Source organism: Paenibacillus sp. H1-7, assembly GCF_022354825.1.
Taxonomy (GTDB): domain Bacteria; phylum Bacillota; class Bacilli; order Paenibacillales; family NBRC-103111; genus Paenibacillus_S.
Map to the genome: position 1 here is coordinate 2996537 of NZ_CP031168.1, position 115343 is coordinate 3111879.

The following is a 115343-nucleotide window of genomic DNA, read 5'->3' on the forward strand; positions in this document are numbered from 1 at the left end:
CCGGCGGTCAGAAGCAGCGGCTCGCTATAGCCCGAATGTTTCTGAAAAATCCGCCGATCCTCATCCTGGACGAAGCGACGTCGGCGCTGGACACGGCTACGGAGGTAGCGATCCAGGAATCGCTGGCCGAGCTGTCTGCAGGGCGGACTACGCTGGTCATTGCGCATCGTCTTGCGACCATCAAGAACGCAGACCGCATCGTCGTGGTGACGGAGGACGGCGTCGCCGAGGAAGGACCGCACCGCGAGCTGGTCGCTGCCGGCGGCATCTACAGCCGACTGCACGAAGCGCAGTTCGGCAGGTAAAATCTTCATCAAATCTTCATGAAATATTCATTATTCCTTCATTACGAGATTTACGCTGACTGGTATGATACTACTATACTTTTCAAGTGCAATTTTTGATTAGCAGCTATGTTTTCATAAGGAGTGATAACTATGTATAAATCCGTTATTATAGGCACAGGCCCAGCCGGGCTGACTGCAGCTATTTACTTGGCAAGAGCCAACCTGAAGCCGCTCGTTATCGAAGGTCCGGAGCCTGGCGGCCAGCTTACGACAACGACCGAAGTCGAGAACTTCCCGGGATTTCCGGAAGGTATTCTGGGACCGGAATTGATGGATAATATGCGTAAGCAAGCCGAGCGATTCGGTGCGGAATTCCGTACGGGCTGGGTGAACAAAGCCGACTTGTCCAAGCGTCCGTTCACGTTGTCCGTAGAGGGAATCGGCGAAATTCAGACGGAGACGGTTATCGTCTCCACCGGCGCTTCCGCCAAATACTTGGGCATTCCGGGCGAAAGAGACAACGTCGGCCGTGGTGTCAGCACTTGCGCGACCTGCGACGGCTTCTTCTTCCGCAACAAAAAAATCATCGTTGTCGGCGGCGGAGACTCCGCAATGGAAGAAGCGAACTTCCTGACTCGCTTTGCGTCTGAAGTGGTGCTGGTGAACCGCCGTACCGAGCTTCGCGCTTCGAAGATCATGCAGGACCGCGCTCGCGCCAACGAGAAAATCAGCTGGCAGCTGAACAAAACTCCGTTGGAGGTTTTGGCGGGAGACAGAGGCATTACCGGCCTGAAAGTTAAAAACAACGAGACCGGTGAGGAAGAGGTTATCGAAACCGACGGCTTGTTCGTCGCAATCGGTCACACCCCGAACACCAAATTCCTGGACGGTCAGCTCACTACCGACGACCACGGGTATTTGCTGGTGAACCCGGGCACAACGGAAACGAACATTCCGGGCGTCTTCGCTTGCGGCGACGTACAAGATAGCCGTTACCGTCAGGCGATCAGCGCTGCGGGAACCGGATGCATGGCGGCATTGGATACGGAACGCTTCCTGGAAGCGAACGAGATCGAGCATGCCGAAGCGGCATCGAAATAACGCATAACGGCGGATTGCCTAATCCGTTCAGAAATACAAGCTTGATGGGAAGGGACGATAGGTCCCTTCTCGGTCAAGCTTTTTCTATTTTTATCGCCGAGGATGCTTCTTCGCTTGCCGTGCTGCACGGATTTACCGGAGCAGTAGAGGCCCTTACGATCAATCGGGTCGGGACGACGACCTTTCTGCGTTTCTGCCGGGGATTTTCCATAATGGAGACAAGCAGCTTAACGGCCTCTCGGCCCACGCTGTACTCTTCTTGGCTTACGCAGGTTGGAGGAATGGCAGTAAAGCTGGAGAGCTCATAATCATCCAAGAAAACAACGGACAAGTCTTCGGGAATACGGATAGACATTTCTTTGACCGCTTCCATTAACGTCAGCCCGACAGCGGTATTTACTGCCAGCAGAGCGGTAATATCGGGGTTATTGCGCAAAAATAACTTTATTTGCTCCTTGCTGTCCGTATCTCCCATGCCTTCCGTATAGATCATATTAACTTTTTTTCGGTCCAGATTCATAAGCCGCATATGCCGGTCGATGAGGATGCTGTACTCGAACAAACCTCTCTCATACCCGTTAAGTCGATCCTCTATGCTCGTTGTGCCTTCCGGCTTGGTGGATACGAAGCCGATCCGGCGATGGCCGAGCTGGATCAAGTGGCTGCAAGCATCAAAGGCGCCTTCTGAATGGTCCGAGCTTACATAGTTGGTTTCGACGCCTTTTAAATAGCGGTCGACGACAACGACTGGAAATCCGTTCAAAATAAGCTTTAAAATCTCTTCATTGTAAGTTTGCCCATGGGACGGATAGATGATAACACCTTTGACATGAAGCTGGACCATTCTTGTCATCAATTCCTTTTCCGCCTCCTGGGAATCGCCCGTCTCGCTAAACAGCAGATGGTAGCCTTCTTCAGCCAGCTGATTTTCAATGCCGTTCAATAAACGCGCCGTAAACCGGTTGTCCAGCCGCGGCATCAGATAAGCGACAAGCCGTCCTGACGGAGAGGAGCTATAGACCGGGACTTCACCGGACTTGTCCTTCGCAACGAAAGAGCCTTTTCCCTGGATACGGTAAATAATTCCCTCTTCCATAAGAGCTGACAGTGCGTTCTTAATCGTAATTCTGCTGACGCGAAATCGGGCGGCCAACTCATTCTCGGACGGAATCCGCTCGTCGGGCAGCCAGCTCATCCGGATAATGTTATCCAGCACATATTCCCGAATTTGTTTATAAAGCGGTGTGCGTCCCGGTTGTTTTCTCATGACAGCCTCCAGACATAACAATAATACAACTTACTCCTTACCTAACCCGCAGTGTGTTTACAAAATATTAACAATGGAATTCCTATATAACAATTGACTGCCATCTCTTATAAAACATATACTTGTTCGTAATTGCAAGGAAAGAATAGCACAAATATTACAAATAATCAACTTGATAATCAAAGGGAGATGGCAGCGTGGATTCATTTCGTTTTGTAGTTATGGGAGATTTGCATTATGTGCAGGCTGAGTCGCATCAAGAGGTATTTAACGGCCGCGCGAAAGGCATTACGGAATTCGCGGATGTTACCCGGAATTTGTGGATGACGCACAACGTGACGCCGGAGATTATATCCGCCGTAGCCGCGCGAAAGCCGGATTTTATCATTCAAACCGGGGATATCATTCAAGGCCACTGCGACAACGAAGAGAGCGGTCTGCGCGAGATGAAGGAAGCGATGGAGCTGCTGGAGGGCTTAAAGGCACCGTTATTCTTCGCACTCGGTACCCATGACGGAGTTGTCGGCCGACGCGAGGAGCGGCAGGCCCGGCAGTTCGTATACCCTGCCATTGGAAAGGCATTAGGGACGTCTCCTTTAACGAAAGGCTATTACGCGTTTGAAAAAGCAGGTTCTTTGTTTATTGTGCTCGATTATACAACCTTTGTAAAAAACGATGAGCAGGCTCAATTTATTCAGGATACTTTTGCCAAGTCTACACAGTATGAGCATGTGTTCCTGTTCGCCCACCCGCCGCTCATATGCGTGGGAAGGCCTTTTTTCACCCATTACGATTTTGTCCAAAACGTTCTCGGGCAAATCGCCAGGTTCGAGGTTGACGCCTATTTTTGCGGGCATACGCACAATCAGGTTTCGACGCTGCATCGGATAGGCGATCATTGGCTGCCTCAGCTGAAAAGCTCGGTGCTGGGTTATCCTGACCGCCCGCCTGTTCCTTTGAGTGACGTTCGTCCGATTTTACCGGATCCGGCGGATATGGAATACGGTTGGGGCTATCTCGAAGACTCCGCTCCCGGATGGTGGGAAATCACGGTGAACGGACCGTCCATTCAAGCGGACTGGCATGTACTGCGGCAGGGAGTACAAGGGCAGCTTTGCTGGCGAAGAGGGGAAAAGGCGACGTTTACCCGGAAGCCTTCGTTCTCCACGACATCAGGACAGCCGCTGCCTGCGCTGAACGATATCCGGAGGGTGCAGCTTAGAGCGGCAGGCACCAACTGCAAAGCTCCGAACGGCTACAGAGTCTCTCTTAACGGAATGGAAATCGGAGCGCTGCCGCGTCTTGAGTATTTCGACAGCCGTCAATCGATGGAGATCCGGCCGGAGTTTTGGCCGTTGCTCGCCTCTGTAAACGATCTTTCTGTTACAATAGAGGATGAACCGATGTGCATCGGAGGTTTTGTCCTGGAGGTGGAGACGGACAGCGGCTGCATCCGCAGTACCGTATCCGATTATTACGCCAATACGGACAAGTGGGATCATTGGGGGAAGCATCCGGTGGAGAAAATAGCTGCTCCATCAACCGGCAGGTTCGAGCTGAAGTTCGGTTAACGTTTCGTAGGGCTCGGGCATAGGGATTCTTATGCTGCCCGAATATTTTTGGACATGGGGAGAGAGTGGAGTGGCATACAAATTGATCGCGCTGGATATGGACGGAACACTGTTGAACAAGGAAAAGCAAATTTCGGAGCAAAATCAAAAATGGATACAGTCAGCTATGGAAGCGGGAATCCATGTTACACTGGCGACAGGCAGACCGTTTAGGGATGCGGTCGTGTATGCCCGGCAGCTGAACCTGCAATCGCCGCTTATCATCAATAACGGCAGCGAGGTATGGTCATTGCCCGAGACGCTTCATACTAGATGTGAGCTGGATCCGCAGCTTGTGAACCGGATTCTGTCGGAGCTGCTTACCGAGTACGGCGAGAAGGTAGATTTCTGGGCGCATACCGTGGAGCAGCGAATAGACCGAAGCAATGTGCCGGAAAATACGGCTTCGCTTCGCTGGCTTCAATTCGCCGTTCGCAGCTCGGATGCGGTGGTATTGGCGGAAATCCGCAGTACGCTGGAATCGTGGAACGCATTCGAAATAAGCAACTCGCATATTACGAATATCGAATGCAATGCGCTCGGGGTTAGTAAAGCAAGCGGCTTGCTGGAAGCATGCAATAGGCTCGGTATCGATATGTCGGAAGTCATAGCGGTCGGCGACAGCCTGAACGATATTCCAATGATAAGGGCGGCAGGCTTGGGTGTGGCGATGGGGAACGCTCAGGAAGAAGTGAAGCTGGCGGCGGATGTTATCGCACCATCGAACCATGAAGACGGGGTAGCCCATATTATCCAGTCATATATATGACAAATAGACAACTTTGATACAGATTTAATGCAGGTTTAACAAATGAACAAGTTGTATTTTATACTTTCCCGTTACTATTCAATTATTAGGCCAGTCCAATAAGCGAATAGAAAGGGAGTTACAACTTTGAAAACACGTGTAGTTTATGGTTTCGCTGCTCTCATGATTTTGCTGTCGTCTACTGCTTGCGGTCAAACGGAACCCGCACCCGACAATCAAGCGAGTGCTCCAAAGACGCCTGAACCGGTTGTTTTGACGGTGTATCAGCAAGCGGAAATCAGCGATGAAGATTTTCAATTGTTGTTCGTTGAGCCGGTGAAGAAGAAGTATCCGTATATCGATCTGAAGCTCGTTCGACTGGATAAAGGCGTCACCCTGGATAATCTGGTGATTTCCGGCGAGGTTCCCGATATATTGACACCCCCGCATTCCGGCGTACTGGAATTAAGTCAGAAAGATATATTGTTCGATATCGCTCCGTTAGTGAAACAAGCTAATTTGGATTTGAACCGCTTCGATCCCGTAACGATTGACGCCGTAAGGTCGGATAAAGGAGAGCTTTGGGCGCTCCCATACGCCATGCAGTTTAATGCGCTGTATTACAATAAAGATCTGTTTGATAAGTTCGGCGTCGAATATCCTAAGGACGGCATGACATGGGACGAGGCTATTGAGCTTGGCAAGAAAATGATCCGAAATGAAGGCGGGATCCAATATCGCGGATTGGATCCGGTGAGCAGCTATATATTGAGCTTCCCGTTCTCACTGACTTACGTGGATGCCAAAACTAACAAAGCAAGCTTCAATAACGAGCAATGGAAAAAGGTGCTTGAGCTTACCCAGAGCATTCTGACGATCCCGGGGAATGAACTGAAAAGTACAGAACCAGGCGCGGCGACACAAGGCAACCTGTTTATTAAAGAAAAAAATGTAGCGATGCTCGCATCGACGAATTTAATGGCTCAAATCGGGAGCGCGGCTACCGGGATCAACTGGGATATTGCTCAGTATCCGAGCTATAAGGAAAAGCCCAATATTTCAGGCAAGCTGGATACTCATAATCTGGCCATATCCAAAACGAGCAAGCATAAAGAGGAAGCTATTAAAGTACTGGAAGTAGTAACATCGGACGAGGTTCAGCTGCTTAGCGCCAGAAAAACGGCAAGAATGTCTCCGCTGAAAAACCCGGAAATGCAAAAGCAATTTGGAGCCGAGGTGCCGTATTTGCAAGGCAAAAACATACAGGCAATATTCAAAAGCACCGTGTCGCCTGGTCCGATTTACTCGCCTTTTGAGGTCGACGGCAAGAAGATCGCGCAAGCGAAGGTAAGAGAGCTCTTGGCAGGCAATGTCGATATCAACACAGCTCTGAGACAGGCGGATGAAGAAATCAATAAAATGCTGGAAACAAAAAAATAACTTGCCTTGCGATCAATTTGTTTCATAGATAAGTTGACAAGCATGGCTGTAATGACCCCCTCAGAGGTAGATGAGGGGGTCATAGTATTACTGGCTCCACCTTCAATAGTAACCTCCAGGTAACCCCGTTTCGTGCAAGTGCCTACTTCCCAAACGGATACTGAGGAACTAAACTATACTTAATTACTTTATTGCATATAAGAGAATGGAGGCGGATATGGATGGCCAGCGATGTAAAAGAAAGAATTAATTTGAAGGAAATTAATTGCGAGAAAGAGCTGACATTAGCCGTCATAGGAGGCAAGTGGAAGCTGATCATCCTGTGGCATCTCGGTTTGGAGGGCACGAAGCGGTTCAGCGAGCTGAAGAAGCAAATTCCTAACATAACACAAAAAATGTTGACGAATCAGCTGAGGGAGCTTGAAGAGGATCAGCTGGTGCAGCGCAAGGTGTATCCGGAAGTACCGCCGCGGGTGGAATATTCCATGACGGAATACGGACAGAGCTTAATGCCCGTTCTCAAATTGATGTATGAGTGGGGACATAATTATAGAAGAGACGTCATCTGGAAAGAGGAGCCGGAGCTGTGTACGGGGAGCGGATTGTGATCCGCTTTTTATTTTCAATTGACTTGTATACAAGAATGTAAGTATACTTGAAATAACAAACGATCAATGCAATCATGGCTCAGTTCAAAATTGTAAATTTGGAGGTGCTGTCTATCATGACGTTTCTATCGCCGCTGCCTCCGCCTATTCAGCGCAAATCCCTAGGAGATCAGGTCTACGACACGATCAGGGAAAGCATCGTATCGCTGCGTGTGGAGCCGGGGAGCATGATTTATGAGAATGAACTGGCGGAGCTGCTCAATGTAAGCCGTACGCCTGTCAGGGAAGCGATCCGGCTGCTGGTAAGCGAGCAGCTGCTCGATGTGCTGCCCCAGCGGGGAACGAGAATCGCGTATATTTCCGAGCGCAAGGTGAACGAGAGCCGCTTTATCCGCGAGCATCTGGAGCTGGGGGCATTCCGGCTTGCAGCCAAGCTATGGAATCAGGAGGATCATGCCGAGGTGAGCCGAACGGTTCACAGCTTGATCGAGCGGCAGGAGCAGGCTTGCGCCGAACAGAGGGTCGAGCTGTTCCTTCAGCTGGACGAGGCGTATCACCGGGCTATTCTCGAGGTGACGGGCAACCTGACGCTGCTGCAGGTCGTGAATCAGATGCGGGGACATCTGAACCGCGTACGCTTTTTGGCGTTGAAGCAGTTTCACTATATGAACGAGGTAATAGAGGAACACCTCGGCCTGATCGAAGCGCTGGAGCAGGGCGATGAGCAGCGGACGGTGCAAAGGCTGGCGCAGCATATAGGCAAGCTGGATCACGAGCTGCCGGAGCTTCGCAAGGCGTATCCGCATTATTTTGTCAACTAAGACTTGGGGGAGGCTTGTCTTATGAGGATGGTTTTTCGATGGTATGGGGAAGGAAATGATTCGGTAACACTGCCGCAAATTAAGCAAATCCCCGGTGTGGAGGGAATCGTCTGGGCGCTGCATGACATCCCTGCCGGTGAAGTATGGCCGATGGACCGGATCTTGCAGCTGAAGGAGCAGATTGAGGGGCACGGGTTCCATATCGAGGTTGTGGAAAGCGTCAACGTGCATGAAGATATTAAGCTCGGCTTGCCGAGCAGGGACAAGTACATAGACAACTACAAGCAGACGATCGAGAACCTTGGGAAGGTCGGTGTCACAACGATCTGCTATAATTTCATGCCCGTATTCGACTGGGTGCGGACCGATCTGCATAAGGAGCTGGAGGACGGCTCCACGGCACTCTTTTATGAGAAGGTCAAGGTGGACGCCATGAACCCTTCCGAGCTCGTGCACAAAATTAACGAGAATCCGGATTTTACGATGCCAGGCTGGGAGCCGGAGCGGTTGTCGAGGTTGTCCGAGCTGTTTGAAGCCTACAAGGACGTAACCGAAGAGAAGCTGTGGGACCATTTGCACTATTTTTTGGAACGCATCATTCCTGTCGCGGAGGAGAACGGCATTCGAATGGCCATTCACCCGGACGACCCGCCTTGGCCTATATTCGGGCTTCCACGGATTATGACCTGCCGGGACAATTTCCGCAAGCTGTTGAAGCTGGTCGACAGTCCGTATAACGGGATCACCTTATGCAGCGGGTCTCTTGGAGCTAATCCGGCTAACGATATCGCCGGGATGGTAAGGGAATTTGCCGACAGCATTCCTTTCGCCCATATTCGCAATGTCCGCCGATACGACAACGGGGATTTTATTGAAACCTCGCACCGGGCACGGGATGGCTCCGTCGACATCTGCGATATCGTGAAGGCTTATCACGAGAATGATTTTACAGGCTACGTCCGTCCCGACCACGGAAGGCATTTATGGAACGAGCAGTGCAGGCCGGGCTACGGATTGTATGACCGTGCGCTTGGTATCATGTACTTATGGGGAGTATGGGATTCGCTGGAACGAACGAAACGGGGGAGCGTATCATGTTAACGATTCATGAGCATTTAAAAGGGAAAGTAGCGATCATTACCGGAGGAAGCGGAGTGCTGTGCTCGGCGATGGCGAAGGAGTTGGGGCGGCAGGGAGTCAAGGTCGCCGTATTGAATCGAACGACGGAGAAAGGCGAGAAGATCGCCTCGGAAATAAGGGAGGCCGGAGGTGAAGCGATCGCCGTTGCTTGCGACGTGCTGAATGTCGAGAGCGTCAAGAGAGCCGAGCAAACCGTCGCAGAGACGTTCGGTCCTTGCGATATTTTGATCAACGGCGCAGGCGGCAATCATCCGAAGGGGAGTACGACCAACGAAACGTTCAAGCTGGAAGATCTGGACAACAAGGAGATCACGACGTTTTTCGATCTAAGCGAGGAAGGCGTAAGCTACGTATTCAATTTGAATTTTCTCGGCACGCTAATTCCCACCCAAGTGTTTTCCCGCAAAATGATTCATAGACCGGGAGCGGTCATCATCAATATGTCCTCCATGAGCGCCCCGAGCCCCATGACGAAGGTGCCGGCCTACAGCGCGGCCAAAGCGGCCATCGAAAATTTCACGCAATGGCTTGCCGTACATATGGCGGACGCCGGAATCCGCGTCAATGCCATCGCGCCGGGGTTTTTCCTGACGGAACAAAACCGCAGGCTGCTGACGAACGAAGACGGCTCTTTAACGGAGCGGTCTCATAAAATTATTACCCATACGCCGATGAGGCGCTTCGGCAAGCCGGACGATCTTCTTGGGACGATGCTCTGGCTGGCTGACGATACGATGTCCGGCTTCGTTACAGGAATAACCGTCCCCGTGGACGGAGGATTCATGGCCTACTCGGGCGTGTAGCTTCGGAACCGCTCTCCTCACACAGTTTACTATGAGGAGGGCGGTTTTTTCGTTTTAGCGGTTGTGGATGTGACCGTGACCGGGACTGTGAAACCAATTTACCATCCGGAGCTCGCTGTAGCTGACCTTCCAGCCTAGCTTCTCGTTCACGCTCGCCATTGCTTTACCTGTATCTGAATCGACATGGGAACCCTCCTGCTAAAATGTCTACTACAGCTGCAGTTCCATCCGCCGGTTGCGCGTTGTCAATCCGTACGATTCGTACAAGCGGATCGCGTCCGAGTTGAATTCCGCAACGTTAAGCTCTAACGATGATGCCCCAATATCTCGTGCATAGCGGATTGCATATTCCATTAATGACGCTCCGATCCCTTGTCTGCGGTACGTATCTTTGACACAAAGATCATTGACGTACAGATACAGCCGGGGCGTCCGGAAGACCGGTCCGGCAGGCGCAAGCTCCTTGTTCAAAATCATATAAGCCACAAGCTCGCCGCTCCCGTTTTCCGGCTCCGCAACGATCACTTTCGTTTTTTCCGCCGCTAGATACGTTTCGATGGAACGCTCGTTGTAAGAGTCAGCGCTTACAAACAAGTCGGGTCTTGCTTCGGCATGAACATCGTCCAGCTGTCTTCTCAGGGCAATCAGTTCTTTCGCATCATGAAGAGCGGCTTCCCTCAAACGGTAGTTCAATTCGTTCACGATCCTTTCTAAATTGGATGGTTACTGCACGTAGAGGCGGTAATCCCTCGGCGTCATCCCTTCATGGGTTTTGAACATTTTCGTAAAATAGCTTTGGCTGCAAAACCCGACCCTTTGGGCAATTTCGCCGGTAGGCAGCTTGGAGGACGCGAGAAGCTCCTTGGAGCGGGTCAGTCTGTATTTGATCAAATATTCGAGAACGGAATAGCCGGTCGATCTTTTGAAAATACGCGAGAAATAATACTGGCTCAAATGAACGGCGTCGGCGACCTCCTCCAGCTTGATCGGGAGCTGGTAATGGTTCTCGATGTAATCGATCGCCTCCCGGATTTCCTTCGGATAATCGGGCGATACGTTGGGGGACAGCACGGCATCGCGCTCCATCTTGGTTACGAGCAGCTCCGACAGGATGCGGGTGATATACGCAGACGCGGATACCTCCAACCCGACCGGACGCGTCCGAAACATATGGAACAGCTCCCGGAACATGGAATGGACGGCGTTGGTGTTGCGAACCTGCAGCACCGGCTGCTCCTGGCATCCCAGCATCGCATAATAATCCGCAGCTTGCATTCCGCCGAAACGGACCCAGAGAAGCTCCCATGGATCGTCGGGATCGGCATGATAGCAATGCTCTTCGTTAAGATTCAGGAGGAAAAGGTCGTTTGGCTTCAGCTTGTATTTGCGGTCTTTTCCTTGAACATAGCCGGACCCGCTGACAACGAATTTCATCTGATAGGCATAAAAAAAGCGCCGGTCCACGACATACGACGGCTTGCATTTGAACCAGCCTACGTCTTGGACGAAAAACATGCATTTTTTCGCGGTTTCGCTAGGGGAATGGGTTATTGTCTTATAAAAATACGTCAAGTCCGTCACACCGCCTGGAAAGAGCAAGATTGTTATAAAAATAGGGCAAGGTTGCTTCAAAAGCTGCGCGATGAATGCGCTATACTTTTGATTATAGCATGTTACCCTACTACATTTGCCGGGAGAAGTGAAAAATGATGAAACAGCTGACCGCCATACTGCTTGGGGCAGGGGCAAGAGGAGCCCGCAGCTATGCACCCTACGCCCTTGATTATCCTCACGAGCTGAAGTTTGTAGCCGTTGCCGAAAAGGATCCGGCGAGAAGGCAAGAATTTGCTCAAGCCCACGGCATTCCCGCCGAGCAATGCTATGATTCCTGGACGCAGCTGATGGAGCAGCCGCGTATGGCGGACATCGCGGTCATCTGTACGCAGGACCGGATGCATTTTGAACCGACGATGGAAGCATTGGCCAAGCAGTATCACGTTCTGCTGGAAAAGCCGATGTCTCCCGATCCCACGGAATGCGTGCTGATGGAGCAAGCAGCCAAGAAGCACGACCGATTGCTGACGATATGCCATGTGCTTCGTTATACGCCATTTTGGACCGCAATCAAACGGGTCATTAAAGAAGGGCGGCTCGGCCAAATCGCCTCCATTCAGCTGAACGAAAATGTCGGCTACTGGCATATGGCTCACAGCTTCGTGAGAGGCAACTGGCGCAATTCCGATACGTCCAGTCCGATGATTTTGGCCAAGTCGTGCCATGATATGGACGTCTTGTCGTGGCTCATGGACGAACGATGTACGAGGGTGAGCTCATACGGCTCACTGATGCATTTTCATTCCGGCAACGCACCGGAAGGAGCTCCATCCCATTGTATCGACGGCTGTCCGGCCGAGTCGGATTGTCCTTATTATGCTCCGCGGTTTTATCTGGGCGAAGGAAAGAGCTGGGCGAAGCATTTTACGCAGGAGCTGACCCGTGAGAGCATCGTCCAAGGATTGAAGGAAACCGATTACGGACGATGCGTGTACCAAAGCGACAATAATGTAGTGGATCATCAGGTTGTGAATCTGGAATTCGCCAGCGGAGCTACCGCGATGTTCAGCATGTGCGGCTTTACGCGCCATCAGGAGCGGCGGATTCAAATTATGGGCACCCGTGGCGAGCTGCGCGGCGAAGAAGGCCGGATCGTATGGATGGACTTCCTGACGCACGAGGAGCATACGATCGACATTCCCAAGCAAACGAGCGGTCACGGCGGCGGAGATAGCGGCATTGTCAAAAGCTTCCTTCGCGAGGTGCGCGAATACAACGGCGAGGAGAGCTTTACGTCTGCGTCCGCTTCCGTCCGAAGCCACTTGCTTGCTTTTGCAGCGGAGGAGTCCCGCATGAGTAACGGCCAATCGATTGACATCGATGAGTATTATCAAAAGGTTTTGGCTTCCGGAACTTCCGGAGTCTCCGGAACGAAATGAAAATAAAAAGGAACAGCCCGGCCCTTTAAGGGTCAGGCTGTTCCTTTTTTATTTACCCTGAAGTACTCCGCCAGGAGGTTTTATCAAGAGAGAGGATTGACAACGTTGTCCGTCTTCCCGGCGAGGAAGGATCTGACATTGTCGACGGCCGTCTTCATAAGTCTTGCCCGCGCTTCTTTCGTAGCCCAAGCGATGTGCGGCGTAATAATGCAGTTCTTCGCGGTCAGCAGCGGATTATCTGCGCCCGGAGGCTCGACGGACAGCACATCCAGTGCGGCTCCGGCAATCCTATGATCATTCAGCGCATCGGCCAGATCCTGCTCTACGATCAGCGGGCCGCGCGAGGTGTTGATCAGGAACGCGGACGGCTTCATCAGCGCCAGCCGGTCTTTATTAATTAAACCCGACGTTTCCGGCGTTAAAGGACAGTGGAGGCTGACGATATCCGACTCCTTCAGCAGCTGCTCCAGTGTAGCCCATTCCACGCCTTCGACGGGAGCAGGGGTTCTTTTACCGCTTCCTACAGCCAGTACACGCATATCCATCGCATTCGCGATTCGGGCGGTTTGGGTGCCGATTTTGCCGAGACCGATCATGCCGATCGTCTTCCCCGACAGTTCCGTGAGCGGCGATCTCGTGAAGCAAAAGTCGGTGCTGTTTGTCCAATCTCCGGCTTTGACCGCCGCGTCATGACGCCCGACATGATGGCACAATTCGAGCAGCAGCGCAAATACGAACTGCGCAACCGAATGCGTCCCGTAGGTAGGCACGTTGGTGACGGGAATGCCTCTCGAGCGCGCCGCTTCCGTATCCACAATATTGTAGCCTGTAGCCAGAACCCCGATATATTGCAGCTTCGGAAGCTTCGTCAATGTCGATGCGTTAAGCGGAGTTTTGTTCGTCAGCACGATCTCCGCATCGGAGGCTCGCTCTACAATAAGCTCCTGCGGCGTACGGTCATAAATCGTAAGACGGCCAAGTCCGGACAAGCCGTCCCAGGTCAAGTCTCCCGGATTCAGCGTAAATCCGTCCAATACTACGATGTTCATGCACGGTTCCTCCCTTAGATACAAAAAAGTACGAATGAAGCGGTACAAGCTCATTATACTATGATTCGGCTGTACGGCCACTCCTAATGAAGATGCTCCCAAGCAAAAAGGGAGTGACAATTTACTTTGAAAGGAGTATGTTTTATATAGTGAAGCTAACTAATTTGGGAGGGGAACTTCGACTTGTCATTTTTCCGGAAATATGTAAAGAAATATTGGAAAATGTTTATTGTGGCCGTGCTCTTTCTGACTTGCGAAGCATTGGCCGACTTGACTCTGCCGACGGTCATGTCGCATATAATCGATGTCGGCGTGGCCGACAGGAACATGAATTATGTGCTGAGCATGGGCGGGTTCATGCTGCTGATTACGGGGCTCGGCGCCTTGGCGGCAACAGGCAGGAACATTGTGGCGAGCCGCGTGTCGCAGGCGTTCGGCACCGAGCTGAGACAAGATCTGTTCGGTAAAATACAAACGCTTTCATTCGAAAACATCGATCAGTTCGAGCGCGCTTCGTTGATTACGCGATTAACGAACGATGTGACACAGGTGCAAAACTTTACGAACGGGATGATGCGGATTTTCGTCAAAGCGCCGTTGCTGTGTATCGGAAGCTTGATTATGGCAGCGCGTCTCAACTCCCAGCTGGCTATCGTATTGGCAGTAGTAGTTCCCATTGTCGCCATTCTGATTGCCTTGAATATGAAAATCGGGTTTCCGCGGTTTATCCGCGTCCAGAAGGCGCTGGACAAGGTGAACGGCGTTATGCGGGAATATTTGTCCGGCGTGAGGGTTGTGAAGGCTTTTAACCGGTTCGATTACGAGGTGGAGAAGTTTCAGGACGTCAATCAGTCGTATCAGGCTCGTTCGATCGAGGCGATGCGGGCGATGGCGATCTTCAACCCGGCCATTATGCTGACGATGAATCTCGGCATTATTGCCGTGCTATGGTTCGGAGGCTGGGGCGTTGACCGGGGCACGATTCAAGTGGGAAATATTATTGCTTTTATCAACTACATGACGCAAATTTTGTTTGCTCTTATGACCATTTCCATGGTGTTCAATATGTTCGTGCGGGCCAAAGCATCGGCACTGCGCATCGGCGAAGTGTTCGATCAAGACAACAAGATGTCTTGGCGGGAGGAAACCGAGCTCGATCCGGCCACCCAAGGAACGATCGAGTTTGACAATGTCAGCTTCTCGTATGAAGGAGCTTCGGGCGACCCGGTTATTAAGCATATATCGCTGACGTGTCTGGCTGGCGAAACGGTAGGGATTATCGGATCGACCGGCTCGGGAAAAAGCAGCCTGGTCGGCTTAATCCCGCGCTTTTACGATGCGACCTCGGGAACGATCCGGGTGGGCGGCGTCGACGTGACTCAAATCGATCCCGCCAAGCTCAGGGAGAAAATCGCGATCGTCCCTCAGAAAACCGTGCTGTTCACCGGGACGGTGACCGAGAACATCCGCTGGGGCAAAGAGGACGCTACGATGGAGGAGATTGTCAAGGCATCCGAAGCGGCGCAAGCGCATCCGTTCATCACCTCGTTCCCGGAAGGCTACGAGACCCTGCTGGGTCAGCGGGGAGTTAACTTTTCGGGCGGACAGAAGCAGCGGGTATCTATAGCAAGAGCTCTTGTCCGGAAGCCGGAAATTCTCATCCTGGACGACTGTACGAGTGCCGTCGATACGGCGACAGAGGCGAAAATCAAGGAAGCGCTGAAGACCTATACCCAAGGGCTGACGTGCCTTATTATCGCTCAGCGAATTACGTCGGTTATGGATGCCGATAAGATCGTCGTGCTCGATCAAGGAGAGATCGTCGGAATAGGAAAACACGACAGGCTGATGAAAGAATGCCTAGTCTATCAGGAAATTTATCAATCTCAGATGGGGAAGGAGGTACACAAAGATGTCGAAGCCTAATGAATCGTCCAGAGAGACGCAGACACCTCCCGATTTGCCCATGATGGGGCCAGGGAGACCGGGCGGATTCGGAAATCGCGCCAGAGGCGGTCCGGTTGCCAAGCCGAAGCAGTTCAAAGCGACGCTTAAACGAATGTGGCAGTTCGTCGGCCACCAGCGCAAACGTCTTGCGATTGTGTTTCTGTTTATATTGGCGAGCTCGGTGCTTACGCTGACAGGTCCTTTCCTTATCGGCCACGCTATCGATGCTATGACGGCGGCGGATGGTGGAACGGTTCACTTTCAGCTGCTGGAGCTGTTTATATTGGGACTTGCCGCCGCTTATTTGATCGACGGGGTGCTGACGTTTTTGCAAAGCTGGTTTATGGCGGGCTTATCGCAAAGAATCGTCGGGCATCTGAGGGCCGCATTGTTCGAGAAGCTGCAGAAGCTGCCGCTCGGATTTTTTGATTCGAAGCCTCACGGCGAAGTGATGAGCCGGCTGTCGAACGATATCGATAACGTGAGCAATACGATTTCACAGTCAACGACCCAGCTGATGTCCGGAGTCATTGCACTGATCGGATCGCTGACGATGATGCTCATCTTAAGCCCAATTCTCACGCTCGCAACGCTAATTACGGTACCGCTAGTCTATTTGCTCGGCAAAACGATCACCAAGCGAACAAGCGTCTTGTTCAAGGAGCAGCAGGCGCAGCTCGGCAAGCTGAACGGCCATATCGAGGAGACCATTTCGGGCATTCATGTCGTCAAAGCATTCAATCATGAGGACAAAGCGATACAGGAATTCAACGAAGTGAACAACAAGCTGTACCAGGTCGGACTCAAAGCGCAAATTTATTCCGGCTTCCTGATGCCCCTGCTTGCCGTAATCAACAATATCGGTTTCGCTGCAGTAGCTGTCGTCGGAGGCGTGCTGGCCGTCAAAGGGAGCATTACCATCGGGGTTATCGCCAGCTTCCTCAGCTATTCGAGACAGTTCGTCCGGCCGCTGAACGAAATGGCCAATACGTATAACATTCTTCAATCCGGCGTCGCCGGTGCCGAGCGGGTATTCGAGATCCTCGATGAGAAGGAAGAGCCGGAAGATCCGCCGCATGCCAAGGAGCTGCGCAATCCGAAGGGGCATGTCGTATTTGAAAATGTCACCTTCGGCTACAGACCTGATGTGCCGATCCTGAAGCATGTCGATTTCGATTCGCACGAAGGCAGCAGTACGGCGCTTGTGGGGCCGACAGGCGCAGGCAAAACGACCATCGTCAATCTGGTGACGAGATTTTACGACGTAACGGAAGGGACGATCTACATCGACGGTGTAGACATCAAGGAGTACACGCGTGACAGCCTGAGACGATGCTTCGGCATCGTGCTGCAGGATACGTACCTGTTCTCGGGTACAATCAAGGAGAATATCAAGTACGGCAAGTCGGACGCAACGGACGAGGAAGTGATCGAGGCGGCGAGGATGGCCAACGCCGATCCGTTCATCCGGCGGCTGCCGAAGCAGTACGATACCGTGCTGTCCGAGAACGGCGGCAACTTGAGCCAAGGACAGCGCCAGCTGCTTGCGATTGCCAGAGTCATATTGGCTAAGCCGTCGATTTTGATTCTGGATGAAGCGACCAGCAGTATCGACACGCGGACGGAGCTTCATATCCAGGACGCGCTGCTCAACATTATGCAGGGCAGAACGAGCTTCATCATCGCCCACAGGCTGAACACGATCCGGGATGCCGATACGATTATGGTTATCGACCGTGGCGAAATCGTCGAGAAGGGAAGCCACGATCAGCTGATCGACCGGCAAGGAACTTACTATCAAATGTTCTTCAATCAGTTTAAAAATTTGGAAGGCTCCCATTAACAAGGAGAAACGGAAGACCAGGTGCCGTGAATGCGGCGGCCTGGTCTTTTTATGCGGCGAGAGGGAACGAATTGATTTTCAGCAGTTAATAAGGTATAAAAGCGGTCGATAAATTGACCCATTACAAACTTATATAATTGTTATTATGTATATTGACTGCGCTTACACCATTGTATATAGTTGAATTATAGGTTAGATAAGAGTCAATATGCATATAAGGGGAATGCCGATGCGACTCACATTAGGGTACAAAGGAGTTGTGATCATATTGGGAATGCTCGCTATGACGATAGCCTGCACTTCGGCTCCGTCCTCACGTTCCGCCGAGCACGACGGGGCGTCAACACAAACTGCAAGGCAGGGGGCCGGAGGAACGACATCTGCCGTCAACGACGTACCGGCTGCGGCGAAAACGGAAGAGGAGCCGCCTTTTGTCGCGCCGAAGGGGGTTACGCTGTATGAAGAAGTCGAGATCGGAAAAGCCGGGAATCGCCAGATGCATGCTTCGATAGCTGTCCCGGAAACACCGCCGGACGCCCCGATGCCGGTTATGGTCTATATCCACGGAGGCGGCTGGAATCACGGCGACAGGAAGGGGGCGCTTGGTTCCATTTGCGGTTACGTAACCAAGAGAGGGTATATCGGCGTGTCCTTGGATTACCGGCTTACTCCGGAAGCTCCGTTTCCTGCCCAGCTTCAGGATGTGAAGCTTGCCATCCGCTATTTACGAGCTCATGCCAAGCAGTACCACATCGATCCGAGCCGGATCGGCGTGTGGGGTGTATCCGCAGGAGGCCACTTGGCTGCGCTGCTCGGAACTACCGGAGACTTGGCGTCGGCGAATCGGGGATCGATGTCTGGCGGCGGAGATAAAGCGATCGCAATCGACTTGTCCGGTACAGGCGGCTGGCCGGACTATTCCGAGCAAGTGCAGGCCGTAGCCGATTGGTACGGGCCGTCCGATTTCACGACTAAGGAAGCGGATTCGAACAAGTCGATCGCCGCATTAATGGGCAATAAGCGCGCTCTTACGGTGCCGGAGCTGGCGAGATCGGCGATGCCGGGGACTTATGCTTCCCCCAACACGCCCCCTTTCTGGATACGTCATGGGGATGCAGATACGACGGTGCCGTTTACGGAGAGCGTGAAGCTCGCGCAGCAGCTGAAGGATGCGGGCTCCCCCGTCGTCGATTTCAAAATCGTGCCGGGCCAAGGCCACGGCTTCAAGGGCGAGGCGGCGGCGCAGGCTTCTGAGGAAGCTTGGGCGTTTATGGACCAGCATGTCAAGCATCGGATCTTATCGGAACCCATCCTGTATAAGAAGAAGTAAAGGAGACTGCGATGATCAAATCGGTTCGTTCATCAGCGATAATCGCTGCTGTCGCTGCCCTGTTTCTTATAACTTTGACAACGGTTATTATTGCGGTGCAGCGGCAGCACGCGGAGCCGGCAGCTGAAGGCATAACGCCCGCCATGCCGGCAGCACCTGCTCCAGCCCCGACAACGTCGCCGTCGCAAGCTTCTGCCCTTGTGCTTGCCTCTTCGGAAAAGCCCGGATTATACCGGGCGGACGGTACGGAGCATCCGCTTCATGCCGATCATCCGGTTACGGGGAAGACGCTCCTTGCTGCCGATTTCGGCGCGGACCCGGCGGATAACGGAACAGACGACACTGAGGCTATTAACGCTGCCATCAAGGCGGCACAGTCCGGGGATGAAGTGCTGCTGAGCAATGGCGTGTACAATTTAATCCGTACGCTTCCTGCGGATAAAACCGCGAATATCGAGCTGAAAAGCGGAGTCAATTTGCGCGGCGAGAGCCAGGACGGCGTCATTCTTCGCTCGTACCTGGACCAGCCTGATTCCAACACGAGAGTCATCAAAGCGCTCGGCGTCGACAGCATTCTCATTTCCCATCTGACCGTCAGCTCCGATTTCAAAGGCAAGTATCCTACCGACCGGACGGCGAACAATCCGGATCGCGGCGGACCGCTCGTAGGGATTTACATTGAAGACGCCTCATCCAGAGGCTCCCGCCAAATCACCATCGATCATGTGACCGTCGAGAAGTATCAGCGGATGGGAGTCCGCATTAGCCGAAGTCACGATGTTATCGTACGGAACTCGTTGTTCCGCGACGCTACGGATCTAGGCGGAGGCGGCGCAGGATACGGCGTCGTCATGCAGGGGATTCCCAAGGTGAGCCGCAGCGGCTTTGAGAACGATTCGTATTTTAACGTGGTGGAAAACAGCCGGTTTAAAGGGCCTTATATACGTCACGGGGTATTAATCCAATACCTTTCTCACAACAATGCCGTACGGAACAACACGTTCCAGTCCACGGCTCTCGATTCGATCGATCTGCACGGCGAGGGCGAGTATTTGAACGAAATTCATCATAACGCCATCAGCGGCGTCATCACGGGTGCAGGCATCGGCTTGGGAAATACGGGAGGGACGCCGCCCAACAATCATTCGGCTTCCGGGCCAGGTAATTTCATTCATCACAATACGATTGCGGGGTCGCGCAGCGGCATTACGGTTTCAATGGGGAGCCCCGATACCATCATAGAAAACAACATGATTACCGGAAGTGCAGTGAAGAACGGAACCGGTGTTACCGTGATGAACGGCCCGGGGACGATCGTACGCAATAATACGATTCGTGACAACATAGCGGACGGCTTCTGGGGAATAGCTCTGCTGAGCGATCCGGGAGATAAAAGCAACAACGGACTGGGAGCCGGGATTCCCGACGGCGTCCGGATCACAGGCAATATCGTAACGCACAACACCAACGGGGTTAAAATTGCCCAAGGCACGAATATCTTGGTGCAAGGGAATGACATTCGGGACAATGTACGTGACAATTTCGTAGACCAGCCGGCAGCCAAATGATAATGCGCGATGAGGCATCGACCCTCCAAATCAGAAGTCAAGGACCGCGAACGCGGGGCTTGGCTTTTTTGCTGTTGCTGCGGGGAACCCCCCATTAGACGAGCAGAGAAAGTATGTCTTCTAGCTTTATCCAGTGAATAAAACAAATAAATGAAATTTTCAGGCAAAATTCCTAAAGTTTACGTCATTTCTTTATGTTATTGTAAAAGGGTAATGGGAAATAAAGCGTTTTCTTAAAAAGGGGAATCGGGGAGGAATTATCGAATGATCAAGAAAGGTTTGTTAGTATCGACAGCGGCGCTGATCGCTCTTGCAAGCGGTTGCAGCAGCAAGCAAGAGCCTGCGGCTGCGGATACGGGAAAAACGGCGCAGCAGCAAGCAGTCAGCAACGAGCCCGTAGAGCTGGTGCTGTATTCTACAGCTGCCACTTCCGAAGAGGAAGTGCAGAAGAAATTTATCGATCCGGTAAAGCAGAAGTTCCCGAACATCACGATCAAATATATTAAAAAAGGAACCGGAACGACAATAGACGAAATGGTCGCCTCAGGCCAAACGATCGATATTTACTACGAGAGCACGAACTATTTTTATACGGTGAGCAATTACGATCTGGCCTACGATATGACGGATCTGATCAAGAAGCACAATATCGATCTAAGCGCCTTCGAGCCGACGATGATAGATTTTGCCAAGTCGATGTCCAAGAACGGTATTTACGGCTTGCCGGTGTGGTCACAAAACGTCATCCTGTTTTACAATAAGGATATATTCGATAAATTCGGCGTCCCTTATCCGAAGAACGGCATGACTTGGGATGAATTGCAGCAAACTGCGAAAACGCTTACGCGTACGGACGGCGACAAGCAGTATTTGGGCTTTGCTTCTTCACCGGCCCATACCATCAAAGCGAATCAGCTGGGGCTGACGTTCCTCGACCCGAAGACGGATAAGGCGACGATTCAAACGGACGAGAAGTGGAAGCAGCTGTACCAGACGTACTATGTCAATCCTTCCAACGATCCGAATTACAAGAAGGCGATGGTAGCGCTGAAAAACAAGCTTCCGTACAAGGATCCGTTCCTGAAGGATAGGAACCTGGCGATGATGGCTTACTTGTCCGATCTTGATTGGGCGAATTCGGGCTCGGAAGGCATGAACTGGGACATTGCGGCGCTGCCGTCGTTCAAGGATATGCCGACCATTGGTTCTCAAGCGTATCCTTTCTATTGGGGCGTAACCAAACAGAGCAAATACAAGGATCAGGCGATGCAGGTTATCCAATATTTGACGAGCGTCGAATACCAGACAAAGCAAGTGCGCAGCGGTACGATGACGGCGCTTAAAGACGACGCGATCAAGAAGCAGTTTGCCCAGGACAGCAAGTATAAGGACAAAAACACGAGCGCCGTTTTCTATCATCAATATGCTCCGATGCCGGCAAGATCTCCATATGAAGGGGATGCGCAAAAAGCTTACGAAGATGCGATTCATGAAGCGGCGCTGGGCGATACGGATTTGAATACGCTGTTCCGCAAAATTGAGGAAACGGCCAATAAAGCGGTTGACGCCGCCAAGGCCAAAACAAAATAATGGAGTAACGCCGCATTTCGCGCTTCCTGCCGGAATGCGGTTTTTGCTGTGCGGGGACGGCTGTTGCAGGCAAAATTTCGCCAAGACGGGTCGAACTTGCTCGCGTGGCGATGGTATAATATGGACAAAGGAGCTGATAGGATGTCCAAAATCGTGTGTGTTCATGCTTTGACTGACGAACAGGTGGAACGGATTCGCCAAACGGCGCCCGGGTGGGAGCTCGTTCACGGCAAAGAAAAGGAACTGTGGGCCGGCCATCTGAAGGATGCGGAAATCGTTGTGGACTGGAAGGAAGCATGCAAGACGGAATGCTTGCAGCCGGACTCGAAGCTGCGCTGGGTGCAAAACTGGGGCGCCGGAGTGGACCGGATGCCGCTCGGCGAGCTTGCCGGGAGAGGCATATGGCTGACCAACGCCAGCGGCGTCCATGCGTTCCCGATCTCGGAGACGATCTTGGCCATGATGCTTGGCTTTACCCGCAAGCTGCACTTGTCCATTCGGCATCAGCTGAAGAGCGAATGGAAGGGCACGGGTACGCTCGGAGAAATTCATGGCAAAACGATGGGGATTATCGGTGTCGGCGCCATAGGGGAAGAAACAGCCCGGCTTGGCAAAGCGTTCGGGATGCAGGTGCTGGGTGTCCGCAGGTCCGGGAGGCCAAGCGAGTTTGTGGATCGTATGTACGATAATGACGGGCTGGATGCCGTGCTGGAGCAGAGCGATTATGTCGTCGTGACCGTCCCGGCAACCGATGAGTCACGACATATGTTCGGCCGCCGACAATTCGAACGGATGAAGCCGACGGCGATGTACATCAATATCGGCCGCGGCGCAACTACGGATACGGAGGCCCTTATCGATGCGCTGCAGAACGGGACGATAGCCGGAGCGGGACTGGACGTCTACGAGCAAGAGCCGCTGCCCGATTCGAGTCCATTATGGCAGATGGACAATGTGATCATGACGCCGCACAATTCCGGGTCGACGGACCAGTATAACGAACGGGCGTTTGAGATTTTCTTGCATAATCTTCAAGAGTACGTGCAGGGCAAGGCTCCTTCGCGAAATCGGGTCGATTACGAGCGGCAGTATTAGGTTGTTTCATACAAGCAAGTATACATACTACTGAGGAGCACTCGGCCAGCCCCGGAATTCGGAAGGGGCGACGCCGAGTCTTTTTTTGAACGCTTTGGAAAAATGGAAAATATCGTGGAACCCCGTCGCTCTCGCGATTTCTCCGATCGTCATATCCGAGACGGACAGCAGCTGCTTCGCCTTCTCCAATCTTCTTTCGTATATGTAGGCCATCGGCGTGGTGCCCAGATGGTTTTTGAAATAACGGATAAAATAGTTCGGATGATGATGTATCAGCTCGGCGAGCTCCGTGACTGTTATATCGTTTGCCAGTTTGGAGTCAATATATTGAAGTACTTTGCTGAGCTTGTCGCTTGCCAGCGTGCCGGCCGTCTGGGGTCGGGCTTGAACCGCCTGTTCCACGTAGCAGGAAATGACGTCGAGAAGCGCCGCTTGGATTCGGATGGATCTGGCCGGTCCGTTGGCCCTCCTAGCCGCGATCAATCGTTCGAATGATGCAATGGTCTCGTCAGGCATACTGGCTGTAATGCAGTAAGGAAGCTGAAACAGGGAGAACAGGTTCATAAAGCTGAGATTCGAAGTGAAGTGGCACCACAGCATTTTGTAGGTATGATTCGGGTCCATGACGGAAAAAAACTGGGACAAGCCCGCTGGCGCAAACACGAGCTGCCCCGGCTGCGGAAACAGCTCCTGTCCTCCCACCATCATTCGGCCTTCTCCTTCGAGGATGTAATAGATTTTGCTGTAAGTCGGCGTGAAAGGCCCTTGTACCCAATCCGGCTTGCACTTGCTTAACAGCGAGATGATAAGCTCGACCTTCACTTCAGACAGAAAAAGGCTGATGGGCATCTCGTTTTGTCCCATATTGTTACCCACCCCCATAAATCCTACCTGCGCCGGGCAGCAGCATAGGTTAGTTTCGTACAAATTCACGTTAACCGCATCTATATGGATTATAACATATCGGACTTACAATAGAGGAGAAGACAAACTAACGGAGGTTTCCAATGGCACAACGAGATATGTATATGGATAACGCGGAGGCGGAAGCCGAGCTGAGTACAACCGAGCTACAATTTACTGGAGAAGCCCAGGACCGCAGACTGGCTTGGTGGAGAGAAGCACGGTTCGGGATGTTCATCCACTGGGGCTTATATTCGCTTCTCGGCGGCGTATGGAAAGGAAAGGAAGTGCCGGGCACATACGGCGAGCACATTATGCTCCGCGGACAAATTCCTGCGAAAGAGTACGAGACGATAGCGGAGGAATTCAATCCGGTTAACTATAATGCGGACGAATGGGTGAAAAGCGCCAAAGATGCGGGAATGAAATATTTGGTCATTACGGCCAAGCATCACGACGGCTTTGCGATGTACGATTCTCCGGTATCGGATTTCAACATTGTGAAGCGAACGCCTTACGGCCGCGATCCGATGAAGGATTTAGCCGAAGCTTGCCACAAGCATGGCGTGAAGCTGTGCTTCTACTATTCGCATTCGATGGACTGGCACCATCCGGATTCGCAGGGGAATACGCATGATTACCCGGGCAATATTGGAGCTTGGGACGATCTGGAATCATGGATCCATGACGAGGACAAGCGGACGCGATACGAGCGGTATTTGAATGAAAAAGCATTTCCGCAGCTGAAGGAGCTGCTCACCCAGTATGGTGACGTAGCGGTAATTTGGTTTGACTGCGGCCATAAAGTAACGGATGAGCAGGGACAGCGGTTCGTCGATTACGTACGCAGCCTGCAGCCTAACTGCCTGATCAACCGCCGCGTAAGGCGGGACGGCTTCGGCGACTACGGCAACTCCGGGGACAACCAGCTTCATATCCGCATTAACCGGAGAGACTGGGAGTCTATCCATACGATGAACAATTCGTGGGGCTACAAAAAGACGGATCATAACTGGAAATCCGTGAAAGGCATTTTGCACAACATGATCGACGTGTTCAGTCTGAACGGAAACTACCTGCTGAATGTAGGTCCTACGCCGGAGGGCGAATTTGACGAGAAGTCGAAGGAGATTCTGGCAGGCGTAGGCCGGTGGATGAACACGAACGGCGAGAGCGTGTACGGAACGACGGGCAGTCCGATCGGCAAGCCGCAATGGGGGCGCTGCACGGCGAAGGGCTCGAAGCTGTACTTGCACGTTTTCGATTGGCCGGCCAGCGGCAAGCTGATCGTTCCGGGCTTGCGCAGCCGCATTGCTAAGGCGTATTTGCTTGCCGACCCGGCGCAGGCGGAGCTTGAGCATCACCGCTTATCCGGTGAGGATGCCGTCATTTCCGTACCGGCATTGCCGCTCGATCCCGATGCGACAGTCGTCGTAGTGGAGATCGAAGGCAGCGTTGACGCGAATCCGGTGAAGCGTCTGCATAAGCAGGACCATTTGAATGTATTCGGAGCTTTCGACGGAGACATTCAAGGGGAGAAGCTTCGCTATGATACGGGCAAAGCCGGACGTGACGTCGTGACGAACTGGGCGGATGCGAACGACAGCATCAGCTGGACGTACCGGGCGGCGGAAGCGGGAGACTACGAAGTGAAGATCGTGTACGGCGCGGAGGAAGGCGCAGCGGGCGGCTCGTTCACGGTGGAGACAGCCGGGCAGAAGCTGGCGGGCCAAGTCGCTCCGAAGGGCGACGGCTACGAATTTAGGGAAGAGACGCTCGGAGTGATCCGTATTGAGCAGCCGGGCGAATACAAGCTGACAGTCAGCGCGAATGAGCTTACCGGCAGCGTGCTGATGAACTTGAAGGAAGTACAATTAGCGCCTGTACAGGCGTAATCGGGAACTCCACCGGACTTTGCTCTCAAGCGAAGTCCGGTGAGTTTGTTAAGAAACCAATGCAACTAAAATTTTTGCAGGGTATCCCGGTGGGGGACCGCCCTCCAGCCGCTGTTGTTTTCAGAGAACAATAAATTTGTCGCTCTTCGGCGGTATTTTTTTCTGAAAACAAAGGCAGACACTTAAGTGTTTTCCGCAGGAAAACTGGCTTCGTAAGCGGAGATACCTCAACTTCCTATTACATTAAAGGGCAGCTCACTTTATACCCCGATGGGGTATACACCTCAGCCGGGCTTACGAGGATCGGACAGGAGATCCGTTATTTTCTAGAATGATGCTGTTTTTGAGGTGTGATCGGACCGTGAGTCCGTTATTTGCTATTTTTGCCCCCCCAAAATGTGTATTATCGCGAAATAGCGGATCTGTAGTCCGATCGCCCTTCAAAAAGGGCCGTTTTGGGTATAATAACGGATCTACGGTCCGTAGCAAGGTGATCAACTCTTCCCAACGGATAGGCGATTGGATTCGCCCAATGAACTGTACACAGGGACAGCGGGATCCGACGATGGACCTCTTATTGGAACATGGTGTTCACTTGTAACGTTACAGCGTCAATGTCCAGATAACATAAGGAGCCTTATCGCTCCTTCTGGAGAGACCACCTAATCAGCATGTTTGGGTAAATCAGTTTATCAACAGCCTGATCGGACTTTGACTGCAAGCGAAGTCCGGTTTTTATCGGCTGCAATCTTGCAGCTATCCATTTTATTTCTTACTTGATTTATAGGAATTGTTGTGTTAATTTAGGTTCATACCCAATGGTTTGAAATCAAAATAAAACGGTTCGCCTACTGGATTGCCAATGGCCCCGAACACATTCAGCGTGACTGAGTGATGAACGGCGGCCTTTTTGTTTTGTTCGAAAGGAGAAGGAAGATGGACTCGATGCAGCCGACGACGCTGGAGCTGGATCGCCAGTTTCGGACGATGATACGCAAATTCATAGTAGAGCGGGATAAAATCGTGGTTAAGCAAACGCTGACGCTGCCGCAGCTGAACGTGCTGAGCATGCTGGACCGGGAGGGGCCGCTCAAAGCGGGGACGCTGTCGGATGAGCTTCATTTCTCTCCGGGAGCGATGACCGCGCTGTGCGATAAGCTGGTGAAAGACGGATATGTATCGCGGCAGCGTCCGCATAACGACCGCAGGATCATGCTTCTCAGCATTACAGCCAGAGGGAAACAGCTGCTGCAGGAGGTAGTTCCCATGCAAAAAGAGCATATGCGCCTTCTGTTTCAAGGCTTTTCCGATGAGGACGTCCGATGTTTGCTGCAGCTTAGCAGCCGGGTGTTTCAAAATCTGCACGGTTATTCCGAAGCGATGAAAAGACGGATCGAAGAAACTCTGGAGCCGCCCGGTATAACGGATGGAGAAACGGCTGCACAAAGCTCGTAGCGGGATCGATTAGGCAGGCTGACGGGCTCGATCAGCATCGGGTTCTCCTTCGGACTATTCAAAATTGGCGAAAGTGCGGTGACGTCGGTTGTTCCGCTGTATGAAACTCCGTATAGCTTCAGCGGGGAAATAAGGAAGGTTGTGTTCGTCACCTCGTCACCGCAGCTCGATGCGCCGGCTGCAGCGGAGCTGGAGCTGGTCACGGAGTAGCCTCAACCAAGAAAGCAAGACGTGCTAGTGACACCGTATCACACCGAATCATTTGTACGATCAACATCCCGATGCAGCGCACGCGCTGCCGGGATTTTTTTTATGGGCACAGGTCCAGGAAACCGGTACTACGGTCGGACACCGTTTCGCCACGATTCTACAACATCAGCCATTCGGTTGTAATAAAATAGAGCGGAAGGAACCATATCATCTTTGGCCGGGAGGAACGAATTGGATGAAAATGAGCTGGTACTACCGCATACTCCTGTCTTACGCTCCGATATTTTTTCTGGTTATTTCCGTGCTGATTTTCTCGTTTTTTGCGGTATTGAACAATTCGGCCCAAGAGCAAATTTCATGGACGGAAGAGGCTATTGCAACAAAGGTCATGCAGGCGGTCGATAACAATTTGAAGGCGGCCGAGCGCATGGTGATTAAGGATATTTACATGAATGAAGTGCTTGCCCCGTTTTTTCAGGAAAACATAGACCGGACGGTGTATGACTTTTTCCTCATCTCCCGCAAGCTGGACGATTTTTCGGCTATGCTGCCATTTTCCAATTCCATTTATTTGTACAACGAGCAAACGGGCAAAGTGCTGTCCCGAAGCGGACTGTCGAGCCTGGAGCAATTCGGGGACCGCGACTTCCTGCTCGATGCTTACCGGTCGGGACGCAACAGCTCGGGATGGAGCAGCCCGCGAATCTTTAAAGAGTTTTCGCATGAGGCCGGCGGGGAGCGCGTCGTCACCTTGTTCAAATATTTTCCGTTCAGCGGGGACAAGCGGGGGGCTGTCGTCGTGAATGTCCGGGTATCCGCCCTGCTCGGGTTCATCAAGGATTTGACCCGCTACGATACGGGGCTCATTCAGCTTTATGCGGAGAACGGTGCGTCATTCGATACGTACCAGCCTTCGCAGCAGTCCAAAGCCGCCTCCCCGGGGGAGCGGACTCCGGCCGTTTCGGATTATACAGGGTGGCATTACGTATCCGGCGCTGAAAGCGACAAAAAGCTGTCGTACCTCTCGTTGTTCCATGACTTCTGGATCATGGTAGGGCTGGCGGCGGTCATTGCAGGCATCGCTTGGTTTACTTACATCACCCATCGGAATTACAAACCGATTCAGGCTATCGCGGGCAGAATCCACGACTATTCGAAGCGCCGCAACGAGGAGCTCGTACGACACACGACTAAAGACGAGCTCAAGTTCATCGAATCGGCTATAGACGGCTTGCTGGAGAGGTCGAGCCAATACGAGCAGCTGTACAAGGACGATCTGCCGGTGCGCAAGAGGCAGAGGCTGGCCGAATGGCTGGAAGGAAATACCTTGATGAATGAAATGCAATGGAAGCAGGAGATGCGCAAGCTGCAGCTTCCGAGCGATTTTCACAGCATGCTTGTATCGGTGATGGAAATAGACAGGCATTCCGATTTCACGGCTGCTTATAATCCGCGCGATCAATACTTGCTGAAGTTCGCCGTCAGCCAGGTGCTGCAGGAAATAGCGGAATCGATGCGGGTTACGTTGTGGAACGAGTGGCTGGAGCCCCATCAAATGGCAGCGGTGTTCTATATGAGCGACTCTGACGAGAACGAACGTGAGCGGGCGATGGACTGTATGAGACAGCTCCAGACGTGGATCGATGTTAATCTGGAATTTACCGTGTCAATAGGAACCGGGACCGAGACACCGTTTTATTCGGAGGCTAACCGTTCTTACGATGAAGCCAGAGAGCGGCTGCTTCACAAGCCGTTATTTGCTTCCAATTGCTTTCTGGAGCACAAGGACTCCCGTCCGAAGGGAGAAGGACGCATTTTCCCCCATTTGCAGCTGCTCTCTACGCTGGCCCGCTCCTACCGGCTTGACGATGGTCAATGGCCGGTCCATTTGAACAAGCTGGCGCATTGCTTGCAGACCGGACAATTTTGCCAAGCGGATCTTCATCAAATTATGGATTATCTGCTGTATCAGTTTCATAAAGAGATGACGGAGCTGCCGGATGAAGTGCAGCAGCTGTGGGCTGATGAAGCGCTGCCGCAGCTGGAAGCGATATCCAATCACGCCATAAGCCTAACCGATTGGCATGAGAGGCTGAGCCGTGTCCTTGCAGAGCTAGAGCCCCGGATCCGCGAGACGAGAGCGGTGCGCAACCATCATTTGCTTATGAACAGAGTGAAGCAATATATCGAGATGTACTATGCGGACCCCGATTTGTCGCTGAACAAGTTAAGCGATCATTTCGAGCTGAATCCGCGGTATTTAAGCAAGCTGTTTAAGGAAGAGTTCGGGGAGAAATTCATCGATTACATGCTCAAGGTCCGGCTGGAGGAAGCGAGCCGCCTGCTGCTCCAAACCGAGCTGCCGGTGCAGGAAATTGCCGAGCGGGTAGGGTATCAGCACGTCATTTCGTTCCACAGGGCATTCAAAAACATGTTCGGTCTGCCTCCCGGCGATTACCGGAAAAAATCGGATTCCACCCGGAATACCGGCGAATAACCGAATGTTGCGAAATGGTAAAGCGGGGATGACAAAACGTTAAGAGGATAATCCTTAGCCTCGATGTTACTTTTTGCTAAGCAGCGATTCATGTAAATTGACCGTGATGCGAGCATTGCTTTACTGTGGATATACACCGCAACAGTCACAACTGATTCAGATGGGAGGAGTTGTATGTCCGCAATCGGCAGCAAGACAGCCGTTGAGAAAGCGCTATCCCGAACGGCTGTCAAGAAAAAAAGCTTCAGGTTTCTTGCAAATCAGGACTGGCAATTGTATGCGTTGTTATTTTTGCCTATGCTTTACTTCCTTGTCTTCAAGTACATTCCGATGTACGGAGTCACCATTGCTTTTAAAGAGTTCAACATGTTTCAGGGCATTTGGAAAAGTCCGTGGGCCGGGCTTGATGCGTTCCGCGAAATATTCCAAATGAGAGATTTCTACAAAGTGCTGCGCAATACGATGCTGCTTAACGTGCTGGACCTCGTCATATCGTTTCCGGCTCCGATCATCCTGGCGGTGCTGCTGAACGAGATCCGCATCAAGTGGTTCAAGAAGGGCGCGCAGACCATTTTGTACCTGCCACACTTCATTTCCTGGGTCATTATCGGAGGGATGGTATACCAGCTTTTATCTACGAACACCGGACTTGTTAACATCCTGTTAAAATCCGCAGAAATGAAAGCGATTCCTTTTCTGACCGAGCCATTCTATTGGGTTGCGACGTATATTGGGACCGGCGTGTGGCAAAGCGCAGGCTGGGGTACCATTATTTATTTGGCGGCCTTGACGGGTATCAACAAGGAGCTGTATGAAGCGGCGGAGGTGGATGGAGCCGGACGTCTGCGCAAAATATGGAACATTACGCTTCCGGGCATCAGGCCAACGATCGTTATTTTGCTAATCATCAATATTGGGCATATGGCTAGCATCGGATTTGAACGGCCGTTCGTGCTCAGCAATCCTCTTGTAACCGATGTGTCCGACGTTATCAGTACGTTCGTCTACAAGGTGGGTATTCAGTCGGCTCGGTATACGATCGCAACGGCTATCGGATTGTTCCAGGCTGTCGTCGGACTGATCTTCTTGTTGACTTCCAATTATATTTCCAAAAAAGTAACCGATCAGGGGATCTGGTAGAGGAGGGAGGAGGATTGTCATGAAAGTCGGACGGATGGAGAAGTTATTTGACGGACTTATTATCGCTATCGTTGCGGCGGCGTCCTTCCTTGCGCTAGTACCGATTCTTCACCTGGCTTCGGTGTCGTTAAGCTCCAATGCGGCGATCTTATCGAACAAAGTGACGGTGTTCCCGGTGGAATGGAGCACGATGGCTTATCAGACCGTATTTCGCGATGTAAAAATGATCAATTCGCTGCTCTTTACGATTATGCTGGTCGTTCTCTTCACGGTAATTTGTATGGTCATGACCATATGTGCTGCTTACCCGCTGACAAAGAAGCATTTGAAGGGCCGCGATGCGTTTTTGCTGATGATCGTCTTCACGATGTTTTTCAGCGGCGGTCTTATCCCTGAATATTTGCTTGTGAAAACAATGAAGCTGACCAATTCGATTTGGGCGCTGGTGCTGCCCGGGATGGTCAATGCCTTTTACTTGATCATTCTGAAAACGTTCTTCTCTTCCATTCCCGATGAGCTTGAGGAATCCGCACGGATCGACGGAAGCTCGCACTTCGGTACGCTAATCCGGATCGTGCTGCCTCTCTCGCTGCCGGTACTCGCTACGCTAAGCCTGTTTTATGCGGTCGGCCGGTGGAACGGCTTCATGGACGCCTTGTTTTATATAACCAATCAGGATTTATACCCTATTCAGCTTAAGCTGTATCAGCTGGTTATCTCCAATCAAATGAGCGATGCTACGGCAACCGAGGGAATGAATTCGCTGGCACCGGTTCCTGAAAGCTTGAAGGCCGCCAGTATCATGTTCGCAACGATACCTATATTGCTAGTGTATCCGTGGCTGCAGCGCTATTTTATATCCGGTATGATGATCGGCGCCGTGAAAGGGTAGAGACCCATTGAGGGAAAGTTCCAGTCCAAATGAGAAAAGGGAGTTGAATGAACATGCGTAAGCACCCATCATTCAAGAAAACGACAGCAGGCGTACTCGCCGTTCTCTTACCGGCATTGACGCTTGCGGCTTGCTCGGATTCCGGTTCCGGCACCGGTACGCAGGACGGGAAAAAAGGGGAGATGGTGACGCTCAAGATCGAGCTGTTCGACCGCGGCAATACGCCTCCGGGCGCGCCTCCTTTGACGGAAAGCTGGTTTGTCAAATATATGCAGGAGAAATTCGGCAATCCCAATAACATTAAGCTGGAGTTTGTAACCGTCCCTCGTACGGAAGAGGTGCCGAAGCTGAACGTGTTGATGGCGGCGAACGAGGCTCCGGATCTTATTTTTACCTACAGCGATCCTGCGGTACAGAACTGGGTGAAGCAGGGCGGACTGACCGATCTAGGCGATCTGATCAACCAGCACGGGCCCAATTTGAAAAAATATCTCGGCGAGCAGCTGCTGAACTATGGCGTCATTAACGGGAAGCAGTACACGATCCCGGCCAAACGGATCATCCTGGCGTCAAGCACGCCGATTATACGCAAAGATTGGCTCGATAAGCTCGGTATGCAGCCTCCTAAGACGACGGATGAATTTTATAACGTATTGAAAGCGTTTAAAGAGAAGGATCCCGGGGGAACCGGCGGCAAAGTCATTCCTTACGGCATTCGCTACAACAACAACCTGGACCCGCTTGTAAGAACATTCTGGAAAAAAATGACTGAGGAAGAATACTACACGCTGCCGGATTGGATGAAGCCTGGGCATAAGGAGGGGTACAAGTTCCTGAACAAGCTGTACAACGAAGGGCTGATCAGTCCGGATTTCGCGCTGGATAAGGACGGGAAGAAGTTCCAGGCGGATCTCGTGAACGGCCAGATCGGATTCGCGATTACGAATACGAACGAGCCGGTGTACCAGGCGTACTATTCGACCCTGCAAAAAAATGTGCCGAGCGCGGTCCTGCTGCCCGTCGATCCGTTTACGAACTATGAAGGCAAGCATGTCAAGCAGATTTATCATCCGTTATCCGCTCATATTATGGTTCCGAAGGCGAGCAAACGGGCTGTTGAAGTGATCAAGTTCCTGAACTGGATGTCGGACTACAATGTCATCTTCGATCTGCAAAACGGGACGGAAGGGGTTACGTACAAAAAAGGCGAAGACAGCGTTCCGATCTTCCTCGATACGGATGAAGCGAAAAAGGTCATGTACAATTACCTCGACTACAGCATGCTGATCAACGGTAAAGATATGGGCGATCCTGAGAAAACATTGAAGGCGAACGCAGCCGATCCGAAATATAAGGACTTTACGATGGACAGCATCAAGGTTGGCGATAACGACGGACAGCTGCCTGCAAGATACGACCGTCCGATCGAGGCGCAGATCAAATACAACCAGACGTTGAGCGATAAAGGCGTCGAAATTACCGTCAAGACGATTACCGCCAAGCCGGCCGATTTCGATAAGCTGTATGACGATATGGTGGCGGAATATATGAAGATCGGCGGCAAAGAAGTAATGGATGAGATGAAGAAGGTATATGCGGAAATGAAGAAAAAGTAAGCTATGAGGGGCGGCCGGGACGGGCCGCCTTTTGATTTGGGAAGGGAAGCAGGAATGAGATTTCCGCATGATGCCGGAAATGGTCAATAGTCTCACGGAGGCCAAAGTCGAACGGTGCCTGGCATTGCTATTAGTAAGTATTGAAATTTGCAGCATCCGGTGGGATAGTAGATAAGTGGACTACTATCCGATGGAGTTGCTGCTGCTACTTATTGTTGAGCAATCGTATCGGTTTATGGAGGAATAGCAGGATGGACAAAATCAGATTCGGTATTATCGGCGGCGGCTGGAGGGCGAATTTCTACCTGACCATAGCCAAGGTGAGCCCCGAGCGGTTCGAGGTCGCCGGCGTCGTTGTAAGGGATGAGGCGAAAGCCGCTGCTTTCGCCGAGGAATGGCATGTTCCGGTCTACGGAACATTGGACGAGCTGATCACGAACGGCTCTCCGTCGTTCGTGGTCGTTTCGGTCCCGTGGGCTGCCAGCCCCGGGATCCTGAAGCAGCTCGCGGAGCGGGGCGTGCCCGCCTTGTCCGAGACGCCTCCGGCTCCGGACCTGGCAGGGCTTACGCAGCTCCACGCGGAGCTGACGCAGCTCGGCGCCCGAGTGCAGGTCGCCGAGCAGTACCCGCTGCAGCCGCTGCATGCGGCGCGGCAGGCTTGTATCGCTACGGGCCGGCTCGGCCGCGTATCGCAGGTGCAGGTATCCGTGGCCCACGGGTACCACGGATTGGCCTTGATGCGCCGATGGCTCGGCATCGGCTTTGAGACGGCGGAGATTCGGGCGTTCGCCTACGAATCGCCTATCGTCAAGGGCCCTGGCCGGGCCGGGGCACCGGAAGCGGAGGAGATGGCGGTCTCGAAGCAGACGATCGCGACGCTGCGCTTCGAGAACGGGCAGCTCGGCATCTTCGATTTCACGGGAGATCAATATTTCTCCTGGATTCGCTCCAATCGGGTACTAATCCGCGGCGACCGCGGCGAAATCGTGAACGATACGATGACGTATCTGCAAGATTACTTGACGCCTATCGAGCTGCCGCTCATCCGCAAAAACGCGGGAGAGAACGGGAATCTGGAGGGCTACTACCTGAAGGGCATTATGGCGGGGGAGCAATGGGTGTATAAGAATCCGCTTGCTCCGGCAAGGCTTACGGACGACGAGCTTGCCGTAGCGTCCTGCCTGCTCCGCATGGACGAATATTTGCGGACCGGCCAATCGTACTACAGCTTGGCGGACGCTTCGCAGGACCATTATTTGAACCTGCTCATTCAACAAGCGATTGCGAGCGGGGAGACGGTAGTATCGGTTCGCCAGCCTTGGGCGGGGGAATGAGCGACCAATAAGCTGTTCACTAAAATAAAAGAAGCCTGCTCATCAAGAGCAGGCTATAGAGCATTTCCCAACACTCTTATGGGCGTTGGGAGCTCATATGAAACGGGCAGCCTTGAATGGTTAGCCCGTTTTCCTTGTTCTCAGATTGGCCGCTAGGAACGTCCACCGACTTCTCCTCTGCGGAGTACGGCAGCGGCTGGTACGAATAATTCGGACTCAGCTCCCGTTCCGTAAAGTAATAGTCCCAGATCGGCGTTGCCGTTGGGGACATGGGAGGGATGAGCCAAGACCATTTGCCGTTCACCTCGCGTCCGGCATCGGCTTCCTGCCGCTGGAAGCGCATGAACTGCTCGCTCGCGGTATGATGATCGACGATGCTGACGCCCCGGCTTTTGAAGGAATGAAGCACCGCGGCATTCAGCTCTACCAGCGCCCGGTCCTTCCACAGCGAAGCGTTGGTCGACCGGTCCAGCCCCATCAGGTCGGCGATGGCCGGCAGCTGATTGTAGCGGGTTACGTCCGACAGGTTGCGTGCTCCGATTTCCGTTTCCATGTACCAGCCGTTGAATGGGGCCGCGGTATATTGGATTCCTCCGATTTCTAGCCGCATATCGGAAATGATCGGAACCGCGTACCACCTAAGACCGAGCCCGGCGAAGCGCTCGATCGCAGGATGGATTAACGGTACCTCCAGCACAAGCTCTGAGGGGATCCTGAACCACTTCGGCTGCTTGCCGTCGATCTGCACGACTAGCGGCAAAACATCGAACGGTGTCCGGGCGCCCTCCCAACCGAGCTGAAGGCACTGCTTGGTAAATTCGACGGAGGCGGGATCGCCGACAATTCCGTCTTCAGTCTCATATCCGGCGTACCGGATGAGCTGATGGTTCCATATGCGAACGTGCCGGGCATGCGAGGCTGGAGCAAACACGGTGATCGACGGGCGTATGCGTCCGTTGTTCGTGGCAAAGCCGATATGCCGCATTAACGCTTGCGCGATGAGTTCTTCATCATCGAGCGCCCGCTCATCGAACACCTCAAGTGTAGGCCAGAACAGCCGGCCTATGCAGCGCGCATTATTTCTCCAAGCAGCCCTGGCACCGTATTGAAGCTCTTCGTATGTGTGCCGATACGTTCCTGTTTCTTCTACGCTATTGATAATTTCATCTATTCGCCGCTCCGCTTCCTCAGGCGTTTTGCCTAATTCCGCGCAGCAGGAACGGATGAAGGCAACGGCCTCATCCAGTACTTTTTGCTTATCGCTTGCCATGCTGCCATTCCTGCTTTCCGTCAATATATCGCTCGTCTTTACTATACTTCATTTTAGGCCGTTCAGGCTACTTTCAGGGTTTGACAAGCCACAAGACGGGAGCTATGATGATGGAAAACCGACCTGTAATAAGGAGTGAAAGGATTGCCGCGTAATGTCGAAAGAGACCTGGAGGCGCGAAAGGAACGGTGCCAGCAAATTTTGTCCGTTGCCGTAGAGCTTTTTGCCACCAAAGGTCTTGACGCAACCAAAATTTCCGATATTGCAGCCAAGGTAGGAATCAGCCATGGCCTTGTGTATAACTATTTTAAATCCAAGGAAGAAATTTATGCCTCGCTCATCAATATGAACCTGAACAGCTTGAAGGAGCATCTGGATCAAGTGGCTACGCTGCCGGCAGGGCCTCTGGAGAAGCTGTCTCTTCTGGCCGACAACCTGCTAAGGCACAAATGGGATGATGCCCTGTTCCATCAAATTTTCGTCGATCAGATTATGACATCGGACACGATTCCGGAGGAGCTGAAGCAATCGGTGCGGCGCGGCATATCGGATAACGTCGATAAAGTGGCCGACCTGTTCGCCGAAGGCCAGAGGGCCGGAGTCATTCTCGAGGGAGATCCGCGGGATCATTCGTTATTTTTTCTATCCTATATTCAAGTATCCACAGCATGCGAACGTCACGGTCTATACGTCAGGTCGAAGCCGGAGACGGTGATGAGGTATTTTTTGAATAAGCGTAGTTAAGCAGCAACAGCTAAGTCAATCGGACCTTTGGGCCGGTTGGCTTTTTTTGTGAACGTTTCAGAAAAATTTTTTATAACAAAATTCACAACTTGACTCAAAGTCAATTTATAGATTAATGTTGTATAGTAACCCGTCGCATAAGCAGATAAAGAGATAGGAAGCTATAGAAAAAGGAGAGAACCATGCGATGAATTCAGCTCAAAACCGAAAATCCCCGCTCATCCTGCTCATGGCGAACATGTTCATAGCAATGCTCGGGATCGGTCTTATTATTCCGGTGCTGCCCGAGTTTTTAAAGGAATTCGGCGCCGGCGGCAAGACGGCAGGATATTTGGTGGCGGCCTTCGGGCTTACCCAATTTCTGTGCTCGCCGATTGCAGGGGAATGGTCCGATAAATATGGACGCAAAATTATGATTGTAGCAGGCTTGGCCTTATTTACGTTATCGAACTTCTTGTTCGCCGCGGCGTCGGAAGTGTGGGTATTGTACTTGTCCCGGCTGTTCGGCGGAGTTGGAGCGGCAGCGATGATCCCTTCCATTATGGCCTATATCGCCGATGTAACCACTGAGGAAAAGAGAGGGAAGGGGCTGGGATTGCTTGGAGCGGCGATGTCGCTCGGCTTTGTTATCGGCCCGGGTATCGGCGGCTTTTTGGCGGAGCTCGGCTTGCGCACTCCGTTCTATGTATCCGCAGGGGTAGGGGCTCTGGCGATGATTTCTACGCTGATTTTCCTTCCGGAATCGTTGACTGCCGAGACGCGGTTGGCTAACCGGAACAAGGTGATCAAGCGCGAAAACATTTTCGCCCAGTTCTCCCAGTCGTTCAAGGCGCCTTATTTCATATTATTACTGCTGGTATTTGCCTTGACGTTCGGTCTGGCCAATTTCGAAGCGATTTTTCCATTGTTCGTCGATCAGAAATATGCTTTTACAGCCAGAGACATTTCGATTCTGATCACGGTCGGAGCGTTAATTGGAGCCATTATTCAGGCCGTTCTTATCGATAAGCTCATCCGCCGCTTCGGCGAACGAACGCTTATTAACGTAACCTTCCTGCTATCCGCGGCGTCGATGGTCCTGATGCTGCTGTCAGGTAACTTCTGGTATATTTTGCTTGTTACCTTGTTCTTCTTCACCTTTACTTCGATCATGAGACCTGCGATCAATACGCTGCTGTCCAAAATGGCCGGTGAAGAGCAAGGCTTCGTAGCCGGGATGAACAATGCTTACATGAGTCTTGGCAATATTTTCGGACCTGCGCTAGCCGGTATTTTGTTCGATGTCTATATCGACATTCCTTATTTGTTCGGCGCAGTGATTTTGCTAGGAAGCTTCGTCATCTCTTTCTACTGGGGCAAAAGAAGAGGCGTCAGAACCCAGGTTCAAAGCGAGATGTAATGAGAACCACCTAATGTGTTGAGGGCACATGCCCTTGACATTACTTTACAAACAGAGTAAGGTAAAACCAACAATGATTGAGAGGGTGACCTTTAAGCCGATGAAGTATTAATCCTTTTTCCAAGAACAAAATCATCGTTCGATACTAAAACGAAATGATGTTTCTGGATAGGGATACGTGTCGGCTTTTTCAGGTAAAGGAAACCCCAACGGTACTGCAGGTCTGCACGATGTGTGGACTAGGATTGATTGTTCCTTGTTAAGCTCAAGGGAACTGTTCAATGATGTATGCACAGTTGCGGTTGTCTTACGCATGAAAAGCTCGTTTATCGATACCTCCTGTCCAGAAATGGAACAAGGAGGTTTTTTATGTTATTGCTGGAAGCGAGACGAATCAAGCAAACGATCGGAGACCGGCTGCTGTTCGCAGCGGATATGCTTCGCATAGGAGAGCAGGACCGGATAGGCATTGTAGGGCCAAACGGTGCGGGCAAAACGACACTGATGACACTGCTCGCGGGAGGAGCGGAGCCGGATGAAGGAACGGTTGCAACGAAGGCGGCGCGGCAAATGATACCTCAGCTAAAGCAGGAATCGGAGCAAGGCTCGGTACGGAGCGGCGGGGAAATTACCTCGATGTACATTGAGAGGGCTTTTGACGCTATGCCGGACATTTTGTTCGCCGATGAGCCCACGATGCACCTGGATATCGAGGCGATCAAGGATTTGGAGCAAAAGTGCATCCGCTATAAAGGGGCGATCGTCCTTATTTCTCACGACCGGACCTTTCTGGACAAAGTGTGCAGCGTCATCTGGGAAATCGCAGGGCAGAAGATCACGGTCTATAAGGGCAACTATACCGCGTACTATGAGCAAAAGCAGCTGGAAGCAAGGCAGCACCAGGAGCGATTTGAAGAATATGTGCGGAAAAAAGCCGATCTGGAGCGCGCGATCCGTATAAAGCGGCATAAGGCGGATACGATGCTGAAAGCCCCCAAGGGGACGAATACGTCGGAATGGAGGCTGGCCAAGGATAAAAAGGGCTCGACCCAGGCGGGCGTTCATCAGTCGATTAAAGCATTGGAGACTCGGATCGAGAAACTGGAAAAGGTAGAAAAGCCGCGCGAGGCTGCTCAGGTGAAAATCGATCTTCCCGGCAGTCCCGCTTATAAAAATCAGACGGTCATCCGATTGGAGCGGCTCGAAGCCAAGGTAGGTTCTAGGCAGCTGTGGAAGGATGTATCACTTGGCATCCCATTCGGCGAGAAGGTTGCATTGATCGGTCCTAACGGCTCAGGCAAGACGACGCTTTTGAAAAAAATCGTGGCCCGTGAAGACGGCGTTGCGATCGCGCCAGGAGTCAAGCTCGGCTATTTCAGCCAAAACCTGGATATTTTGGACCGGGATGCTACAATCATGGACTGCGTTCTCGCATCGTCCGTTCAGCCGGATGCATTGGTGCGTACCGTATTGGCACGGCTGTTGTTCACAGGGGACGATGTGTTCAAGAAAGTAGGCGTGCTGAGCGGAGGGGAGCGGGTTCGGGTTGCTTTGGCGAAAATATTTTTGAGCGACATCACGGTGCTCATTATGGATGAGCCGACCAATTTCCTTGATATTGAATCGGTTGAAGCGCTGGAGCAGCTGTTTATCGGCTACAGCGGCACGATTCTGTTCGTCACGCATGACCGGATGTTCGTCGAACGGACGGCGACGCGAATCCTCGAGATTACGGCTGGCGCGATAGTCTCTTACGACGGTACGTACCGGGAGTATGCCGACAGCGGGAAGAAGCCGGGCGATCAGCGGAATGTTGACAGTGAAGAGCTGCTGACTGTCGAGATGAAGCTGACTGAGCTCGTGAGCAAGCTTGGCGAGCCGCTGCTTGCCGGTGAGAAGGAAGCGCTGGAGGAGCAGTTTCAGCGGATGGTACGGAGGCGGAAGGAGCTGCGGGCGAAGCTGCAGTAGCAAGTGGGTGTGGCAGGAGTATACCGGGATGATGGCTCTGTTGGCTTTGATAGAACCAGTGTAACCCCTTATTAGGGATCCTGATGGTTTGAATAGACAGAGTCAGTCAAACTAGTGGATCGTGGCAGAAGGGACCGTGACTTGCAGGACGTTCCGCTGCACGCACTGACACTGTTGACGCTATGGGAACGGACCGGAGTGGAAAGTACCTGGCAGGTTGCTCATGCCGTTCCTAAGTGTGTACTTCAGTACTGCAGACATTTTCCGAAAACATCGGGGTGGTGGGCAGACAATACCGTACAGCAGGCCGATCAGCAAATCACACTACTGACACTATCCGAACAAAACGGAATGAAAGACTAGGAATTGCCAGATAATCGATTCGTGGTTGGCCTATTAAGGGGATCGTATCAGAAAGTACCGTGCCGCGCTGCTGGATCAGCAAATCACACTACTGACACTACTCTAACAGACTGGGACGGAAGGACGAGAGTACCGGATAATGGAGCAACCGATCTTGGTTGGCATCAAAAGTAGTGGTTACCCGCATTGAGCTGATCGTACTACGACCAAATGGGGTTGACCTGCTACTATTGGTACAATATCGCATACATGAGCATGTCAGAGTGTGCCTTTGATACTATTTCTTAACGAATCGGACCGTAGATCCGTTATTTGCCCCAAAACGGCCCGATTCCTCAAGTGATCGGACAACAGATCCGTTATTGAGCCATTTTGCTGGCCCTTTCTCGCAAAAAGCTCCGAATAACGGATCCAGTGTCCGATCGGGGAGCATTTTCGAGGCAAAATCAGGAAATAACGGATTTCCTGTCCGATGAGTTTACAAACATTAGCTGCAGCAACAAATAGTCCGGATCACAGCTGTCCCATCATCGAATGTTACAGAACGGCAAGGGTCACGCTCACTCCTGAAGGGTAATCTTATGCCATAGGCCATAAGATTGGGAATCCCAGTACTGCCGAAGCTGCAACGCCGAATCTCCCAGGCCGCTGCCGCTTCCTTGGAGCTTTCCGCTCAAATCGGCCAACAATTACTCTCGCTATTCCGAACCGGCCGAACGGATGATTCGGTATCCAACCGAATGAAGGCAATTTCCAAACATACAATAGATGGTGTGGCATGGCTCAACTCCGTTATATTGAGCAGGCAACGCATTTGAGAAGGTCCCATCATTAGCATCAAACAAAGGGACCGCTGCTTCTCCCATTCGGCAGTCAGCCGGTATCGGATGGAAGGCAGAAAAGCGATGGACGCTCGGGAAAGGTTGTTTATTTTGCTGAGGTCCCTAAGGGTGGTACAATAAACGTAACTCGGATGGATGAGGGAGGGGAGACTGTTATGACGAAGCTGTTGGTGGTAGGCAGCGTCAATATGGATATTGTTACGCAGGTAACGAAGCTGCCGTCTCCGGGGGAGACGGTGAAGGGGCTCGGGACGGACTATTTTCCCGGCGGCAAAGGAGCGAATCAGGCGGTGGCCGCGTCGCTGGCCGGCGGGGACGTTATTTTTGTCGGTGCTGTCGGGGATGACGAGTATGGTATTCGTCTGATCCATTCGCTGCATGAGAAAGGCGTGCGCACCGACTATGTAGTGAAGAAGATGACGAGCTCCGGAATCGCTTATATTAATGTCGATGCGGAAGCGCAAAATCATATTATTTTGTCCGAGGGCGCGAACGGTCAGCTGACCCCGGCCAACCTTGCCAGTCTGTCCCATGCTTTTGCCGATGTGCAAGGACTGCTGCTGCAGAACGAAATCCCGTGGGAAACGACCGTATACGCGATGCAGGAGGCTAGAAGAAACGGCGTATTCACCTGTTACAATCCGGCTCCGGCCGCCCCGGTTCCGCCCGAAGTGTGGCCATTGATCGATCTGCTTGTCGTCAACGAGAGCGAAGCGGAGCAGCTGTCGGGAAGCCGTGTGGAGTCGGCCGGGCAGGGAGAACGGATGGCGGAGGCACTATTGGAATTGGGAGCTAACGCCGTCTTGCTGACGCTTGGAGAGCACGGAAGCCTGTACGCGGATCGGCAAGGTACGGTCGTGCGGCAGGAAGCGTACAAGGTGAAGGCGGTCGATACGACGGCGGCTGGAGACACGTTTATCGGCAGCTTTATGGTTGCCTACTTGTCAAAGTGGCCCGTCCAGGACAGCTTGCGGTTCGCTTCCGCGGCGGCGGCTTTAACCGTATCCCGCCCTGGAGCACAAGCCTCGATCCCCGATAGGAAAGAAATTGGGGATTTTATGTAATCCAAGAGACGCTGCCCGTTCGTTCAACGGGAGCGTCTTTTTATATAGAATTTATAATGGGGCTTCCCATAAAGTATCTGATGGACTTCGAAGTCAAAGCTCCACTTAGCGGGGTTAATTGCTACTCCAAAATATATTAAAGGCTGAATAATTGAAAAAAAGGCCGATTTGTGGTATAATTTGATCGAAATAAGACTAAAAGGGGGTGAAATTGAATGATAACTCGTTTTATCTCGTCCAATCGCATGTTATCTGTTATGTTTATCGTCGTTTTTATGATCTTTGCCACGCCTACTCCGATTGCGGAATCCAATATCAACGAAACGGCACGGACTACCGTTCAGCAAGGGATGGAGTTTTATTCCACGAATACTACGGTCCGTAAGCAGACCTCTACCTCCGAAACGCTTCGCGTATTGGCTTATTTGGCGACGCTGCATGCTGTTCTGCATAGCTTGATTCCTATGGTTCGCCGCGTGCTTACTGAAGCACATATCTCATTTCACCCTCAGATTGCCCGCCGGTTAACCCGGATGCTGTTATCCCCCCTCAAGTTCTCATCGTTGTACGTGTAGTGTGTCAACCCCTCTTTGTAATTCGCCGATAGTACCATACCGTTTATTCCCTTTGAGGCAATCCCATTTGCCGTGGTTAGCTTGTTAGAGCTGTTACTAACGTTTGTTTGAGCTGAGCGTTACTTGCCAGCCAAGCCATTGTCAAAAAGTTAAGGTTTATTCTCATTCTGCTCTTTTGACCTTCTTTTTCAAAAATGAAAAGAAAAAGGTTTGTTTGCTTCTGCTCAAAAAATAGGTCAGCAGACGTTTGTTTGCTTCTGCTCAAAAAAATAGGGTCAGCAGACGCTTATTTGACTGCGCCTAATTGTTTACTGCGTTAAAACGATAAAGTGAATTTTCATACAGGAGGACAGGTTTATGACAATAAGAGAAAGCGATCTCCCGGGAATCGGGAAAAAGTTTCAAATAACCACTCGCGGCGGCGATAAGCTGGTAATCGTCATCCATGACGACGGCCGCAGGGAATGCTACCATTTCGATCACGAAAACCCGGATGACAGTGTTTCCATGATTACGCTGGATGATGACGAAGCGCGTCTGGTCGCAGGTATTATCGGCGGAATGACTTATAAGCCGAAAGCTTTGGAATCGATGGAAATGGCTCTGGACGATCTCATTATCGAGTGGTACCGGGTGGAAGCCGATTACGGCTGCGTCGGCAAATCGATCGGTGAGCTGAATGTGCGCAAACAGTCAGGAGCGACCATTATTGCCGTCATTGAGAAGCGATCTAAACAGATCAACCCGGGGCCGGATGTAATTCTTACTGCGGAGAGCATGGTAGTGGTTGCGGGCGAGAGGGGGCAGCAGAAGCTTTTTAAACAAATTTTAATGAAGGGAAGTGAATGACCTATGAACTACATTGTCTTTGAGATAGGGGTGGCGATAGCGCTGATTGCTTTATCGGGCTTGCTGTCGGCGAAGCTCCGCTTTTCGGTCATCCCGTTTTATATATTGGTAGGTATGGCGGTCGGACCGCATTCCTTCGAAATTTGGCACATCGATCTCCGGTTTATCCAAAGTGCGCCGCTGATTGAATTTTTAGGCCGCATCGGCGTTCTGTTCTTGCTGTTTTATTTGGGGCTTGAGTTTTCCGTAGGCCGATTGATCAAATCGGGACGCTCCATAGCGGTCGGCGGAACGATCTATATTCTGATCAATTTCACGCTTGGCTTGTTGTTCGGCTATGTAGCGGGCCTGCCATTCCTGGAAATGCTCGTTGTCGCAGGTATCACGACGATATCATCCAGCGCGATCGTTGCCAAGGTGCTGGTCGACCTGAAACGAACGGCGAATCCGGAAACCGAGATGATTCTCGGAATCATCATGTTCGAGGACGTGTTCCTGGCGATCTATATCTCCATCGTCTCCGGATTGGTGCTTAGCGGTTCTACATCACTCGCCGGTATCCTGACTTCGGCCCTGATAGCGCTCGGCTTCATGCTGCTTGTGCTAATTGTCGGCCGCAAAGCGGTACCCCTCTTGAACCGGATGTTGAATATTCGATCTAACGAACTGTTTTTGCTGGTTATTTTCTCGATATTATTTATTATCGCAGGCTTCTCCGAAACCATCCATGTAGCCGAAGCGATCGGCGCTTTGCTCGTCGGTCTGGTGCTTGCCGAGACGGAGCATATGAAACGGATCGAGCATTTGATTCTGCCGTTTCGCGATTTCTTCGGAGCGATCTTCTTTTTCAGCTTTGGTCTTACGATCGATCCGTTCTCGCTTGGCGGAGCGGTATGGCTTTCTCTGGTTGCGGTGGTGCTAACGCTGATCGGCAATTTTGCCGCAGGCATGTGGGCCGGACGATACGCCGGATTATCCCCTAAAGCATCGGTGAATATCGGGCTGACCATCGTGGCGCGCGGCGAATTCTCGATCATCATGGCCAACCTGGCCAAAGCTGGCGGTCTCCTCCCTATCGTGCAGCCATTCGCTGCATTATATGTACTGATCCTAGCCGTTATAGGACCGCTGCTGACCAAGGAGACCAAGCACATTTATGCCGGCCTGGAACGGATCCGCAAGCTGACGGGTACGAAGAGGAACAAGACTGTATCGCCCGACCGGTAAAATTGGACTTGATTCACAACGCTAGTAAAGGCTTCTAACCGAACAGTAGGTGAGGAGGGATGGAACGTGCGGCATCTCAATTCCATGTTGGGCAGGTTGGTGAACGACTCCTGCTGGCTGCGTCGAATGACGATCAACAGCAGCCGTGGCGAGCTTATTATTACAGAAATTCGGAACACTACTAGACATGAACCCGTAATTCAGAGCAGCAAAGCCGGTGACCAGATCACCGTTCATACGATACAGCTGATTATTTCCCGGCTGGAGGTAGTGACATTGACGGATTTCATCCGTGCCATCGATCCGGAAGCGGTGATTGATGTTGTGGGATATTCTCCCGAAGAGACACCGGTGAGAAGAGGATGGAAGCGTCATACGCGCCATGATCTGCCGGATGTCACGAAGTACGGCAACGAGTGGCGGGATTCGTAAAACGAAAAAAACCAAGAGAGCAGGCACCGGGCAGTCTTAACCGTCGGGTATTTACTCTCTTGGCTTTTTTGCTTCATGTGCCTTGGGACATACGGACCCGCTGGCGCAATTCAGCCGCGACCTCGCGGGGATGATCGATCTGAAAGATGACATACCGGTACGTGTCGTGTCCGTTCAATTCGACAATGATGAGGGAGTCCGGCTGCTCATAGGATAAGAAGTACCATTCGTTCCTGTATTTAAAGCTGCCTTCATAAATATGAAGCGGTGCCAAGGATGTTCCGGGCATGCGGAGCATCCAGAGCGGAGCGTGGTAGGAATCGACCAGAACGCTGTGAACCGTGCGGTACGGGACGACAACCTTGGATTTAAAAGCAAAAATGCGCGTCCAACCTTGAAGCTGCAACGTAAATTGTGTCTCATCAAAAAGTACGTTTCTACCCATTACGGACATACCTCCTTGATCAAATACGCTGTAGTCTAAGCATAACATACTTGTCCATAGGGGACTATGGATTGTCTAATAAGGAGTCATTTTCCTGACAAGGGGATTAAGCATGGTATATTTCAAATAATGAAAATTGGCTCTATTCGATGTACCAAATGTCCGTTAAAGTAGTTAGCATAACTATCCAACATGAATCTATTCATATTAGGAGGTATCTCGGATGAACATATTTGTTGCAGGATGTACCGGGGCTATAGGCAGACGGATGGTTCCGGAGCTGGTAAGAAGGGGGCATGAGGTGACGGGAATGATCCGAAATCCGGATCAGAGCGAGCTGATCGAGCGGATGGGGGCTCGTGCGGTCATTGCCGACGTGTTCGACAGGGAGGCCGTGTTCAAAGCGGTGGAGCAAGCGCGGCCGGAGGTTGTCATCCATCAGCTGACGTCCTTAAGCACCCGCAATTTTGCGGACAATGCCCGAATCCGCATAGAAGGCACGCGCAATCTGGCGAATGCGGCTCTGTCCTCCGGCGTTAAGCGCATACTCGCGCAAAGCATTTCCTGGGTTTATGAGCCCGGTGAAGGGCCTGCTTCTGAAGCGGTGCCGCTGGATCTGGGGGCTCCGTCCCCGCGGAAGGAGACGGTAGCGGCGGTTCACGCGTTGGAGTCGGCAGCAGCCGAGGTTCCGGAGCACGTGATTTTGCGCTACGGTATGCTGTATGGACCGGGCACTTGGTATGAGCGCGGGGGTTACATGGACGAAGTCATTCGCGGCGGACAGGCGACGGCAACGGATGGGGTCGCTTCCTTCGTCCATGTGGAGGACGCTGCCATGGCGGCTGTAGCGGCCCTGGAATGGCCCTCCGGCCCGGTAAACATTGTTGACGACGAACCGGCCAAGGGGACCGAATGGCTGCCGGTGTTTGCCGAAGCTATCGGCGCGCAGTCGCCCGAAATTACGCAGGGAGGCAGCGGCTGGGAGCGGGGAGCGTCCAACGCCAAGGCCCGTAAGGAGTATGGCTGGCAGCCGTTTTATCCGTCGTGGCGGACAGGCTTTGCACTAAGTATGGCATCCAAGTCTTAGGCAAGGGCAGTCGGATTTCATACAAGAGCATATCCAACAGTGCCGATTTTCCGGTGTTTGGCATCTTCCGGGCATTAACATTGGCTGCACGGGGCTTCCTGTAGTACGATAAGGGATACGCGATGCAGTTATGAAGGGGGATGCCGGTAATGATCAAACGGTTACCGTTTCCGTTGGGTACGATAACGAAAAATTGGAAAATAAAACATAAAGTCATTTCTCTCATTTCGTTTATTATGGCTTTTTGTTTTCTTATCACTTACTTTGCGCTCCAATATGCGTATTCCATCTATGACGAGCAGCTGTATTCCAAATCGTCGCAGCTTCTCAATCTGTCTTCCGGAGGGATTGAGAACGAGCTGCAGCGGCTGGACAAGCTTTCCTTCACGATAGCGACCGATCCGCAAATTCAAAGTCTGCTTCGAGCGATTAACGAGGATACGCCGGAGTTTGAGAAATACCGGCTGCGGCGGTTCGTCTCGGATAGGCTGGTCCAGTTCGCAGGGTACGAGAAGTACATTTACTCCATGGAGGTCACCGACCGGCTGGGTGAGCAAGCGATGGCGGGACAATCGTCCCAGGCGACCGTTGCCAAAAATCAGACCATTCTCGAGGAGTCGGCCAAAGGCTCCGGGGAAACGCGCTGGATATTCCCTGATCCGGACGATACTTATTTGATCGCTGCCCGTGAGATCAGGTCATATGAGGATTTCAACCTGAACCGGATCGGCACGCTGGTCGTTCGCATCCGTTTCGATAAGATCGTCGATGACGTCGTAGAGGGAACGGAATTGAAGAGCGGAGAGATGCAGATCGGCTCCGGACAGCATATTATTTATCCTGCAAACCCTGCTGACCATGCGCAGACGCAAGTCATGGCCATACCCGGCAACGAGGAGTGGAGCCGCGGCGGCTATTTAATCAAGCAGATCAATGACAGGCCGTATTTCCTGACGCAGATCCGATCCGGCTATTTGGGCTGGTCGTATTTGAGCCTTGTCCCATATGATGCGATTTTCAACAAAATTGTTCTGATGAAGCGGATTTTGCTTATCGGATTTGTCGCCAGCCTGCTGGTGGTATTGGCGATTGCGATCAATTTCGCCCGGAGTCTTACGAAGCCGATTGAAACCCTGATTGGCCGGATGAGGCAGGTGCAAAAGGGTGATTTCAGCCTGACGGAGGCCGAATTGTCCGAGCAGCCGATGCTGCAGATGGATGAAGTCGGCCAGCTGCAGCGGACGTTCCGTATGATGATCCAGCAGATCAACGAATTGATCACGGAAAATTACGCGAAGCAGCTGACAATTAAGGAAACCCAATTCAAAGCGCTGCAGGCGCAAATTAACCCGCATTTTTTGTATAACACTCTCGACTCGATCAACTGGCTGGCCAAGACGAACGGGCAGCCGCAAATTTCGCGGATGGTGGAATCGCTCGGCTTTTTGCTTCGCAACTCGATCAGCTTGCGGGAAACGCTCATTACGGTGAGCGAGGAGCTCGATATTGTCATGAGCTACATTACGATCCAGAAATACCGGTTCGAAGAACGGCTCGTGTTCGAGATGGATGTGCCTGACGAAGCAAAGAAGCTTATTCTTCCGAAATTCACTCTCCAGCCTCTTATCGAGAATGCGATCCATTATGCGGTCGAATCCATGCTGGAGCCTTGCCTCATTCGAATACGAACCGATAGAGAGCCTGGCGGGCTTATTCTCATTGTAGAGGATAACGGACCGGGAATGGACGAGCAGCTGTTGGAGCAGGTGCGCCGGGGAGAGGCGAGAACCCGGGGAAGCGGGATCGGCTTGAAAAATATCGAAGAGCGTATCATACTTGCATTTGGAGAAGAGTACGGCATTCGGTTGGACAGCCAACCTGGCAAAGGGACTCGCGTCTCTATCATCATACCGGATGAAACGAGGGAAACGTAATGTATAAAGTATTGCTGGTGGACGACGAACGAATCATTTTGGACGGTATATCGAGAATTGTCGATTGGGAAGGGGCCGGGACGGTGCTCGCCGGGACGGCCCGCAACGGGATCGAGGCATACGAATTTGTATCCGTCAACCGGCCGGATATTATCATAAGCGATATTAAGATGCCGGGGATGGACGGCTTGCAGCTGGCGGCGAAGCTCCATGCGGACTTTCCGGATATCCGGGTTGTCCTGCTGTCAGGCTTCGGCGAATTCGAATATGCGCGTTCGGCTATGGAATATGGAGTGAAGCATTACTTGCTGAAGCCGTGCAACGAGAACAAAATTATGGAGGTGCTTCAGGAGCTTGTCGGGGAGCTGGAGCAGGAGCGTGAAAGCGAGCAATTCGTCCGCACGATGCGGGAGGGCCTCGAGAAAGTGCTGCCTTATGTAAAGGAGCAGTTTCTGAAGGAATTCGTGACGAACAAGACCTACGGCAACCGGGATTGGGAATATTACCGGCATTTGTTCCGGGTCGATCTCGGCAGCCGCCACGTGCGTCTGCTTCTCTTTCATTTGGACGGCCCGTTCGAGTTCGAGCACTTGTTTGCGGTGAAAAATATCGCCGAGGAGCTGCTGGACAAAACCGTATTAAGCTCTACAGTAGGAGATCACGTTCTCATCGTTGTTGAAGATCCTGAGGAGCTGAGCGTACTTCTTGAGAGGATCGGGAACATTCGTGAGACGTTTCTTCGTTATTACCGGATCGATCTGACAATAGCTCTGAGCGAAGCGGATGTCATTACACGCACCCGCAAGCTGTTCAAGCAGACGCTGGAATGCTTGAATTACCGGTTTTATTTGGGCGAGGGCAGCGTGATTACGGAGCGCGATATCTTAGGCTTGACCACGGAGTCCGCCGAGTCCGGCGACCTGAATTTCAACGAGGAGCATCTGATGCTTCAGATTAAAACCGGGCGCTGGGAAGAGGCATCCCGGGAGATCGACTTGTTCTTTCAGCGGATTGCCGAGCTTCGTTCCGATATCGCGACTTCGCAATCGTACGTCATTCAGCTGTTTATGGCGATGATCCGTCTCGGCAACTCGGACGACATGAGCCGCTACATGGATCAGATGGTGAAGCTGATGCAGCTTGATACGCTTCAGGCGATCCAGGCTTTCTTCAAGGAGGCGGCGGAGCACATTACGCTGCTTCATTACGAGCAGACGAAGACGAAGAACAGCGCCATCGTCAGCAAAGTGATCGATATCGTGAACAACCATCTCGGCGATCCCGAGCTGTCGCTGAACTGGGTGGCCCATCAGATGCTGTACATGAACTCGGATTATTTGGGGAAACTGTTTAAAAAAGAAACCGGGGAAAAATTTTCGAACTACGTCATGAAGACGAGAATTTCCAAGGCGATCGATTTGATCGAGCAAAATAGGGACATTAAGATATTCGAGCTAGCCGAGCAGCTCGGATTCGGCGATAATCCGCAATATTTCAGCCAAGTGTTCAAAAAATATGCCGGCTGTACGCCGTCGGAATATATGAAGTCCAATTGAATACCTCTGTTTTTTAAACAAGGAGAACGGTTTTTTGAATTCTATTTCTGATCCTTACACGAGATAATAGCTATGTAACCACGAACCATCAGGGGAGGAAATAGAGATGAAGAAAGCGTTGCCAATATTGCTCTCGCTGTCCGTCGTTTTAACTGCCGCAGGCTGTGGAGGGAATGCAGCTTCCGGAGGAGATACATCCAAGCAAGCGGATTCCGCCGCTTCCGGCAGCAAGGACCCGGTAACACTGCGCATTGCGTGGTGGGGCGGTCAGGCAAGACATGACTATACTTTGAAAGTAATCGAGCTGTACCAAAAGAAAAATCCGAACGTGAAAATTGAAGCCGAATACGCTTCGTTCGATGACTACTGGAAGAAGCTGGCTCCTCAGGCTGCAGCGAACGGCTTGCCGGATATTATTCAAATGGATATGTCCTACATCAGCCAGTTCGGCGGCAGAGGTCAGCTGGAGGATCTTCGCCCTTACACGACCAACGGGAAGCTGGATACTTCGGCTGTGAACGCGAATACTCTGAAGAGCGGGGAATACGACGGCAAGCTGTATCAAATTCCGCTCGGGGTCAATGCTCTCGGCGCTACGGTAGACCCGGATATCGTTACCAAAGCAGGGGCGACTATGCCGGCTAAAACCTGGACATGGGACGACATGGAAGCACTGGCCGGGAAGCTGAAATCGAACGGCAAATTGCTTGCAGACTACCTGCGCTACGATGTGTACTTCCCTTATTATTTGCGCACGATCGACCAAAAAATGTACAGCGCAGACGGTACTAGCCTTGGCTACACCGATGATAAAGCATTTATCGAATACTACAAGCGTTATCAGAAATGGTACGACGCAGGCTATCTGCTGAGCTTGGATAAGCTGGCTCAGAAGAAGTTTACGCCGGAAGACGACGAAATGGTATTGGGCAACGCGGTGGGCAGCTTCGCATGGTCTAACCAATACGTAGCTTGGTCTGCAGCGGCGAAACGTCCGACGGAATTGATTCCGATTCCTGGCCCGAACGCCAACAAAGGCTTGTTCCTGAAGCCAAGCATGGGCTTCTCCGTAGCGAAAAGCTCGAAGCAGAAGGAAGAAGCGGTTAAATTCATTAACTTCTTCGTTAACGATATCGAAGCGAACCAAATTATTAAAGGCGAGCGCGGAGTACCTATCTCTTCCAAGGTACAGGATGCTCTGAAGCCGTCGCTGTCTCCTGCCGAAGTGAAAGTATTCGACTATGTGGCATGGGCAGAGAAGAACAGCAGCCCGATGGATCCTCCGAACCCAGTCGGTTCCATTGAAGTAGAGAAGCTGTTGAAGGATTTGAGCGAGCAAATTTTGTACAAGAAAATTTCCGTAGAAGACGCGGCTGCGAAATTCCGTAAGGACGCGAACGCGATCTTGGCGAAAAACAAAAAGTAATTTATTGTTTAGATCGTACAGAACGGACCTGGACAGCTCCATTGATGGAGCCGTTCGGGTCTGTTTTTTTGTGGACCTATATACGATTTTGGCTTGAATCGAGGTCTGTTTTTTAAACAAAATGAACGGTTTTTTGAATTCTTAATCCGCACCGGAGTCTTTATAATGAAGGATATAGAAGCAACAGGCCATGCTCACTACAGCAAATTTACTAGCATAGGGGTTGAATTCCATGAAGCTGCGGGACAACGACAATGTGGTCGGATACGTGTTTACCGCTCCGTTTATCATCGGTTTTCTCATTTTCACTTTGTATCCAATCCTGTCATCCTTGTATTACTCTTTTACGGAGTATAACTTGATGGAGGCGCCTAGATGGATAGGCTTCGACAATTATCAACGGATATTTACGGAAGACGATAAAATATGGAAATCGTTTCAAGTTACGTTCACCTACGTATTCGCGAGCGTACCTCTTCGGCTCGGCTTCGCCTTAATCGTTGCGATGCTGCTGAATAAGGCTGCCCGCGGGATCGGCGTGTACCGTTCCGCTTATTATCTGCCTTCCCTGATTGGGGGCAGCGTGGCAGTCTCCATCATGTGGACGCAAATTTTCGGCGATAAAGGGCTCCTGAACTCGTTCCTCGGCGTCATCGGAATTCATACGGAGACCTCGTGGATCGGTAGTCCCGGTACCGCGTTGTGGACGCTGATCGCCTTGTCGGTATGGCAGTTCGGATCCTCGATGCTTATTTTCCTGGCGGGGCTGAAAAATATTCCCGCATCGCTCTACGAAGCGGCTAGCGTGGACGGTGCGAACGGATTTTACAAGTTCTTCAAAATCACCTTGCCGCTGCTCAGCCCGATCATCCTGTTCAACCTGATCATGCAAACGATCTCAGCATTCATGACCTTTACCCCGGCCTACATCATTTCCCGCGGGGAAGGCGGACCGCTTGACAACACGCTGTTGTATTCCTTGTATTTGTACCGGAGAGCTTTCGTATTCTTCGAAATGGGTTATGCGTCCGCGATGGCATGGATCATGCTGATCATTATCGGTGTCATTACGCTCGCCATCTTCAAATCGGCGAACTTCTGGGTACATTACGAGTCGAAAGGAGAGAAATAACATGCCGTCCACAGCTCGACGCTTTCAACCTTTTCTATATCATCTCGTTGTCGGCTTGCTGGCGCTCTTGATGATTTATCCGATCCTTTGGCTGGCGGTCAGCTCCTTGAAGCCTAACGATGAAATTTTTTCCCAAGCCTACAGCCTCATCCCGAGCCGGTTGGAGTTCATTAACTACGTGACCGGGTGGAAAGGGTTCGCGGGCAATACGTTCGGCACCTTTTTCAAAAACTCGTTCATTATCGTTATTTTCTCTACCATCGGCGCCGTAGTTTCTTCCGCGCTCGTCGCCTACGGCCTGGCCCGGATTCCGTTCAAAGGAAAAGGCTTCTGGTTCAGCTGTGTCATGATGACGATGATGCTGCCGCACGACGTTACGGTGATCCCGCAGTACGTGATGTTCGCGAAGCTGGAATGGCTGTCTTCGTTCAAGCCGATTATCGTCCCGAGCTTTTTCGGAGTTCCTTTCTTCATCTTTCTCATTATGCAGTTCATCCGCACGATACCGCCGGAAATGGATGAAGCGGCCAAAATGGACGGATGTAACAAATACTCGATCTTTTTCCGGATTATCGTTCCGATGATCGTTCCTTCGCTTGTTACGGCTACGATCTTCCAATTTTACTGGAAATGGGACGACTTCATTAATCCGCTGCTGTACTTGAATAAACCTTCGCTCTATCCGGTATCGCTTGCGCTCAAGCTGTTCCTCGACGGAGATTCGATCAATAACTGGGGCGGGATGTTCGCCATGTCGACGCTGTCGCTCTTGCCGATCGTTATCGTATTCTTTATTTTCCAAAAGTTTATCGTCGAAGGCATCAGCACCAGCGGCTTAAAAGGATAACGGAAACGGCTGTTATAACTATAAAATCAGGGGCCTGCACAACAGGCTCCATCATCTCGGGAGGGGTCATGGACATGCCGGCATTACTATATGATGAACAGGAAATTCGCAGCGCAATCGACCGGGTCGTACACCGGACGTTTCAAATGGATTTTAACTGGGACTGGCCGGGCGGCGTAGCCTTCTACGGCGTAACGGAAGCTTACGAGGCGACGGGCAAGCAAGAATATTTGGACATGCTCAAAGCCTGGGTGGACGAGCAGCTGGAGGACGGCCTGCCGAAGCTGACGGTCAATGCGGTATCCATTGGGCATTCGCTGCTTACCTTGTACAAGGCAACAGGGGAAGAGAAGTATATCGACTTCGCGGTGCAAATGGCCGATTTCCTTATGAACGACGCGGAACGGTTCGCGGACGGTATTTTCCAGCATACGGTCAACTCGGAGGATTACAACTTCCCTGAGCAGGCTTGGGTCGACACGATGTTCATGGCCGGTTACTTCCTCGTCCGGATCGGCACGCTGCTGAACCGCACCGATTATTTGGAGGACGGTATCAAGCAGTACCACGGTCATGAGGAGTTTTTGCAGGATCCGGTAACGAATTTGTACTACCATGGCTGGGACAACCTGGCTCAGAACCATATGTCAGGCATATATTGGGCGCGCGGCAATTCTTGGGCAGCGATTACGATGGCAAGAGCCTTGAAATTGATCCACGTCACCCATCCGTCGTTCATGATTATCGAAGGCTCGCTTCGCGATCAGCTGGCCGCGCTGGTGAGGCTGCAGGCGGATTCCGGGCTGTGGCATACCGTGCTGAACGATCCGGACTCTTACACGGAAACCTCCGGATCGGCGGGCATTGCGGCGGCGTTTATCGGGAGCGGCAAAATGTACAATAAATACGTGAACAAATCGATTCAAGGCATCCTAGGCCGCATAGATGAGGACGGCTCGGTAAGAGGCGTATCGGCGGGCACGGCCGTCATGAGGGATGCGGAAGGCTACAAGGGCGTTCCTTACAAAAGAGTGCAGGGCTGGGGACAAGGACTGGCGTTAACCTTCCTGTCTTCGCTGCTGACACGCAAGGAATGGTAAGAGAGGAAACACCGGCTGGATAGGCAACCGGTGTTTTTTCGATTACCCCTTCGAGGAACTTGAATTCCCCAGTATACTCCCGGTGGGATATCTCCCTCCAGCCGCTGTTGAAACCCGTGAATTGGATTGGAATTATTGGTATTTTCACGGATTTCAAAGGCGGACGCTAACGCTCCTCCGAGAGATATTCCCACCGTATGTAAATGGTGAATTTGTCGACCAATAAGGGCTCTCCGAAAGCACAACCGGCTGCAAAAACAGCCGGTATTTGCGCTGGAAAATAAAGAGGGACATGCCGAAAGGACATAAATCAGCGTTTGTCCCATAGCCATCTTTCCCGAGTAACGTAAACTATACAAAAACCATAGGGAGGTAGATCTATGCCGATCAAAAACGGAGAGCAGTATATCGATCGCCTCAAACGTTCCAACGCAAGCGTCTGGATTCACGGGGAAAAAGTAAACGTACCTATTCCGAGCCACCCCGCATTTGCAGGTCTGATCTCTACCCAGGCGGAACTGTACGATATGCAGAGCCGGGAAGAGCTGCGGTCCGTCATGACCTACGAATCGCCAACGACCGGAGAGCCGGTAGGGCTATCTTTCCTGCAGCCGGCAAACCGCTCGGACCTGGAGAGACGGAGGAGCATGATGAAGGTGTGGGCGGAAGCGCACCATGGTTTTTTGGGCCGCGCCCCGGATTATATGAACACGGGGATGATGGCGTTCGGTTCGGCTGCCGGCTTGTTGAATGAACTGCATCCGACCTATGCCGAGAACATGAAAGCGTACTACGAATACTGCCGTGAGAACGACATTACGCTGTCTCATGCGTTTATTGTTCCTCATACGGCAAGATTGAGCACGCTCATGAAGACGTTGGAAGAGCCCGACGCGCCGCGCGTTATAGAGAAGACCAAGGACGGCCTTGTTGTGAGCGGTGCGTTTTTGCTGGCGACGCAAGGGGTTACGGCAGAGGAAATCCTTATTTTCCCTCCGCCGCTGCCATCGATTTACGAGGAGAATCCTCACGCCTTCGCCATCGCGATTCCTCACGATCTGCCGGGAGTGAAGTTTATATGCAGGGAAAGCTTCGTCTCGGGAGCGTCGGCATTTGATTTTCCTTTGAGCTCCCGGTATGAGGAAATGGATACGCTGGTCGTTCTGGATCATGTCCTCGTTCCGCATGAGCGGGTATTACTGTACGGCGACGAGCATATGGCGGTCCGTTTCATCGAGGAGAGTCATTTTCACATGCATGCCGGTCATCAGGTGCTTTGCCGCAATATCGCCAAGACCGAATTTTTGCTCGGAACGGTCGAATCCATCATTCAATCGCTCGGATTGCGTACGTATACGCAGGTAATAGAAAAAGCGGCGGAGGTCATCGCAACGCTGGAAACGCTCAAGGCTCTGCTCACCGCTTCCGAAGCCAATGCGCAATTGGACCGGTGGGGAACGATGCTGCCGGATGCGAAGCCGCTGTCTGCGGCCAGCTATTTGTTTCCAAAGCTGTATCCCCGCATGCTGGAGATCGTTCAGCTGCTTGGTGCAAGCGGTCTCGTCATGATACCCGGCGAAGACGACTTCCGGTCGGATGTGGCGGACGAGATCGGCCGATATTTACGAGGCATCGACATCAGCGCCAAAGATAGAGTAGGCCTGTTCCGGCTCGCATGGGAAATGAGCTCGAGCTCCTTTGCCGGCCGGCAAAGCTTGTATGAGCGGTTCTTTTTCGGGGATGCCGTCAAAGTCTCGACCCGTCTATATCACGGCTATTCCGAGAAGGATACATTTGCCGAAACGGTGAAGCGGTTTCTAACGTAGCAAGCGCAGACTCGCCGCAAACGCCAAAAGGACTGTCTCCGACATCGCTGTCTGGGGCAGTCCAAGGCAGTAAGCGGGATATAGTTCTTTTATCGCAGCTTGCGGCGGGGATATACGTTCTCATGCTTGAAATAGCTTAATAATAGCAAAATGGCGGTAATGATATGAAGGATCATGCCTACAAAAGGAATCCATCCGATTGCTGACGTGACGATGCCGGCAATGCTTCCGTGGCGGTCCTTGTTCTCCCGCAAAGCAAGGAGCAGCGTAATGATATGAAGGACGAACATAATAAACAGAGGTGCGTAAGACAAGCTCAGAATGATGATACCGCCTAAAAAAGGAATCCCCAGTATGCCTTCCAAAATGCCCGTTACAAGAAGAAGAGCTCTTGCATTGCTCATCCGAATGCCTCCCTCCGAAAGTTCGCTACAGGTAGTATTTCTTCCAGCGTATGATGAAATCCTCCCCGCTTATGACAAAAAGTTACAACGATTGCACCGGCTTTAGATTCGGACTGATTTCGAAGGAAAAGCTTCACTTCGCGAGGTATTTTTTGGTTATTGTTCACGTTAAACATGCTATAATACCAAAAGGAATCATAATGGGGAGGAACTGCAGATGGGGACTATGTTTCAAAAAGACGCAGCGGTGCCGAGCCCGCTGACCGTTGCTTTTCTGGGGGACAGCATAACCGATAACGGGCGCTATATCGCATTTATGTATGCTTATTTCGTACAGCATATGCCGGATCGCGAGTTGAATTTCATCAATCTCGGGGTCAGCAGTGAAACCGCTTCCGGCCTCAGCGAGCCGGAGCATCCGTTTCCAAGGCCGTGCGTGCACGACCGGATCGAGAGAGCGCTAAGCGAAAGCAAGCCGGATTGGGTCGTCATGTGCTACGGAATGAACGATGGGATCTACCATCCATTGTCAGAGGACCGGTTCGCGGCTTACCGCAACGGGATGATGAAGCTGATAGGGCTGGTGAAGCAGGCGGGTGCGAAAGCGATTGTCGTGACGCCTCCGCCGTACGATAAGCTGTGCAAAGCAGCAGCAGGGAACAACGAAGACCAAGCCGCCGAACCGGCAGCAGAAATTACTTACAGCTGGAAGCAGCCCTATACTGAGTATAACGATGTTCTTAAGCACTATGCCAACTGGTGCTTGTCTCTCGGAGATACCGTCGATGCGGTAGTCAATATCCATGATCCTTTATTCGCCGATATCCAGAAGGCTCGGGCGGAGAGTCCCGACTATCGTTCGGGAGACGGCATTCATCCGAACGCGCGAGGCCATTGGGTCATGGCCAAGGCGCTGCTGGGCCGCCTGTTCAATGTGACGCTGGAGCAGGTTCCCGATCATGCGAAGCTTCCTGACAGCGAGCTTCCCGAATGGTTCGCGCTCGTGATGAAACGTCATCGCATGCTGAGCGCCGCCTGGAAGGAGCATGTAGGCCATACGAACGAGAACAAAGCCGAAGCGCTGCCGCTGGACGAAGCTATGAGGCAGGCAGCCGAGCTGGACAAGCATATCCGGCGTTTGGCGCCGGAAACTGCAGGCGTTGCCAAGACGTCGCAATGGAAGGGGCACGAGCGGACCGACTTTTTCGTGAGCGGGAGGGAGTGCATCGTCATTGCTCCGGATAAAGCCGCGGCAGGCCGCCCTTGGGTGTGGCGGACGGAGTTTTTTGACGCGTTCTCCTATGCCGATATGGCTCTGCTGGAGCAGGGCTGGCACATTGCGTACTGCCGGCTCAGCCACATGTACGGCTGCCCGGGAGCCGTGGAGCTGATGGACCGCTTCCAGGCTCAGGTGAAGGAGCGGTTCGGCCTGGCGCCGAAAGCGGCGTTGTTCGGCTTCAGCCGCGGAGGCTTGTACGCCGTGCAGTATGCGGCTGCGCATCCCGGGAGCGTGCTGGCGCTTTACCTGGACGCGCCGGTGCTCGATATCCGCAGCTGGCCGGCAGGCCTTGGAAGCGGCAGCGGGGCGCCGCAGCAGTGGGAGGAATGCCTGGCCGTGTACGGGCTGAACGAGCAGACGGCGGCGTCGTTCCGCGGTAATCCGTTGGATCATGCGGAGGCGCTCGTTCGTGCCGGCATCCCGATTCTGGTCGTGGCCGGGGACCAGGACGCGGCGGTGCCGTTCTCGGAGAACGGGGCACTGCTGGAAGAGCGCGTGAAGCAGCTGGGCGGTACGATCCGTACGATCGTGAAGCCCGGCGTCGGGCACCACCCGCACAGTCTGGAAGAGCCGCAGCCAATAGTGGATTTCATGAAGGAAGCGGCAGCGGCACGGCTGTAGCCACAATAACGAAACGCCCCGACACAGGCTGGGAGCCTGGATAGGGGCGTTGTTCTTTTCACGGGATTTATCCGCAAGCGAAGCTGTTTACTATATTGTGCCTGTAGCCTGCTTCCCTTGCGAATGGCGGTACAGCTGATCGTAGTAGCCTTGCTTCTCCAGCAGCTGCGTATGGTTGCCTTCCTCGACGATTTCGCCATGCTTCATCACGAGGATGCGGTCCGCCTGCATGATGGTCGACAGCCGGTGGGCGATGACAAGGGTCGTTCTGCCTGCGGATACGACCTGCAGCGCGTTCTGTACGAGCTGCTCCGTATGAGAATCGAGATTCGCCGTCGCCTCGTCGAGAATAAGGATCTTCGGCTGGAATACGACGATCCGAGCGAAGGAGATCAGCTGGCGTTCGCCGGCGGACAAGCCGCTTCCCCGCTCCGAGAGCTTCGTATCGTACCCGTCCTTCAGACGCTGAATGAGCGGGTCGGCGCCGACGAACGTACAGGCTTCGATGACCTGCTCGCGGCTGATGGTTTGGTCGAACAGCCGAACGTTATCGATAATGCTGCCGGAGTAGAGGAAAGGCTCCTGCTGAACGAGGCCGATCATCCGGTGCAGCGTCTCCTGCGGGATATCGCGGACATCGATGCCGTCGATGAGAATGCTGCCTTTGTTGACCTCGTAAAAACGGCAGAGCAGACTCATCAGAGAGCTTTTGCCGGCTCCCGTCGTACCGACGATCCCGATCATCTCGCCCGGACGGATGTGCAGGTCGAGATCTTTAATGACCGGGATTCCTTCCTGATAGCCGAACTGCACATGGTTGTAATCGATCTTTCCTTGTACATCCGGCAAACGGACTGCAGCCGGTTTGTCCGCATCGGTAATATCCGGCTTGATCGAAAAGATCCGGTACAGCCGGTCCATCGAAACGGTGGCCGATTGAAGCGTGTTCCATTGCTGCGTAATGGAGTTGATCGGCTGGAAAAACTGGCGGATATACGTGATGAATGCATACAGCACACCGAATTCAACCGTGTGGTTGAAGACGGCCATACCGCCGATATAGGTCAGGAACGCTACGGACAAGTTGCCCAAAATATCGAACGAACGGTTGAACAATACGTTGGTACGCACTTCTCTCAGGTTCGCTTTGTAATACCGCGTGTTTTGCTCGGTGAAGCGCTTATCCTGCTCCTCTTGCTGGTGAAACGCCTGAATCAGATTCATCCCCGCCAGGTTCTCCGCTACGAATGCGACGAGCCGGGACAGCTGGGTGCGTGTAATCTGATACGTTTTGCGCATGTAGGAACGGAAGCCGATGGCGATGATCGCAATGATCGGGAGCAAAATCATGCTGTAGCCCGCTAACGTGGGATCAAGATGAAACATCAGCGCGATAATGAAGATAAGCGTCATCCCGTCGCGCACAAGGCTTAGGAACACTTGCGTGAAAAACTGGTTGAGCGACTCCGTATCGCTGGATACGTGGGTTACGAGACTGCCGCTTTGGAACCGGTCAAAGAACGGCATCGAAAGCTTGGAGATGTGCTCGAACAATTCCTTCCGTATGCGGCCGACAATGCTTTGGCCCGTCAACTGCAGCAAATTGTTCTGAATATACGTAAAGGCAAGGCTTATGAGCGACAGCACCAGATATACGCCGCAGATGAGGACCAGACCGCCGAAATCGTTCTTGCCGATCAGCAAATTATCGTCGATAGCGATTTTTACCAGATACGGCTGCAGCAAATCGGCCGCGATAACGAGCATGGTACAGCAAAAGATCAGTAAGAATTTCCAGCGGTGCGGCTTGGCATAAGCCAGCGTAGAGCGAAAGGCGGCCTTTCTGTCTTCCTTGCTGACATGATAGGAGCTGCTGATTTCTTCGCCCAGCTTCGAATTAGCGGCTTCCTTCGGCATATCGGGTTCCCTCCTCCTGTATGGAATAAAGGGTAGCGTAAATTCCTTCCTCCGCCATCAATTGATGGTGAGTTCCTCGTTGTACGATATGTCCCTCGTCCATGACGATAATTTCATCCGCATGCTTGATGGCGCTGATCCGATGCGCGATGATAATCGTTGTTTTATTTTTGCGGGTCAGCCGCAGGTTCTCGATAATTTGTGTCTCCGTTACCGCGTCGACGGCACTGACGCTGTCATCGAGAATAAGTATCGGAGCGTTCTTGATCAGGCCTCGCGCGAGGCTCGTTCTTTGTCTTTGCCCGCCTGAGAGCGTAACTCCGCGTTCGCCGAGCTTCGTCTCGAACTGGTCGGGGAATTCCATAATGTTGTCGTGAATTTGCGCTTGCTTGGAAGCCGTGGCAATCGGCTCGAACGGCAAGCTTCGGTTATGAAACGCGATATTGTCGCGGATCGTCGTGCTGAACAGGAAGCCGTCCTGAGGCACATAGGCAACATCGCTGCGCAGGCTCTCCAGCGTAATATGGCGAATATCCTCGTTGCCGATCTTAATCGTTCCTTCCGGAGGATCGTAAATCCGCAGCAGCAGCTTGACGAGCGTCGTTTTGCCGCTGCCCGTTTTTCCGATGATACCTACGGTCTTGCCTGGCTGTATTGTCAGATTAATATCATGCAGCGCATCCTTGGACGAATCCGGGTATGCAAACGTTAAACCTTCCATGCGAATCCCTGCGTTATTCACCTTGAGCGGCTTGGATTCGGCGTATTCCTGAATGTCCGGCTCAATGCCGAGCAGGTTGTTGATTCGCTCGAGCGAAGCCCGCGAACGCTGCATCGTGTTGATAACGTTGCCAATTTGCTGAAGCGGGTTCACCATCATGCGCAGGTACAGCGTAAGCGAGACGAAATTACCGAGCGTAATTTCATTTTGAATCGTCAAGTAGCCTCCGTACAGGATGGATACGATCAGAGACAGCGCCCCGAGAAACGGCAGTGTTGCTTGGAACAGGGAAGACATCCGTACCAGACTCACCTGATTTTCAATGATTTGATCGACGGTTTTGCCGAACCGGTTGCGCATAATGTTTTCTACAGCGAACTTTTTGGTCACTCGGATGCCGCCGAACTGCTCTTCCGCACTTTCGGTCATTTTGGCCAGCGATTCCTGAACCTTCATGGACCGTTTGCGAATAACCGGGCCGAAATAGACGACGACAAACGGAATGGCAATCAGAGGGATAATACTCGTTAAGATCAAATACAATGGAATATTGCTGATGTACATCATGAAAATAACGGAAATGATGAGAATGACGGCGTTCGTCGTCTGGTTCAAACCGATCGAGATGGACTCCCTGACACTCGTTACATCGTTCATAACATAGCTGAGCAGCCGGCCGACACCGTGCTTGGAGTAGTAATTTTCACTCAGCGTCGTAAAATGCTGGAACAGTTTTCTGCGGGTGAAAAATTCAAATCGGCGTCCCAACCGCATAACCGTGTACTGTCCGCTTCCGACAAGAATGCCGAACACGAGGCCGATCGCCAGCAGCTGCAGGCTGTAATCCTTGATGATTTCCGGTGTGATGCCGTCCGTTTGCAGCTGGTCCGTGAAATTTCCGAGCACTTTCGGATAGTAGGACTGCGTAATATTCGCTACGGTGATGAATAAAATGGCCAGCACATAAAAAAACCAATGCGCCTTAAGATAATCTGTTAGCAATCGTCGGTCTTTCAATAGGTACCACATCCTGATTTTTTAATGTTGGTTCATCGCCGGTTATTCCCTAACGCTTCATGTGCTAAGGAAATAGTATGTCACGACTACCAATTATACTTCGGCAGCCTAAATAATTCACCCGGGCTTTCCTTTCTGAAAGGGCTATATTCTGAGCAGTACCCCGACTACGGCAAGCTGATACCGGGTATTCTTCCAATATCTCCATTTTACGGCTTCTCTAAGGGGGGGATGGAAAAAAAGACAAGACGAATGAACGGATTCATTGCGTCTTGCCTTGAATTACAGCGTGGCAGCTGCTTTTTTCAAAAAAGTGGAGTCTGCGCTCCGGTGCTTAAGGAGTTTCATTTTCCGGCGGTAGCGGCACCTCGAGGCTTTGAACAAAGGAGCTGGCAGGCGTATCGAAGTAAGATGAGCTGGTGATCACATTGGCATCCCCGACCAGAACGAGCGAGGAGCTGCCGACGCCTTCAATAACGAGTTCCCCCACCTGTATGCACTTATTGTTTACCGTCATCCTCATAGTCTCACCCTCCTGATTCGGTCATTTCGCATGGGAATCTACACTATCGTACGCGGAAGGGGCATAAATTATGTTTTTTGCAGCGGATGGACAACGGGTAGTATGAATACATGCAAATGCCCGTCATAAAGTATAGTAAGCACATTTTCATAAAAAGGGATGTTATGCCATGCCGGCTATTGTTGGTGCTGTAAATGTTATCACCGTCAGCGGTGTGTTCAATATCGGGGATGTAGGCATCATTTCACCTACTACGTACAGTAAAACCTATGCCGGCGGCGGTTCTTTCAATACGGGCAAAAGGTTGAACGTCACTAACGCGCCAAGCGTCATCAACGTATATGGATCGACAGCGTACGATCAAATGACGGTCGGACCGCCATATCGAACTACCGTGAAGGAGGCTGATGAGACTTGAATTTGTTTATTCAGCAGAATATCGTCATTCATTCGATACGGGTTGACGGCATTTCGAACTCATCGGTATTGCAAATCGGCAGCGCCGGAATCATCAAGCCCTTATCCCAGCTGTTTAATACGGGGGGATTCAAGGGGCCCGCGCCTCAGGCGGAGTTTTCTTTTATCCCGTTTATTCCTTTAACAGAGCCTACCGCCTAGATATCCAGCAGACTTTGTAGCGAAAGGTTGATTGATATATGTACATGAGTCCGGAGTTGCTGCGTTTCCTCCAACAAGTGAATGACTATTTACAATATCAAAATCAACAAATCCAGCAGTTGAACAGCAAGCTGGACGGCTTGATCCAGGAGATGAACCAGCTGAAGCAATCGAACGACGACAAACAGCAGCCGCCGCAGCCGCAGCCGCAGCCGCCCGTCATCCGCAACGAATACCACTTCGATCTGTTAAAGGTCGAGAAGCTGGAAGGTACGTTGAACATCGGTATTAATCCGAACGGATCGGATTCCAGCATTGACGAGATGTCGGTAGGACAATCCGTAGATGCTCCTTCCGTGACAACCGGGCCTGCGGAGCAGCCGGACCCGCTCATGTACAATTCCATACAGGAGCAGATTCACGATTACTTGCGCGGCGAAGCCTTTCATGCGCTGAAAGCTTTTGAAGCTGAATATGAATATCCGCTGGATGATCCTTACAGGAGCTTTATCGTCAATGACGTGAAGAAGCAGATCGATAAGCGGATCCGCTACTATATGAGCAAGCTGAAGACGCGCCCGGCCAATGCGGAGCAAGTGGCAAGCATGCAGCAGCCTATCATCGAGGAAGTAAAGCGGGACATTGAGAAGACGTTCGAAGCGTTTATCAAAAATCTCCCCAGAAAGGACGGGAACGGGACCTGATGGATTTCGATGTGATTAACGGTGAAATCAAAGTATGCCGGATCGATATTACTTACCTGAGCACATCGTCGACATTGATGGTAGGAGATATCGATACCGTAGTTTTGGTCAGCGCATTCGAAACGCCTCCGGAGGAGGTCATCGTTGGAGTAACGAGCGAGTAAACCGGGGTATCGGGAGGGCAGCGGTATGGACGCTAGAATATCTAGAGTAGGTACGATCAACATCACGACGCTGGGATCGGCGACAGCTATGGAAATCGGCGATTCCAAGGACATCGCGCCCTTTAACAATACGATAGCCGTACAGCGGGAGCGAGCGGTTTTTTTGCAGAGCGAAATGGATTTCCAGGACTACAGCTTATTCTCGAGAGCACTCGCCGTTCCTATAGTTCATGAACCGATTCGTATAAACCGGATCAACACGTGTCCTCTCATTTCCGTAGACCATATTCATGTATTTATCATATCGGGATCGGCGGTAGTGCATGTCGGCTCCAGCGAAAGACTAAGATCCGAGACACGGATCAAGCACATCCGGCATCTACTAAGAGAAGAGCCCGCACCGACTGAATAGCAGGTGGGCAGCGAGAAGCCGTCCATCGGATGGGAGGGATGCGTTTTGCCGTCAATTGTGCAATCCGTAAATATTAACAGCAACTCCGGGACCGTCAATTTCGGAGATACCTTGAGCATTTCGCCGGTATCAAGCTCCAAGGCGGTATCTGGGCAAGGCGGCGGCAACACCGGGAACGTAGTCAATACGCTGAACGGAGCCAACATTAACAACGTGCTGGATGCGGACTTGATCGATCAGCCGACCGCGAGCGTATAGGCAGTCTTCAGGAAAAGGAGGAGCTGTGATGAATGACAACAGGAACCCGTTTTCCGGTGTAGATTGGGAGCAATTCCAGAAATATTTTGCCGGAACGACCCCCTTTCCGCTGCATGACCATAAAGACAGTACAACCTGGGTCGAAAAATACGTACAGAGCGTTCTGAAGCAGACCGTACCGGAAGGGACGGCTGCGCGTCAATATGATACGGAGCTTGTGGAGACGCATCAAGCGATCATTATGAAAATCCATATTCCCGACGTCAATCAAGCCAAAAACATGAGAATTCACGTAGCGTCGAATCAAGTCAAGCTGGAAGGGGCGGAAGGTCAACACCTGCAGCTGATCCGTTTGTCTCATCCGGTGGTCCCTTCCGACTGCAAGGCGGTCTACAAGGCTGGAATCATGCAGTTACATATGAGGAAGCAGGACCGGGACGAACATTTTTATGAAATCGATGTCAAATTTGTATAAAAAAAGAAGGGCGGACGAACCTAAGTTCAAACCCCCTTCTTTTTATTTGTATGTCCGAAAAAACGGTGGGACTTTCGCTGACTGTTGCGTCAGCGCTGTCAGTTTTTCCGTTCGATGAAGTAAAGGCGGCCCGTTTCCTCCCAAATTTCGCCTGGCGCAAGCGACAGGAGACCGATCTGCTCGGCAGGCAGGGAGACGGAAGGCGCGTTCACCAAGTTGATCTGCGGCTCGGGGCAGAAAAATCCTTCGGTCGCATTGTTATTCCATATCATCCAATGTTTGAAGGCGGTACCGACGTCATATACGAGAGTGACTTGAAGACGGGTATCCGTCAGCTCCATCCGGTTGCGTCCGTTTTGCGGCTCCGATGTATAATGGTTATCCATCGGCTCGAAGAACGGGGAGATCCCGGTCGATTTCATCAGCTCCTCCTCCGGCTTGAGAGGCTGGAACTGACCGGTCGGCAGCATTCTGTCGTTCAACTCCCAGCGTTTTCCGGTAGTCATAGTGAACTTGTAGTCAGCCGCCGTGCTGCCAGGGGCGAACGGAGCGTTGATGGAGGTATGAAACGCCAACAGGCAAGGCATCGTATCCGTGCCGTCGTTACGGACCACAATATGCTGCTGCAGGCCCAGGTCGCTCAAGACATAGCTTAGCTTGATCGTAAATTCATGCGGAAGATAACGGTACACGGGATGTCCTTCGCGAACTTGCTGGACAAGCGTAATCCGGCTTGCATATTCGTCAGCGGCGTATTGCTCTACCGTCCAAGGAATGTTGTGAAGGAAGCCGTGCAGATGGTTTCCGGTGCTTGGTTCGTTAACCGGCAGCTGATAGCAGGCTCCGTTCCATGGAAACTTGCCGTCTTCGTAACGGTTTGGTGGAAAAAGCACGGGGATGCCGTGGATGATCGGCTTTTCCTTAAACGATTCCATCTCTTCTTCTGCCGGCTCGTGAAGAAACCGGTACCCCTTCTCCTTATCGCGGAAAGCGATCAAATTGCCGCCGATCTCGGGAAGTACAGCGGCCTCATACCGGCCGTAGGAGAGCCATACCGCTTTCTCTCCTTGATAGAGGCCTTCATAGGCTTTTGATTCCGTAGTAATCATTAGTCAAGCTCCTCCTATACGCTAATCCATATTCCTATTCAGCATACCATATGGCCGCGCGCATGGATATGCCGCATTGTCAGCCAAGCAGTATGACCCGGGTTCGTCTGGTCGGATCGTCCTATTTTTCATCTTTCTTGTTACCGGCAGAGGCAGCGAACCGTATAGCTATGTAGCGCTGCATGGTTGTAGGCAGTAAAACTAACATGAAATCGGGTGATTCGAATGAGTGATCTGTTGATGTGGGCGTCCGTAGTAGGCACAGGCGTCTTAGAATTATGGGCGGCGATACCGCTCGGCTTCACCTTGAAGCTGAATCCGGTCACGACAGCGGTCTTGAGCGCTTTGGGCTCTATGATCAGTGCGGTAATCGTTATTTTTTTCGGCACCTCGCTGCGCAATTGGCTCATCCGGCGGTTTCAGAGCAAGAAGGGCGGCAGAGGCGGCAGCATGGCCCGGATTTGGGACAAGTACGGCATTCCGGGGTTAGGGTTCTTGTCGCCGTTGCTTACCGGGGCACCATTGGGAGCGGCGATAGGCATTTCGTTCGGAGCGGAGCCGAAAAAGCTGTTTGTATGGATGGCGACCGGGATCATTTTTTGGAGCGCAGTATTGACGTGGGCCGTAGCCATGGGCTTGACCGCATTCATGCCGGGGCTAGCCCCATAGCGATAAGCACGTAAGAGGAGCGGGCTAGGATGAATACGGACACGGGAGAGCGAGGCATACTTTAACGGTAATGCCAATGTAAGCGAGAGGAGGAGTATCCATGTCCCGCAACAATGCGAACAATAACGGGAAAAAGTCGCAGCCTGGCAACAACCAGGATTCCGAGGTAGCCGGCTCCAGCAATAGGAAGAAGGAATAGCGCGCATGAAACATCCGACCGCCAGCAATGGCGGTTTTTTTAATGGCCGCTCCTTTGTGAAAGGACCCCGATATAGGTTTTTCTCATTTGTAGGTTACCTTTTGTAACAAAAGCGAAAGGGGAACTTTCGGCTTGTGTAGAATGTGTAAACTAACGTAAATTCCCAGTATAGGAGGACCATTGTCCGGTGAGCCAGTATAACCAAATCAGCCATCCCGGTGCTACCCCGTACCCGCTGCTTAGCACGAAATTATACATTCCCAAGCAGCCGTCTTATCTCGTGACCCGCGAGCATTTATTGAAGAAAATGTCGTGGGCGATGAAGCGGAAGCTGACGCTGCTTACCTCGCCCCCGGGGTTTGGCAAAACGACGATCGTCAGTCATTGGGTGCATAATGAACAAATAAACGCAGGGTGGGTCTCTCTGGATCAGGGGGACAACGATTTAATGAGGTTCTGGAGCTACGTAATCGCCGCTTTCGATCGGCTCCATCCTGGGGTCGGACACAAATCGCTTCCGCTGCTGCAATCGATATCCTTCTCATTTGAACAGATGATCGGCTGGCTCGTTAATGACTTGTTTGAAATCGACGGCGAAGTCATTCTTGTGCTGGACGATTATCATCTGATCGTTTCGGAGGAGGTGCACCGCTCGCTTGCATTTTTTCTGGATCGGATGCCGCCGCAAATTCATCTTTGCATTATGAGCCGTCAACAGCTTCCCATCCCGGTGGGAACCCTTCGCGTACAAGGTGAGCTGAATGAAATCGGGCTTTCGGATTTGAAATTTTCCGAACGGGAAATATCATCGTTCTGGCATCATCAAACCGGTGATGTGCCTGGAGAATCGTCGCTGAAATTGCTTTCCGAACGTACGGAGGGCTGGGTCGCCGGAGTTCAACTGGCGGTTTTGTCCCATGTATCCGGCCAGCAGGATACACTGAGCCATTTTATGGGGAATCATCGTTATGTGGCCGACTACTTGATGGAAGAAGTATTACTTCACCTGCCCGAACGGCTGCGTCTGTTTTTGCTAAGAACCTCCGTTCTGGAAAGGCTCAATACCGAGCTATGCGCCGTATTGACGGGCGAGCAGGTTGAGGAGGGACTCCTGCGGGAAATCGAGAGGTCGCATTTGTTTCTCATTCCTCTCGACGGCGAGGGACAATGGTTCCGGTATCACCATTTGTTTGCCGATTTTCTGCGCAGCCGTCTTAAACAGGAGCGAGCCGAGGAACTGGTCACCCTGCATCAGAGGGCAAGCGTTTGGTACGAGCGGCACGGCCTGGTGAGGGAAGCGATCGAGCATGCTTTGGTAGGAGGCGTGACGGAGAAAGCATGCAGCCTCATACAAAGCATCGCGACTGAGATGCTGAAGCTGCGAGAGCTGACAACGCTGCATCGTTGGCTGAAGCAGCTGCCGGATCCGTTCCGGCATCGGCCCGGTCTGCTTATTCTGCAAATATGGACCGAGCTGCTGCAGGGCCGCAAGGAGCCACTGGATGAGTATGTGATCTTATTCCAAAAGGCAATGGAGCCGCTTAGCAAGGAAGAAGCCGCTCATTATGCGGGAGTTCGGGAGGATCTGGTCGTAGCGCAAATTTATCAGGCGATGCTTGTCGCGGATAACAAGCGCGCATACTCCCTTATGGAAGCATTGGCCATGCGCGAAGATATACCCGAGATCGCGGGCTTGCCCATGCTGTTCGGACTCGGTATGGAGCTTAATGACCGAATCGTTCCTTTTACCCGCGGTTATTACGGTTTCAACGGACAATTGAAGCTCGCCGAGCGATATCACCGGCTATACCATACATTTATTTCCAACCATCATTTCGATAACTTTCCTTTTACGGCTTATCAACGCGCAGCCCTGAGCGAGATTTGCTATGAAAGAAACCAATTGACGGAATCGCTGCAGCTGGCGGAGGATGCGATCCGTATCGCCAAGCAAAGCAGCGTATGCGGGGCTTACGTTCCTGCGGTTATCGTACGGTCCAAAATATATTGGGCTCAAGGAGCCGAAGGTGAAGCGCTAACCGTCATTTGTGAAGCGATGGATTGGCTGCAGCAGACGCCCTATCGTTACTCTCATTGGATCGACCTGCTGCAAACTCAGCTCGTTCGCTTTTGGCTGCTCCAAGGCAATACGAGTGCGGCTAATGCATGGCTGGACCATGTCCCCTGGAGCAAGCAGCAGGACTGGAACGACCATCACGAGTTTGAAATGCTGACCTCCATACGAGTATTAATAGGAAAAAAAGAGGTTCAGACCGCCTATACGTGGTCGGAGCGGCTGTTGCAAAAGGCGAAGCGTTCCGGACGCATCCTGACGGAGCTTGAAGCGCTGCTGTGTCTCGCTGAAATTCATCATGAACGGGGGAACCTCCATACATGTATGCTGCATTTGCACGAAGCCCTTATCATCGGTGAACGGGAAGGATATGCGAGAATTTTCGCCGATCATCCTGCGGAGCATTTGTTAAGCCAATATGCCGAAGTGCGAAAAAACCGGTACATGCCGGAAGTCCAGACTCCGGGCGTTTCCTTGCCCTACTTGCAGCAAATCATGGCGCTGTCCTCGGCAACAAGCTTATCCGGCGATCCTGCGGCGCGTGACCGATCAATCGTAGTCCCGTTAACGGCAAGGGAGCAAGAGGTGCTTCAGTTAATCGCTGAGGGTTTGTCCAACAAGGCGATTGCGGAAAGGCTCGTCTTGGCTGAAGGTACGGTCAAGCTTCATCTGCATCGGATCTACGGTAAGCTGCAGGTGAACGGACGTATTCAGGCGATCCAAAAAGCGAGCCAGCTTCGGCTTCATTGAGAGCAATGGCTTAGCTGCTGCCGAGTTGAGTTAGCATAAGCTAAGCAATGATTTCCTTACAGTACGGAAAAAGATATAACCGCCGCATATATCGTTCGTCAGATGGTTCCCGGTACCTCTTCTGATATGATGAAAAAGTTGATATCGACTAAGCTTTTTATCATCTGATTTCATTTCGGAAGGTGTGTGAAGGGAACGATGAAGCGAATATGGGCTTGGATGCTGGTTGTGAGCCTGCTGCTGGAGCTCGCCATTCCGGCAGGGATAACCGCTGAGGCAGAAGCGTCCGGAGCATGGCGGCAGGAGCACGGTGGACCCACCGGCGTTCCGCTGCAAACCGTCAGCCGGAAAATCGGCGATCTGACGGCGGCGGTGATTCCCGCTGTGTATGAAATCCCTGCTTCGCCGAAGGGAAAGGAGCAGGGGAGCAGTGTGTCTAAGGCGGTATATCTGCTGCCGGAGGCGCCCCGTTTATTGCCGTTACCTGCCTTGACCAATCTGCAAACGGTCGAGGTTGCCGGAACGGCTGCTTTGCATGCCGTCGTTACAGTATATACCAGTGTGGGCGGACACCATCGGGAGGAGATCGGGCAAGCCGAAGCATCGGTGGAGGATGGACCGGGCGTAGGACGGTTTCGGCTGACCCTTCCCCTTACGTCGGAGGGGGAGTACAGGGTTACTGCTGCAGCGGAAGTGAACGGACAGGTAAGTCCGGAGTCAGAGCCGGTCCAATTTACGGTCGATCGTACTGCGCCAACGCCCACGTGGGAGGTGCGCTGGACGAATGTAGGCTATAACGAAATAGAGCTGCAGTGGGATCATCCGTTGATGGAGGACCCGAGCCATCCGGGCACTTACATAGAAGATCCTACCGTCGACCATTACGTAGTCGAGAAAAACCGCCAAGTCGTTGCCGTCACGAAGGATCGGTACTATTTTGAAGGCGGCCTGGGTGAGATGGAGAAGATAGAATACGGCGTCCGTTCCGTCGATAAGGCAGGCAACCAGTCGGAAGAATACAATCTGTGGACATCCACCTTTCATAAAAATGCGCTGCTTGTAGCCAAAATTCCGGATCAAGCGGAATATCGGGAGGCGTACTGGCAGCCGACATTGAGTAAAGACGGCAAATCGGTCGCTTATATCGCCTATGATGCGAATCCGGCTCCGCCCCGACAGAGCGGTTACGGTATTTACGTATACGACATCCCGACAGGGCAAACGGAATGGATTGCCGATATGTTCGATGTCCAGTACAGGCTAGAAAGCGAGCAGCTGATCGACATCAGTCCGGATGGTCGATACGTAGCCTATTTCGAGAATACGGACAACGGCGGGAACAACGTGGCGGTTTACGATAGAGTCGCGAAAACCAAAGACAGGCTGCCGCACGATTTCGGCAGCATGGCGTTGTCGGTATCGATAAGTGACGATGCGCAATGGCTCGCTTTCTCATCTGTCGCCGATGACGTCGTCAGCGGCGATACGAACGAATATAGCGATGTGTTTCTATATAACCGGTCCAGCAAGGAGCTGAAACGAATTTCCGTTTCCGCTGAGGGCAATCAGGGGAACGATGCCAGCTACAAATCGTTTATGTCCGCTGACGGCCGTTATGTCCTGTTCGTGTCGCTAGCCGGCAATCTGGTCACAGGGACAACGCAGTCCATGTGGAGACTGTACCAGTATGACACAGCAACCGGGAAGCTGGAGTATGTCCCTGCGCTCAGGGAGGGCGGTATTGAGCTTCCCGTCTTCGATCCGAGCCTGTCGTCGGACGGCAGATATATCGTGTTTACTTCGGCATACGGAACCGAGGATAAGAGACTCTATATTATGGATCGTCAGACCGGACGGAGCGAAATCGTAATTTCGTTCCCGCGCAATGAGGATATAGGCATCAGGGATCCGAAAATGAGCAGCGACGGTAGATTTATCAGCATGGAATATTACAATTACGATCCCGGCAGCAGACCGGGGCCATTGGGTATGTTTGACTCCCAATGGGGCGCCTTGCGGTATGACCGGGTAAACCAGGAGTTTCAGCGGCTCGGCAACCGGGCTGGAAGCACCTATGATACGAGCTTGAGCGGTGACGGCTCCAGAGTCGCATTTACCGTTGGCCGAAATTCGGTGTATGTCGTCTGCTTTGCGGAGGAGGAGCAATGCGACTTTACGTCCGGGCAAGAGGATCGGATCATGCGGCCCAGCTGGTCGCTTAATCAATCCGTATCCGGTTTCCCTGTAATGGGCGGCAGCTTTACCGTTCGCGCATACAGCGAAACAGGGGGAAGGCTGGAAGCTGTTGTTGATTACAAGGCACGTGCCGGCAGCGAGGCAGTGGCGAAGAAGCTTGTATTGCCGATGCCCGAGGCGGCAGGAAGCCCGGGATTATTTCTTGCCCAAGTTCAGGTGCCTTCGGATGCCTTCGAGCTGACCGGGATCAAAATCCGCTTGACTGACGAACCGGAACAGTTCAAGCAATTGACCTCGCTGCCTGTAAAAATAGCAGGGAAGCTTAAGGTGACGATCCAGACCGATTATCCCGATGCTTTGAGCGGTACTTCCGTAAACGTCTGGAGCAAATCGAAGCAGCTTGGTAACCGAAGCAGCCTGTCCAGACAATCCAATGCATGGATTGCTGGGATCGACCTGGCTGAAGCGGACGATTATGAAATCAAGGTTGTCGATTCTTCCGGCAAGAGCCTACAGTTCCAAGAAGGGATAGCTGTGCAAGGCGGAAGGGAAGCAAGCGTATCGGTTGCCGTTCGTCCGCAGGCTGAGCTTCATGTCAACGTGCGCAAAGATAACAACCGGGCTTCCGGCGAGCAGGTTGAATTTTACGATAGCCAGGATCGGCTGCTGTTCAGCGGTAGAACGGACAGTAACGGAGACATATCGTTGTGGGGAGCACGGTTTGCCGGAGAGACCATCAGCATTCGCGTTGCTGCACGTTCCCCGTATGCTGAGCCGGACAGGATGTCCGTCCGCCTCGAGCCGGGCAGAAATGACCAATCGTTCTCTCTGGTCAAGATGACGACGGGGACGTTAAAAGGAAAAGTGACCGACGAAACAGGAGATCCGGCCGCGAATGCCAAAGTCGAGCTGTTTGCACAAGAAAAGGGATTGTGGCACGAGACGGTTACGGACGAGTCGGGCGTTTACCAGCTTTCAGCAGACGTAGGGAGCTATCTCGTTACTGCGAGCAGCGTTCGTCCGTTTGCCCAATCGATCCAGAGCCGGGTCGTGCAAATAATTCCTGGCGGAGCCTCGGTTGCAGATTTGACACTATATAAGCAAATGACCGGCACCATAGCTATCGATGCCCGAATGAAGCCGATTGACGGCGATTGGCAGCGGATCGATATAGCCGATTGGAGGACGGCTGTACATTACGGCTTGCAGATCAAATCGCCTCGCAGCTCGTTTTACTACAACACGGATAGCGTCATAGGAAATAAGCTGTCCGTAGGCAATTCGACAGAGGGCGATACATTAGGCGTATGCATTAACGGGCGGGAGGCCGGACTGTCCGACCACTGCGATGAACTGGTTCTCGATGAGCGGCTTAGCGGTACGGCGGAGCTTCGTTTGGAGGAGAAGGGAAGAATACGCGGCGTTCTGGTTGGGGAATCGAAGCTGTCCGATTACCGTATTTCGGTCTTTTCCAAAGGGAGCGGGGGATCTTATGGCTTCAGCCATTACGGCAGCATGGACGGGAACGGCAGCTTTGCCGTATCGGTTCCGAAAAGCGGCGATTATCGAATTACGATCAGTAGTATTTATGGATATTACTGGAACTCCCCTCGAAGCTCCTATTCCATCGATGTAACGGTGGGGGAAGGCGAACTGAGGGATCTTGGCCCGGTATCGATCCCTCCGGCCAATGCACTATTTCAAGGGAAACAGGGCAACGGCTACAATTCTCAGGAAGCAAGAGCTATGCCCGGCGATACGGTGACGATGCGAGGCAGCTACCGGCTTGCTGACGAAGCAGCGGTGAATGATGCTTCCATTGCCGTTTCGGTGCCGGCCGGTACTTCGCTTCTGAACGAAAGCGTCATGCTGAATGGCCTACTCGTCATGCCGATAGTGAAGGATGGCATTGCGACGATTCCTGTTGGCCGGATCGAGAAAGGGATAGACGGCTCTATCAGCTACCGGTTAAAGATCGAAGACCAAGCGTCACCGGATATTCAAGCACAAATGAATATTCAGTATTCGCGGCGCGGCGCGGTTGAGCCCAACGTCGAGCTGCTCGGCACCTCCTTCATCCGGGTCGGCCCTATTACACTGGAAGCTCCCGCCCGGTTTTTGAAGCACACGATGAAAGTGGGGGGGCGTGCGCCTGCTGGACAGACGGTAACTATCTATGCCGACGGGCGGATAGCAGGCCATGCCCAAGCGACACCGGGAGGACTTTGGTACACCGATATTACTCTTCCCGTGAAGGAAGCGGATACGGTATGGGGAGATATCAGCCGTTACCGGCTCCTTGCCAAGACGGAGAATGAGGAAGGGATGTCCCAGTCGCAATCGGTCATTGTGGCGATAGACCCCAATCAAGCCGTAATGACCAAATTTACCATGAAGCAAGCCGGCGGACGCGTCATTGAATTTGATCCGGGTGAAGGCATTGCCCGATTCCCATTCGTTATAGTTCCCGGTATGCCTATGCATTTGGCAGCAGCCTTCAACGACCCGGAGAGAGTATCGAACGTGAGGGTGACTATTGGCGAGGAAGAGCTGACGGCGCAATGGAACGAGTCGTCCAAAGCGTATGAAGCGATCTTTATTCCTTCAAACGGGGTTGGCACCGGTGTTTATATAACATATGACGAAAAGCCGAAGGATTACAAACCGAGACCGATCCCATCGACGAGGGATTGGGAAGCCTCGCTCAGCGGGCTTCCGGATATTTGGAGCCAGGCCGTCTATGAGACGGTGGAGGAAGAGGAGCTGCCGCCTTCGAAGCAAGCAAGCTTGGCCGACGACGGATATTACCGATCCAAACCGTTGAAGGTGACGTTTCCGACGAAAGATAAAGAAACGCTGTACGTCAGGTGGAAGATGAAGCCTGCGCCCAAACCGGCCGGCACCAGTAATAAACGGATTCCGTATGGGGATTATTCCATGGATGTCAATGAAGCTGCTGGTACCGTCACCATTAAAGCGACACTGCCGGCCTCCTTGTTAAGCCCTCAACAGCAGCAGGAGCTGTCGGCAGCATTTGGCGCCAAAGGAATTGAGGATCATGTAATCAACGTCCTGGAGCTAGTATTTAAAGACAGCGAAGCGTTCGGCAAGTTCGCAACCGGCATGGATTTGAAAGACTATGTCATGGATAGTATGGACTTCGCCAAATACGCGGACGATTTGATTGCATTCCAGGATTATGTCATTAACAGCGAATGTCACGGTCCTACAGTCAACCACTACATTAAGATGACGGATATGCTGTACGAACAGGCGGCAAGAACGTTAATCGTCAAAAATACGATGACCGGTCTCGGTTTGGTTGCAGGAACGCTGACCTTGGCGGTGCCTCCTGTTGGCGGCTTCGTTTTGGCCACTTCGTTTACCGTCATCGGGGACATTGCCAAAGACAGCTGGGAGGAGAACTTGAACCAGCTCAAAGCCGAATTCGAGAAGGATAAGCAATGGCGGGACGACATGGCCGCTGCAGGAGCGATAGACCGCTGCAAGAAAAAAGATGATGACGACGAAGATGAAAAGAAAAAACGGCGCAAGGATGACGATAAAGTAGCCGACCCGACATGGATCTGGGATCCGAGCGGGTATGTGTATGAAGCGGTTCCGGATAACCGGGTGGAGGGGGCGACCGCGACGCTGCTTCAGTTGGATCCGTCTTCAGGCCAGTGGCATGTATGGGATTCATCGTGGTTTGGCCAGCAAAATCCATTGATTACCGACAGCAACGGACGCTACGGCTGGGATGTGCCGGAAGGCAAGTGGAAGGTACTGTATGAGAAGGAAGGGTATCTTCCTGCAGAGAGCGCGGAGCTGACGGTATTGCCGCCGCATTTCGATGTCAACGTCCCAATGACATCACTTGAGGCGCCCAAAGTGTCCGTAATTGAAGCTGTGTATGGATCGGGAGTTCAGGTAGGCTTCACGAAGTATATGCTGAATGAGACTGTGACCGGACCATTCTCCATAAAGGTTGAGACGGCTGAAGGCGATGGGATTGCCGGCACGGTAGTGCCTGTCAATCCCCAAATGGATGGGAGCGGCCGGCCGGTCGCCAAGCGCTTCCGGTTCATTCCCGACCCGGCTGACGGCAAGTTCAAACAAGGTGCCGCCTACAAAGTCACCGTGGCTGCACAGGCGTTCAGTTATGCCCACGTGGCAATGGAGGCCGATCAAGTAGCGGATTCGATTATCGTGAAGGCCGCCGATGCGGCTCCTGCTGACGCTGCATCCGGTTTAGTCGCGGCAGGCGGCTCCAAACAAATCGTTGTCGAATGGGAAAAAGCGCAGAACGCCGACTTCAAGGCGTATAAGCTTTATTGGCAAAGCAAGTCGGGGACATCTTCAGGATCCGAGGAAATAAGCGCCGGCCAGTCGTTCGCTGTTTTAAGCGGACTGCAGCACAGTATGACTTACGACTTGAAGCTGGTCACTGTCGGCTACAACGGTATGGAGTCACCCGGACTCAGGACGTCGGCCGCAACGATGAAGGAGGAAGAGCTTGTCATGGATACAACCGGTCCGGGACAACCGGCCGGGATCGCAATCGTTGCCGACAAGAGCGCACTGACGCTGAACTGGGCGGATCCGGCAGATATCGATTTGCGCAAAATGCTCGTTTCCTGGAAGCAGGAGGGTGATGCCCGGTTCGGCAATCCGGAGTATGTCAATAAGGGCATTCAGACATGGACCGTGAACGGCCTTAAGCCTGGCACCGATTACATCGTTCGCCTTGTTGCTGCGGACACGTACTGGAATGAATCCGCAGCGGCAGAAATAAAAGGCCGCACGCTGAATTATGAGGGACCGGATGAGACGCCGCCGGGTAATGTAACTTCAACGGCCGCCAGCGGAGCGTCGGGGACCATTCACGTGAGCTGGAAGGATCCTGCAGATACGGATCTGGACCATATTCTTATCTCGTGGAAAAAAGAAGGAGCATCCGGAACGTTCACTAATCCGGTCATCGTAGCTAAAGGGACTCAAGCATACGATATGACAGGGCTTCCATCGAACACGCTGTATGAAATCAAGCTTGTCGCCGTGGATACGAGCGGCAATGCGGCGCCTGGCGTATCGGTTAGCGCCCGTACTTTTGCATCTAGCCGCTCAAGATCGGGCGGTGGAGGAGGGGGGATTGTACCGCCTGCAGATCCGAACGGATCTGCGGAAGCCGTTACGGTTCCTGTATTCCCGGAAGCCCAAACATGGAGCGGATTCGGCGGCACAGTGAGCCTGAATATTCCGTCGGGAGCCTTTGACGAAGCACGGCAGCTGACGATTCGGCGTCTGAAGGAAGACGAGGTGGCGATTCCGGCCGCGTTCAACCGATACAGCGAAGCGTTTCAGCTTCAGTTGGATAGGGGAAGTATGGCGAAGCCGGTCAATCTAACGTTGAAATACGAAGCGGCTCAACGGCTTGATTTCGATGCGCGCAAGCTGGGATTGTTCCGGCGGGATGAGGCGAACTTGACCCAATGGCACTATGCGGGAGGAGTGTACGACTCCGGTTCAAGCACCGTTACCGCCAAGATAGACAGCGCCGGTATCTATGCCATCATGGATTACAACCGCAGCTTCGCCGATTTGAACGGTCATTGGTCGAAGCGCGATATGGAGGTGCTGATATCGCGCCGTATCGTAGATGGCATGACGGAATCCGAATTCCAGCCGGATCGTCCGATCACAAGAGCCCAGTTTACAAAGCTTCTTGTTGAGATGACAAAATGGCCGAGTCACGCAGAAGTATCACCGGCTGCTGCAACGGCTTCTACAGCAGCTTCCAGCAGTGCTTCTTCTGCCGTCGAGGAACCGTTCCGGGACGTTCCGAACAACGCATGGTACTACCCGTACATGGCCGAAGCGAAGAAGCGGGGGCTTGTACAGGGTGACGCAGCGGGAGCCTTCCGCCCGGATGAGTCACTAACGCGGGAAGAGCTTGCCGTACTGATTGTTCGTGCCCTGGGACTGGAAGGGCAAGCGGCGGACAAAGCAAAGCAGCTTGAAGCTGCTGATGCCGTTCCGGGCTTCACAGACGGCAGCGCAATTGCCGCATGGGCAGCCGGCTATGTTGAGCTGGCCCGGGAGCAGGCGCTTATCGATGGTGTCGGCGAAGGCGTGTTCGCGCCGCAGGCAACCGCCTCCCGAGCGCAAGGCGGCGTCCTGGTGTTAAGGGCGATGAGCAAGCTTGGACAGATCGGACATTAAGCGGTACCGGTCAGCTCCTTTTACCATTACGGCAAAGGACTAACCGGGCTGTATTTAGCAGTGGAAGGGTGATCGCTTCATGACCTTGGAAAAGGTTACGGCCAGTCTTGGCTTGATTGCCGTCATTAGCGGAATTTCCAGAATGCTTATGGCTCCGTTCGCATTCATTTGGGGAAGCAATAGCATGCCTGAGCTGTGGGCGGGTCTCATAACCTGCTATTTAATGGCTGTCGGATCGCCTGGCCTTTACTTATACCAGACCATCCGGACGGGGGTTGTCGGCTTGGTCGGCTGCCTGCTCCTATCGTTCAGCAATATGATCACCGGCTGCCTCGTCTGGAGCACCATGTTGAACGCGCAGCCTGTCGATGGGGTGACGATACTGCCAATAATTAATGAAGTGACCATGCTGGCAGGGATCATTTTATTTTCCGTCGTCTCCATAAAGGCACGGCAGCTGCCGCTATGGGCCAGCATTTTGCTCCTAGTCTGGCCGATTCTGGGCTTCGTTCCGGCTTTAAGCCAATGGTTCACTCTGTTATGGGGATTAGCTTATGTAGGGCTAGGGTACAAAGTATGGAGAAGCGGATTTCCGGGCAAGTATGACTCCGCATTGACTTTATAAAGCTTCAGCGGGAAGCGCCTGATCTCGAGCTAATGGCAGCATTGGCGGGAATCAGGTGCTTTTTTCATTGTTGTAAAAACATGAACTTATTTCCTCTTTTTGAAGGAGTTCCCCTTCGTACTGCAGAATAAGCAAGAATCCACACTATGGTTGAGAAGGGGTGCAAAGCTGTGATACAACAGTATGGTCAATGCCAAATTCCTATTTTACCGGTCAGCAATTTTCAAGAATCGGTCCGGTATTATACCGACGTGCTCGGCTTTGAGGTTGCATGGATTTGGGATGAGGACGGTTACGGAGCGGTAACGTGCGGAGGAATCGAGCTTCATCTCGACCGGCAGGACGTCATTTCGCCTGCAGCATTCTACTGGTTTGTCCATAACGCGGACGAGGTGTACTCATATTATAAAAGCCAAGGTGTCGATATCGTAAAGGACATCGAAACGAAGCCTTGGGGAGTTAGAGAGTTTACATTCAGGGATCTGAACGGCCACATGGTCCGCATTGCACATAACGTGGAAGATCACAAAGGATAGACGATAGAAGCAGAGAGCAGCAGCTTCTTCCCGGTTATTAATAGCCCGGGCAAGAGGCTGCTGCTGCACGTCATACTTATAAATCGCTCTCGATCCACTCCGCGCGGGAGTATTCCGGCTGCGCCTTAGGCGGCTCGGCGAACGTTACCTTGAACACTGTAAAATGAGGCTCGCTCGGCATGTCCGGCAAATCCTGCAGGATGAGCCTTCCGAAGCCTTCCTGACGATAAGCGACGGATTCGCCGCTTCCGACTATCGTTACCGACTCGACCTTCCCCTCGATTCGGACGCTCCAAAACTCGCGGCCGCTCCATCCGATGGCAGCCAAGTAGTGCACCCGCGGATCGTCGGAGCCGATCCATCTGCCTAGGCAGCCGTTCGGTCCGTGAGGACCGAATTCGTTAAGCGGGCTACGTCTCGCATGGTACACCATCTCCGCATTCCGCTTGACCCAATCGCCTGCTTCGAGGATGCTGCCGATCTCGGTTTCATTCATGGAGCCGTCCGGCTTCGGTCCGGTATTCAGCAGCAAATTTCCGCCTCCGGCGGCGATCTCAATCAGATCCCGGATTATAGCGGCTGCAGTTTTCCGGTTAGGACTGTCCGGCACATAGCTCCAGCTGAGCGGGCATATGCTTAAGCAGCTTTCCCAAGGGAGGCCTTCTTTGGAGGCTTCAATTTTTCGTTCCGGCGTTACATAATCTTCGACCGTGCCGGAGCGGTTGTTGATGACAATGTGCGGCTGCAGCCCGCGAACCATGGCGTTCAGCTCACGGGCTCTCCAGAACTCGGCGATATCCTCGTGTTCCTTCCATTCCCAGGTCGTCACCTGCGCCCCGTCATACCAGAGCAAATCGATGCGGCCGTAGTCGGTCATCAGCTCGCGGACCTGTTCGTGGGCTTGCTGTACCATTGCAGCCACTGATTCCGGATACCGGTCATGATCCCAGGCTCCCTTGTATCTCCAGTCGACCAGCGAATAGTATAGGCCGACCTTCAGTCCCGCGCGCCGTGCGGCATCCGTGTATTCGCGGATAAAGTCGCGCTTCGGCGTCCCTTTAACCGATGTGTTGTGGCTGACCTTGCTGTCAAAAAGGCAATACCCGTCATGATGCCGTGCGGTTAACACGATATATTTCATGCCTGCTTTCACAGCCATGGCGCACCACTGATCCGCGTCGAATCCATCGCCTGTGAAGCCTTCGGCAACTTTTTCGTACTCCTTGACCTTGTAGCCGTCCAGCCGGAACGCCCATTCACACCGCCCCAGCAATGAATATGGACCCCAATGGATGAACAGTCCAAGCTTGGCGTCCCGGAACCATTGCATTCTTTCTTGTTCTGTCATTTTCCTTATCCTCCGCATGTACCAATTGGTTAACGATTTAATTGTACTAGCTTTTGTGTTGGTTTAGGATGCATGATCCTAGGATAATGAGCATAATCCTAAGATTTTAGCTAAAAAGTATCCCAACCTTTGGGCGCGATGAATAGCATATAAGGAATATGCTTCACAAAGGAGAAAAGCCAAGTGATTACTTATGTCGTACAGCAAGGAGATTCCTTGTATTCGATTGCCCGGCGGTTCGGAGTTACGGTGGATGCCTTGATGAAGGCGAACCGGCTCACATCCCCGTCGCTTAGTGTCGGTCAGGTCATATCGGTCCCTGTATCCGGTCCTGTCATATACACTGTCAAAGCAAAAGATACGCTTTATACGATAGCAAAACAGTTCAGCACAACGGTGGAAGCAATCATGCTGCTTAATGGACTGTCGTCAACGGAGCTGCAGATCGGGCAAAAGCTGCGAATCCCGATTTATACGGAGGTCATCGTCAAGTCCGATACAGCCAATGTCCACCAGTATGCCAGTGTGCAGGCTCCTGTGCTGGCCCAAATGGATAAAGGAGCCCGGCTGCCGGTGACGGGGATTGTCGGGGATTGGATCCAAGTGCGTATTCACAACGGCAGACTCGGTTGGATGGCGAGAGAAACGGTGACGCTCGTGCCGCATGACGGAGCGCGTCCCGTAGAGGAAGTGCTCGGTTACTATACGGAGGAGGAAGGCCCGACGCTGCCAAGCTCGTACGATGTGTTTACCAAGAATACGGCGCAGCTTTCGAATGTCGGGATGTTTCACTTCCGTATTTTAAGGGCCGATCCGGTACAAATCGAGAAGTTTCCCTCCACCTTTACCGACGAATATATGCGCAGTGTGGTGGATTTCGGCCATCGTCACAATGTCAAAATGCTGGCAACGGTCCACAATCTGTTGTATGAACGGGGAAATCAGAACGTGAATAAAGAGGTTATCCACGGCATGCTCGCCAGCAACGCTACAAGGGCCGAGTTCATTTCGAATGTCATCAAGCTGATTGAAGCTTACCAGTTCGATGGAGTCGATATCGACTTTGAGGATGTCCGCTATGAGGACCGGGAGCTGCTGTCCATGTTTTACCGCGAGCTCGGGAGGGCGCTGAAGGAAAGGGGATATTATTATTCGGTGGCCGTGCCTTCCAGAACCTCGGATCAGCCGACCAATCCGTTTTCCGCGCCGTTCAATTATTCTGTGCTTGGCAGCGTCGTCGATGAGCTGGTGCTGATGCTCTATAATGAGCACGGCTGGCCGGGAAGCGGTCCGGGACCGGTCGTTTCCATCGGCTGGATGAAAGAGGTGGTCGGCTACGCGTTGACGAAGATGCCGGCCAGCAAAATAACCGCCGCCGTCTCCGTGTTCGGCTTCGATTTCAATTTGACGACCAAACGGAATACGTATGCAACCTACCAAATGGCGATGGATTTGGCCAAAAAGTATAACAAGGAGGTCATCTTCGACGAGAAGACGCAAACTCCTATGTTCGCCTACACCGATGAGTCGGGTAACCAGCACGAGGTTTGGTTCGAGAATGAGCAAAGCATCCGCGCCAAAATGGAAACCGCCCATCAGCTAGGCATCCGCGGCATTGCGCTCTGGCGGCTCGGCATGGAAGACCCAGCTATATGGACGATGATGGCGGAAGATTTTGTCATCCGCAAAAGCGTCATGTAATCCACTAATAGACGGCAATTGAGGCAACTGAACATGGTTCCGGATAGGTTGTCCTCGTCGGGATACCACTGCACGTATGTTTTATTTCATAGGTGATTCCAATGTGTTAATGCCCGCCGTCGGGGAATGTTGCTCAAGTTGGTACGGACCGTAGATCCGTTATTTTACCCAAAGCGGTTCTTTTTGAAGGGTGATCGGACTACAGATCCTTTATTTCGTGAAAAAACACAATTTTTCCGGGTAAAAGTAGCTAATAACGGACTCTCGGTCCGATCACGCTCCCAAAGCAGCATCATTTCAGGAAATAACGGATCTCCTGTCCGATCTAAGTAAGCCGGGCTGGAAGGGCATACCTCACGGATTATACAATCAATATTTGATTTCCTTTGAATCCTTTGGATTCATTCAACAAAATAGCCCGGGAACCAATAACGTTCCCGGGCTTTTCCTTGCATGGTTTACATGGCCGCCTGTTCCTCGGAGACGGCTTTTCTTTTTCGAAACAAAATCAGGATAAGGACACAGGGCACGAAGCACATGAGGCCGCATGCGAGATAAGCGCCGTCCGCGCCGAACCGGTCCGCTATAAAGCCGGCGAACAAATTACCGACAGGGGCGGATCCGGCGAACACGAGCGAGTAAACGCTCATGACCCTGGCGCGGTATTCATCCTTGGAATGAATTTGCAGGGTGGAGTTGCAGTTGGTCGAGAACAAAATGTTAAAAATCCCGGTACAAGCAAGAAACAGCCCGGCTAAGTAAGGCGATTTCGTCAACCCGATCAAGAACAGAAACAGCGAAATCATCATCGAGGCCACAACGATCACCTTCATGTTGGGGCCTTTTTTGCTGCGAAGCGACACGGTCAGCGCCCCGATTAATGAGCCGACTCCCAGACAAGACATCAGCAGGCCGTAGGTTCGTTCATCCATTTGCAGCACCCCTTTGGTAAATACGGGGATCAGGACGCTGAAATTAAACGCGAACGTACCGATAATCGTAACCAGCAGCAGGGTCAAGGCCAGAACGTTATCCCTCGCTATGTATACCATCCCGTCCTTGATTTCCTTAAAGATGCTGACGTCCTTTTTCTTGGCTCTCACGTACGGGGTCGTCTTGATACGCGTCAATCCGTACAAAACGGCCAAGAAGCTGATCCCGTTCAGCAGGAAGCACCATCCCGGACCGAGCAGAGCCATCATGGCGGCCCCGATCGAAGGGCCTAATATTCTAGCAAGATTGAACGTCATAGAATTCAACGCAATGGCGTTCATCAAGTCCTCCTTGCCTACAATTTCGATATTGAACGATTGCCTGGTAGGCAAATCAAACGTGTTCGTTAACCCGAGAATGAGAGCGAAGACAAGAATATACTCATATTTAATCGTGTCGGTAAACACCATTAGCGATAACAGCAGCGCCAACAGCATGGATATCGTCTGGGTGACGATCAAAATGTTTTTCTTCGGAAATTTATCGATGAGCGTCCCTGCAAATAATGAAAAGCATGTAATAGGCAAAAACTGAATCGTTCCGACAAGCCCCAATAATAACGGGGATCCGGTTAACGTTAATACGAGCCAAGACTGACCGATATTTTGCATCCAAGTCCCTATCAGGGAGACGCATTGTCCTGTCCAGAAATAACGGTAATTGGGATGGGTCAGAGCGTGAAAATGATTGTCAACCATCCGCTCGCCCCAAGCTTTAATGCCCAAGTGAGTCACCTTCCTGCTTGTTATGTTGTTTCCTTGCTGCCCTTCATGGTTTCTTCGTACAGCTGGGCTGCATTGGTTCCCATTTTTTCCAATACGGTTAATGCCATCTGCTTCTCTTCCTCCGACAAGCCTTCCGTAACCTTGGTCCGCCAGTCGGCGAGAACCGCTCTGACCTCGTCCTTAATCAGGAGCGCTTTTTCTGTCAAAAAAATCCGGTAGGACCGCTTGTCCTCATCGCGGACTTGACGGGTGACATAGCCTTGCTCCTCCAGCTTTTTAAGCGCTTTGGCCGTGGTGCCTTTATCGATTTTGAGGTAGCTGGAAAGCTCCTCCTGGCTTAAACCGTCTTCTCTGTATAATGTATTCAAAAAAATATGCTGCCCGCGGCCGATATCCAGATGCTTCAGCCGGTCGCCGATGTACATTTGCCCGTACCTGTACAGCAAAGATACCCATCGGGGAATCGTATACTTTTGATCGACCATCCCGTTCCTCCCCCAGGAGAATTAGTTGCATATGCCACTAATTAGTATAGTAGCGGAATCGTTGTAAATGCAACTAGTTTTTGCAGCTGGAGTGCTGAGACTAGCGAACTATTTTATTTGTTTACATGTGTATTTACGACTAATAGACTCTAGTGTATATTTAATGCATTGTTGCTAATTTTATCAAAAAAAGGAGACGTTCTGATGAACCGTCAAGTGTCCAAAGCCTTAATCATGATGCTTGTATTTTGCTTTATTTTCTCGACTGCCAGCTTTGCAAGCGCTGTCTCCTTGAATGAAGCAGTACAAGGGTATAAGGATGTGCCCAAAGATCATTATGCAAGCAAAGAAATCGCGGTATTATCGCAACGGGGGATTGTACAAGGCTCGGAGGACGGTACCTTTAAGCCGGACGAAGAAGTAACGAGAGGCGTGACGGCCCTTTGGCTCAGCAGAGCGTTGAAGCTCGGCAAGCCTGCATCATTGAAAGGCTTTGTCGATGTCCCTGAGACCAGTGAATATGCGTCAGCTATTAACGTTCTGGCTGAGAAAAAAATCGTCCAGGGCGACCAGGGGAAGTTCTCGCCTGATGCGTCGTTAACCCGTGAACAGATGGCCAGCTTGCTGGTAAGAGCCTTCGAATTGAAAGATAACGGGATTAACGTATGGTTTAAAGATGAAGCGGCCATGGGCGACAGCCACTTCCAGGATATTATCCGCTTGAAGCAATTTTTTCTTACGAATCAAGTCGAATTCATGCCGAAGAATAAAGTGACTCGCGCTCAACTGGCGCTATTCTTGTACCGGGCCATTATGATAGGTGAATTGGAGACCGGCCAAATCCCGATCGAAGATTTCTTCCGCAAATCCGATGTAGGGAGTGCGCAGGTTTCTCCTAACGGAGTTACTTATGCGCTGCTGAAGTCCGAGAATAATCAGAATGAGATTTTTGTGTATACATTAGGCGAGGACATTTCAAAGGCCGTTCGCATTACCAATAGCAAGGATAGGTCCATTGAAGATTTTGTTTGGTACGATAATAATACGATCGTTTATATGACGAGCTCGGGCGGGGATGAGGATTATCATATCCATTCCATACAAAAAGACGGAACGAAGGATATAGATCTAACGCCGTATCCGAAAGTCAAAGCGGATATTTTGGAGCTGTATACAAAGAAACCCGATTATATTCTGTTTACGATGAACAAACGATCCTCAACGGCATCCGATGTTTATGAGATGAACATTCTTACAGGGGAATCTAAGATGATCGCCGAAAATCCGGGCAATATTACCCAATGGGTGACGGATTTGTACGGTGAAGTCAGAATGGCTATGGCTACCGAGGGTACCGATACGAAAATGCTGTACCGGCGGTTCGAATCCGATCCTTTCGAGACGTTTATGACGATTCCATTCGGCGATACCTTTATTCCGGTCATGTTCTCGTTCGATCAATCGCAGCTGTACGCGTTGTCGAATATAGGACGGGACAAGCTGGCGCTGGTCGCTTACCAGTTCAACACCAAATCGATCGTAGAAACGATCTATGAGAATCCGGAAGCCGACATTACCAATATTGTCGTTTCATTCAAGAAGAAGGCGATATTGGCCGTCGAGTATGAAACCGACAAAATTTACTACCATTATATGGATGATGAGTTTGAAAAGCTGAATCAAGAAATAGCCGCTCTGGTTCCTGGACAGCAGTTCCGAATCGTCGGCAATCCGCTGCCGGATACCAAGGTGTTTTTCCGCACCTACAGCGACAAATCGCCCGGAGCGTACTACTATTACAACCGTAAGACCAAGGTGATGGATAAATACGCCGATCCGCAGCCATGGATCAAAGAAGAGCAAATGGCTGACATGAAGCCGATTTCGTATCCTTCCCGAGACGGGCGCACCATTCATGGATATTTGACGATGCCTAAAAAGGTGGGCACAACCAACCTGCCGGTCGTCGTTCTTCCTCACGGCGGACCGTGGGCACGGGATTCGTGGGGCTATGATCCGGAAGTACAATTATTGGCAAACCGCGGCTACGCCGTTCTGCAAGTCAATTTCCGCGGATCGACAGGGTATGGCAAATCATTCATGAACGCAGGCAATAAACAATGGGGCCGCGCCATGCAGGACGATATTACCGATGGCGTTCAATGGCTTATTAAGCAAGGGATAGCGGATAAAGAACGTATTGCCATTTACGGGGCATCGTACGGGGGCTATGCTGCTTTGGCAGGCGCAACGTACACGCCGGAGCTTTATGCAGCCGCCGTCGATTATATGGGGCCGTCCAGTATGTTCACGTTCCTGGATTCCATGCCGGACTATTGGGAGCCGGACCGTCAAGTAATGTACGAGCGGGTAGGACACCCCGAGAAGGATAAGGCAATGATGGAAGCAAGCTCTCCATTGATGAACGTAGACCGTATCCAAGCGCCGATCTTCTTCGCACAGGGCTTGAATGACCCGAGGGTGAACAAGAAGGAATCGGACCAAATGGTCATGGCGCTTCGCAACAGAGGCATCGATTCGCATTATATGGTCAAAAACGATGAAGGGCATGGCTTCCACAAGTTTTCTAACAAGATCGACTTTTACAATGCGCTTTTGAAATTCCTCGCGATACATCTGAATAATAAGTAAGCTTTTTCCGGTAAAAAACGCTATCCCGTGCTTGGTACACAGGATAGCGTTTTTCTCATTCACCGTTTTTGGGCGGCGGATCTATGGCATGCTTGGGGCGAAAATGGTTCGGCGACTGTCCCGTCCAACGCCGGAACTGCCGGGAGAAATGAGTCGGCGAATGATAACCGAGCAGCTCGGCTATCGCTGCAATCGACTTGTCCGTCGTGACCAGCAGCTTCTTGGCTTCGTTCAGCTTCAATTGGCTCAGAAATTGGCGCGGGGATACGCCGTAAATATGGGAAAATACCTTAGAGCACTGATACCGGCTCATATTCATGGCCTTGGCCATTTCGTTGACGGTAATATCGGAGTACACATTCGCGCTCAGCAGCTCTTCCATCCGGTGAGCGGTCTCCGCGGTGAATTGGGTCGCGTCCTGCCCGGGATCCGCACCAAGTACTTGCCGCTCGTTCAAGAGGCGAACCATCTCCGCAACGATCAGCAATATCGTGGCCTGAACCGTAAGGCGCTGCTGCACGTCCAGGATGACATGCTGCTCAGCGGGGATCCCTTGCAGACGGTCGTCGGCGATACTTCCGCCGAGAATCGCTTCAAGCTGCTTAACGTAGGAGGACAGCTCGCTGCCTCCCGCTTGGTGGTCAGGAATGAACTGATAAGACTCCACACCTAGCGCCCTGCGCATTTCGGAATCGTCCAGATCGAAATGAAGATTGAAAAATACATAAGGCTCATCGCTCTCATTGATCGTCTCGTGCTTCACGCCCGATTTCACCAGGAGCCAGTCTCCTTGTCGCATAATCACGACTTCCTGCCCGATCTGCTGCTTCACTTCACCGCTCAGACAGCAAACCAATTCGATCAAGTGATGATGGTGCTTCGGATACGACCACATCGGGGGCTTGATGCCGAAATGGCATCCGCTTACCTGCAACGTATTGGTGAAATTTTTGAATGTCCACTGCCGATCCATGATCCGCTGCCGCATCCTTTCCTTGATGACATTTTGACTTCACTATACCGCATTCTCGCGGATTGCACAAAAGGTTATACAATCGACACGTTTGGTCATTCAGATTTTCCGCTGCTTTTCTTACAATGAAAACAAAATCAGGAGAGGGTTGAGCATATGACGGTACGGTTTGAAGCTGTCGGAAATCAATTTAGGCTAAACGGAGAGCCGATTCGGATCGTCTCCGGGGCTATCCATTATTTTCGCGTAGTGCCCGAATATTGGAAGGACCGCTTGTTGAAGCTAAAAGCATGCGGGTTCAACACGGTAGAGACTTATGTTGCTTGGAACATTCATGAGCCGGCAGAAGGGCAATTCTGCTTCGAAGGCATTGCCGATATCGAGAGATTCGTTCAACTGGCGGGGGAGCTTGGACTTCATGTCATCGTGCGGCCAAGCCCGTATATTTGCGCGGAGTGGGAGTTCGGGGGACTGCCTGCATGGCTGCTCGGCTATACAGACATGCGTTTGCGCTGCATCGATCCGCTCTATTTAAGCAAGGTGGATGCTTACTATGACGCGCTGCTGCCCAAGCTGAAGCCGCTTTTGTGCACAAACGGCGGGCCGATCATTGCAGTCCAGATCGAGAACGAGTACGGAAGCTACGGCAACGACAGCGCCTACCTCGATTATTTGCGCCAAGGCCTCGTGAATCGAGGAATCGACTGCCTGCTGTTCACATCCGACGGCCCGACGGACCAGATGCTGCAGGGCGGTACGCTGCCTGGCGTGCTGGCTACAGTCAATTTCGGCTCCCGCCCTGCGGAATCGTTCGCCAAGTTCAAGGAGTACCGGCCTGACGAGCCGCTGATGTGCATGGAATATTGGAACGGCTGGTTCGATCACTGGATGGAGGAGCATCATACAAGGGATGCGGCTGACGTAGCGGCTGTACTGGACGACATGCTGGCTGCCGACGCATCCGTCAACTTCTACATGTTCCACGGCGGCACGAACTTCGGCTTCTACAACGGCGCCAACCATATCAAAACGTACGAGCCTACCATTACGAGCTACGATTATGATGCTCCTCTGACCGAGTGGGGCGACATTACGCTCAAGTATGAAGCCGTTAAACAAGTGCTGTCCCGATATGTGAACATCGAGGAAACGCCGCTGCCGGAGCCGATTCCGCGCAAACGGTACGGCGAGGTCCGGTTAACACGCCGCGCCGGATTGTTCGAGCAGCTGGATTCCGTATCCGCTCCGATAAGCAGGGTAAATCCCGAGCCGATGGAGAAGGTAGGGCAAAACTACGGTTTTATCGTGTACAAGACCCGTGTATCGGGACCCCGCCGCGGACAAGAGCTGCATCTGCAGGAGGTGCACGACCGGGCGCAAGTATTCCTGAATGGTAATTACATCGGCGCCGTAGAACGGTGGAATCCTCAGCCGCTGCACGTGGATATTCCTGCGGAAGGTGCGGACTTGACGATTTTGGTGGAAAATATGGGACGCATTAATTACGGTCCGTTGTTGAAGGACTACAAAGGAATTACGGAAGGAGTCCGTCTCGACAATCAATTTTTGTTCGGGTGGGAAATTTATCCTTTGCCTCTCGAGGGCGCTCTCCAGCTGCAGTATGAGGAGACGGAAGCGCGTCCCGACAAGGACGAACCGGCCTTTTATCAAGGAACGTTCGAAGCATCGGAAACGGCGGACACGTTCATGCGTCTGGACGGATGGAAGAAGGGTGTTGTCTTCATAAATGGCTTCAACCTGGGCCGGTATTGGGAGCGGGGGCCGCAAAAGGCGCTTTATGTGCCGGGTCCTTTGCTGAAAAAGGGTACGAATGAAATCGTCGTATTCGAGCTTCATGGAGCCCGTGCGGCCGTCGTGACATTGGACGACAAGCCGGATCTTGGGGCGGAAACCGGTGTGGACGACAGCATCATCAGCTTTACGGAGTCCGATAAGGCGGAGGAAGCGCAAGCTTAAGCAATATTGTATAAAAGGAAGCCGCATGCTTCGGATGGCTATGTCCGGGGCTTGCGGCTTTTTTTTGCCGATAACCGAGAATTCGATTTAACGGTGAACCCTACGGTTAACGATCTTATTGAGAAACCAAAGGAAACTTTTGATCGATACTTCGGTGGGGTATGCTTCTCCTCCAGTCAGTCCTACAAAGATCGGACAGGAGATCCGCTATTTCCAGAAATGATGCTGTTTTTGGAGGGGATCGGACCGAGATTTCGTTATTTGCTATTTTTACCTGAAAAATAGGTGTATTTTCGCGAAATAAAGGATCTGTTGTTCGATCACCACTCAAATAGCACCATTTTTGGGAAAATAGCGGATCCATTGTCCGAACCAACTTGAGCAATGCCCCGAATGGACAGGCACTAACAAATTGGATTCGCCCTATGGGTTAGATCTAGATATAGCGGGATTCTGACGAGTGACATCTTTCCTGTGCATTACTGTCATTTATCCCTTTCCAGCGTCATTCCAGAATCGGAGATACCATCTAACCCCACATTAGCAGTTCGGGTATACAGGAATACCAACAGCATAACTACCCCTACGGGTTAGCATGTAAAGGATGTCGAAGGAAGCAAGCCGTAGAAAAAGAGGGAATGGGTGAGGGTTGGAGAAGCGGCAGCGTCCGCCTTTGAAGTCTGTGTTCCAACCGCTCTAATCTTAAAATCAAGGAACACGGACTTCAACAGCGGTCGGAATCCCACACCCAATTCCCTCCCCTTGTATCAGCGTATGGGTTTATGCCGAATTTAAACGTTTGTCTAGAAAGTCCGACTAGAGGATCCAATACTGAGTATTGCTTATAAAACCAAGCGTACCGTAAAATAAGAATGATTTTTATCCTACAAGCACGGGGAGTAAGCCACAATATGCGGATTGAGAAAGACCCGTTCGACAGACATTTTGACAGCTTCATCAGCCTAGCGGACGCCATATGTGAAGCGCTTCAATGTCCCGTCACTATTGAGAACGCCAACCATCAGCTCATAGCTTACAGCTCCCACAGTCCCCACACCGACCCGGCGCGCATCGCCACGATCATCGGCAGACGGGTTCCGGAGCAGGTCATCGGCGCGCTTTGGCGCAACGGCGTCATTCAGAAGCTGATGTCGAGTGACGAGCCGGTGCGGATCGGGGCGGTTCACGATGTCGGTCTCGGACAACGGATTGCTATAGCCATTCGCAAGCACAATGAGGTGCTTGGTTACATTTGGGTCATGGAAGAAGCGGACCGGGGGCCATTGAACGAGCTTGAGCTGGAGCTGCTGAAGAGGGCCGCGCTGGCTTCCAGACATAAAATGCTGCAGCTGCAAATCCAAAAGCGCAAGGAAGAGGAAGGCCAGCAAAATTTGTTTTGGCAGCTGCTGACAGGACACTTGAAATCCCCTGCTGCTATAAAAGAACAAGCGGAGCAGCTGAACATTTCGCTTCCGCCCCGCTATCAGGTGACCGTATTCCAATTCGGACAAGACATTACGGAAAAAATGTATCAGCGCATTCAATACATGATCACAACGACACAGCGCGTCAAAGTGATTTTGCACGTGCTGGACGGCGCCCGGCTTATTATGCTGACGGCGCATCCGAAGCTTGCAGCGGATCGGGAGGACCACGCCAGGTTCATCCGAGATTTTATGAGACAGATGGAGGACCGGTTCGGGGTATCTCCGAATGACGGAGCGAGCGGCAGCGAGTACGACGACTATACGCTGGTTGCAGCGGCTTGGCGGGAAGCCTTGGCTGTGCTGCAGCTGAAGCAGCGGTTTCCGGAAGCGCTCCGGGATGCATCCGCCTACGAGGAGCTTGGGTTGTACCGTTATTTGCTGCTGCAGCTGAGCGACAAGGAGCCGCCACGCCGTCTGCAAAATCGCATTTTGCACAAGCTGAGACAATACGATCGCGAGCATAACGGCTGCTTGCTGGACACGCTCGAGGTGTTTCTCAATCTGGACAGCAGCCTGAAGGATACGGCGGAAGCGCTTCACGTCCATATCAACACGTTAAATTACCGCTTGAAGCGAATCGCGGAAATCGGAGACGTCGACTTGAAAAATGTCGATCAAAAAGTATCTCTTTACCTCGATTTGAAGCTGGAAAAGCTGATGGAACCCTCTTGTTGATTTCCAACAAATGAGAGCCTGTATTTTCTGTAATTTCAACAAAGCCAACCGTTCTCCAACCTTTTATAATCCTCTCATGAGCTTCATTTCATGAAAATCAAGGAGGATGGGCAATGAGAATCGGCATTCCGAAGGAGATCAAGAACAACGAGAACCGCGTGGCGCTGACCCCTGCAGGTGTCGCAGAGCTGGTACAATACGGCCACGAGGTATGGGTGGAGACCGGTGCCGGGGCAAGCAGCGGACTGAGCAACGAGGAGTATGCGGCTGCCGGAGCACGAATCGCGGATCAGGCGGAGGACGTGTGGGCATTTGCGGATATGATCATGAAGGTGAAGGAGCCGATAGCGGACGAATACCGGTATTTTCGGCGCGGCCTTGTGCTGTTCACGTATCTTCATCTGGCAGCCGATCCGGAGCTTGCCCGTGAGCTGGTGAAGCAGGGCGTTACCGCCATCGCTTATGAAACGGTGGAGCAGAGAGGCATACTGCCGCTGCTTGTCCCGATGAGCGAGATTGCCGGGCGGATGTCGGTTCAGATCGGCGCACAGTTTCTGGAGAAGCGCTATGGCGGCAAGGGTCTCCTCCTTGGAGGCGTTCCCGGAGTGAAGCGGGGGAAGGTGACGATTATCGGCGGCGGCGTAGCAGGGATGAATGCGGCCAAAATCGCTGTCGGCCTAGGCGCCGACGTTACGGTCATTGATCTGAGCGCTGACCGGCTGCGTTATTTGGATGACGTATTCGGACCACGCATCCAGACGTTAATGTCCAATCCGGGCAATATTGCCCAAGCCGTGGAGCAATCCGATCTGGTGATCGGAGCGGTATTGATTCCCGGCGCCAAAGCGCCGAAGCTGGTAACGGAAGCGATGGTCCGTTCGATGGCTCCGGGCTCGGTCATCGTCGATATCGCTGTCGATCAAGGAGGCATCGTCGCAACGGCCGACCGCATATCGACTCATGATGATCCCGTCTATTTGAAGCACGGCGTGCTCCATTACGCCGTGGCAAACATGCCGGGCGCCGTACCGGCTACGTCGACGCTGGCGCTGACCAATATGACGCTTCCGTATGCGCTGCAATTGGCCAATCTCGGCGTCGGGCAAGCGATCGCCAGCAATGCGGCATTGCGGAGCGGGGTCAACGTCGCAGGCGGAAGGATTACTCACCAGGCGGTTGCTCAAGCGCTCATGTTCGACTATGCTCCCGTTGAGCAGGCCGTTTAGTCTGCAACAACAACGGCTTGCTGCAGCACGATCATAAATAAGGGAGTCATGGAGATGTATAGTTACCGGGATACACGAGCCGAGGTGTCGCTGGATGCGATCCACTCGAATGTCGTCCGGCTGAAGCGGCATCTTCAGCCTTCATGCCGTCTAATGGCGGTCGTCAAAGCGGACGGATACGGCCACGGTGCGGTCGAGGTTGCTTTAACGGCCGTGGAAGCCGGAGCGGATTATTTGGCGGTTGCCTTCGTTGACGAGGCGCTGCAGCTTCGTGACGCCGGGATCGAACAGCCGATCCTTGTATTGGGACATACCCCGCCTCGTTCGCTGGAAGCAGCGGTGAGACAGCGAATCGCGCTGACCGTATTTTCCGAGGACATGCTGGATTCACTGGCAGCTTGTGCGGAAAATCTCAAGGAGACGGCCGTGATCCATATCAAATTCGACACGGGGATGTCTCGGTTGGGATTGACGGACGCGGAGGAGACGATCCGGCTGGCACAGAAAGCGGCGGCTTCTCCAGGAATCCGGCTTGAGGGGATTTTCACGCACTTTGCCGACGCCGATGCGGAGGACGCTGTTTGCACTTATGCCCAATTTTCCAAATTCGCGTATTTGCTTATTCGGCTCAAGCAGGAAGGGCTGCACATCCCTATCAAGCATTGCTGCAATAGTGCGGCGGCGCTGCGGTTTCCTTGGATGCATCTGGACATGGTGCGCATCGGCATCGCAATGTACGGGCTGCACCCTTTAGCAGCAGCCAACAACGACGCTGTTGCGCTGACGGCGGCGCTGCAGCTTAAAACGGCGGTTTCCTCGCTGAAACGGATTCCTCCCAATCAGCCTATCGGCTATGGGGGGACGTTTGTCCCGGCCCGGGAGACGGTGATCGCCGTCCTGCCCGTCGGCTATGCGGACGGCTATGCCAGATCGCTCTCGAATCGCGGCTATGTGTTGATTAGAGGCCGCAGAGCGCCTATCGTCGGCCGGATTTGCATGGATCAAACGATGGTTGATGTGACAGGGCTCCCGGAAACGGCAGTGGGAGATGAGGTTGTTTTATACGGTGCCGGTGATAGTGATTGCATCTCTGTCGATGAGGCGGCCGAATGGACGCATACGATTCATTATGAGACGGTTTGCCTTGTCGGAAAAAGAGTGCCCCGAATCTATTTCCGTCACGGGAGGGCTGCAAGCTTTACCAATGTGACATTAGATCGCCGTCCGAAGGCCGGCATTTTGCAAGGAGGAATTACCGACGATGAAGCGATGGGAAGCGAAGCTGGAAACTCATTTTGATACCTACGCTCAGGAACAGCAATACAGCGGTACGATATTGGTCGCTCAACACGGTGAGGTTCTTTTTCATAAAGCTTACGGTATGGCAAGCTGCGAGCATGACGTGCCCAATCGTCCCGATACCCGGTTTCATATTGCATCCATTACGAAGCCCGTCACGGCCCTGGCGGTGCTTATGCTTGCGGATCGGAAGCGGATCGACGTGGACCGGCCCATTGGGGATTATATAGAGCTAGGCCCGCAGCTTAACGGAGATATAACCATCCATCACTTATTAACCCATACTTCAGGCATTCCGGACTTCGAGAAGCTGCCGGACTACGCTTACGGCACAGAACGGACTTTATACAAGGACGCGCATATTTTGGAGCTCATTCAGGACGTTCCGTCAAGCTTTAAGCCGGGAGAAAGCTGGTCGTACTGCAATACCGGCTATAATCTGCTCGGGCTTCTGATTGAACATGCCGCAGAGATGAGCTACGAGCAGTTTGTTGGCCGCAGCATCCTGGAGCCTCTGGGAATGTGCGGAACCGGATTCGGAGCGTCCGACCGGGTTGTGCGCGGTTTGGCGAGCGGCTACTCGCAGGACGGGAATGGAATGCTCGTGAAGGCAAGATATCACGAGCTGGAGAATTTCAAAGCATCCGGAAATATGGTATCTACCGCTGCAGATTTGCTGAAGCTGGATCAGGCGTTGTATTCCGGGCGCAGTCTGCTATCGGAGCCGCTGCTAAGCCGGATGTTCACTCCTCACGCTTTCATTGAGCAGGGCAGACATTACGGCTACGGCTTGTCCATTTATGGCGATGGAAGCAGGGGGCACGGCGGCTGGCTGCCGGGCTATTGGTGCAAATTCAGGCAGTTTCCGGCAAGCGGAAGAGTGATCGTCATGCTGTCGAATCATGATTTTACGAAAGAAGACTCCATTGTGGACCGTACGGAGCAGCTGCTGCTCGCCGAATAATTACCGGTTATTTTTTTTCGTTGACAAATAGCGCTTTCAGTTCTATAATTCATATCAATTCAATGCATTGAACTACGGTAGGTTCGAGTAAATGGAGAAACCCTTATCCGTAATCATGCCTTTCTCGTCAGGAGAGGTGTGTTTACTGTGGATAGGGGTTTTTGTGTTATACGGATATTCCGGAAGCTTGTGTCTGTTAAGCCTGGATTCATCGTAATGCGGGTGGATTCGTGGCTGTAAGGGCGGCGTATTTGAACTAAAAGCGAGGAAGAACGACATGAGAGGATATGTATTTGATCTGGATGGAACCGTCTATTTGGGCGATAAAATGATCGATGGGGCGGCCGAGGCGATAAGGATTTTGCGGGAGCGCGGGGACAAGGTTGTATTTTTGTCCAACAAGCCGATCGCAACCAGACAATCGTACGCCGATAAGCTGACCAAGATGGGAATTCCTACATCGGTGGAGGACGTGCTGAACTCTTCGCTGATCGTTGCGAGGTATTTGCAGAAGAGAGTAAGCAAAGAAGATAAAGTGTTTGTCATCGGCGAGGAGCCGATCTACGACGAGCTGAGGGAGCATGGAATCGAGCTGACCGAGGACAGCAGCAACCCGGATTACGTCGTGCTTTCCTGGGATCGTCAATTCACCTACGATAAGCTGAATGTTGTGTATCAGGCGGCCATTCGCGGCTCCAAAATCATTGCCTCCAACCCGGACGCCACCTGTCCGCTCGATAACGGACAAATTCCGGATACGGGCACGTTCATCGCGGCTTTGGAAGCTGCGACCGGCAAGGCGATCGATCTGGTCGTCGGCAAGCCTTCGCTTATTGCGGCGCAAGCCGCCGTCGAGCATTTGGGGCTGAAATACGAGGATTGCTTCATGATAGGCGATCGACTGGAAACGGACATCAAAATGGGCAATGATGCAGGCATGGCTTCGGTGCTGGTGCTGACCGGAGTGGCTACGGCAGAGATGGCGGCGCTCGCACCTTCTCCTCCGAAACATATCGTGCCAAGCATTAAAGAAATCGTCCGGTTGTAGATAATCCGTGATATAATAGGGTCACCTTTTGAAAGGGGGGGACGTATGTATCCGATCGTCGATTTGGTCGAACATCAAACTATCGCAGCCGTCCAGAGAGAAGAAGAGTTGGAGCTGGCATTGAAAAGTGATGTCAATATCGTATTTTTGCTGACCGGCTCCATTTTCAATATTAAAGAACTGGTGGATCGAGTCAAAAGCGCAGGAAAGCATGTGTTTCTTCACATGGAATTTATCGATGGAATAGCGCCCGACAAGAGCGGGGTTGCCTATATGGCCCAAAATGTCAAACCAACGGGCATCATATCGACCAAGAGCAATCTGATCCGGGTAGCCAAGGATTTGCAGCTGATGGCCATCCAGCGCATATTTCTAATCGACCGCAGCGCCGTAGCGCGAGGCATCAAAGCGGTAGAGCAGAGCCAGCCGGATGCGATAGAGGTTATGCCGGGCATCATGCCCCGCATTGTTAGAGAGATGACGAATATGACACCGCTTCCGATTATTGCCGGAGGGCTGGTGGGCAATCAAGAGGAGATTGACGAAGCGCTCAGAGCCGGCGCCTTGGCGGTATCGGCAGGCACGTCGCAATTGTGGTGATATTCGAATAGTCACGGAGTCGTACATGCCGACTCATATACACTCGCCAACTGAATATTATGAAATGACTGCAGCGATTCAAAGCGGGATGAGACAAATGGAGAAACCTCTTTGGAAAAGTGCAGCCGGAATATACCCGGTTGTTCTTTTTCATGGAGGTTTTTATTTTTTGCAAGCAAATTGTATGAAAAAGTGTGTTGGAGGCGAGTCCAGTGGAAGGGAAATCATCGTTCTCGGCGAAACGCCGGGAAACGGTTTTAAAGGCAATGGAGCAGGAGACGCCGTTGGATCTGCTGGTGATCGGGGGCGGAATAACCGGCGCGGGGATAGCATTGGATGCGGCAACCCGCGGGATGAGAGTAGGCGTTCTGGAGAAGAACGACTTCGGATCCGGAACAAGCAGCCGTTCGACCAAGCTGATTCATGGCGGATTGAGGTATTTGAAGCAAGGCGATGTCAAGCTCGTGCAGGAGGTCGGAAGAGAACGGGCGATTTTGTACAAAAACGCTCCGCATCTCGTCGTTCCGGCTCCGATGCTGCTTCCCGTCTATAAGGGAGGCACCTACGGATATTTGGCGACTTCGATCGGCTTGTACGTCTACGATTGGCTGGCCGGCGTTGCGCGGAAGGAAAGGCGCAAAATGCTGAGCCGGAAGCAGACGATGGAGCTGGAGCCTCTGCTGAAAAAAGACGGTCTGAAGGGAGGAGGGCTCTACTTCGAGTACCGTACGGACGATGCCCGATTGACGCTCGACATCATGAAAACAGCCTGTCAGCGCGGGGCGAAGGCCGTCAACTACACAGAGGTAACGGATTTCGTGTATGAGAACGGCAGAGCGGCCGGCGTCACCGTCCATGACCGGATCAGCGGCCGTCATCACGAGATTCGCGCCAAGCATATTGTCAATGCCGCGGGTCCATGGGCAGACGAGATTCGCAGCATCGACGGTTCGTTGAAGGGCAAGAGGCTCTTTCTGACCAAAGGCGTCCATCTTGTCGTCGACAGCCACCGGCTGCCGGTTCATCAGGCAGCGTACTTCGATACGCCGGACGGCCGGATGGTGTTCGTTATCCCGCGCGGGCATATCACCTATATCGGCACGACGGATACCGCCTACTCGGCTTCGATAGATCAACCGCGCATGACGCAGGAGGACCGCGATTATTTGATCCGGGCCGTTAATGCGATGTTTCCGGCTGTGAAGCTGACGGAGCGTGACATCCGATCCCACTGGGCCGGACTTCGTCCGCTGATTTATGAAGAAGGCAAGGGCCCTTCCGAGCTGTCGCGCAAGGATGAAATTTTCATCTCCGACAGCCAGCTCATAACGATTGCCGGAGGAAAGCTGACCGGATTTCGCAAAATGGCGGAGAAGGTGGTCGATCTGGTGGCCGGGAGATTGCAGCAGTCCGGCGGGAAAGCTTATCCGTCATGCTCTACCGACAAGATCACCATTAGCGGCGGGGAACGGCCGGAGGGCGTATCGTATGAAGACTGGAAGCGGCAGATGATCCAGGATGGGATCGCCGCTGGGGTGGACGGGCAAACGATGCAGGAGTGGGTGGACCTGTACGGCTCCAATGCGCTGCGGATTGTGAAGCGGCTGCCTGAATCCGCACGACTCAACATTCCGCCCCAGCTTCAGTGGCTTCACGCTCAGCTCACCTACTCGGTGGAGGAGGAAATGACCGTAACCCCAGCGGATTTTCTAAGATTGCGCTCGGGATGGTCCTATTTCAACCTGGCCAAGGCAGAGAAATACCGGAACATCGTAGAGAAGATGATGAACGATTTGCTGGATCTTCAACCGGAGCAGAAGGAAGCGCAGCTGGCGATGCTGAACCAGTTGTTCCGTCACTTGCACGAGCTGCCGGTAAATGAACAACAGCTTCAATCGATGACATCGTAGGGAGGCGGATCTATGAACAGCATTTGGTACATCTCTCACATGGATCTGACCATCCGCATATTGGCGGCGGCTGCAATGGGAGGCCTGATCGGCTTCGAAAGAGAATGGAGCAACCACGCTGCGGGACTAAGAACTCATATCCTCGTTTGCATCGGCTCTGCCGCCATTATGCTCCTGTCGATTTACGGCTTTGGAGAATTTGCCACCGAGTCAAGCGTCCGAATGGACCCTGCGCGTCTGGCTGCGCAAGTGATCAGCGGGATCGGCTTTCTGGGGGCGGGAGCCATATTGCGCACCGGGTCGACCATCTCCGGATTGACGACGGCGGCCTCGATCTGGGTTGTTGCCGCCATAGGCTTATGCGTTGGGGCAGGCTTTTTCTTCTGCGCCATTCTGGCGACCATTATGGTTCTCCTCAGCCTGTTCGCCCTGAACAAGTGGGAGAAGCATTTGATGCGGAACCGCAGACAGCAGGAGATCACGATCAAGGTATTCGACAGGCCCGGAATTATGGGGAAAATCGCCACCTTATTCGGTGAACAGGGGGTGCAAATCGTCAATGTCAAAATGAGCTCGGAGGAGCCGCAGTCCGCAGGAGAGCTGCCGGATGCCGTGATGGAGCTGAGGTTCGTCGTGAAGTCGGCCCACCCGGAGAAGCTGATGCGCGCCATTCAAAATATATCCAGCGCCGGAGGGAAGGACGTCATTTCCTTGGATTCGTCGCATTTGAAATTGCCGATCCACAGCAATGCCGCTTCCTCCCATGCCATGTGATGGAAAAGGTCGAAAATTAATGTCTTGTATGCAGCTAGGATTAGTGGTATCATTAATAATTTATTAACAATCCAAAGGATTGACAATGTGCTACCCTGTATGTCATACTTTTTTCTAGGAAGCGAGCTATATTCAATTGTATATGCGATTTTCACTTGGATGCGGAGATCATGAGATAATCCAAGGGACACCGGGTTTGACTGTATGATGATTCATGCAGGCAGTGTCTCTTGCTATTGTCTTTATTGATCTCTTTTTGTCTGCTCATAAATGCAGATAAGTGTGCCGAGCCTAGTACGCTTCGACCGACATGTAAGCCTTTACATTACAATTGTCCAAAGACGAAAGGGGTATTCAGAATGAAAAACAAGAGATGGGTAACCTTAACGGTTGCTGCAGCACTATTAAGTTCCGTTGTGGGGTGCTCGAGCTCCGGCCAACAAGCTGCAGGGAAAATAGAGGATGCCAAGACGGCAGCGGAAGACAATTCCCCGATCACGATTCAATATTGGCACTCCCATGCCGAGAATCAAATGGCCGGCCTTAACTATATGATCAGTGAGTTTAACAAGAAATATCCTAACATTACCGTAGAGCCCGTGTTCCAAGGCGGCTATCCGGATCTGCATAAAAAGCTTCAGGCAGCCGTTGCGGCCAACGATGTGCCGGCCGTTACCAACGTAGAGGTATCCTCCCTTCCTAACTTTGCCGACGGAGGAGTGTTTGCGGACCTGACGCCTTACATCAAGCGAGACAATATGGACTTGAACGATTTTTCCAAAGGCATGCTCCAGGCGTACGCTTATAATGACAAGCAATTCGGATTTCCTCTCATTGTAAGTACGAGCGTGATGGTGTATAACAAAACGTTGCTCGACCAGCTTGGCGTGAAGCCGCCGCAGAAGTGGGATGAGATCGAAGAGTTCAACAAAAAAGTAACGGTGAAGGAGAACGGCAAGACGACTCGTTACGCATTCTCCGTGCCTGGCTGGGATACTTGGTACTACGATCCGTGGATTACGAACGGCGGCGGTACGATTTTGACCAAAGACAACAAATCGGGCTTCGATCAGCCTGACAGCATGAGATGGATTCAAAACTACCAAAAATGGATTAAAGACGGATCGCTGCAAATGGGCTACGGCAAAGGCGCATCCGATGTCATGAGACAGATGTTCCTCGAAGGCAAGGTAAGCATGGTGCAGCACTCTTCCGCCATTATCAAGACGTATGTGGAAAATGCGAAGTTCGAAGTCGGCGTTTCCTTCATCCCGGGTGATAAAGAAAGAAAATCGCATATCGGCGGAGCGGGTATCGTTATTATGAACGGTGCGGACGCGAAGAAAAAAGAAGCGGCATGGAAGTTCGTTAAATTCATGGTATCGGCTGAGCACAACATCAAATGGGCGGATTACACAGGCTACCTGCCGACTCATAAATCGGTGGTCAATACCGAAGAAGGCAAGAAATATTTCGAGAAATGGCCGCAATACAAAGCCGTATTCGAGAACTTCGACAACGTAGCGCCACGCATCCAGCATCCGGCATATCCGGAATTCAGCGAGAAGTATAAAGAAGTCGTCGGTAAAATGATTCTGAACAACGAAGATCCGGTACCTCTGCTGAAAGAGACCGTGAAGCCGATCAACGAAATTATTTCCGATTATAAGTAAGCCCCGAGAGGAGCGGCACAATGAAGGAAACGAGCAGCACGAATGTAAATGTGCAGGTTCAAACGATAAGTAAGTCGAAACGGGCGTCGAGTCGTATGTGGGATGGGCTAAAGGATTTTTCCTTTGCCCTTCCGGCATTGGCTTTCCTGGTTATGTTCATTTATTATCCGTTAGTCAATTCTTTTTACTTAAGCTTTACGAACTGGAACATGACGAAGCCTGTGAAACAATTTGTCGGGCTTGATAATTACGAGAAGCTGCTGACGAACGAGACGTTCTACAACGTACTCAAAATTACGTTTACTTACACCATATTGGACGTAGTTCTGACTTTGGGCATCGGCCTGCTGCTGGCGCTATTGTTCAATGTGTCGACGCGGTTTTTCAACTTTTTGCGCATGCTGATCTTTATGCCTCACTATATTTCGATGGTTATCGTATCGATGATTTTCCTGTGGATCTTTAATGCACAGTACGGCTTGATGAACGAAGTGCTGGAGCTGTTCGGCATGGAGAAGGTGCAGTGGCTGCAAAATCCGCGCACGGCGCTATGGGTGCTTATTGTCGTGTCGGTATGGAAAGGCGTAGGGTTCGCCATGATCATTTTCATCGCAGGCCTGCGCAGTATCCCCGTCGAGTATTATGAGGCTTCGAGCATAGACGGCGCCAGCAAATTCCATCAGTTTTGGAGCATTACGCTGCCGTTGCTGTCCCCGATCACCTTATTCCTGGTCGTAACGAACTTCATTTCCTCCATGCAGGTGTTCCAATCGGTCGACATTATGACGAACGGCGGACCGCTGGAATCGACCAAGGCGATGGTGTACTGGATTTACACGATGGCGTTCTCGGAATTCAAAACGGGCAGAGCCTCGGCGCTCGTCATTATCTTCTTCTTCATTATCGTCCTGCTGACGATGCTGCAAATGTACATTTCGAAGAAGAAAGTTCATTACGAAGGGTAGGTTATACGTTCAATGACGAAATCCATAGGGGTAACCTCCCGTTATATTCTCGCCATTGTGATTACGGCTATTATCTTTTTCCCGGTGTACTGGATGCTGATTACCGCCTTGAAAACGCCTTATGAGCTGCGGATGGCGGTGCCGACCTTCTGGCCGGAGAAATTAATGTGGAGCAACTTTCTTGATGCATTCGGATCCATCCCGTTTTGGCGGTTTGCCGGGAATACGCTGGTACAGACGGTTGGCATTATCTTTTTGCAGATCAATATCGGTCTGATGGCTGCCTATGCCTTCGCCAAAGGGAATTTCCCGGGCAGGGAGAAGCTGTTCATTCTCGTGCTGGCCGCATTGATCGTCCCGGATCAGGTCACCTTCGTTCCCGTGTACGTGATGATGTCCAAATTGGGCTGGATCAACACGTTTTACGCATTGATCATTCCTCACGCAGCGTCGGCTTACGGGATCTTCCTGCTGCGCCAGACGTTCAAGTCGATTAACAATGATGTGATCGAAGCAGCCAAGGTCGATGGCGCGAGCCGGATCCAGGTGCTGTACCGGATTTTGACGCCTATGGCGTTCCCGACGGTCATTACATTGCTCGTTATCAGCTTCATCAACAGCTGGAACTCTTACTTTTGGCCGCTTGTCATGACGAATTCGAACAATATGCGCGTGCTGACGGTCGGTATTGCGATGATGCGGGATTCCATAGCGGGCAACGAAGCGCTGAACTTCCACCTGCTGATGGCAGCGAGCGTAGTGGTCATATTGCCTATCGTCATCGTCTTTATTTTTGCGCAAAAATACATTGTGGCTGCGATGGCTAACTCGACCTTTAAATAAGGGATCAAGTCATGGAATACGGTAACACGGTAAACGATAAAAGGAGACTGTCCATTGAAGCGAAAAACGGTTATGATCTTACTAACCGGCATCTTGTGTACTGCCGTGATCGGCTGCCAAAAGGCCCCGGAGGGCAGCGCCGCCAAGCCAGCGGATAAGCCTGCTGCTGTTGCTGCGCAAGCGGGAGAAGGGGCCAAGACAAATGCTGCTGGCGGAAAAATTACACAAGAAGAAGCCGGAATCAAAATACGCGTCAACATGCCGGAGATCAAACCATTCCTGGAGCAGAGCAAGGCCGGGCCGATTGTGCCCGCTTTGCAGCAAAAAGCGGTTCCTCAAGGGATCGGATTCATTGAAGAGAAGAACTGGATTCTTATCAGCCATTACCGGGAGGGCGGCTTACCAAGCCTCTTGACGGTTGTGGATGCCGGATCGGGCGAGATGGTCAAGGCCATGGAGCTGTATAAGGACGCCAACACGCCTTATACCGGCCATGCCGGCGGAGTCACGGTCAGCAAACGCCATGTGTGGATTTCCTCGGACAGCTATGCGTATCAGCTGAAGCTGGAGGATGTGATCCAGGCGAAAAGCGACTCCAAGCTCACGTTCGCAGGCTCCATTAAGACCGACACGCGGGCTTCCTTCACTACTTATGCCAACGGCGTGCTATGGGTTGGGGAATACGCTAACGGCAAAGACTATCCGACCGAGAAGTCGCACTATATGAACAACCGCGACGATAAGGAATATAAAGCGTGGACCGTGGGCTACAAGCTTGACGAGCAGACGGACCTGCTTCCTGCCGGCAAGAAGGTCGAACCGAATGTGCCGGTCGTTCCCGACTATATCCTGTCGATACCGGACAGTATTCAGGGGATGGCTATTACGCCGAGCAGCATCTTGCTTAGCCAATCGGCAGGCCGTAATGCGGCAAGCACCTTGATGAAGCACAGCAATGTGCTGTCCGAGCAGCCGCACAGCAAGGCGGCGATCGGAAGTGAGACGGTGCCGGTCTGGTTCGTGGATAGCAAGAACAAGAAGGAACCGATGCAAATCCCTCCCATGTCCGAAGGAATCGTTCACTCCAAGGGAATGCTGTACATTTTGTTTGAATCCGGCGCGAGTATGTACAAAGCGTCTTCCAGCTATGCGCTGGACCGCATTCATCTTTTACAAATGAACGATTAATTAGGAGGAGCAGCAATGAGCATTGTCGGATTGGCGCATCGCGGGTATCCCAAACAATATCCGGAAAATACGCTTGTATCGTTTCAGGCCGCATTGGATTTGTCTTACAGCCACTTGGAGCTGGATGTCAATTTGACGAAGGACGGCGTTCCGGTCGTCATTCACGATCCGACGGTGAACCGGACAACGAATGGCAAAGGCCGTGTCCTGGACTACACGTGGGAAGAGCTGCAGAAGCTCCGCACGGACGGGGAGCAAACGATTCCTACACTGGAAGACGTATTGAAGCTCGCCCGAGGCAAAGCGAAGGTCGATATCGAGCTTAAGCAGAGCGGAAGCTTATACACGGGGATGGAAGAGAAGGTATTGGAGGTCATTCGCTCCTGCGATGTGCAGGATCAAGTGTTCATCACTTCGTTCGACCATTACTCGATTCAGCGCACCCGCCAGCTGTCGAGCGATATTGAAATCGGTTTGGTTATCTACGGAGCTACTCCGTCTATCTTCCCTTATGCGAAGGAGCTCGGAGCCAAATATATATCGGTCAAATACATATATTTAACCGATGATTATGTCCGGTTGTGCGAAGAAAACGGGATTCAGCTGATCGCGTGGACGATTGACGACGAAGCAGCGATGCGCCAAATGTGCAAGCAATATCCTCAAGTATGGGTGTGCACGAACGAGCTGGAGAAGTGGAAGGCCTGCGTGCTGGAAACCGCAGCGAATTAGTGCCTGTTCCAATGGAATGTTGAAGGAGCCGCAGCTGCGGCTCCTTTTTCTTATGCCTGAACGTCAATTAGACGCAGGCTATTTTTTCTCCATATCATTTTACTGCATCAGAAGATAGATTCCGGCGGCCAATAGAGCTGTGACGGAGAGCACAAGCAGAGCACCTCTCCGTGATCGGGGCGAATCAGATTCATGATGGATCGAATGAGCATCGTTTTGCCCGACCCGTTGGGACCGATTAACCCTGTAATATAGCCGCTGCGGATTTGAAAATTCAGATTGCTCAGGACGAACTCTCCGCATTGCTTGGTAAACTGACGAAACTCTACGGCATTCATGATCCATTCTCCTCTCCATAAAGAATTGATACTAAATTCGATAGGTCTTGTCGCGTTAGCCCAAGGGCCCGGCTTTCTTTGATGATGGCTTTGATCTGATCTTCCAGCTCACGGAATTTCATCTCCCGGATCGACTCCTTGTTGGTCCCGGTTACAAAGGTTCCTTTGCCGGTGACGGAAGTCACCAGTCCTTCCTGCTCCAGCTCGTCATAAGCCCGTTTTGTCGTGATCACGCTGATTTTCAAGTTTTGAGCAAGATGGCGAATGGAAGGGAGAAGCTCTCCTTCCTGCAGCTGTCCCGATAAAATTTGGATCTTAATCTGTTCCTTGATTTGCAAATATATGGGTTCTCCCGAGGATAGGGATACGGAAAGATGCATGAGTGTACCTCTTTCATAAGTGTATATATCGTATATATACACTATATTACACTTGTGATCAAATGAATAATATGGAGCTCGTTAAAATTAGGCTGAATCGATTAGGATAGGAAAGGAGACGAGAGGGTTCAAGATGTACTTACAACTTGGAAAAATGATATAATATACGAAAATTCAAACCGCAAGAAACGACAGCCAATCCATTCGAGGTGACAGATGACAACCAAGCAGCAGCCCAAATATATGATTTTGAAGCAGGAAATCTTAACCTGGCTTCATTCCGGACGATTGAAGCCGGATGATCAGATGCCGACGGAGAACGAGATCGCCGATCAGTTCCAAATGAGCCGGCAAACCGTCCGCCAGACGTTCGGCGTGCTGGAGCAGGAAGGCTGGATATATCGAATCCAAGGCAAAGGGACCTTCGTGTCCAGCCCGCAGTCAGGCCCCAAGCTCCAGGATGTGCAGACGATCGGAGTTATTACGACGTATATATCCGATTACATATTTCCTCACATCGTCCGGGGAGCGGAATCCGCGCTGCGAAGCCGAGGCTACCGGATGCTGCTGTCGAGCACGGACAACGACAAGGTAAAGGAGAAGGAAAGCCTGCACATGATGATGAGTCAGCCGCTGAGCGGACTTATCATTGAGCCGACCAAAAGCGCGGAGGGCAACCCGAACCTGGATTACTTTTTGTCGCTCTGCTACAAGGACATCCCTTATCTCATGATCAATGAAAGCTACCCGGAGCTGAGTTGTCCGTACATCAAAGCGGATGATGAAGCCGGGGGCTATAAGGCGGCGGAGCATTTGATTAAGCTTGGGCACCGCCGGATTGCCGGTTTTTTCAAAATAGACGATTTGCAGGGAGTCAATCGGCTAAAAGGATTTATGAGGGCGCACCAGGAGCACAAGGTTCCTCTGGTACCGGAAACGGTAATACGCTACACGACCGAGGAGAAGGCGATCAAGCCGTTCGAAACCGCTTATGCGATGCTGAAGCAGGAGGATACGAGACCGACCGCGATGGTTTGTTACAACGACGAGTTGGCGGTACATCTGCTTGAAGCGGTAAGGCAGGCGGGGTTGTCCGTACCGGGAGACTTGTCCATCGTCGGGTTCGACGACTCGACCTTGGCGGTGGCTACGGAAGTGAAGCTGACTACTCTTACGCATCCGAAGATGGAAATGGGAGCGATGGCCGCCCAGCTTTTGATGGACCTCATCGAGCAAAAGAAAGGGACAGCGAGCCATCATGTGTATGATCCGGAGCTTGTGATCAGAGAGTCGACAAGACAAATTTAATGCAGATGTTGTTTGAAGTATCGGGTAAAAAATAAATAAAATGGACTAACAAAAAAAAGATTTCAAAAAAATGTGGAATAAATGTACGTACAAATGTATAATTTATTTAGAACTTATTCATTTTTTTGAAAGGCGATGGTACAAGTTGTTAGTACAACTAAAAAAGGCCGTATGGGAAGCAAACATGGATTTGCCGAAGTACGGCCTTGTTACGTTTACATGGGGTAATGTAAGCGGTATCGACCGCGAACAAGGGCTTGTCGTCATCAAGCCGAGCGGCGTACCGTATGAGCAGCTGAAGTGGGAGGATCTTGTTGTTGTAGACTTGAACGGCAACGTGGTAGAAGGCGATCTGAGGCCATCGTCGGATACTGCCACGCATCTTGTGCTGTACAAGGCGTTTCCAGACATCGGCGGCATTGTGCATACGCATTCTCCGTGGGCGACCAGCTGGGCTCAGGCGGGCAGAGGGATTCCGGCGCTCGGAACGACGCATGCCGATTACTTTTACGGGGAAGTGCCGTGCACTAGGCCGATGACCGAGAAGGAAATCCGCGGAGCATATGAATTGGAGACGGGCAATGTCATCGTGGAGACGTTCCGCGACCGCGACCCGAACCAGATGCCCGCTGTGCTCGTTCACAGTCATGCACCGTTTAACTGGGGCAAGGACGCGCATCAAGCCGTTCATAACGCAGTCGTTCTGGAGGAAGTGGCCAAGTTGGCCCATCATACGTTCGGGCTGAACGCAGGCGCACCTTCTATGGACCAGACACTGCTGGACCGGCATTTTTTGCGCAAGCACGGCGCCAACGCCTACTACGGACAAAAGTAGTGCCATTCTTAATTACCGGGAGGAACGAGTGAAGCTATGAGCAAAACATATGCCATAGGCGTAGACTACGGCACGGAGTCGGGCCGCGCGGTGCTGGTAGATTTGGCGGACGGCACGGAGGTTGCCGAGCATGTGACGCCGTATCCGCATAATGTAATAGATGAGAGACTGCCGGGCTCCGGTGTCCGCCTGGAGGCGGATTGGGCGCTGCAGCATCCGGGAGATTATATCGAGGTGCTGCGCCGTTCCGTTCCGGCCGTTATGCAAGCCTCCGGTGTCGATCCGCGTGCTGTCATCGGGGTCGGGATTGATTTTACGGCTTGCACGATGCTGCCGGTGGATGCGGACGGAGAGCCTCTATGCTTCAATCCGGAGCTTCAGCATCTTCCGCACAGCTGGGTCAAGCTGTGGAAGCATCATGCCGCCCAGGATGAAGCGAATTTGATCAACGAGATCGCGGAGCAGCGGGGCGAGCCGTTCTTGCCGCGCTATGGCGGCAAAATTTCGTCCGAGTGGATGATCGCGAAAATTTGGCAAATTTTGAATGAGGCGCCGGATCTTTATGAAAAGACAGACTTGTTTCTAGAGGCGACGGACTGGGTTGTGTATAAAATGACTGGCAGCCGGCTGAGAAACAGCTGTACGGCAGGCTATAAAGCGATCTGGCATAAGCAGGACGGATATCCCGATTCGGATTTCTTCTTCGCTCTGGATCCCCGGCTGGCCAATCTGACGAGCACAAAGCTGCGCGGCGACGTGGTGCCGCTAGGAACGAAAGCGGGAGAGCTGTCCGATGAAATGGCCGCCGTGATGGGACTCGCGCCTGGCACGGCTGTTGCGGTCGGGAATGTCGACGCTCATGCGGCGGTTCCTGGAGTCGGCGTCGTTACCCCAGGTAAGCTGGTTATGGCTATGGGAACGTCGATTTGCCATATGCTGCTCGGTACGAAGGAATCCAAGGTCGAAGGTATGTGCGGCGTCGTGGAGGATGGGATTATTCCCGGATATATGGGATATGAAGCAGGACAGTCTGCTGTCGGGGATATTTTCGCCTGGTTCGTGGATCAGTCCGTACCGGCTTATGTTAGCGAAGCAGCGCAAAAGGAAGGCACCTCGGTGCATGAGTGGCTTGAGCAGCGGGCGGCTGCATATAAGCCAGGCGAAACGGGGCTGTTAGCGCTGGATTGGTGGAACGGCAACCGCTCCGTATTGGTCGATACGGATTTAACCGGGCTGTTCGTCGGCTGCACGCTGCTGACCAAGCCGGAAGAAATGTACCGGGCCTTGCTCGAAGCGACTGCGTTCGGCACGCGCAAAATTGTCGAGGCGTTCCACAGCAACGGGGTGGAGGTCCATGAGCTGTACGCATGCGGTGGGCTTCCGCAGAAGAACAAATTGTTAATGCAAATTTATGCCGACGTGACGAACCGGGAAATCAAGATCGCGGCCTCTAAGCAAACGCCGGCGGTCGGCGCGGCGATGTTCGGAGCTGTCGCTGCAGGCTCGGCTAAGGGCGGCTACGATTCCATCGTAGAGGCTGCCGCGAAGATGGCGCGTGTCAAGGAAGAATCGTTCAAGCCGATTCTTGAGAACGTCGCCGTGTACGAGCAGCTGTATGCAGAGTACAACAAGCTGCACGATTATTTCGGCCGCGGTGAGAACCAGGTGATGAAGCGGTTGAAATCTATCAAGGAAGCTGCTCGCTAGACTGTGATCTTATTTCATTGAGAGTTATTTGCACTCATAGGGAGGAAATAGAGATGATTTTGCAAAGAGAATACGTATTTTGGTTTGTAACGGGAAGTCAGCATTTGTACGGACCTGAGACGCTTCAGGAAGTGGATGAGCATTCAGCTCGCATCGCCGAAGGGCTGAGTCAGGATCCGGCGATAGCTTTTCCTGTCGTATTCAAGCCGGTCGTCACGACTCCGGATGCTATACATACCCTATGCAGGGAGGCTAATGCCGATGAGAGCTGCGCAGGGATCATCACCTGGATGCATACGTTCTCTCCTGCCAAAATGTGGATCGCCGGCCTGGCCGAGCTCCGCAAGCCGCTGCTTCATCTGCATACCCAGTACAACAGAGATATTCCTTGGAACAGCATTGATATGGACTTCATGAATACGAATCAATCGGCGCACGGCGACCGTGAATACGGATTTATCGGTGCAAGAATGGGGATTGCCCGCAAGGTGATCGCCGGTCATTGGGAAGACCGGGACGTTCGCCGCAGAATCGGCGGATGGCAGCAAACCGCGGTCGCTTATACGGAAGGACGCAAGCTGAAGGTAGCCCGGTTCGGCGACAACATGCGCCAGGTTGCGGTAACGGAAGGCGACAAGGTGGAAGCGCAAATCCAATTCGGCTGGTCCGTGAACGGTTATGGGATCGGCGATTTGGTGCAAAGAATGAACGATATTTCCGAGAGTGAAGTGAATCGGCTCTTTGAGGAATACAACGATTTGTATACGATTGCGGATGCAGCCCGTACGTCAGGTCCTGTTCGCGAGTCTATTTTGGTGCAGGCCCGTATTGAGCTTGGTATGAAAGCATTCCTGGAAGAAGGCGGCTTCGGAGCGTTCACAACGACATTCGAGGATCTTCACGGGATGAAGCAGCTTCCCGGTCTTGCCGTACAGCGTTTGATGGAGGCGGGCTATGGCTTCGGCGGCGAGGGCGATTGGAAAACCGCAGCCTTGGTGCGGACGTTGAAGCTGATCGCAGCCAATAAAGGCACTTCGTTTATGGAGGATTACACGTATCATTTGGAGCCGGGCAACGAGCTTGTTCTGGGATCGCATATGCTAGAGGTATGTCCGACGATTGCGGCTTCCCGTCCGACGATTGAAGTGCATCCGCTCTCCATCGGAGGCAAAGCGGATCCGGCCCGCCTGTTGTTCGACGGCCGCAGCGGTCCGGCGTTGAATGCTTCCGTCGTCGATCTGGGCCGGCGGTTCCGTCTCGTAGTCAACGAGGTTGACGCCGTGAAGCCGGAGCAACCGATGCCGAAGCTGCCGGTCGCCCGGGTGCTGTGGAAAGCGCAGCCGTCGCTGGGACTTGCTGCCGAAGCCTGGATTCATGCGGGCGGCGCCCATCATACCGCCTTTTCGTATGTCGTGACCTCGGAGCAGCTGGCCGATTGGGCCGAAATGACCGGGATCGAGTTTTTGCTCATTAATAAAGACACGACGATCCCTTCTTTCCGCAACGAGCTGAGATGGAACGACATGTATTGGAGCGGACGCCGTTAATGTTGCATCTAGTGCTATAAGAGTAGAAAGCCGGGAACCAGCGTATGCGGTTTCCGGCTTTTTGGTATGACCAGAGTAGGACTAGAGAGAGAATGGGTGTGGAGTGAAGGAGCGACCGCGTACGCCTTTAAAGCTCGTGTTCCGACCACGGCAAGCCTGCCATTCAAAGAAACAAGACTTCAACAGCGGCCGGGAATCCAACATCCAATTCCCTCCCCGCGCACGAACGTGTATGGTACACCGAGGAAGTTGAGCAGCGTTCAGCCTGTTGATAAACCTGGTTTGCCCAAACAAGCGTTGCCCAAGTTGGAACGGACCGTAGATCCGTTATTTTACCCAAAATGGCTTTGTATGCAGGGTGATCGGACTACAGATCCCTTATTTCACGAAAATACACCTATTTTTCAGGTAAAATTAGCAAATAACGGACTCTCGGTCCGATCGCACTCCAAACGCAGCATCATTTCAGGAAATAGCGGAACTCCTGTCCGATCGATCCTCGTAAGGCCTGACTGGAGGGCGTCCCCGCCACCACCAAACTGAAGATGCATCAAAGCTCGCTCGAGTACCTTTGGTATCTCAACAAGTTCGACGCCGCAAAGCGTTGTTCTCACCACATAGGAAAGTTTAAGACCGGTAAAGCGATAAAGTGCATCAAAGATCTTTCCTATTGGCGATAAAACCTACCATTGACCGCGGCCGCTCATCTTTGAAAGGCCTCGATAGCGGTTTTCTCATATTCGGCAAAATGGTTCCGATAGTTAGAAGGATGTTCTTAATCTGATAAGACGGCCGGATCGATACCCGTTAGTATGATACATGTAGATGTACCGATAGCGAAGCGACGTTTCGCTACTGCAACTTAACCACTTAACCACTAAACCACGTACTAAGGAGAGGGGACTGCTGCAATGGCTGTACAAAATATCGGAATTATTATGAATGGGGTAACAGGTCGTATGGGAACGAATCAGCACTTGATTCGATCCATCATCGCTATTCGCAAACAAGGCGGCGTTTCTCTGCCGAACGGAGACGTCATTATGCCCGATCCTATCTTGGTAGGACGTCAGGAACATAAATTGAAAGCGCTGGCAGAAGCTCACGGCCTAACTCGCTGGAGCACCGATCTGGACAGCTGCTTGGCTGACCCGAGCAATGTCATTTATTTCGATTCGCAGACAACGGTTCACCGTGCGGAGAGCATCCGTAAAGCGATTAAAGCAGGCAAGCATATTTATTGCGAAAAGCCGACCGCTACGAACCTTGAGGAGTCGCTGGAGCTGGCAAGTCTTGTCCGTGCAGCGAATCTGAAGAACGGTGTCGTTCAGGATAAATTGTTTTTACCTGGCTTGCTCAAGCTCAAAAGACTGGTGGATTCCGGATATTTCGGCAAAATTTTGTCCGTACGGATGGAATTCGGCTACTGGGTATTCGAAGGAAACTGGCAGCAAGCTCAGCGTCCGTCGTGGAACTACCGCAAAGAAGACGGCGGCGGCATCATTGTCGATATGTTCGCGCATTGGAGATATGTGCTGGATAATCTGTTCGGCGAAGTTCGCTCGGTGTCTTGCTTGGGCGTGACCCACATTGATGAGCGTGTCGATGAGCAGGGCAATACGTACAAATGTACGGCAGACGACGCTGCTTATGCTACGTTCGAGCTGGAAGGCGGCATTGTGGTGCAAGCTAACTCCTCATGGGCCGTCCGCGTCAACCGCGACGACTTGCTGACAATTCAAGTCGACGGTACGGAAGGAAGCGCGGTAGCGGGCTTGCGCGATTGCAAAGTGCAGCATCGTGTCAATACGCCGAAGCCGGTATGGAATCCGGATATTCCGAATCCGTTCGCTTTCGAGGAGCAATGGCAGGAAGTACCGGATAATCAGCTGTTCGATAACGGATTTAAAGTGCAATGGGAGCTGTTCTTGAAGCACGTAGTCATCGACACGCCGTTCCCATGGGATTTGCTCGAAGGAGCAAAAGGAACTCAATTGTCGGAGTTGGGCTTGCGTTCGTGGGAAGAAAGACGTTGGCTGGAAGTGCCTGAGCTGAAGATCAGCGAATTGGCTTCGACCAAAGGGTAGGAGGGAAATTCCATGAGTCGGGAATTACGTCTCCCCCAAGCGGGGGGCTCGCTATATTCGTATACACCGGGACAATCGGCAGTCATTGAGCTGCCGAAAGGTCCGCTGAAAAGCCGGATCGCCTTCTCGGCGGCGCATGTCG

94 protein-coding genes (2 of these 94 running past the window's edge) are annotated in these 115343 nt (G+C 52.2%); 76 read left to right on the forward strand and 18 right to left on the reverse strand.

All coding sequences use genetic code 11. The features are described from left to right. Together DVH26_RS13235 and trxB are read left to right on the forward strand one after the other, a co-directional pair. A protein-coding gene (locus tag DVH26_RS13235) for an ABC transporter ATP-binding protein (protein WP_239634150.1) crosses the window boundary here: on the forward strand, positions 1-305 show its 3' portion. Its footprint begins 1411 nt before the window's first position; only the last 305 of its 1716 coding nucleotides appear in the window; its start codon lies off the left edge, out of view; it ends in the stop codon at positions 303-305. A 132-nt stretch (positions 306-437) separates the two neighbouring features. Beyond that, positions 438-1388 (forward strand): thioredoxin-disulfide reductase, encoded by a 951-nt coding sequence (gene trxB, locus DVH26_RS13240; RefSeq protein ID WP_239634151.1) that lies wholly within the window; start codon positions 438-440, stop codon positions 1386-1388. 73 nt (positions 1389-1461) lie between these two features. On the opposite strand, the gene DVH26_RS13245 is transcribed toward trxB, so the two are convergent. Continuing rightward, positions 1462-2655 carry a GntR family transcriptional regulator gene (locus tag DVH26_RS13245; protein ID WP_239634152.1) on the reverse strand — a complete coding sequence of 398 codons (1194 nt, stop codon included), beginning with the start codon at positions 2653-2655 and terminating at the stop codon, positions 1462-1464. A 197-nt stretch (positions 2656-2852) separates the two neighbouring features. Here DVH26_RS13245 and DVH26_RS13250 point away from each other — a divergent pair, with 197 nt between their 5' ends. The 7 genes from DVH26_RS13250 to DVH26_RS13280 all read left to right on the forward strand — a co-directional run bounded on the left by DVH26_RS13250 (position 2853) and on the right by DVH26_RS13280 (position 9825). Continuing rightward, complete coding sequence (locus tag DVH26_RS13250) at positions 2853-4226, forward strand: metallophosphoesterase family protein (protein ID WP_239634153.1); 1374 nt, start codon at positions 2853-2855, stop codon at positions 4224-4226. A 70-nt stretch (positions 4227-4296) separates the two neighbouring features. Beyond that, positions 4297-5034, forward strand: coding sequence for an HAD family hydrolase (locus DVH26_RS13255; protein WP_239634154.1), 738 nt, complete (start codon positions 4297-4299; stop codon positions 5032-5034). A 126-nt stretch (positions 5035-5160) separates the two neighbouring features. Continuing rightward, complete coding sequence (locus tag DVH26_RS13260; RefSeq protein ID WP_239634155.1) at positions 5161-6453, forward strand: ABC transporter substrate-binding protein; 1293 nt, start codon at positions 5161-5163, stop codon at positions 6451-6453. Positions 6454-6674: 221 nt separating this feature from the next. Continuing rightward, a complete protein-coding gene (locus DVH26_RS13265; protein WP_239634156.1) occupies positions 6675-7061 on the forward strand; it encodes a winged helix-turn-helix transcriptional regulator in 387 nt (128 codons plus the stop codon). 116 nt (positions 7062-7177) lie between these two features. Further along, the gene (locus DVH26_RS13270; RefSeq protein WP_239634157.1) at positions 7178-7882 is read left to right on the forward strand and encodes a GntR family transcriptional regulator; all 705 of its coding nucleotides are present in this window, start codon (positions 7178-7180) and stop codon (positions 7880-7882) included. Between the two features lie 21 nt (positions 7883-7903). Continuing rightward, the gene (gene uxuA, locus DVH26_RS13275; protein WP_239634158.1) at positions 7904-8983 is read left to right on the forward strand and encodes a mannonate dehydratase; all 1080 of its coding nucleotides are present in this window, start codon (positions 7904-7906) and stop codon (positions 8981-8983) included. Further along, positions 8977-9825 carry an SDR family oxidoreductase gene (locus DVH26_RS13280; RefSeq protein WP_239634159.1) on the forward strand — a complete coding sequence of 283 codons (849 nt, stop codon included), beginning with the start codon at positions 8977-8979 and terminating at the stop codon, positions 9823-9825. The genes uxuA and DVH26_RS13280 overlap by 7 nt, the downstream gene beginning before the upstream one ends. Positions 9826-10035: 210 nt before the next feature. Here DVH26_RS13280 and DVH26_RS13285 read toward each other — a convergent pair whose 3' ends face one another. Both DVH26_RS13285 and DVH26_RS13290 read right to left on the reverse strand, forming a co-directional pair. Next, positions 10036-10518 (reverse strand): GNAT family N-acetyltransferase, encoded by a 483-nt coding sequence (locus DVH26_RS13285; RefSeq protein ID WP_239634160.1) that lies wholly within the window; start codon positions 10516-10518, stop codon positions 10036-10038. Positions 10519-10548: 30 nt separating this feature from the next. Next, a complete protein-coding gene (locus DVH26_RS13290; protein WP_239634161.1) occupies positions 10549-11397 on the reverse strand; it encodes an AraC family transcriptional regulator in 849 nt (282 codons plus the stop codon). A gap of 137 nt (positions 11398-11534) precedes the next feature. On the opposite strand from DVH26_RS13290, the gene DVH26_RS13295 reads away from it, so the two are divergent. After that, on the forward strand, positions 11535-12818 hold the full coding sequence (locus DVH26_RS13295) for a Gfo/Idh/MocA family protein (RefSeq protein WP_239635357.1): 1284 nt from the start codon (positions 11535-11537) through the stop codon (positions 12816-12818). An 83-nt stretch (positions 12819-12901) separates the two neighbouring features. Here the strand turns inward: DVH26_RS13295 and DVH26_RS13300 are convergent, their stop codons facing one another. Next, positions 12902-13867, reverse strand: a complete 966-nt coding sequence (locus tag DVH26_RS13300; RefSeq protein WP_239634162.1) for a D-2-hydroxyacid dehydrogenase — start codon at positions 13865-13867, stop codon at positions 12902-12904. A 183-nt stretch (positions 13868-14050) separates the two neighbouring features. Here DVH26_RS13300 and DVH26_RS13305 point away from each other — a divergent pair, with 183 nt between their 5' ends. The 6 genes from DVH26_RS13305 to DVH26_RS13330 all read left to right on the forward strand — a co-directional run bounded on the left by DVH26_RS13305 (position 14051) and on the right by DVH26_RS13330 (position 23240). Then, positions 14051-15793 carry an ABC transporter ATP-binding protein gene (locus DVH26_RS13305; RefSeq protein ID WP_239634163.1) on the forward strand — a complete coding sequence of 581 codons (1743 nt, stop codon included), beginning with the start codon at positions 14051-14053 and terminating at the stop codon, positions 15791-15793. 40 nt (positions 15794-15833) lie between these two features. Further along, positions 15834-17657, forward strand: a complete 1824-nt coding sequence (locus tag DVH26_RS13310) for an ABC transporter ATP-binding protein (RefSeq protein WP_239635358.1) — start codon at positions 15834-15836, stop codon at positions 17655-17657. 229 nt (positions 17658-17886) lie between these two features. Next, positions 17887-18987 carry an alpha/beta hydrolase gene (locus DVH26_RS13315; protein ID WP_239634164.1) on the forward strand — a complete coding sequence of 367 codons (1101 nt, stop codon included), beginning with the start codon at positions 17887-17889 and terminating at the stop codon, positions 18985-18987. Positions 18988-18998: 11 nt separating this feature from the next. Beyond that, entirely contained in the window at positions 18999-20555 is a 1557-nt protein-coding gene (locus DVH26_RS13320) for a NosD domain-containing protein (protein WP_239634165.1), read from the forward strand. A 264-nt stretch (positions 20556-20819) separates the two neighbouring features. After that, positions 20820-22145, forward strand: coding sequence for an ABC transporter substrate-binding protein (locus tag DVH26_RS13325; protein ID WP_239634166.1), 1326 nt, complete (start codon positions 20820-20822; stop codon positions 22143-22145). Positions 22146-22286: 141 nt separating this feature from the next. Further along, entirely contained in the window at positions 22287-23240 is a 954-nt protein-coding gene (locus DVH26_RS13330) for a D-2-hydroxyacid dehydrogenase (RefSeq protein WP_239634167.1), read from the forward strand. Between the two features lie 27 nt (positions 23241-23267). Here DVH26_RS13330 and DVH26_RS13335 read toward each other — a convergent pair whose 3' ends face one another. Further along, on the reverse strand, positions 23268-24104 hold the full coding sequence (locus DVH26_RS13335) for a helix-turn-helix transcriptional regulator (protein WP_239634168.1): 837 nt from the start codon (positions 24102-24104) through the stop codon (positions 23268-23270). A gap of 143 nt (positions 24105-24247) precedes the next feature. Here DVH26_RS13335 and DVH26_RS13340 point away from each other — a divergent pair, with 143 nt between their 5' ends. The 8 genes from DVH26_RS13340 to DVH26_RS13370 all read left to right on the forward strand — a co-directional run bounded on the left by DVH26_RS13340 (position 24248) and on the right by DVH26_RS13370 (position 35182). Beyond that, entirely contained in the window at positions 24248-26038 is a 1791-nt protein-coding gene (locus DVH26_RS13340; protein ID WP_239634169.1) for an alpha-L-fucosidase, read from the forward strand. A gap of 936 nt (positions 26039-26974) precedes the next feature. Beyond that, positions 26975-27493 carry a MarR family winged helix-turn-helix transcriptional regulator gene (locus DVH26_RS13345; RefSeq protein WP_239634170.1) on the forward strand — a complete coding sequence of 173 codons (519 nt, stop codon included), beginning with the start codon at positions 26975-26977 and terminating at the stop codon, positions 27491-27493. A 78-nt stretch (positions 27494-27571) separates the two neighbouring features. After that, positions 27572-27703, forward strand: coding sequence for a hypothetical protein (locus DVH26_RS37095; RefSeq protein ID WP_275590470.1), 132 nt, complete (start codon positions 27572-27574; stop codon positions 27701-27703). A 235-nt stretch (positions 27704-27938) separates the two neighbouring features. Then, the gene (locus DVH26_RS13350; RefSeq protein ID WP_239634171.1) at positions 27939-30200 is read left to right on the forward strand and encodes an AraC family transcriptional regulator; all 2262 of its coding nucleotides are present in this window, start codon (positions 27939-27941) and stop codon (positions 30198-30200) included. Between the two features lie 297 nt (positions 30201-30497). Continuing rightward, a complete protein-coding gene (locus DVH26_RS13355) occupies positions 30498-31340 on the forward strand; it encodes an ABC transporter permease (RefSeq protein ID WP_379460463.1) in 843 nt (280 codons plus the stop codon). A 19-nt stretch (positions 31341-31359) separates the two neighbouring features. Continuing rightward, positions 31360-32232: a carbohydrate ABC transporter permease gene (locus tag DVH26_RS13360; RefSeq protein ID WP_239634173.1), complete on the forward strand. Its 873-nt coding sequence runs from the start codon at positions 31360-31362 to the stop codon at positions 32230-32232. A gap of 53 nt (positions 32233-32285) precedes the next feature. Then, the gene (locus DVH26_RS13365) at positions 32286-33848 is read left to right on the forward strand and encodes an extracellular solute-binding protein (protein WP_239634174.1); all 1563 of its coding nucleotides are present in this window, start codon (positions 32286-32288) and stop codon (positions 33846-33848) included. A 251-nt stretch (positions 33849-34099) separates the two neighbouring features. Beyond that, entirely contained in the window at positions 34100-35182 is a 1083-nt protein-coding gene (locus tag DVH26_RS13370; protein WP_239634175.1) for a Gfo/Idh/MocA family protein, read from the forward strand. A 76-nt stretch (positions 35183-35258) separates the two neighbouring features. Here the strand turns inward: DVH26_RS13370 and DVH26_RS13375 are convergent, their stop codons facing one another. Beyond that, a complete protein-coding gene (locus DVH26_RS13375) occupies positions 35259-36452 on the reverse strand; it encodes a nitric oxide synthase oxygenase (RefSeq protein ID WP_239634176.1) in 1194 nt (397 codons plus the stop codon). Positions 36453-36596: 144 nt separating this feature from the next. Between DVH26_RS13375 and DVH26_RS13380 the strand changes: the two genes are divergently transcribed. The 9 genes from DVH26_RS13380 (at position 36597) to DVH26_RS13420 (ending at position 45915) form a co-directional block, all read left to right on the forward strand. Continuing rightward, positions 36597-37196 (forward strand): TetR/AcrR family transcriptional regulator, encoded by a 600-nt coding sequence (locus DVH26_RS13380; protein WP_239634177.1) that lies wholly within the window; start codon positions 36597-36599, stop codon positions 37194-37196. Between the two features lie 187 nt (positions 37197-37383). Then, positions 37384-38595 carry an MFS transporter gene (locus DVH26_RS13385; protein WP_239634178.1) on the forward strand — a complete coding sequence of 404 codons (1212 nt, stop codon included), beginning with the start codon at positions 37384-37386 and terminating at the stop codon, positions 38593-38595. Positions 38596-38964: 369 nt separating this feature from the next. Further along, positions 38965-40563 (forward strand): ribosomal protection-like ABC-F family protein, encoded by a 1599-nt coding sequence (gene abc-f / locus DVH26_RS13390; protein WP_239634179.1) that lies wholly within the window; start codon positions 38965-38967, stop codon positions 40561-40563. A gap of 141 nt (positions 40564-40704) precedes the next feature. Beyond that, positions 40705-40926 carry a hypothetical protein gene (locus DVH26_RS13395; RefSeq protein ID WP_239634180.1) on the forward strand — a complete coding sequence of 74 codons (222 nt, stop codon included), beginning with the start codon at positions 40705-40707 and terminating at the stop codon, positions 40924-40926. Between the two features lie 997 nt (positions 40927-41923). Beyond that, positions 41924-42832 (forward strand): ribokinase, encoded by a 909-nt coding sequence (gene rbsK / locus DVH26_RS13400; protein ID WP_239634181.1) that lies wholly within the window; start codon positions 41924-41926, stop codon positions 42830-42832. 215 nt (positions 42833-43047) lie between these two features. After that, entirely contained in the window at positions 43048-43407 is a 360-nt protein-coding gene (locus DVH26_RS13405) for a hypothetical protein (protein WP_239634182.1), read from the forward strand. Between the two features lie 357 nt (positions 43408-43764). Next, a complete protein-coding gene (locus DVH26_RS13410; protein WP_239634183.1) occupies positions 43765-44256 on the forward strand; it encodes a cation:proton antiporter regulatory subunit in 492 nt (163 codons plus the stop codon). Between the two features lie 3 nt (positions 44257-44259). Then, positions 44260-45483 (forward strand): cation:proton antiporter, encoded by a 1224-nt coding sequence (locus DVH26_RS13415; protein ID WP_239634184.1) that lies wholly within the window; start codon positions 44260-44262, stop codon positions 45481-45483. A 66-nt stretch (positions 45484-45549) separates the two neighbouring features. Further along, positions 45550-45915: a hypothetical protein gene (locus tag DVH26_RS13420; protein WP_239634185.1), complete on the forward strand. Its 366-nt coding sequence runs from the start codon at positions 45550-45552 to the stop codon at positions 45913-45915. 73 nt (positions 45916-45988) lie between these two features. Here DVH26_RS13420 and DVH26_RS13425 read toward each other — a convergent pair whose 3' ends face one another. After that, a complete protein-coding gene (locus DVH26_RS13425; RefSeq protein WP_239634186.1) occupies positions 45989-46360 on the reverse strand; it encodes a hypothetical protein in 372 nt (123 codons plus the stop codon). A gap of 223 nt (positions 46361-46583) precedes the next feature. On the opposite strand from DVH26_RS13425, the gene DVH26_RS13430 reads away from it, so the two are divergent. The 8 genes from DVH26_RS13430 (at position 46584) to hpaB (ending at position 57268) form a co-directional block, all read left to right on the forward strand. Continuing rightward, positions 46584-47447, forward strand: coding sequence for an NAD-dependent epimerase/dehydratase family protein (locus tag DVH26_RS13430; protein ID WP_239634187.1), 864 nt, complete (start codon positions 46584-46586; stop codon positions 47445-47447). A gap of 149 nt (positions 47448-47596) precedes the next feature. Continuing rightward, the gene (locus tag DVH26_RS13435; protein WP_239634188.1) at positions 47597-49381 is read left to right on the forward strand and encodes a sensor histidine kinase; all 1785 of its coding nucleotides are present in this window, start codon (positions 47597-47599) and stop codon (positions 49379-49381) included. After that, positions 49381-50937 (forward strand): response regulator transcription factor, encoded by a 1557-nt coding sequence (locus tag DVH26_RS13440; protein WP_239634189.1) that lies wholly within the window; start codon positions 49381-49383, stop codon positions 50935-50937. Before DVH26_RS13435 ends, DVH26_RS13440 begins: the two co-directional genes overlap by 1 nt. A 106-nt stretch (positions 50938-51043) precedes the next feature. Continuing rightward, positions 51044-52363, forward strand: a complete 1320-nt coding sequence (locus DVH26_RS13445) for an ABC transporter substrate-binding protein (RefSeq protein WP_239634190.1) — start codon at positions 51044-51046, stop codon at positions 52361-52363. Positions 52364-52595: 232 nt separating this feature from the next. Continuing rightward, the gene (locus tag DVH26_RS13450; protein WP_239634191.1) at positions 52596-53495 is read left to right on the forward strand and encodes a carbohydrate ABC transporter permease; all 900 of its coding nucleotides are present in this window, start codon (positions 52596-52598) and stop codon (positions 53493-53495) included. 1 nt (position 53496) lies between these two features. Beyond that, a complete protein-coding gene (locus DVH26_RS13455) occupies positions 53497-54342 on the forward strand; it encodes a carbohydrate ABC transporter permease (protein WP_239634192.1) in 846 nt (281 codons plus the stop codon). Between the two features lie 74 nt (positions 54343-54416). Beyond that, positions 54417-55442, forward strand: a complete 1026-nt coding sequence (locus DVH26_RS13460) for a glycoside hydrolase family 88/105 protein (protein WP_239634193.1) — start codon at positions 54417-54419, stop codon at positions 55440-55442. Between the two features lie 380 nt (positions 55443-55822). Then, the gene (hpaB, locus tag DVH26_RS13465; RefSeq protein ID WP_239634194.1) at positions 55823-57268 is read left to right on the forward strand and encodes a 4-hydroxyphenylacetate 3-monooxygenase, oxygenase component; all 1446 of its coding nucleotides are present in this window, start codon (positions 55823-55825) and stop codon (positions 57266-57268) included. An 89-nt stretch (positions 57269-57357) separates the two neighbouring features. Here the strand turns inward: hpaB and DVH26_RS13470 are convergent, their stop codons facing one another. Further along, positions 57358-57672 (reverse strand): hypothetical protein, encoded by a 315-nt coding sequence (locus tag DVH26_RS13470; protein WP_239634195.1) that lies wholly within the window; start codon positions 57670-57672, stop codon positions 57358-57360. Positions 57673-57889: 217 nt separating this feature from the next. Between DVH26_RS13470 and DVH26_RS13475 the strand changes: the two genes are divergently transcribed. Next, positions 57890-59572, forward strand: a complete 1683-nt coding sequence (locus DVH26_RS13475) for a GDSL-type esterase/lipase family protein (protein ID WP_239634196.1) — start codon at positions 57890-57892, stop codon at positions 59570-59572. Positions 59573-59662: 90 nt separating this feature from the next. Here DVH26_RS13475 and DVH26_RS13480 read toward each other — a convergent pair whose 3' ends face one another. The 3 genes from DVH26_RS13480 to DVH26_RS13490 form a co-directional block, all read right to left on the reverse strand. Beyond that, on the reverse strand, positions 59663-61489 hold the full coding sequence (locus DVH26_RS13480) for an ABC transporter ATP-binding protein (protein WP_239634197.1): 1827 nt from the start codon (positions 61487-61489) through the stop codon (positions 59663-59665). Continuing rightward, positions 61470-63227: an ABC transporter ATP-binding protein gene (locus tag DVH26_RS13485; RefSeq protein WP_239634198.1), complete on the reverse strand. Its 1758-nt coding sequence runs from the start codon at positions 63225-63227 to the stop codon at positions 61470-61472. Before DVH26_RS13485 ends, DVH26_RS13480 begins: the two co-directional genes overlap by 20 nt. 334 nt (positions 63228-63561) lie before the next feature. Continuing rightward, on the reverse strand, positions 63562-63750 hold the full coding sequence (locus DVH26_RS13490) for a spore gernimation protein GerPD (RefSeq protein ID WP_239634199.1): 189 nt from the start codon (positions 63748-63750) through the stop codon (positions 63562-63564). 169 nt (positions 63751-63919) lie between these two features. Between DVH26_RS13490 and DVH26_RS13495 the strand changes: the two genes are divergently transcribed. Genes DVH26_RS13495 through DVH26_RS13525 form a run of 7 tightly spaced genes read left to right on the forward strand, consistent with a single transcriptional unit; the run spans position 63920 to position 66381 of the window. Beyond that, positions 63920-64168: a spore germination protein gene (locus DVH26_RS13495; protein WP_239634200.1), complete on the forward strand. Its 249-nt coding sequence runs from the start codon at positions 63920-63922 to the stop codon at positions 64166-64168. Further along, the gene (locus DVH26_RS13500; protein WP_239634201.1) at positions 64165-64368 is read left to right on the forward strand and encodes a spore germination protein GerPB; all 204 of its coding nucleotides are present in this window, start codon (positions 64165-64167) and stop codon (positions 64366-64368) included. Before DVH26_RS13495 ends, DVH26_RS13500 begins: the two co-directional genes overlap by 4 nt. Positions 64369-64406: 38 nt before the next feature. Then, positions 64407-65072 (forward strand): spore germination protein GerPC, encoded by a 666-nt coding sequence (gerPC, locus tag DVH26_RS13505; RefSeq protein ID WP_239634202.1) that lies wholly within the window; start codon positions 64407-64409, stop codon positions 65070-65072. Next, a complete protein-coding gene (locus DVH26_RS13510; protein WP_239634203.1) occupies positions 65072-65236 on the forward strand; it encodes a spore gernimation protein GerPD in 165 nt (54 codons plus the stop codon). The genes gerPC and DVH26_RS13510 overlap by 1 nt, the downstream gene beginning before the upstream one ends. A 25-nt stretch (positions 65237-65261) precedes the next feature. Continuing rightward, entirely contained in the window at positions 65262-65648 is a 387-nt protein-coding gene (locus DVH26_RS13515; RefSeq protein WP_239634204.1) for a spore germination protein GerPE, read from the forward strand. Between the two features lie 45 nt (positions 65649-65693). Beyond that, positions 65694-65906 carry a spore germination protein gene (locus DVH26_RS13520; RefSeq protein WP_239634205.1) on the forward strand — a complete coding sequence of 71 codons (213 nt, stop codon included), beginning with the start codon at positions 65694-65696 and terminating at the stop codon, positions 65904-65906. A 28-nt stretch (positions 65907-65934) separates the two neighbouring features. Then, positions 65935-66381, forward strand: a complete 447-nt coding sequence (locus tag DVH26_RS13525; protein ID WP_239634206.1) for a CS domain-containing protein — start codon at positions 65935-65937, stop codon at positions 66379-66381. Positions 66382-66479: 98 nt separating this feature from the next. Here the strand turns inward: DVH26_RS13525 and DVH26_RS13530 are convergent, their stop codons facing one another. Beyond that, positions 66480-67490: an aldose 1-epimerase gene (locus tag DVH26_RS13530; RefSeq protein ID WP_239634207.1), complete on the reverse strand. Its 1011-nt coding sequence runs from the start codon at positions 67488-67490 to the stop codon at positions 66480-66482. A 225-nt stretch (positions 67491-67715) separates the two neighbouring features. Between DVH26_RS13530 and DVH26_RS13535 the strand changes: the two genes are divergently transcribed. The 5 genes from DVH26_RS13535 (at position 67716) to DVH26_RS13555 (ending at position 80761) form a co-directional block, all read left to right on the forward strand. Then, positions 67716-68159 carry a small multi-drug export protein gene (locus DVH26_RS13535; RefSeq protein WP_239634208.1) on the forward strand — a complete coding sequence of 148 codons (444 nt, stop codon included), beginning with the start codon at positions 67716-67718 and terminating at the stop codon, positions 68157-68159. Positions 68160-68545: 386 nt separating this feature from the next. Continuing rightward, positions 68546-71182 (forward strand): winged helix-turn-helix domain-containing protein, encoded by a 2637-nt coding sequence (locus tag DVH26_RS13540; RefSeq protein ID WP_239634209.1) that lies wholly within the window; start codon positions 68546-68548, stop codon positions 71180-71182. 198 nt (positions 71183-71380) lie between these two features. Then, positions 71381-79600, forward strand: a complete 8220-nt coding sequence (locus DVH26_RS13545) for an S-layer homology domain-containing protein (protein WP_239634210.1) — start codon at positions 71381-71383, stop codon at positions 79598-79600. Positions 79601-79679: 79 nt separating this feature from the next. Beyond that, the gene (locus DVH26_RS13550; protein WP_239634211.1) at positions 79680-80225 is read left to right on the forward strand and encodes a hypothetical protein; all 546 of its coding nucleotides are present in this window, start codon (positions 79680-79682) and stop codon (positions 80223-80225) included. A gap of 170 nt (positions 80226-80395) precedes the next feature. Then, the gene (locus tag DVH26_RS13555) at positions 80396-80761 is read left to right on the forward strand and encodes a bleomycin resistance protein (RefSeq protein ID WP_239634212.1); all 366 of its coding nucleotides are present in this window, start codon (positions 80396-80398) and stop codon (positions 80759-80761) included. Between the two features lie 76 nt (positions 80762-80837). Here the strand turns inward: DVH26_RS13555 and DVH26_RS13560 are convergent, their stop codons facing one another. After that, positions 80838-82109, reverse strand: a complete 1272-nt coding sequence (locus tag DVH26_RS13560) for an alpha-L-fucosidase (protein WP_239634213.1) — start codon at positions 82107-82109, stop codon at positions 80838-80840. 183 nt (positions 82110-82292) lie between these two features. On the opposite strand from DVH26_RS13560, the gene DVH26_RS13565 reads away from it, so the two are divergent. Further along, positions 82293-83810, forward strand: a complete 1518-nt coding sequence (locus DVH26_RS13565) for a LysM peptidoglycan-binding domain-containing protein (protein WP_239634214.1) — start codon at positions 82293-82295, stop codon at positions 83808-83810. A gap of 458 nt (positions 83811-84268) precedes the next feature. Here DVH26_RS13565 and DVH26_RS13570 read toward each other — a convergent pair whose 3' ends face one another. Both DVH26_RS13570 and DVH26_RS13575 read right to left on the reverse strand, forming a co-directional pair. Then, a complete protein-coding gene (locus DVH26_RS13570) occupies positions 84269-85528 on the reverse strand; it encodes an MFS transporter (RefSeq protein ID WP_239634215.1) in 1260 nt (419 codons plus the stop codon). A 20-nt stretch (positions 85529-85548) separates the two neighbouring features. Beyond that, complete coding sequence (locus DVH26_RS13575; RefSeq protein ID WP_239634216.1) at positions 85549-86013, reverse strand: MarR family winged helix-turn-helix transcriptional regulator; 465 nt, start codon at positions 86011-86013, stop codon at positions 85549-85551. A gap of 204 nt (positions 86014-86217) precedes the next feature. On the opposite strand from DVH26_RS13575, the gene DVH26_RS13580 reads away from it, so the two are divergent. Next, entirely contained in the window at positions 86218-88665 is a 2448-nt protein-coding gene (locus DVH26_RS13580) for a S9 family peptidase (RefSeq protein ID WP_239634217.1), read from the forward strand. Positions 88666-88720: 55 nt separating this feature from the next. Here DVH26_RS13580 and DVH26_RS13585 read toward each other — a convergent pair whose 3' ends face one another. Next, on the reverse strand, positions 88721-89638 hold the full coding sequence (locus tag DVH26_RS13585) for a helix-turn-helix domain-containing protein (RefSeq protein WP_239634218.1): 918 nt from the start codon (positions 89636-89638) through the stop codon (positions 88721-88723). Between the two features lie 156 nt (positions 89639-89794). Between DVH26_RS13585 and DVH26_RS13590 the strand changes: the two genes are divergently transcribed. From DVH26_RS13590 to DVH26_RS13655, 14 genes are all read left to right on the forward strand, one after another. Continuing rightward, entirely contained in the window at positions 89795-91615 is a 1821-nt protein-coding gene (locus tag DVH26_RS13590) for a glycoside hydrolase family 35 protein (protein ID WP_239634219.1), read from the forward strand. Positions 91616-92526: 911 nt separating this feature from the next. Continuing rightward, positions 92527-93777, forward strand: coding sequence for a PucR family transcriptional regulator (locus DVH26_RS13595; protein ID WP_239634220.1), 1251 nt, complete (start codon positions 92527-92529; stop codon positions 93775-93777). Between the two features lie 113 nt (positions 93778-93890). Continuing rightward, the gene (gene ald, locus DVH26_RS13600) at positions 93891-95003 is read left to right on the forward strand and encodes an alanine dehydrogenase (protein ID WP_239634221.1); all 1113 of its coding nucleotides are present in this window, start codon (positions 93891-93893) and stop codon (positions 95001-95003) included. Positions 95004-95057: 54 nt separating this feature from the next. Further along, a complete protein-coding gene (gene alr, locus DVH26_RS13605; RefSeq protein WP_345774052.1) occupies positions 95058-96302 on the forward strand; it encodes an alanine racemase in 1245 nt (414 codons plus the stop codon). Next, complete coding sequence (locus DVH26_RS13610) at positions 96265-97266, forward strand: serine hydrolase domain-containing protein (RefSeq protein WP_239634223.1); 1002 nt, start codon at positions 96265-96267, stop codon at positions 97264-97266. Before alr ends, DVH26_RS13610 begins: the two co-directional genes overlap by 38 nt. Before the next feature lie 277 nt (positions 97267-97543). Further along, positions 97544-98314: an HAD-IIA family hydrolase gene (locus tag DVH26_RS13615; protein ID WP_239634224.1), complete on the forward strand. Its 771-nt coding sequence runs from the start codon at positions 97544-97546 to the stop codon at positions 98312-98314. Positions 98315-98359: 45 nt separating this feature from the next. Beyond that, positions 98360-98914, forward strand: coding sequence for a glycerol-3-phosphate responsive antiterminator (locus tag DVH26_RS13620; protein ID WP_239634225.1), 555 nt, complete (start codon positions 98360-98362; stop codon positions 98912-98914). Between the two features lie 212 nt (positions 98915-99126). Next, entirely contained in the window at positions 99127-100824 is a 1698-nt protein-coding gene (locus tag DVH26_RS13625; protein ID WP_345774053.1) for a glycerol-3-phosphate dehydrogenase/oxidase, read from the forward strand. A 12-nt stretch (positions 100825-100836) separates the two neighbouring features. Next, positions 100837-101598: an MgtC/SapB family protein gene (locus tag DVH26_RS13630; RefSeq protein WP_239634226.1), complete on the forward strand. Its 762-nt coding sequence runs from the start codon at positions 100837-100839 to the stop codon at positions 101596-101598. 359 nt (positions 101599-101957) lie between these two features. Beyond that, positions 101958-103271, forward strand: coding sequence for an ABC transporter substrate-binding protein (locus DVH26_RS13635; RefSeq protein ID WP_239634227.1), 1314 nt, complete (start codon positions 101958-101960; stop codon positions 103269-103271). Positions 103272-103291: 20 nt separating this feature from the next. Then, a complete protein-coding gene (locus DVH26_RS13640; protein ID WP_239634228.1) occupies positions 103292-104236 on the forward strand; it encodes a carbohydrate ABC transporter permease in 945 nt (314 codons plus the stop codon). Between the two features lie 12 nt (positions 104237-104248). Further along, complete coding sequence (locus DVH26_RS13645) at positions 104249-105079, forward strand: carbohydrate ABC transporter permease (RefSeq protein WP_239634229.1); 831 nt, start codon at positions 104249-104251, stop codon at positions 105077-105079. A 54-nt stretch (positions 105080-105133) separates the two neighbouring features. Continuing rightward, on the forward strand, positions 105134-106267 hold the full coding sequence (locus DVH26_RS13650; RefSeq protein WP_239634230.1) for a hypothetical protein: 1134 nt from the start codon (positions 105134-105136) through the stop codon (positions 106265-106267). Between the two features lie 15 nt (positions 106268-106282). Continuing rightward, positions 106283-106999 (forward strand): glycerophosphodiester phosphodiesterase, encoded by a 717-nt coding sequence (locus tag DVH26_RS13655; RefSeq protein ID WP_239634231.1) that lies wholly within the window; start codon positions 106283-106285, stop codon positions 106997-106999. Between the two features lie 107 nt (positions 107000-107106). Here DVH26_RS13655 and DVH26_RS13660 read toward each other — a convergent pair whose 3' ends face one another. Both DVH26_RS13660 and DVH26_RS13665 read right to left on the reverse strand, forming a co-directional pair. After that, positions 107107-107337: an ATP-binding cassette domain-containing protein gene (locus DVH26_RS13660; protein ID WP_239634232.1), complete on the reverse strand. Its 231-nt coding sequence runs from the start codon at positions 107335-107337 to the stop codon at positions 107107-107109. After that, a complete protein-coding gene (locus tag DVH26_RS13665; RefSeq protein ID WP_239634233.1) occupies positions 107334-107717 on the reverse strand; it encodes a GntR family transcriptional regulator in 384 nt (127 codons plus the stop codon). Before DVH26_RS13665 ends, DVH26_RS13660 begins: the two co-directional genes overlap by 4 nt. A 216-nt stretch (positions 107718-107933) precedes the next feature. On the opposite strand from DVH26_RS13665, the gene DVH26_RS13670 reads away from it, so the two are divergent. The 6 genes from DVH26_RS13670 to DVH26_RS13695 form a co-directional block, all read left to right on the forward strand. After that, complete coding sequence (locus tag DVH26_RS13670) at positions 107934-109025, forward strand: GntR family transcriptional regulator (protein ID WP_239634234.1); 1092 nt, start codon at positions 107934-107936, stop codon at positions 109023-109025. 145 nt (positions 109026-109170) lie between these two features. Further along, on the forward strand, positions 109171-109860 hold the full coding sequence (araD, locus tag DVH26_RS13675; protein ID WP_275590471.1) for an L-ribulose-5-phosphate 4-epimerase: 690 nt from the start codon (positions 109171-109173) through the stop codon (positions 109858-109860). A gap of 36 nt (positions 109861-109896) precedes the next feature. Then, positions 109897-111567 (forward strand): ribulokinase, encoded by a 1671-nt coding sequence (locus tag DVH26_RS13680; RefSeq protein ID WP_239634236.1) that lies wholly within the window; start codon positions 109897-109899, stop codon positions 111565-111567. Positions 111568-111620: 53 nt separating this feature from the next. Then, complete coding sequence (araA, locus tag DVH26_RS13685) at positions 111621-113114, forward strand: L-arabinose isomerase (RefSeq protein ID WP_239634237.1); 1494 nt, start codon at positions 111621-111623, stop codon at positions 113112-113114. A 911-nt stretch (positions 113115-114025) separates the two neighbouring features. Further along, on the forward strand, positions 114026-115201 hold the full coding sequence (locus tag DVH26_RS13690) for a Gfo/Idh/MocA family protein (protein WP_239634238.1): 1176 nt from the start codon (positions 114026-114028) through the stop codon (positions 115199-115201). 12 nt (positions 115202-115213) lie between these two features. Next, positions 115214-115343 carry the 5' portion of a dihydrodipicolinate synthase family protein gene (locus tag DVH26_RS13695; protein WP_239634239.1) on the forward strand. Its footprint extends 1034 nt past the window's final position, so only the first 130 of its 1164 coding nucleotides appear in the window; the start codon lies at positions 115214-115216; the stop codon falls past the right edge of the window.

Bases quoted from the DNA above. Each gene is read 5' to 3' on its own strand.
- trxB (WP_239634151.1), top strand. From the start codon at position 438: ATGTATAAATCCGTTATTATAGGCACAGGCCCAGCCGGGCTGACTGCA.
- DVH26_RS13245 (WP_239634152.1), bottom strand. From the start codon at position 2,655: ATGAGAAAACAACCGGGACGCACACCGCTTTATAAACAAATTCGGGAA.
- DVH26_RS13265 (WP_239634156.1), top strand. From the start codon at position 6,675: ATGGCCAGCGATGTAAAAGAAAGAATTAATTTGAAGGAAATTAATTGC.
- DVH26_RS13270 (WP_239634157.1), top strand. From the start codon at position 7,178: ATGACGTTTCTATCGCCGCTGCCTCCGCCTATTCAGCGCAAATCCCTA.
- uxuA (WP_239634158.1), top strand. From the start codon at position 7,904: ATGAGGATGGTTTTTCGATGGTATGGGGAAGGAAATGATTCGGTAACA.
- DVH26_RS13280 (WP_239634159.1), top strand. From the start codon at position 8,977: ATGTTAACGATTCATGAGCATTTAAAAGGGAAAGTAGCGATCATTACC.
- DVH26_RS13295 (WP_239635357.1), top strand. From the start codon at position 11,535: ATGAAACAGCTGACCGCCATACTGCTTGGGGCAGGGGCAAGAGGAGCC.
- DVH26_RS13300 (WP_239634162.1), bottom strand. From the start codon at position 13,867: ATGAACATCGTAGTATTGGACGGATTTACGCTGAATCCGGGAGACTTG.
- DVH26_RS13310 (WP_239635358.1), top strand. From the start codon at position 15,834: ATGATGGGGCCAGGGAGACCGGGCGGATTCGGAAATCGCGCCAGAGGC.
- DVH26_RS13315 (WP_239634164.1), top strand. From the start codon at position 17,887: ATGCGACTCACATTAGGGTACAAAGGAGTTGTGATCATATTGGGAATG.
- DVH26_RS13320 (WP_239634165.1), top strand. From the start codon at position 18,999: ATGATCAAATCGGTTCGTTCATCAGCGATAATCGCTGCTGTCGCTGCC.
- DVH26_RS13325 (WP_239634166.1), top strand. From the start codon at position 20,820: ATGATCAAGAAAGGTTTGTTAGTATCGACAGCGGCGCTGATCGCTCTT.
- DVH26_RS13330 (WP_239634167.1), top strand. From the start codon at position 22,287: ATGTCCAAAATCGTGTGTGTTCATGCTTTGACTGACGAACAGGTGGAA.
- DVH26_RS13335 (WP_239634168.1), bottom strand. From the start codon at position 24,104: ATGGGACAAAACGAGATGCCCATCAGCCTTTTTCTGTCTGAAGTGAAG.
- DVH26_RS13340 (WP_239634169.1), top strand. From the start codon at position 24,248: ATGGCACAACGAGATATGTATATGGATAACGCGGAGGCGGAAGCCGAG.
- DVH26_RS13345 (WP_239634170.1), top strand. From the start codon at position 26,975: ATGGACTCGATGCAGCCGACGACGCTGGAGCTGGATCGCCAGTTTCGG.
- DVH26_RS13350 (WP_239634171.1), top strand. From the start codon at position 27,939: ATGAAAATGAGCTGGTACTACCGCATACTCCTGTCTTACGCTCCGATA.
- DVH26_RS13355 (WP_379460463.1), top strand. From the start codon at position 30,498: ATGCTTTACTTCCTTGTCTTCAAGTACATTCCGATGTACGGAGTCACC.
- DVH26_RS13360 (WP_239634173.1), top strand. From the start codon at position 31,360: ATGAAAGTCGGACGGATGGAGAAGTTATTTGACGGACTTATTATCGCT.
- DVH26_RS13365 (WP_239634174.1), top strand. From the start codon at position 32,286: ATGCGTAAGCACCCATCATTCAAGAAAACGACAGCAGGCGTACTCGCC.
- DVH26_RS13370 (WP_239634175.1), top strand. From the start codon at position 34,100: ATGGACAAAATCAGATTCGGTATTATCGGCGGCGGCTGGAGGGCGAAT.
- DVH26_RS13375 (WP_239634176.1), bottom strand. From the start codon at position 36,452: ATGGCAAGCGATAAGCAAAAAGTACTGGATGAGGCCGTTGCCTTCATC.
- DVH26_RS13385 (WP_239634178.1), top strand. From the start codon at position 37,384: ATGAATTCAGCTCAAAACCGAAAATCCCCGCTCATCCTGCTCATGGCG.
- abc-f (WP_239634179.1), top strand. From the start codon at position 38,965: ATGTTATTGCTGGAAGCGAGACGAATCAAGCAAACGATCGGAGACCGG.
- rbsK (WP_239634181.1), top strand. From the start codon at position 41,924: ATGACGAAGCTGTTGGTGGTAGGCAGCGTCAATATGGATATTGTTACG.
- DVH26_RS13405 (WP_239634182.1), top strand. From the start codon at position 43,048: ATGATAACTCGTTTTATCTCGTCCAATCGCATGTTATCTGTTATGTTT.
- DVH26_RS13410 (WP_239634183.1), top strand. From the start codon at position 43,765: ATGACAATAAGAGAAAGCGATCTCCCGGGAATCGGGAAAAAGTTTCAA.
- DVH26_RS13415 (WP_239634184.1), top strand. From the start codon at position 44,260: ATGAACTACATTGTCTTTGAGATAGGGGTGGCGATAGCGCTGATTGCT.
- DVH26_RS13425 (WP_239634186.1), bottom strand. From the start codon at position 46,360: ATGGGTAGAAACGTACTTTTTGATGAGACACAATTTACGTTGCAGCTT.
- DVH26_RS13430 (WP_239634187.1), top strand. From the start codon at position 46,584: ATGAACATATTTGTTGCAGGATGTACCGGGGCTATAGGCAGACGGATG.
- DVH26_RS13435 (WP_239634188.1), top strand. From the start codon at position 47,597: ATGATCAAACGGTTACCGTTTCCGTTGGGTACGATAACGAAAAATTGG.
- DVH26_RS13440 (WP_239634189.1), top strand. From the start codon at position 49,381: ATGTATAAAGTATTGCTGGTGGACGACGAACGAATCATTTTGGACGGT.
- DVH26_RS13445 (WP_239634190.1), top strand. From the start codon at position 51,044: ATGAAGAAAGCGTTGCCAATATTGCTCTCGCTGTCCGTCGTTTTAACT.
- DVH26_RS13450 (WP_239634191.1), top strand. From the start codon at position 52,596: ATGAAGCTGCGGGACAACGACAATGTGGTCGGATACGTGTTTACCGCT.
- DVH26_RS13455 (WP_239634192.1), top strand. From the start codon at position 53,497: ATGCCGTCCACAGCTCGACGCTTTCAACCTTTTCTATATCATCTCGTT.
- DVH26_RS13460 (WP_239634193.1), top strand. From the start codon at position 54,417: ATGCCGGCATTACTATATGATGAACAGGAAATTCGCAGCGCAATCGAC.
- hpaB (WP_239634194.1), top strand. From the start codon at position 55,823: ATGCCGATCAAAAACGGAGAGCAGTATATCGATCGCCTCAAACGTTCC.
- DVH26_RS13470 (WP_239634195.1), bottom strand. From the start codon at position 57,672: ATGAGCAATGCAAGAGCTCTTCTTCTTGTAACGGGCATTTTGGAAGGC.
- DVH26_RS13475 (WP_239634196.1), top strand. From the start codon at position 57,890: ATGGGGACTATGTTTCAAAAAGACGCAGCGGTGCCGAGCCCGCTGACC.
- DVH26_RS13480 (WP_239634197.1), bottom strand. From the start codon at position 61,489: ATGCCGAAGGAAGCCGCTAATTCGAAGCTGGGCGAAGAAATCAGCAGC.
- DVH26_RS13490 (WP_239634199.1), bottom strand. From the start codon at position 63,750: ATGAGGATGACGGTAAACAATAAGTGCATACAGGTGGGGGAACTCGTT.
- DVH26_RS13495 (WP_239634200.1), top strand. From the start codon at position 63,920: ATGCCGGCTATTGTTGGTGCTGTAAATGTTATCACCGTCAGCGGTGTG.
- gerPC (WP_239634202.1), top strand. From the start codon at position 64,407: ATGTACATGAGTCCGGAGTTGCTGCGTTTCCTCCAACAAGTGAATGAC.
- DVH26_RS13510 (WP_239634203.1), top strand. From the start codon at position 65,072: ATGGATTTCGATGTGATTAACGGTGAAATCAAAGTATGCCGGATCGAT.
- DVH26_RS13515 (WP_239634204.1), top strand. From the start codon at position 65,262: ATGGACGCTAGAATATCTAGAGTAGGTACGATCAACATCACGACGCTG.
- DVH26_RS13525 (WP_239634206.1), top strand. From the start codon at position 65,935: ATGAATGACAACAGGAACCCGTTTTCCGGTGTAGATTGGGAGCAATTC.
- DVH26_RS13530 (WP_239634207.1), bottom strand. From the start codon at position 67,490: ATGATTACTACGGAATCAAAAGCCTATGAAGGCCTCTATCAAGGAGAG.
- DVH26_RS13535 (WP_239634208.1), top strand. From the start codon at position 67,716: ATGAGTGATCTGTTGATGTGGGCGTCCGTAGTAGGCACAGGCGTCTTA.
- DVH26_RS13545 (WP_239634210.1), top strand. From the start codon at position 71,381: ATGAAGCGAATATGGGCTTGGATGCTGGTTGTGAGCCTGCTGCTGGAG.
- DVH26_RS13550 (WP_239634211.1), top strand. From the start codon at position 79,680: ATGACCTTGGAAAAGGTTACGGCCAGTCTTGGCTTGATTGCCGTCATT.
- DVH26_RS13560 (WP_239634213.1), bottom strand. From the start codon at position 82,109: ATGACAGAACAAGAAAGAATGCAATGGTTCCGGGACGCCAAGCTTGGA.
- DVH26_RS13575 (WP_239634216.1), bottom strand. From the start codon at position 86,013: ATGGTCGATCAAAAGTATACGATTCCCCGATGGGTATCTTTGCTGTAC.
- DVH26_RS13580 (WP_239634217.1), top strand. From the start codon at position 86,218: ATGAACCGTCAAGTGTCCAAAGCCTTAATCATGATGCTTGTATTTTGC.
- DVH26_RS13585 (WP_239634218.1), bottom strand. From the start codon at position 89,638: ATGGATCGGCAGTGGACATTCAAAAATTTCACCAATACGTTGCAGGTA.
- DVH26_RS13590 (WP_239634219.1), top strand. From the start codon at position 89,795: ATGACGGTACGGTTTGAAGCTGTCGGAAATCAATTTAGGCTAAACGGA.
- DVH26_RS13595 (WP_239634220.1), top strand. From the start codon at position 92,527: ATGCGGATTGAGAAAGACCCGTTCGACAGACATTTTGACAGCTTCATC.
- ald (WP_239634221.1), top strand. From the start codon at position 93,891: ATGAGAATCGGCATTCCGAAGGAGATCAAGAACAACGAGAACCGCGTG.
- alr (WP_345774052.1), top strand. From the start codon at position 95,058: ATGTATAGTTACCGGGATACACGAGCCGAGGTGTCGCTGGATGCGATC.
- DVH26_RS13610 (WP_239634223.1), top strand. From the start codon at position 96,265: ATGAAGCGATGGGAAGCGAAGCTGGAAACTCATTTTGATACCTACGCT.
- DVH26_RS13615 (WP_239634224.1), top strand. From the start codon at position 97,544: ATGAGAGGATATGTATTTGATCTGGATGGAACCGTCTATTTGGGCGAT.
- DVH26_RS13620 (WP_239634225.1), top strand. From the start codon at position 98,360: ATGTATCCGATCGTCGATTTGGTCGAACATCAAACTATCGCAGCCGTC.
- DVH26_RS13630 (WP_239634226.1), top strand. From the start codon at position 100,837: ATGAACAGCATTTGGTACATCTCTCACATGGATCTGACCATCCGCATA.
- DVH26_RS13635 (WP_239634227.1), top strand. From the start codon at position 101,958: ATGAAAAACAAGAGATGGGTAACCTTAACGGTTGCTGCAGCACTATTA.
- DVH26_RS13640 (WP_239634228.1), top strand. From the start codon at position 103,292: ATGAAGGAAACGAGCAGCACGAATGTAAATGTGCAGGTTCAAACGATA.
- DVH26_RS13645 (WP_239634229.1), top strand. From the start codon at position 104,249: ATGACGAAATCCATAGGGGTAACCTCCCGTTATATTCTCGCCATTGTG.
- DVH26_RS13655 (WP_239634231.1), top strand. From the start codon at position 106,283: ATGAGCATTGTCGGATTGGCGCATCGCGGGTATCCCAAACAATATCCG.
- DVH26_RS13660 (WP_239634232.1), bottom strand. From the start codon at position 107,337: ATGAATGCCGTAGAGTTTCGTCAGTTTACCAAGCAATGCGGAGAGTTC.
- DVH26_RS13665 (WP_239634233.1), bottom strand. From the start codon at position 107,717: ATGCATCTTTCCGTATCCCTATCCTCGGGAGAACCCATATATTTGCAA.
- DVH26_RS13670 (WP_239634234.1), top strand. From the start codon at position 107,934: ATGACAACCAAGCAGCAGCCCAAATATATGATTTTGAAGCAGGAAATC.
- DVH26_RS13680 (WP_239634236.1), top strand. From the start codon at position 109,897: ATGAGCAAAACATATGCCATAGGCGTAGACTACGGCACGGAGTCGGGC.
- araA (WP_239634237.1), top strand. From the start codon at position 111,621: ATGATTTTGCAAAGAGAATACGTATTTTGGTTTGTAACGGGAAGTCAG.
- DVH26_RS13690 (WP_239634238.1), top strand. From the start codon at position 114,026: ATGGCTGTACAAAATATCGGAATTATTATGAATGGGGTAACAGGTCGT.